101 protein-coding genes, 1 tRNA gene, 6 pseudogenes and 1 riboswitch (1 of these 109 cut by a window edge) are annotated in these 115,343 nt (G+C 42.5%); of the genes and pseudogenes, 71 read left to right on the top strand and 37 right to left on the bottom strand.

All coding sequences use genetic code 11. The features are described 5' to 3' along the window. The 15 genes and pseudogenes from BDE27_RS09890 to BDE27_RS09815 form a co-directional block, all read left to right on the top strand. Positions 1 to 1,378, top strand: a pseudogene (locus BDE27_RS09890) (portal protein) (its annotated part extends 722 nt beyond the left edge of the window); the annotation flags it as partial. Positions 1,379 to 1,472: 94 nt separating this feature from the next. After that, positions 1,473 to 2,336 (top strand): scaffolding protein, encoded by an 864-nt coding sequence (locus BDE27_RS09885; RefSeq protein ID WP_244208744.1) that lies wholly within the window; start codon positions 1,473 to 1,475, stop codon positions 2,334 to 2,336. A 51-nt stretch (positions 2,337 to 2,387) separates the two neighbouring features. Beyond that, positions 2,388 to 3,641, top strand: coding sequence for a P22 phage major capsid protein family protein (locus BDE27_RS09880; protein ID WP_099131457.1), 1,254 nt, complete (start codon positions 2,388 to 2,390; stop codon positions 3,639 to 3,641). A 42-nt stretch (positions 3,642 to 3,683) separates the two neighbouring features. Further along, complete coding sequence (locus BDE27_RS09875) at positions 3,684 to 3,947, top strand: DUF2829 domain-containing protein (RefSeq protein WP_244208743.1); 264 nt, start codon at positions 3,684 to 3,686, stop codon at positions 3,945 to 3,947. 3 nt (positions 3,948 to 3,950) lie between these two features. Beyond that, positions 3,951 to 4,136: a hypothetical protein gene (locus BDE27_RS09870; RefSeq protein ID WP_099131456.1), complete on the top strand. Its 186-nt coding sequence runs from the start codon at positions 3,951 to 3,953 to the stop codon at positions 4,134 to 4,136. Beyond that, on the top strand, positions 4,117 to 4,578 hold the full coding sequence (locus tag BDE27_RS09865; RefSeq protein WP_099131455.1) for a packaged DNA stabilization gp4 family protein: 462 nt from the start codon (positions 4,117 to 4,119) through the stop codon (positions 4,576 to 4,578). Before BDE27_RS09870 ends, BDE27_RS09865 begins: the two co-directional genes overlap by 20 nt. Positions 4,579 to 4,585: 7 nt before the next feature. Continuing rightward, positions 4,586 to 6,004, top strand: coding sequence for a packaged DNA stabilization protein (locus BDE27_RS09860; RefSeq protein WP_099131454.1), 1,419 nt, complete (start codon positions 4,586 to 4,588; stop codon positions 6,002 to 6,004). A 2-nt stretch (positions 6,005 to 6,006) separates the two neighbouring features. Continuing rightward, entirely contained in the window at positions 6,007 to 6,684 is a 678-nt protein-coding gene (locus BDE27_RS09855; RefSeq protein ID WP_099131453.1) for a phage tail protein, read from the top strand. Next, entirely contained in the window at positions 6,684 to 7,046 is a 363-nt protein-coding gene (locus tag BDE27_RS09850) for a hypothetical protein (RefSeq protein WP_099131452.1), read from the top strand. The genes BDE27_RS09855 and BDE27_RS09850 overlap by 1 nt, the downstream gene beginning before the upstream one ends. Before the next feature lie 2 nt (positions 7,047 to 7,048). After that, complete coding sequence (locus tag BDE27_RS09845) at positions 7,049 to 7,723, top strand: DNA transfer protein (RefSeq protein WP_099131451.1); 675 nt, start codon at positions 7,049 to 7,051, stop codon at positions 7,721 to 7,723. Continuing rightward, entirely contained in the window at positions 7,723 to 8,991 is a 1,269-nt protein-coding gene (locus BDE27_RS09840) for a phage DNA ejection protein (RefSeq protein ID WP_099131450.1), read from the top strand. The genes BDE27_RS09845 and BDE27_RS09840 overlap by 1 nt, the downstream gene beginning before the upstream one ends. Then, the gene (locus tag BDE27_RS09835) at positions 8,991 to 11,288 is read left to right on the top strand and encodes a hypothetical protein (protein WP_208638580.1); all 2,298 of its coding nucleotides are present in this window, start codon (positions 8,991 to 8,993) and stop codon (positions 11,286 to 11,288) included. Before BDE27_RS09840 ends, BDE27_RS09835 begins: the two co-directional genes overlap by 1 nt. Positions 11,289 to 11,420: 132 nt before the next feature. Continuing rightward, entirely contained in the window at positions 11,421 to 11,603 is a 183-nt protein-coding gene (locus BDE27_RS09830; RefSeq protein WP_038218603.1) for a hypothetical protein, read from the top strand. A gap of 332 nt (positions 11,604 to 11,935) precedes the next feature. After that, positions 11,936 to 13,807 carry a phage head-binding domain-containing protein gene (locus BDE27_RS19915; RefSeq protein WP_244208742.1) on the top strand — a complete coding sequence of 624 codons (1,872 nt, stop codon included), beginning with the start codon at positions 11,936 to 11,938 and terminating at the stop codon, positions 13,805 to 13,807. A 180-nt stretch (positions 13,808 to 13,987) separates the two neighbouring features. Further along, positions 13,988 to 15,049 (top strand): acyltransferase family protein, encoded by a 1,062-nt coding sequence (locus tag BDE27_RS09815; RefSeq protein ID WP_099131449.1) that lies wholly within the window; start codon positions 13,988 to 13,990, stop codon positions 15,047 to 15,049. Positions 15,050 to 15,140: 91 nt separating this feature from the next. Here the strand turns inward: BDE27_RS09815 and BDE27_RS19440 are convergent, their stop codons facing one another. After that, entirely contained in the window at positions 15,141 to 15,287 is a 147-nt protein-coding gene (locus BDE27_RS19440; RefSeq protein WP_167450572.1) for a hypothetical protein, read from the bottom strand. Between the two features lie 462 nt (positions 15,288 to 15,749). On the opposite strand from BDE27_RS19440, the gene BDE27_RS09805 reads away from it, so the two are divergent. After that, positions 15,750 to 15,971, top strand: a complete 222-nt coding sequence (locus tag BDE27_RS09805; protein ID WP_147423941.1) for a hypothetical protein — start codon at positions 15,750 to 15,752, stop codon at positions 15,969 to 15,971. Positions 15,972 to 15,978: 7 nt separating this feature from the next. Here BDE27_RS09805 and BDE27_RS09800 read toward each other — a convergent pair. The 3 genes from BDE27_RS09800 to BDE27_RS09790 form a co-directional block, all read right to left on the bottom strand. After that, a tRNA-Pro gene (locus BDE27_RS09800) sits at positions 15,979 to 16,055 on the bottom strand. 75 nt (positions 16,056 to 16,130) lie between these two features. Beyond that, on the bottom strand, positions 16,131 to 17,870 hold the full coding sequence (gene yejM / locus BDE27_RS09795; protein ID WP_099131446.1) for an LPS biosynthesis-modulating metalloenzyme YejM: 1,740 nt from the start codon (positions 17,868 to 17,870) through the stop codon (positions 16,131 to 16,133). 30 nt (positions 17,871 to 17,900) lie between these two features. Then, positions 17,901 to 18,128 (bottom strand): YejL family protein, encoded by a 228-nt coding sequence (locus tag BDE27_RS09790; RefSeq protein ID WP_045971370.1) that lies wholly within the window; start codon positions 18,126 to 18,128, stop codon positions 17,901 to 17,903. A 275-nt stretch (positions 18,129 to 18,403) separates the two neighbouring features. On the opposite strand from BDE27_RS09790, the gene yejK reads away from it, so the two are divergent. Continuing rightward, a complete protein-coding gene (yejK, locus tag BDE27_RS09785; protein WP_099131445.1) occupies positions 18,404 to 19,411 on the top strand; it encodes a nucleoid-associated protein YejK in 1,008 nt (335 codons plus the stop codon). Positions 19,412 to 19,506: 95 nt separating this feature from the next. Here the strand turns inward: yejK and rplY are convergent, their stop codons facing one another. Together rplY and radD are read right to left on the bottom strand one after the other, a co-directional pair. Then, positions 19,507 to 19,788: a 50S ribosomal protein L25 gene (gene rplY / locus BDE27_RS09780; protein WP_099131444.1), complete on the bottom strand. Its 282-nt coding sequence runs from the start codon at positions 19,786 to 19,788 to the stop codon at positions 19,507 to 19,509. A gap of 178 nt (positions 19,789 to 19,966) precedes the next feature. Continuing rightward, positions 19,967 to 21,724, bottom strand: a complete 1,758-nt coding sequence (gene radD, locus BDE27_RS09775) for a DNA repair helicase RadD (RefSeq protein WP_099131474.1) — start codon at positions 21,722 to 21,724, stop codon at positions 19,967 to 19,969. 270 nt (positions 21,725 to 21,994) lie between these two features. Here radD and rsuA point away from each other — a divergent pair, with 270 nt between their 5' ends. From rsuA to BDE27_RS09760, 3 genes are all read left to right on the top strand, one after another. Beyond that, positions 21,995 to 22,702: a 16S rRNA pseudouridine(516) synthase RsuA gene (rsuA, locus tag BDE27_RS09770; protein WP_099131443.1), complete on the top strand. Its 708-nt coding sequence runs from the start codon at positions 21,995 to 21,997 to the stop codon at positions 22,700 to 22,702. 33 nt (positions 22,703 to 22,735) lie between these two features. Continuing rightward, the gene (locus BDE27_RS09765) at positions 22,736 to 23,926 is read left to right on the top strand and encodes a Bcr/CflA family multidrug efflux MFS transporter (protein WP_099131442.1); all 1,191 of its coding nucleotides are present in this window, start codon (positions 22,736 to 22,738) and stop codon (positions 23,924 to 23,926) included. A 661-nt stretch (positions 23,927 to 24,587) separates the two neighbouring features. Beyond that, entirely contained in the window at positions 24,588 to 24,932 is a 345-nt protein-coding gene (locus tag BDE27_RS09760) for a YejG family protein (protein ID WP_099131441.1), read from the top strand. Between the two features lie 91 nt (positions 24,933 to 25,023). Here the strand turns inward: BDE27_RS09760 and mepS are convergent, their stop codons facing one another. Together mepS and BDE27_RS09750 are read right to left on the bottom strand one after the other, a co-directional pair. Next, a complete protein-coding gene (gene mepS / locus BDE27_RS09755; RefSeq protein ID WP_099131440.1) occupies positions 25,024 to 25,611 on the bottom strand; it encodes a bifunctional murein DD-endopeptidase/murein LD-carboxypeptidase in 588 nt (195 codons plus the stop codon). 344 nt (positions 25,612 to 25,955) lie between these two features. Then, positions 25,956 to 26,660: a phosphatase PAP2 family protein gene (locus BDE27_RS09750; protein ID WP_099131439.1), complete on the bottom strand. Its 705-nt coding sequence runs from the start codon at positions 26,658 to 26,660 to the stop codon at positions 25,956 to 25,958. Between the two features lie 466 nt (positions 26,661 to 27,126). Between BDE27_RS09750 and BDE27_RS09745 the strand changes: the two genes are divergently transcribed. Together BDE27_RS09745 and BDE27_RS09740 are read left to right on the top strand one after the other, a co-directional pair. Next, entirely contained in the window at positions 27,127 to 27,462 is a 336-nt protein-coding gene (locus BDE27_RS09745; protein ID WP_244208741.1) for a type 1 fimbrial protein, read from the top strand. 287 nt (positions 27,463 to 27,749) lie between these two features. Then, a complete protein-coding gene (locus BDE27_RS09740) occupies positions 27,750 to 28,061 on the top strand; it encodes a type 1 fimbrial protein (RefSeq protein WP_099131438.1) in 312 nt (103 codons plus the stop codon). Between the two features lie 77 nt (positions 28,062 to 28,138). Here BDE27_RS09740 and yeiP read toward each other — a convergent pair whose 3' ends face one another. Further along, positions 28,139 to 28,711, bottom strand: a complete 573-nt coding sequence (gene yeiP, locus BDE27_RS09735; RefSeq protein ID WP_099131437.1) for an elongation factor P-like protein YeiP — start codon at positions 28,709 to 28,711, stop codon at positions 28,139 to 28,141. A 130-nt stretch (positions 28,712 to 28,841) separates the two neighbouring features. After that, complete coding sequence (gene mtr, locus BDE27_RS09730; protein WP_099131436.1) at positions 28,842 to 30,086, bottom strand: tryptophan permease; 1,245 nt, start codon at positions 30,084 to 30,086, stop codon at positions 28,842 to 28,844. 411 nt (positions 30,087 to 30,497) lie between these two features. Between mtr and fruK the strand changes: the two genes are divergently transcribed. After that, a complete protein-coding gene (gene fruK / locus BDE27_RS09725) occupies positions 30,498 to 31,436 on the top strand; it encodes a 1-phosphofructokinase (RefSeq protein ID WP_099131435.1) in 939 nt (312 codons plus the stop codon). On the opposite strand, the gene nfo is transcribed toward fruK, so the two are convergent. After that, positions 31,437 to 32,279, bottom strand: coding sequence for a deoxyribonuclease IV (gene nfo / locus BDE27_RS09720; protein WP_099131434.1), 843 nt, complete (start codon positions 32,277 to 32,279; stop codon positions 31,437 to 31,439). Positions 32,280 to 32,374: 95 nt separating this feature from the next. Next, positions 32,375 to 33,457: a YeiH family protein gene (locus BDE27_RS09715; RefSeq protein WP_099131433.1), complete on the bottom strand. Its 1,083-nt coding sequence runs from the start codon at positions 33,455 to 33,457 to the stop codon at positions 32,375 to 32,377. A 189-nt stretch (positions 33,458 to 33,646) separates the two neighbouring features. Here BDE27_RS09715 and yieE point away from each other — a divergent pair, with 189 nt between their 5' ends. The 9 genes and pseudogenes from yieE to dld all read left to right on the top strand — a co-directional run bounded on the left by yieE (position 33,647) and on the right by dld (position 43,909). Then, positions 33,647 to 34,510, top strand: coding sequence for a DNA-binding transcriptional regulator YeiE (yieE, locus tag BDE27_RS09710; protein ID WP_099131432.1), 864 nt, complete (start codon positions 33,647 to 33,649; stop codon positions 34,508 to 34,510). Between the two features lie 138 nt (positions 34,511 to 34,648). Next, entirely contained in the window at positions 34,649 to 36,136 is a 1,488-nt protein-coding gene (locus BDE27_RS09705; protein WP_099131431.1) for an amino acid permease, read from the top strand. Between the two features lie 262 nt (positions 36,137 to 36,398). Continuing rightward, entirely contained in the window at positions 36,399 to 37,499 is a 1,101-nt protein-coding gene (locus BDE27_RS09700; RefSeq protein WP_420882888.1) for an ABC transporter substrate-binding protein, read from the top strand. Positions 37,500 to 37,518: 19 nt separating this feature from the next. Continuing rightward, entirely contained in the window at positions 37,519 to 38,604 is a 1,086-nt protein-coding gene (locus BDE27_RS09695) for a FecCD family ABC transporter permease (protein ID WP_099131429.1), read from the top strand. Beyond that, positions 38,601 to 39,389 (top strand): ABC transporter ATP-binding protein, encoded by a 789-nt coding sequence (locus BDE27_RS09690; protein ID WP_099131428.1) that lies wholly within the window; start codon positions 38,601 to 38,603, stop codon positions 39,387 to 39,389. Before BDE27_RS09695 ends, BDE27_RS09690 begins: the two co-directional genes overlap by 4 nt. 141 nt (positions 39,390 to 39,530) lie before the next feature. Further along, positions 39,531 to 39,920 (top strand): annotated as a pseudogene (locus BDE27_RS09685) (TonB-dependent receptor domain-containing protein); the annotation flags it as partial. Positions 39,921 to 40,382: 462 nt separating this feature from the next. Continuing rightward, positions 40,383 to 40,595 carry a hypothetical protein gene (locus BDE27_RS09680; RefSeq protein WP_099131427.1) on the top strand — a complete coding sequence of 71 codons (213 nt, stop codon included), beginning with the start codon at positions 40,383 to 40,385 and terminating at the stop codon, positions 40,593 to 40,595. Further along, complete coding sequence (locus BDE27_RS09675) at positions 40,585 to 41,970, top strand: APC family permease (RefSeq protein WP_099131426.1); 1,386 nt, start codon at positions 40,585 to 40,587, stop codon at positions 41,968 to 41,970. The genes BDE27_RS09680 and BDE27_RS09675 overlap by 11 nt, the downstream gene beginning before the upstream one ends. A gap of 193 nt (positions 41,971 to 42,163) precedes the next feature. Next, positions 42,164 to 43,909 carry a D-lactate dehydrogenase gene (dld, locus tag BDE27_RS09670; RefSeq protein ID WP_099131425.1) on the top strand — a complete coding sequence of 582 codons (1,746 nt, stop codon included), beginning with the start codon at positions 42,164 to 42,166 and terminating at the stop codon, positions 43,907 to 43,909. Between the two features lie 88 nt (positions 43,910 to 43,997). On the opposite strand, the gene sbcB is transcribed toward dld, so the two are convergent. Beyond that, a complete protein-coding gene (gene sbcB / locus BDE27_RS09665) occupies positions 43,998 to 45,428 on the bottom strand; it encodes an exodeoxyribonuclease I (RefSeq protein WP_099131424.1) in 1,431 nt (476 codons plus the stop codon). Positions 45,429 to 45,811: 383 nt separating this feature from the next. Between sbcB and tmaR the strand changes: the two genes are divergently transcribed. After that, positions 45,812 to 46,132 (top strand): PTS system regulator TmaR, encoded by a 321-nt coding sequence (gene tmaR / locus BDE27_RS09660; protein WP_074018717.1) that lies wholly within the window; start codon positions 45,812 to 45,814, stop codon positions 46,130 to 46,132. A gap of 51 nt (positions 46,133 to 46,183) precedes the next feature. Here the strand turns inward: tmaR and BDE27_RS09655 are convergent, their stop codons facing one another. After that, positions 46,184 to 46,816 carry an SDR family oxidoreductase gene (locus BDE27_RS09655; protein WP_099131423.1) on the bottom strand — a complete coding sequence of 211 codons (633 nt, stop codon included), beginning with the start codon at positions 46,814 to 46,816 and terminating at the stop codon, positions 46,184 to 46,186. Between the two features lie 130 nt (positions 46,817 to 46,946). Continuing rightward, a complete protein-coding gene (gene rne / locus BDE27_RS09650) occupies positions 46,947 to 50,222 on the bottom strand; it encodes a ribonuclease E (RefSeq protein ID WP_099131422.1) in 3,276 nt (1,091 codons plus the stop codon). A 555-nt stretch (positions 50,223 to 50,777) separates the two neighbouring features. On the opposite strand from rne, the gene rluC reads away from it, so the two are divergent. Further along, the gene (gene rluC, locus BDE27_RS09640) at positions 50,778 to 51,734 is read left to right on the top strand and encodes a 23S rRNA pseudouridine(955/2504/2580) synthase RluC (protein ID WP_099131421.1); all 957 of its coding nucleotides are present in this window, start codon (positions 50,778 to 50,780) and stop codon (positions 51,732 to 51,734) included. On the opposite strand, the gene BDE27_RS09635 is transcribed toward rluC, so the two are convergent. After that, positions 51,728 to 52,321: a Maf family protein gene (locus BDE27_RS09635; RefSeq protein WP_099131420.1), complete on the bottom strand. Its 594-nt coding sequence runs from the start codon at positions 52,319 to 52,321 to the stop codon at positions 51,728 to 51,730. The two genes, rluC and BDE27_RS09635, sit on opposite strands and share 7 nt — an antisense overlap. A 145-nt stretch (positions 52,322 to 52,466) precedes the next feature. On the opposite strand from BDE27_RS09635, the gene yceD reads away from it, so the two are divergent. The 19 genes from yceD (at position 52,467) to umoD (ending at position 68,639) form a co-directional block, all read left to right on the top strand. After that, a complete protein-coding gene (gene yceD, locus BDE27_RS09630) occupies positions 52,467 to 52,991 on the top strand; it encodes a 23S rRNA accumulation protein YceD (RefSeq protein WP_099131419.1) in 525 nt (174 codons plus the stop codon). Between the two features lie 12 nt (positions 52,992 to 53,003). Beyond that, the gene (rpmF, locus tag BDE27_RS09625; RefSeq protein WP_004240653.1) at positions 53,004 to 53,174 is read left to right on the top strand and encodes a 50S ribosomal protein L32; all 171 of its coding nucleotides are present in this window, start codon (positions 53,004 to 53,006) and stop codon (positions 53,172 to 53,174) included. Positions 53,175 to 53,203: 29 nt separating this feature from the next. Further along, a complete protein-coding gene (gene plsX, locus BDE27_RS09620; protein WP_099131418.1) occupies positions 53,204 to 54,256 on the top strand; it encodes a phosphate acyltransferase PlsX in 1,053 nt (350 codons plus the stop codon). A gap of 7 nt (positions 54,257 to 54,263) precedes the next feature. Next, positions 54,264 to 55,217 (top strand): beta-ketoacyl-ACP synthase III, encoded by a 954-nt coding sequence (locus BDE27_RS09615; protein WP_099131417.1) that lies wholly within the window; start codon positions 54,264 to 54,266, stop codon positions 55,215 to 55,217. Positions 55,218 to 55,235: 18 nt separating this feature from the next. After that, a complete protein-coding gene (fabD, locus tag BDE27_RS09610) occupies positions 55,236 to 56,165 on the top strand; it encodes an ACP S-malonyltransferase (protein ID WP_099131416.1) in 930 nt (309 codons plus the stop codon). Positions 56,166 to 56,176: 11 nt separating this feature from the next. After that, positions 56,177 to 56,911 carry a 3-oxoacyl-ACP reductase FabG gene (fabG, locus tag BDE27_RS09605; protein ID WP_099131415.1) on the top strand — a complete coding sequence of 245 codons (735 nt, stop codon included), beginning with the start codon at positions 56,177 to 56,179 and terminating at the stop codon, positions 56,909 to 56,911. A 150-nt stretch (positions 56,912 to 57,061) separates the two neighbouring features. Beyond that, the gene (acpP, locus tag BDE27_RS09600; RefSeq protein WP_012989255.1) at positions 57,062 to 57,298 is read left to right on the top strand and encodes an acyl carrier protein; all 237 of its coding nucleotides are present in this window, start codon (positions 57,062 to 57,064) and stop codon (positions 57,296 to 57,298) included. Between the two features lie 74 nt (positions 57,299 to 57,372). After that, entirely contained in the window at positions 57,373 to 58,614 is a 1,242-nt protein-coding gene (gene fabF, locus BDE27_RS09595) for a beta-ketoacyl-ACP synthase II (protein WP_099131414.1), read from the top strand. 68 nt (positions 58,615 to 58,682) lie between these two features. Continuing rightward, positions 58,683 to 59,510 carry an aminodeoxychorismate lyase gene (pabC, locus tag BDE27_RS09590; RefSeq protein ID WP_099131413.1) on the top strand — a complete coding sequence of 276 codons (828 nt, stop codon included), beginning with the start codon at positions 58,683 to 58,685 and terminating at the stop codon, positions 59,508 to 59,510. A gap of 40 nt (positions 59,511 to 59,550) precedes the next feature. Next, positions 59,551 to 60,576, top strand: coding sequence for an endolytic transglycosylase MltG (mltG, locus tag BDE27_RS09585; protein ID WP_099131412.1), 1,026 nt, complete (start codon positions 59,551 to 59,553; stop codon positions 60,574 to 60,576). Beyond that, on the top strand, positions 60,573 to 61,205 hold the full coding sequence (tmk, locus tag BDE27_RS09580) for a dTMP kinase (protein ID WP_099131411.1): 633 nt from the start codon (positions 60,573 to 60,575) through the stop codon (positions 61,203 to 61,205). The genes mltG and tmk overlap by 4 nt, the downstream gene beginning before the upstream one ends. Further along, on the top strand, positions 61,198 to 62,214 hold the full coding sequence (holB, locus tag BDE27_RS09575) for a DNA polymerase III subunit delta' (RefSeq protein WP_099131410.1): 1,017 nt from the start codon (positions 61,198 to 61,200) through the stop codon (positions 62,212 to 62,214). Before tmk ends, holB begins: the two co-directional genes overlap by 8 nt. A gap of 22 nt (positions 62,215 to 62,236) precedes the next feature. Beyond that, positions 62,237 to 63,022, top strand: a complete 786-nt coding sequence (locus BDE27_RS09570) for a metal-dependent hydrolase (protein ID WP_099131409.1) — start codon at positions 62,237 to 62,239, stop codon at positions 63,020 to 63,022. A 53-nt stretch (positions 63,023 to 63,075) separates the two neighbouring features. After that, the gene (gene hinT, locus BDE27_RS09565; RefSeq protein WP_099131408.1) at positions 63,076 to 63,426 is read left to right on the top strand and encodes a purine nucleoside phosphoramidase; all 351 of its coding nucleotides are present in this window, start codon (positions 63,076 to 63,078) and stop codon (positions 63,424 to 63,426) included. Positions 63,427 to 63,479: 53 nt separating this feature from the next. Then, positions 63,480 to 64,049, top strand: a complete 570-nt coding sequence (gene lpoB, locus BDE27_RS09560; RefSeq protein WP_099131407.1) for a penicillin-binding protein activator LpoB — start codon at positions 63,480 to 63,482, stop codon at positions 64,047 to 64,049. Continuing rightward, positions 64,033 to 64,908 carry a phosphotransferase gene (locus tag BDE27_RS09555; RefSeq protein ID WP_244208740.1) on the top strand — a complete coding sequence of 292 codons (876 nt, stop codon included), beginning with the start codon at positions 64,033 to 64,035 and terminating at the stop codon, positions 64,906 to 64,908. Before lpoB ends, BDE27_RS09555 begins: the two co-directional genes overlap by 17 nt. Before the next feature lie 39 nt (positions 64,909 to 64,947). Next, positions 64,948 to 65,958 carry a beta-N-acetylhexosaminidase gene (nagZ, locus tag BDE27_RS09550; RefSeq protein WP_099131405.1) on the top strand — a complete coding sequence of 337 codons (1,011 nt, stop codon included), beginning with the start codon at positions 64,948 to 64,950 and terminating at the stop codon, positions 65,956 to 65,958. A 200-nt stretch (positions 65,959 to 66,158) separates the two neighbouring features. Further along, complete coding sequence (locus BDE27_RS09545; RefSeq protein WP_099131404.1) at positions 66,159 to 67,463, top strand: NAD(P)/FAD-dependent oxidoreductase; 1,305 nt, start codon at positions 66,159 to 66,161, stop codon at positions 67,461 to 67,463. Positions 67,464 to 68,099: 636 nt separating this feature from the next. After that, positions 68,100 to 68,639, top strand: a complete 540-nt coding sequence (gene umoD / locus BDE27_RS09540) for a UmoD family flagellar biogenesis regulator (RefSeq protein WP_338066694.1) — start codon at positions 68,100 to 68,102, stop codon at positions 68,637 to 68,639. Between the two features lie 141 nt (positions 68,640 to 68,780). On the opposite strand, the gene mfd is transcribed toward umoD, so the two are convergent. Next, positions 68,781 to 72,227 carry a transcription-repair coupling factor gene (gene mfd / locus BDE27_RS09535; RefSeq protein ID WP_099131402.1) on the bottom strand — a complete coding sequence of 1,149 codons (3,447 nt, stop codon included), beginning with the start codon at positions 72,225 to 72,227 and terminating at the stop codon, positions 68,781 to 68,783. Positions 72,228 to 72,424: 197 nt separating this feature from the next. Here mfd and lolC point away from each other — a divergent pair, with 197 nt between their 5' ends. From lolC to pepT, 5 genes are all read left to right on the top strand, one after another. Continuing rightward, on the top strand, positions 72,425 to 73,627 hold the full coding sequence (gene lolC / locus BDE27_RS09530) for a lipoprotein-releasing ABC transporter permease subunit LolC (RefSeq protein ID WP_099131401.1): 1,203 nt from the start codon (positions 72,425 to 72,427) through the stop codon (positions 73,625 to 73,627). Beyond that, a complete protein-coding gene (gene lolD, locus BDE27_RS09525) occupies positions 73,620 to 74,324 on the top strand; it encodes a lipoprotein-releasing ABC transporter ATP-binding protein LolD (protein ID WP_099131400.1) in 705 nt (234 codons plus the stop codon). Before lolC ends, lolD begins: the two co-directional genes overlap by 8 nt. Continuing rightward, complete coding sequence (lolE, locus tag BDE27_RS09520) at positions 74,324 to 75,571, top strand: lipoprotein-releasing ABC transporter permease subunit LolE (protein ID WP_099131399.1); 1,248 nt, start codon at positions 74,324 to 74,326, stop codon at positions 75,569 to 75,571. Before lolD ends, lolE begins: the two co-directional genes overlap by 1 nt. 106 nt (positions 75,572 to 75,677) lie before the next feature. Continuing rightward, positions 75,678 to 76,508: a Sir2 family NAD+-dependent deacetylase gene (gene cobB, locus BDE27_RS09515; RefSeq protein WP_099131398.1), complete on the top strand. Its 831-nt coding sequence runs from the start codon at positions 75,678 to 75,680 to the stop codon at positions 76,506 to 76,508. Between the two features lie 64 nt (positions 76,509 to 76,572). Beyond that, on the top strand, positions 76,573 to 77,817 hold the full coding sequence (gene pepT / locus BDE27_RS09510; RefSeq protein WP_099131397.1) for a peptidase T: 1,245 nt from the start codon (positions 76,573 to 76,575) through the stop codon (positions 77,815 to 77,817). A 54-nt stretch (positions 77,818 to 77,871) separates the two neighbouring features. Here pepT and BDE27_RS09505 read toward each other — a convergent pair. From BDE27_RS09505 to rluE, 8 genes and pseudogenes are all read right to left on the bottom strand, one after another. Further along, positions 77,872 to 78,994, bottom strand: a pseudogene (locus BDE27_RS09505) (ribosomal protein uL16 3-hydroxylase). A gap of 110 nt (positions 78,995 to 79,104) precedes the next feature. Then, positions 79,105 to 80,565, bottom strand: coding sequence for a two-component system sensor histidine kinase PhoQ (gene phoQ / locus BDE27_RS09500; protein WP_099131395.1), 1,461 nt, complete (start codon positions 80,563 to 80,565; stop codon positions 79,105 to 79,107). Then, positions 80,558 to 81,241 (bottom strand): two-component system response regulator PhoP, encoded by a 684-nt coding sequence (phoP, locus tag BDE27_RS09495; RefSeq protein ID WP_099131394.1) that lies wholly within the window; start codon positions 81,239 to 81,241, stop codon positions 80,558 to 80,560. The genes phoQ and phoP overlap by 8 nt, the downstream gene beginning before the upstream one ends. A gap of 368 nt (positions 81,242 to 81,609) precedes the next feature. Then, on the bottom strand, positions 81,610 to 82,980 hold the full coding sequence (gene purB, locus BDE27_RS09490; RefSeq protein ID WP_099131393.1) for an adenylosuccinate lyase: 1,371 nt from the start codon (positions 82,978 to 82,980) through the stop codon (positions 81,610 to 81,612). Between the two features lie 82 nt (positions 82,981 to 83,062). Beyond that, positions 83,063 to 83,689, bottom strand: a complete 627-nt coding sequence (hflD, locus tag BDE27_RS09485; RefSeq protein WP_099131392.1) for a high frequency lysogenization protein HflD — start codon at positions 83,687 to 83,689, stop codon at positions 83,063 to 83,065. A gap of 2 nt (positions 83,690 to 83,691) precedes the next feature. Further along, complete coding sequence (mnmA, locus tag BDE27_RS09480; protein ID WP_099131391.1) at positions 83,692 to 84,795, bottom strand: tRNA 2-thiouridine(34) synthase MnmA; 1,104 nt, start codon at positions 84,793 to 84,795, stop codon at positions 83,692 to 83,694. A gap of 73 nt (positions 84,796 to 84,868) precedes the next feature. After that, positions 84,869 to 85,321 carry an NUDIX hydrolase gene (locus BDE27_RS09475; protein WP_099131390.1) on the bottom strand — a complete coding sequence of 151 codons (453 nt, stop codon included), beginning with the start codon at positions 85,319 to 85,321 and terminating at the stop codon, positions 84,869 to 84,871. Continuing rightward, positions 85,314 to 85,943, bottom strand: a complete 630-nt coding sequence (rluE, locus tag BDE27_RS09470) for a 23S rRNA pseudouridine(2457) synthase RluE (RefSeq protein WP_099131389.1) — start codon at positions 85,941 to 85,943, stop codon at positions 85,314 to 85,316. The genes BDE27_RS09475 and rluE overlap by 8 nt, the downstream gene beginning before the upstream one ends. Positions 85,944 to 86,083: 140 nt before the next feature. On the opposite strand from rluE, the gene icd reads away from it, so the two are divergent. Continuing rightward, positions 86,084 to 87,337, top strand: coding sequence for an NADP-dependent isocitrate dehydrogenase (icd, locus tag BDE27_RS09465; protein WP_099131388.1), 1,254 nt, complete (start codon positions 86,084 to 86,086; stop codon positions 87,335 to 87,337). Positions 87,338 to 87,432: 95 nt separating this feature from the next. Here the strand turns inward: icd and BDE27_RS19910 are convergent. Continuing rightward, a pseudogene (locus tag BDE27_RS19910) lies at positions 87,433 to 87,636 on the bottom strand (site-specific integrase); the annotation flags it as partial. Between the two features lie 119 nt (positions 87,637 to 87,755). On the opposite strand from BDE27_RS19910, the pseudogene BDE27_RS20410 reads away from it, so the two are divergent. The 3 genes and pseudogenes from BDE27_RS20410 to BDE27_RS20405 all read left to right on the top strand — a co-directional run. Further along, positions 87,756 to 87,836 (top strand): annotated as a pseudogene (locus BDE27_RS20410) (IS1 family transposase); the annotation flags it as partial. A gap of 125 nt (positions 87,837 to 87,961) precedes the next feature. Continuing rightward, complete coding sequence (locus BDE27_RS09450) at positions 87,962 to 88,345, top strand: putative signal transducing protein (RefSeq protein WP_099131387.1); 384 nt, start codon at positions 87,962 to 87,964, stop codon at positions 88,343 to 88,345. A 280-nt stretch (positions 88,346 to 88,625) separates the two neighbouring features. Then, a complete protein-coding gene (locus BDE27_RS20405; RefSeq protein ID WP_099131386.1) occupies positions 88,626 to 88,940 on the top strand; it encodes an IS1 family transposase in 315 nt (104 codons plus the stop codon). Here BDE27_RS20405 and BDE27_RS09440 read toward each other — a convergent pair. After that, positions 88,859 to 89,233: a hypothetical protein gene (locus BDE27_RS09440; protein ID WP_099131385.1), complete on the bottom strand. Its 375-nt coding sequence runs from the start codon at positions 89,231 to 89,233 to the stop codon at positions 88,859 to 88,861. The genes BDE27_RS20405 and BDE27_RS09440 overlap by 82 nt on opposite strands. A gap of 203 nt (positions 89,234 to 89,436) precedes the next feature. Between BDE27_RS09440 and BDE27_RS09435 the strand changes: the two genes are divergently transcribed. After that, positions 89,437 to 90,947 (top strand): IS3 family transposase gene (locus BDE27_RS09435; RefSeq protein ID WP_099131384.1). Its coding sequence is split into 2 segments (ribosomal slippage): positions 89,437 to 89,899 and positions 89,899 to 90,947, totalling 1,512 coding nucleotides; the frame shifts between segments, so codons are not numbered across the junction. Positions 90,948 to 90,952: 5 nt separating this feature from the next. On the opposite strand, the pseudogene BDE27_RS09430 reads toward BDE27_RS09435, so the two are convergent. Further along, a pseudogene (locus BDE27_RS09430) lies at positions 90,953 to 91,225 on the bottom strand (PliI family lysozyme inhibitor of I-type lysozyme); the annotation flags it as partial. A 1,405-nt stretch (positions 91,226 to 92,630) separates the two neighbouring features. Here BDE27_RS09430 and BDE27_RS09420 point away from each other — a divergent pair. Continuing rightward, complete coding sequence (locus BDE27_RS09420; RefSeq protein ID WP_099131381.1) at positions 92,631 to 94,085, top strand: alanine/glycine:cation symporter family protein; 1,455 nt, start codon at positions 92,631 to 92,633, stop codon at positions 94,083 to 94,085. Between the two features lie 224 nt (positions 94,086 to 94,309). After that, complete coding sequence (locus BDE27_RS09415; protein WP_187652306.1) at positions 94,310 to 95,140, top strand: N-acetylmuramoyl-L-alanine amidase; 831 nt, start codon at positions 94,310 to 94,312, stop codon at positions 95,138 to 95,140. Positions 95,141 to 95,263: 123 nt separating this feature from the next. On the opposite strand, the gene BDE27_RS09410 is transcribed toward BDE27_RS09415, so the two are convergent. Beyond that, positions 95,264 to 95,650 (bottom strand): helix-turn-helix domain-containing protein, encoded by a 387-nt coding sequence (locus BDE27_RS09410; protein ID WP_099118784.1) that lies wholly within the window; start codon positions 95,648 to 95,650, stop codon positions 95,264 to 95,266. Between the two features lie 185 nt (positions 95,651 to 95,835). Here BDE27_RS09410 and mgrB point away from each other — a divergent pair, with 185 nt between their 5' ends. The 5 genes from mgrB to thiD all read left to right on the top strand — a co-directional run bounded on the left by mgrB (position 95,836) and on the right by thiD (position 100,505). After that, entirely contained in the window at positions 95,836 to 95,991 is a 156-nt protein-coding gene (gene mgrB / locus BDE27_RS09405; protein ID WP_099131379.1) for a PhoP/PhoQ regulatory lipoprotein MgrB, read from the top strand. Positions 95,992 to 96,299: 308 nt separating this feature from the next. Then, a complete protein-coding gene (locus tag BDE27_RS09400) occupies positions 96,300 to 97,664 on the top strand; it encodes an amino acid permease (protein ID WP_099131378.1) in 1,365 nt (454 codons plus the stop codon). 256 nt (positions 97,665 to 97,920) lie between these two features. Beyond that, a protein-coding gene (locus BDE27_RS09395) for an IS1 family transposase (protein WP_244208671.1) occupies positions 97,921 to 98,618 on the top strand; the annotation gives its coding sequence in 2 pieces (ribosomal slippage) (positions 97,921 to 98,170 and positions 98,170 to 98,618; 699 coding nt in all). Positions 98,619 to 99,237: 619 nt separating this feature from the next. Continuing rightward, on the top strand, positions 99,238 to 99,447 hold the full coding sequence (gene cspE, locus BDE27_RS09390; protein ID WP_099131377.1) for a transcription antiterminator/RNA stability regulator CspE: 210 nt from the start codon (positions 99,238 to 99,240) through the stop codon (positions 99,445 to 99,447). A gap of 124 nt (positions 99,448 to 99,571) precedes the next feature. Further along, positions 99,572 to 99,664: riboswitch (TPP riboswitch) on the top strand. 43 nt (positions 99,665 to 99,707) lie between these two features. Beyond that, positions 99,708 to 100,505, top strand: a complete 798-nt coding sequence (gene thiD / locus BDE27_RS09385; RefSeq protein ID WP_099131376.1) for a bifunctional hydroxymethylpyrimidine kinase/phosphomethylpyrimidine kinase — start codon at positions 99,708 to 99,710, stop codon at positions 100,503 to 100,505. Positions 100,506 to 100,562: 57 nt separating this feature from the next. Here thiD and fbaB read toward each other — a convergent pair whose 3' ends face one another. The 3 genes from fbaB to BDE27_RS09370 all read right to left on the bottom strand — a co-directional run bounded on the left by fbaB (position 100,563) and on the right by BDE27_RS09370 (position 104,102). Further along, complete coding sequence (gene fbaB / locus BDE27_RS09380) at positions 100,563 to 101,612, bottom strand: class I fructose-bisphosphate aldolase (RefSeq protein ID WP_099131375.1); 1,050 nt, start codon at positions 101,610 to 101,612, stop codon at positions 100,563 to 100,565. Between the two features lie 604 nt (positions 101,613 to 102,216). Further along, a complete protein-coding gene (gene trhP, locus BDE27_RS09375; RefSeq protein ID WP_099131374.1) occupies positions 102,217 to 103,581 on the bottom strand; it encodes a prephenate-dependent tRNA uridine(34) hydroxylase TrhP in 1,365 nt (454 codons plus the stop codon). Between the two features lie 176 nt (positions 103,582 to 103,757). After that, complete coding sequence (locus BDE27_RS09370) at positions 103,758 to 104,102, bottom strand: YegP family protein (protein WP_099131373.1); 345 nt, start codon at positions 104,100 to 104,102, stop codon at positions 103,758 to 103,760. Between the two features lie 253 nt (positions 104,103 to 104,355). On the opposite strand from BDE27_RS09370, the gene BDE27_RS09365 reads away from it, so the two are divergent. Further along, positions 104,356 to 105,534 carry an MFS transporter gene (locus BDE27_RS09365; RefSeq protein ID WP_099131372.1) on the top strand — a complete coding sequence of 393 codons (1,179 nt, stop codon included), beginning with the start codon at positions 104,356 to 104,358 and terminating at the stop codon, positions 105,532 to 105,534. Positions 105,535 to 105,587: 53 nt separating this feature from the next. Here the strand turns inward: BDE27_RS09365 and baeR are convergent, their stop codons facing one another. Genes baeR through BDE27_RS09340 form a run of 5 tightly spaced genes read right to left on the bottom strand, consistent with a single transcriptional unit; the run spans position 105,588 to position 115,193 of the window. Further along, positions 105,588 to 106,295, bottom strand: coding sequence for an envelope stress response regulator BaeR (gene baeR, locus BDE27_RS09360; protein WP_099131371.1), 708 nt, complete (start codon positions 106,293 to 106,295; stop codon positions 105,588 to 105,590). After that, positions 106,292 to 107,680, bottom strand: a complete 1,389-nt coding sequence (gene baeS, locus BDE27_RS09355) for an envelope stress sensor histidine kinase BaeS (RefSeq protein ID WP_187652304.1) — start codon at positions 107,678 to 107,680, stop codon at positions 106,292 to 106,294. Before baeS ends, baeR begins: the two co-directional genes overlap by 4 nt. Positions 107,681 to 107,698: 18 nt before the next feature. Continuing rightward, on the bottom strand, positions 107,699 to 110,797 hold the full coding sequence (gene mdtC, locus BDE27_RS09350; RefSeq protein WP_099131369.1) for a multidrug efflux RND transporter permease subunit MdtC: 3,099 nt from the start codon (positions 110,795 to 110,797) through the stop codon (positions 107,699 to 107,701). Then, a complete protein-coding gene (locus BDE27_RS09345) occupies positions 110,794 to 113,955 on the bottom strand; it encodes an MdtB/MuxB family multidrug efflux RND transporter permease subunit (RefSeq protein ID WP_099131368.1) in 3,162 nt (1,053 codons plus the stop codon). The genes mdtC and BDE27_RS09345 overlap by 4 nt, the downstream gene beginning before the upstream one ends. Then, positions 113,955 to 115,193: an MdtA/MuxA family multidrug efflux RND transporter periplasmic adaptor subunit gene (locus tag BDE27_RS09340; protein WP_099131367.1), complete on the bottom strand. Its 1,239-nt coding sequence runs from the start codon at positions 115,191 to 115,193 to the stop codon at positions 113,955 to 113,957. The genes BDE27_RS09345 and BDE27_RS09340 overlap by 1 nt, the downstream gene beginning before the upstream one ends. Positions 115,194 to 115,343: the final 150 nt, after the last annotated feature.

The raw sequence follows: 115,343 nt of genomic DNA, 5'->3' as shown, positions 1-115,343 counted from the left end.
AGAGAAAACCCAGATTAGCGCATGGCGTAATCCCATCACGGGTGCGACGGCGGTTTACGATTCAGAACAAATCAAAGACATCATTGATGAGCTGGCAGAGGGTGACTTTGAAAAGTTGGGTGAGCGACAGGTTAAGAAACGCCGTGTTTACTGTGGGTTGTTGTCCGGCTCTGACTGGTTAGAAGAACCAAAGCGAATTCCCGGCGAACATATCCCTCTGGTGCCGGTCTACGGTAGGCGCTCATTTGTGGATAATCAGGAGCGCATTGAAGGCCATGCAGCCAAAGCCATGGATGCCCAGCGCCTTGAGAACCTGATGGTGTCCATGATTGCCGATAACGCGACTCAGGCAGGCGGAGACGGTATTCCGGTTGTTGACGTGGATATGATACCGGGTCCACTTGCCAGTCATTGGGCAGAGCGTAATAAAAAACGCCCTGCTTACCTGCCAATGGTGAGTTTAAAAAACAAATCAGGAGAGATTACCGCGCAGGCGCAGGTGAGTAGCTATACGCCACCCACCCAAATGCCGCCCGCGCTTGCCGGACTTCTGCAATACACCGGCACCGCTATCCAGCAAATCACCGGCGCAAGCCAGCTTGAGAATATGCCAAGCAACATTGCCACCGATACCGTTGATAGCATCTTTAACCGGATGGATACGCAGAGCTATATCTATATGGATAATATGGCTAAGTCATTGCGTAGAGCAGGTGTTATCTGGTTTTCAATGGCACGTGAGGTCTATGGTAGTGATACGCCAATGCGGGTGGTTAATGAAGATGGCACGGATGATGTCGCCCTGATGAGTGGTGAGGTGATTGACCGCCAAACCGGTGAGGCTGTTGCGCTTAATGACCTCTCTCAGGGCAAATATGAGGTCACCGTGGATGTGGGGCAATCATTTGCTAATCGACGGGATTCTACAGTTAAAAGTCTGCTTGATATGCTGGCACTTGTGCCACCGGGAACGCCAAAGCATGATCTGCTTTCTTCCATTGTGCTGGATAACATGGACGGTGAAGGCCTAGGCGACTTAAAAGAGTACAACCGTAAACAGCTTCTTCTGTCTGGGGTAGTTAAGGCAAGAAACCCAGAAGAAGAGCAAAGGGTTGCTCAGGCTCAACAACAGCAATCACAGCCTGACCCGGCAATGGTTGCAGCGATGGCCCAGGATAAGCTGGCTCAAGCAGAAATGCAGAAGGCCATGAATGAACAGGCTGAGATACAGGTTAAAGCATTCAAGGCGCAGGCTGATGCTCAGGTTGCGGCGGCAAATGTTGTTAAGATCCTCGCCTCAGCAGATAGTCAACAAAAATCCGATATCCGTGAAGCGCTCAAACTGCTTTCTCAGTTCCAGCAACAGCAAGAAGATAACCAATAACCAACTTAATCACGCTCAGGCCGTCTTGATGAGGCCGGGCATGCTATTGCCTTCCGATGGGCTTATATCGAGTAAATAAGGGGTATTTATGTTTGATACGGCAGAAAACACACCACCAGAAAATGATCTGAATAACATAGCGCCTGAGCAAATTCCGGGCGGTGACGCACTGAATGATACTGATAGTAACAACGCTAATGACAATAACACTGTCGATACCAGCGTTGAAACTAACGATATTGATTCAGAACAGGCATTTTATTTTGGTGAAGAAGAGCTGGGTTCGCCGTCCAGTGATGAAGAAAAGGAGCAGGGGTTAGTTAAACATCTGCGCAGCACCATCAGGGAAAAAGATAAAGAGCTGAAAGCGTTTCGTCGCCAGCAGCAACCGCCCCAGCAGCCGGAGTTTCAACAGCCAGTTATCCAGCCGCCACGTATGCCGCAATTGTCTGATGAAGGCATTGATTGGGATGAGGATATTTATCAAACCAGGATTACCGAATGGGCCGATAAAAACAGCCAGTATCTTAATCAAAAGGCAGAACGAGACCGGCAACAGCAGGTATTGCAGCAAGCGCATCAGCAGAAAATGGCGACTTATCAGGAGCGAGTGAAATCGCTGAAAGTGCCCAGCTATCAACAAGCTGAACAGGCAGTGATTGATGATGTGCCGGAAGTGATTCAGGCCATGATCCTACATTTTGCTGAGAAGCCGGAAATGGTCGTCTTAGCGTTGGGACGCAATGCAGAACTGCGCCAGCAAATGGCAAATGCCACTGACCCCGTGGCAATTGGTCGCTTGATTGGTTCCATTGAGTCAAAAGCGAGAATTATGCCAAAACCCAAAAATAACGCAGCCACTACGCCGGAAGTTAAAGGCGGGAATGGTGCTGCCCTGAATAATTTAGAAAAAACTGAAATCAGAAGCACTCGAAAGCGGCAACTGGGATAAATACTTCGCCGCCAAAAGAGCCAGGAAATAATCCATCGGAGCAGATGAAATATGGCTAATCAATTAGCAAAAGACTTAGAAATCATGTTTGAAAACTACGTGGACGGCTTTGAAGCCGCTGGCGTAGTCTCCCGTAATGCGAAGAAATTCCGCCCCGGCGATACCGCTATGCAGCGTGCAGGCGATGTCATTTACCGCCCTCAGCACTATCATATGAACGTGGAGGAGGGGCTAGATCTGTCTGGCAAAGAACCCACAGCACTGGTTCAGCGCCTCGTTCCCTCCGTGTTCAAAGAACCCAAGAACATCCTGTACACGCTGGATGCACGAGAAATGCGTGATCCAGAACACAAAACAGAAGCAGGCAGGGCAGCAGGTCAACGCCTTGCCGCGCAGATTGATTCTGACCTGATCCAGATGGCTACTCAGCGTGCAACCAATGTGATTGCGATGGCGAATAATACCTCTGGCGGACAGGGGCGTGATTTATGGAACTGTGCGGCAGGCATTGACGCCACCATGACAGCGATTGGTGTTCCGCAGGGTATCAATCGCCGTTCTTTCTGGAACCCGTTCAACTACAAAGATCTGGCCGGTGAATTGGGTATGCGTGCCTATGCGCAGGGCACAACGCTGACGGCTTATGAAAAAGCGCAAATCCCACCCGTTGCCAGCTTTGACAGTTACAAAACAGATATCTCAGGGCGTGTCCCCAAAGGTACGGCTGAGGCGTTAACTCTGGCAGCGGCTCCAGCACACAAGGTTGTGGCAAAAGATGCTAACGATATGCCGGTTGATAACCGTCAGGGTACGATCACATTATCTGGTGCCGGATTGCAGGTGGGTGACGCATTCACGATTGCTGATGTGTATTCCGTGCATCAAATCACGAAAGACACCACCGATCAGCTACAGGTTTTCCGCGTTCTGGCTATCAGTGGCTCTACGGCGACTATTTCTCCGCAGATTTTACCGCCTGATAATGCTGATGTTGCCAGCCAGCCTTATGCCAACGTTAACACTAATGCGGCAAACGGCGCGGCAATCACTCTTCTTAATAAGAATGCAGCGCCTACAAACTTATTCTGGGCTGATGGTTCCGTCGAATTGATGTACGGGAAATTGGCATTCCCTACCGGACAAGGCCCACAGGTGATGACAGCCACCACTGAACAAGGCGCAACATTGATCATGTCTTACTTCTTTGACCATATCAAAGGCGTAACGACAACCCGCTTTACCACGCTGTATGGTTGTTCTGTACTGGTTCCTGAGTATGTCGGGTTAGTGATTGCAGGACAGTAATCTGAGGGGCTTATGCCCCTTTCTAATTTTGGAGAAATGACAATGATGACATTTAGTGCAGCATTAGACGCCCTGAAACAAGGTAAACCTATCGCCCGTAATGGTTGGAATGGAAAGGGGATGTTCCTGTACTTAATTAAAGGAACGGAATTACAAAGGGGACTTAAGTATGGTTATGGGGAATATGTTGGCGAACCATCCTTTGTTGATTCCATCTGCATGAAAACTGCTGATAACAAGTTAGTGGTGGGATGGCTTGCTAGTCAAACAGATCTCTTAGCTAATGATTGGGTTATCTTGGGGTGATACATGAAAACCATGCTGTATAAACAGGGCACAATGATCACCTGCGGTTCTTATTCACTGGATTACATTGTTGTGATCAGTGAAGAGATTGAAGACAGTTTGAAACAGGGGTGGGTAAAGCATCCAAACGAAACCGCAGAAAAACCCAAGCGTAATGAGGCAGTAAAAGATGGCGAAGACCAAGGGTGATTTAGTTCTTAAGGCATTGCGAAAGGCTGGTCTATATTCAGATGCGACACTGACTGATGCTGATCCACAGTCTATCGAGGATTCAATCGGCGATCTAGAAGATATGATGGCACAATGGCAAGTGAAAGGTATTGGACTTGGATATCTGTTTGCTGACTCTGCCAATGGCGTTCAACCCATGCCGGATGATGATTCAGGTATTCCTGCATGGGCCAATGATGGCGTTTCTTTAAAGTTAGCGGTGCAAATGTGCATGGATAACGTTATTCAGCCATCGGATGCGTTGTTAACAGCGGCAGATTCAGCTTATCAAGCCATATGTATCGCTCTGACTACCGTTCCATCATTGGAAAGGCGAAATGACATGCCGACAGGCTCAGGTAATCGAAAGGCTTTCTCATGGGATCGTTTTTATATCGAAAAAAATAACCCTGTTATATAGGTGAGTTATGCCAATACAACAACTCCCGCTGATGAAGGGGAATGGTAAAAACTTCCACGATGCTGATTATGTGGATCTGCTTCCGGTCAATATGTTGGCCACACCGAAAGAGATATTAGGGACACCGGGATATCTGCGCTCTTTCCCCGGTATCACTCAGCATGCTGATGTTGCCGGAATATCGCGCGGTGCCGAATTCAACACCAAAGAGTCCGCGGTTTATCGCGTTCTGGGCAGCAAGCTATATAAAGGTACAAATACCATTGGGGATGTCTCTGGTTCTGGTCGTGTCAGTATGGCGCACAGCTATAACAGTCAGGCTGTTGCAGCTAATAGTGCGCTGTCAATCTATCGTTATGACGGTACGGTTAAGCGGCTGGAAAACTGGCCTGCTTCGTCTGGGTATCAACAATATGCTATCGGTTCAGTGCGTGATATCTGCCGTTCCCGTGGCCGTTATATCTGGGTAAAAGACGGAACGGATACTTTTGGTGTCACTGACTTGGAGGATGAGTCCCATCCCGACCGTTATCGTGCGCTATACCGTGCCGAATCCCAACCGGATGGTATTATCGGGATCGATACATGGCGTGATTTCGTGGTCTGTTTCGGTTCGTCAACCATTGAATATTTCTCACTGACGGGTGCCACTGATACGCGGGCAGCAATTTATATCGCCCAGCCCTCACTCATGGTGCAAAAAGGGATTGCCGGCACGCATTGCAAAACAGTGTTCGGTGACTCCCACGCCATTATTAGCCATCAGGCCACTGGTGCGCCATCGGTCTATGTCATTCGTCAGGGACAAGTAGCCCCGATAGCCACAGCATCAATAGAGAAGATGCTGAGAGACTACACAGCGGATGAACTGGCTGCTGGTGTAATGGAAACGGTGCGGTTCGATGCACACGAATTATTGATTATTCATCTGCCGCGTCATGTTTTGTGCTACGACGCCTCAGCCAGTCAGAGTGGTGTGCAGTGGTGCATCCTGAAAACTGGCCTGTTTGATGATGTCTATCGCGGTATCGATTTCATGTTCGAGGGTAATCAGATAACGGTTGGTGATAAACGCGAGCCTATGACCGGACAGCTTAATTTCTCTGCATCTGACCAGTACGGGCAGCAGCAGGAGCATTTGCTGTATACGCCAATGTTCAAAGCCGACAACGCACGGGTATTCGATTTCGAGCTGGAAGCCTCTACTGGTGTATCTCAATACGCTGACAGGTTATTTCTCTCTGCAACGGCTGATGGTATCAATTACGGGCGCGAGCAGATGATCGAACAGAACGCACCATTTATCTATGACAAACGGGTATTGTGGCGACGTGTTGGTCGTATCCGTAAAAACATCGGATTTAAAGTGCGAGTAATCACCAGATCCCCTGTCACCCTCTCCGGCTGCCAAATCAGGTTGGAATAATTATGGCTGATAATAGTCTCAAAAACCCTGTAGAAATACAGGCGACTCGAATAGATGCAACGCTGCTCCCCAGTAATTTCTCCCAACCCTATTTTCTGTATGTCGTTCAACAGGGAGCTGATTTAGGCAATGTGGCAAACAAGGCTAATCAGGCAGGTGATGGAGCCTATGATGCTCAGGTTAAAAACGATGAGCAAGATATTATCCTTGATGATCATGGAAAAAGAATAACTCGGGCAGAAGAAACGCTAGAAGACCACGAAGTCAGAATCACCAAAGCAGAGGAAGACTTAGCAAAACTTGAAGTTAGGGTTTTGAATATCGAGCATGATGTTGATGGTCTTAAGATAAAGATACAAAACATAGATGGTCAGATATCTGAAATAAAAGTTGACTATGTATCCAAGAAAGCAACAGCAACTCAAGTTATCTCATCACCCATCGATGTAAAAAACAACTACCTAATAAATGGCGTCAATGTTGTGGGTCAAAGGGTCACTGGTTTTACCGTAATGACTGGTGATGCTAGTAAAGGGGCAATTGATGCCAATCAGTCATGGAACGCAGGCCAAACTTACGATCAATCTGTCACCCAATCTCTAATGAATGCAGTCACATCGCTAGCGAAAAGATGCAAAGCGTATGAAGACGCACTTCGAGCTCACGGACTCATCGACTAATGACAAAAATAGACACTATCACTGGTTCACAACTTATGCGGTTGTGGGGCGTTCCGTCATGGGTGGATTATCCGGCTGATTACTATCTCTGGCAGGGCTGCGGTGTATTTGTGGTGATTGAACGAGGCGAACATGTTGAATTGCACATGGCGATGAAGAAAGGCGAAAGACACCGCTCCAGTGATGCAGCCAGCGACATTCTTTCACTGATTGGCAATAGGGTTATCCATGCGCCGATCCTTTCAGCATCGAAGCACGTCTGTAATTTGGCGCGGAAATTTGGCTTTCACCTGCAATCAGATGATGTCGTTGAACTTATTGATGGGCGCAGAGAACAATTATTTTTAATGGTTAGGAGTTAATTATGGGTGGAATAGTTAGCGGTATCGGTAGCGCTGTAGGCGGAATAATCGGTGGTATCGGGGCGAGTAAAGGCGCTAAAGAGCAGTCCCGGTCAAACGACAGAGCCATTGATGCTCAGACACAGATGTTTGAGCAGCAAGGCCAGTGGTTATCACCGTTCCGTGAAGCTGGACAATCTGGATTATCTGGTTTACAGGGCTTGGCGGGTAAACCGATAGACCGAAATGCCTTACTTGGTCAGTACTTCAATAGTCCAGAGTACGCACAATTAGCAGATCAGGCACGATATCAAGCGTTGGCGGGTGCTGAGGCAACAGGTGGATTAGGTTCTACGGCAACAGGTAATCAGTTAGTCAGTATTGCGCCGCAACTGGGACAAAACTATCTGAACATGAAAACGGCCGAGCAACAAGACATGTATAACCAGTTGCTGGGGTTGGTTAACGTTGGTCTGTCGGGTGCGGGCGCTCAGTCTGCGGCAGCGGCTAACAATGCGAATGCTCTCGGTTCGTTGTACAGCCAACAAGGGGCAATAAATGCAGGGAGGAAAGCGCTTCCATGGCAGATTGCAGCGGGTGCCAGCAACAGCATCAATAATGGTGCATCGCAGGACATTAATCAGTTCGGCGGTATGGCCAGCAAAATGTTTGGCGGGATGATGGGGGGCATGTTCTGATGGTTCAGCCAATTAACTATTATGAATCTCTCATGCCTGATTTGGCAGGTCAGGCACTAAAGGAGACACAAAATAGGCTCGGTCAATCTCAATTGACGGGGCTAAACCTGCAAAACCAACAAATGCAGCAACAGATGAGCGAACAGCAAGCATTTAAACAGACGTTATCCGGTGCAATCAATGATCCGCAAAAGCTGCGAGAACTGGCAGTTCAATACCCCTCTCAGCTACAAAATATTCAGGCTCAGTTGGGATTCAGGAGCGCGCAAGATGTTGCAGCATTAGATAGTACGGTAAATCAATTGCAATTAGCGATATCGACAGGTGATCCGCGTAATGTAGCGGCGGCATTGGTGCAGAATGCTGAGGTTATTCAGTCTAAAGGTGTTTCGCCTCAACAGTTAATGACTATGTACGCGAACAATCCTGAGCAATTCAATGAGGTTCTTTTTACCGTTAAGCTGGGGACATTGAGCGCGAAAGACCAGCTTGCAGTGCTGGACAAGAAAGAAGGCCGGGAAATTGATCGCGGAAAATTGTCTGAGAGCATCCGCAGTAATCAGGCTTCTGAGTCGCTACAGGCGAGAGGTCAGGATATATCAGCAACTACGGCGCGTAGGGGGCAAGATATCCAGATGCGCGGACAAGATATCGGGGCTGAAAATGCCCGCCTCAACAGGGAGATCAAAAAGGCCGAGTTCGCCCAAAATGCTATTGATCGTCAATTAAAAACGGAAACAAATCAAATCAAACGCGATGACTTGCTTCTGAAACAACAAGAGTTCAAACGGAAAGGCGAGCAAGCTAAAACTGATAAATATGATACCTATCTCAGTCAGATCAATGCTATTGATCAAACCATCGGTACGGCAAACCGGATATTAGATAGCCCGGGATTTAATGGATATTTCGGGATTAATATAAATCCCTTTGGTAACAGATATCTTCCAGGTACTGATGCCGCCAATACTGAGGCCTTGGTTGACACACTGAAATCACAGACATTTCTAGCAAACGTTCAGTTAATGAAGGGGCTGGGGGCATTATCTAATGCGGAAGGACAGAGGGTGACAGATGCTATAGGTAAGCTTTCTCCCTCCATATCAGAAAAAGCGGCCAAAGAAACGATTAAGACAATCATTTCCGTCACCAATAAGGGAAAGCAGAGACTGGATAATAAATTCAGTACGGAGGCGGAGAAATATAGAAAAGAGCAAGCGGCTCCATCCAGTAATCAAAGTGAATATTCAAGTTTATGGGGTGACTAATGGCTAAACCGTGGCGGGACGTTGTTGCGTCCCCACAATACCAATCGCTAAACCTACAACAGCAGGCAGCGGCGCAGGAACAATATTTCAATGAAATAGTTGTACCTAAAGCCGGTGATAAGGTCGAAGCCGCACGACAACAATTCTATGCAGCCTATCCATTACCACAACAGCAACAAGCAGGTAACCCAATCGCAGAAGCTGGAAAAGGCTTTCTTCAAGCTGGCGTAAACGTGGCTAATATTATTCCCAGCATTGGTGATGCGGTGGTTAGTGCTGGCGCTTGGGCGGGTGAAAAGGCTGGATTAGGTGATGGAACATACACACCCGCACAACGATTTGAGTTACCAAACAGTCTTAAGCCCCAAGATTCTTACGCTCAAATCGGCGCAGAAGTCGCGCCGTACTTAATACCGGGTGTTGGCACAGAGAAAGCCGCAGTAGCCCTTGGCTCCGTTGCCAATGCGGGTAAACTGGAGAGAGGGGCAACTAAACTGGCTGATATGGTGGCTGAAAATACTATAGGCGCATTGGCTCAGAACAGCTCAAAAGATAATGCGGGTGGGCTGGCGACTGATCTCGGTATTGGTACTGCGGCTAGCGGGGTGGCTAGGGTTGTCACTCCGGTTCTGGGTAAGGCGTTGAATGTCGTTGGTGAAAAGACAGGGCTGAATAAGCTATTTCGTGGAGCAGGTGGAGCCGGACAAGGTGCACCGCAACCTCCCCCTCAGAAACAACTAACGCCAGAAGAAACACTTCGCCAAATGGCAGCCCAGAAGAACCCCGACTTAGCTTCTTCCCTTCAAGGTCTTGATGTCAAAGTGCAGCCTGATGTAAAAGCCGCCGCTGATAGACTTGGAGTAACTGAGGATCTTCTCCCTTCCCATTTATCAGGCAACCAACAATATCAAGCCGTTGAACAGGCCATTAAATCCCGTGCTGGTTCTGCACTAAAGCAGCAAGAAGATGTGGCTATCCTGAAACTTTCTGAGAGTGCCGGAAAACTCATTGATGACGTTGCTAAAGCCCCTGATACACTATCATTGAATCAGAAAATTATTGGACAGGTTGACAGCAGGATGGCAGCACTTGAGCATCGTAGTGATCAGCTTTATAAACAGATTGATAATGCCATGCTGCCCGCAACCCGTGTTGAGGCTAATAATACAGCCGCAGCACTTGAGAGAAAGGCTGATGAATTAGGGGGCTGGGAAAATCTGGACACGATCGAGAAGGCTGTATTCAAGGCCGTTAATCCCAGTCAGGATGGTATTCTCACTTATGCCAACCTGAATAAGCAGCGCCGTTTAGTTGGTCAGGCATTATTTAAAAATCGCGGTCCATATAAAGATGCTGATGAGGGAGCATTGCGATATCTCTACTCTCAGTTATCTAAAGATCAGCGGACTGTATTAGGTGACGTGGGAGCTGGCAGGGACTTTGAAGTAGCTCAGCGCTTGGTTCAAATGCGTAAAGGGCTGGAAGATCAGATGGTGCAGTTGCGCGGCAAGAACCTGACAGGAGATATCGCGAATCGTAGCACATTGGCGGTTGCCTCTCTTGCGCGGGGGAATTCGAAACAATTCTCTGAGTTAATGAAAAACATTCCCAGCAGACAAATGCGCCAAGAGGTCGCCGGAACTGCTATCAGGGATATGCTATCAGCAGGCAAGCGCGGCGCTGATTTCAACCCTGCTGGTTTTGCTGACTGGTATCAGAATCTCAGAAAATCCGGCAATCTTCGTATTCTGGCGCAATATATGCCTCGTGAGTTTATGTCTGGACTACATGATACTTATGTCGTGGCCAATGCTATCCGGCGAGCAAAGTCATTCGAAATCACTACAGGGCGTTTGAATGATTTTACAAAACGCTTTGATGCAGTGACCGCACCTCATGAGTTAATGGCTAAATATGCAGGCAGAGTCGGCACAATGGCAGGGACAAAGTTAGGGCCATTAGGTGCTGTTGCAGGTGGCGCATTAGGGGAAAAATTAGCTGCACGTGCTCGCATGGCTGGCGGTGCAGGATCTTCTGAGGCAGCGGAAAAATTAATTTTATCATCTGAGTTTCAGCAAGCGACTAAAGGCATTGAAGTTCCTCCCGCAAGAGGAAAGAGCAAATATCGTAAAGACTTTGATGAAGCCAAACTCAGAACCTCTAAGCAATGGAGAGAGTTCTATGACACATTGTCCGATATAGACAAACGAACGATTGCCCGTATTGGGATAATTGGCTGGATTAATCAACAGGATGATAATCAGACTCAATCATCTAATCCAGCTTCACGAATGTAACTTAAAAAAATTGGAACTTCTTCATCTATAAATGGATTTACCAGTGCTTCCATTTGAAGGTTGATAATTTTTTTATACCATCACCTCACTGTTTATTTTTTGTTATATTACCCCAATCAAAGGAGATTGAACATGTCGATTGAAGAACGCTTAGATCGCCTAGAATCAGCGGTCAAAATTATGTCTATGAAGATGGCCAATCAAGAGCTTGAAGAATGTAACGCTGAGATTGAGAAAACTACAAAGCGCCTTGAAATCCTCAAGCAGTCGCGTGATAACCATCTTGCCGTGATTAGATCCGGTAACTATTTATAAGCATAGAAATGTCTTTATCTTCTGGGTCAAATGAATTTGATAGCTGGTCAAAGATAGCTTGCCTTTCTTCCTGTGGCAGCTTGGAATAAATGAGGAAAACCAGTTTTTGGAGCCTTATTATCTCTTTCTTTAGTTGTTCGGGTGATGATTGGTTATTGTTCCAGTTATTCATTTTTTATCCTTTCATACAGTTTAACTAAAGCTTCGAATAGTATCTGTTTTTCTCAGATTCAACAAACCACCTAACGCCGCTTAACTGCGGTTTTTTTACATCCAAATTTCAACCAATACAGTATCCCCTGCTGGGATTCCGCACGCCTGGAGTGACATAAATGTCAGAAATAATACCTAATGTTGTCGTCTCAATGCCATCACAGTTATTTACTATGGCGCGTTCATTCAAGGCGTGTTCGAACGGTAGGATATACATTGGCAAGATAGATACAGATCCCACCATATCAGATAACCAAATTCAGGTTTATCTTGAGCGTGAGAACGGAGCGCATATACCTACTTCCCAGCCTATCATTATCAATGCCGCTGGTTATCCTGTTTATGCTGGGCAGATTGCCAAGTTCGTGACCGTTGAGGGGCATTCTATGGCTGTTTATGATAGCTATGGAGCGCAGCAGCATTATATCCCTAATGTATTGAAATATGATCCTGATCAGTTTCAGATCCAATTGTCAGAACCGGATGGGTCAAGTAAGGTTGGGTTCATTCAGGATTCTGCAGATGCAATGCCATCTAATTTGGAATACAAAGCCAGTCAGTTATTTACATTTGACGACTTTATTCCAGATAGCGTTAAGGGAAATACCGAAACAATAGATTGCTCTGCGTACATCCAGATTGCTATAGAGCGTGGATTTGCTGCCGGCAGAAAAGTTTGCGGCGTTTCAGGAAAAAAATATGGCATTTCTTCAACGATATTGATCCCACAGAACTTTGACAGCACATTCGTAAAAGCGCAGCGGCAAGAGATTGACGGGCAGGGCTGTGTTTTTAACATGCTGACAGATGTAACCCTGTTTGAGTCTGGTTACTATGATAACGGCGTGCTGAAGTCCAACTATGGAACGATACTTGACTCTCATTACAGTAAATATATTGATTTGCATGGATTTAGTATTGTCAGCAAAGTCGGGAATCTCACTGCGCCCACCATGCGGATACAAGATTGGCATCACGACAGCAAAATCAGAGATATTTCATGTAATTGCTCAGCAACTTTACTCAAGTCTAACAACAATTATTTCACACTATTTGATAGCCTGACTGGTGAATATCCTGTCGAAAAAGTTGGAGACAGATTTGTTTTTGAGGGGTTTCATAACCTTAACAAAATGAATCGACTTATTGCTACAAATGCAGTGACTGGCTATAGATTTGACGGCCCAGTAACCGCTTTGCAAATGAGTCAGGTGTCATTTGAAGGTCAATCCGTGGGGGTGCAATTTAAAGCTACTGTTTATGATCTATATATTGATGGTGCTTATATTGAAAACATATCAAATGCAGCCATAGTGTTTGCTGGCTATGTGCATAGCTCTGCAATTTACAATAGCTATGTTAACTTCCAGAATGATACAAATATGCGACTAGTGGTTTACACCCCATCACCCGCCAATCAGTTTTACATTGATCGGTCGGTTAGATTTCAGGATATGCCTTCGATATCGAATATAGTTAGTGGTCTTGATAATACCTACGGAGCTGGTTTTACTGTTGATAGGCCAACAGATCTAGCATCCAGCATCAACGATTTCCTGTTAGATAACACACATATTGGTATACATATTGGCTGGCGTCAGGAAAAGATTTTTGGTCAAATAGTTGGTAATGTTATAAACCATAGAATTACAGGTAATTATGCTGGTCAGTATAGCGATGGTTTGCAAAGTAGCAATGGTTTTGAATGGATAAATACATCAAGCACCACGTTGTTACTGCGAACCAGGGCGGTTCGTAGCCTGACTGAAATGCTGTATGTAAACATCTCAGTAGAGTATGTGGGCGGAACGAAGGCGGTATCAGGGTTATTTGTTGCAGGTAAGTTGTATGAGTTCACATCTACAGGAGTGAAGTTCACTCTAAACCTAGCTCTTAACTCTGACAATCCGCCTTATGTTCAGATTGAAGGAGCTAATAATCTTGTGACGGGAATCATTACTGATGTCAAGGGTGAGATTCGTATTCTATAAAAGGTTTGAACTTATCATTCAGCCACTATTAAACTATTTCTAGATCATTTTGCCTTGTGTGGTTCTAGCCGCCGTCATCATAAAATCGTAAATTATTAACGCAATATAATATACTTGCAATAACATGACGATATGATATTTTGGCGCCAAATTATCATGCCATTTTGATCTGGATCGTTTATGAGAAGAAATAATTGCTTTGATGTCATTAGGTTACTTGCTGCTTTGATGGTTCTTTTTTCGCATCATTTTGCATTATCTGGAATGCCTGAACCAACTATTGCAAATATGGAAAGCTTGGGTGGAATTTCTGTTATAGTTTTTTTCTCCATTTCAGGATATCTTATTTGTATGTCAGGAATGAGGTCTGAAGGATTTTCTGGGTTCATGGCCAAAAGGTGTAGAAGAATATTTCCAGCCCTTATACCATGCTCCATATTTGTATTTGTCATAATTGGCTGCATTATAAATTATGGAAATATTACAGAATACCTGTCATCTCCTATTTTTGTTAATATACTGAAAACAGTAACACTTCAAAATGTTGATACAAGCTATTTAGCCAGCAACTTTATATTTAAACCAAGCATGATGGGAAGCCTCTGGTCACTGCCGGTTGAATTCGCATGTTATCTCATTCTTGGTTGTGCTATAAGCATTACTCGTTCCACATCTGTATATCCACTCATATTTGCAATATTTCTTGTTGCCGCACTTTATGTTCTCAAAACGGGTTACAACGACTTCTTTTTTAATGTTCCTGTCGATATGCTTATAACTCGCGGTATGTGCTTTTTTCTTGGTGCATCACTGGCGATTTCAGTGGATGCGTGGAACAAAAAAGAAATAAAAATATTCACTTTAATTATACTTTCAGCTTATATGATGACAACTACTCCATTAATAGATCATAAAATTGTAGGTTACATCTTCTTTAGTTTGCTTGCCATTTTTATTGGGGTTTCATTTGAAGATAAAGTTATTTCTGGAAAATTTGATTATTCATATGGCATTTATATTTATGCTTTTCCTGTTCAGCAAGTTAGTATTAATATGATGGGGCTAGGGTTTTATGGAAGTATGATTCTTAGCTTTATAATGACAATTATTCTGGCCGCATTATCATGGCACTTAGTTGAAAGCCCATTCCTACGAAAGAAAAAATCTGATAAATTGAATCAGCTAAAAATGGTAATGAAATGGAAATTATGGGCGCAAGTAATTAAAAATTACAGTAGATAAACATGTTGTAATCTATTACGAATATCTGTGGTGCGCTTATGTGAATTATGCTTTATGCAAATGTGCATCAAGTACACGATTGCACTTAGTACTACAGCCGTAATAGCTCTGTCACCATAGGGTTATTCCGACGACGGTAATGACATTGTTGTGCATAGTATTGGTGTCGCCGCCGCCAGTCTGACCAATGTAAAATCTGTTCGACTGCCTCTCCCGTTTTTTCCATCAATTTTGACAACAGCTTACGCAGTTCTGGGATACTCAGGGTGAGTAAAAACGGGTATCTGGCTGTTGAATATGCTGAAATTAAACAAATTATTAGTTCAATAAACGAGCAAAATGAGGATTTGGAGGGGTATTGGGTAGTTTTGAGTGAAATCACCCAAACTCCGGAAAATTCGGTGTGGAATTTGGGGCAGGGGGTGGGACGGATTTGGGACGCGATAGATTTTTAATCATTAGATGTGAAAGCGTGATTTCATGCGGTATCTGATTGATTTAAAATTAAAACTACTGACTTGTAATCAATAGGTCACCAGTTCAATTTCTGTTGATTACAAAATCAGAATTAATATCCAAGAAACTTCTTCTTTGGCATTGATTCATGCCAACAGGGGTTCATGCCAACAGGTGTAGTCCATGCATATGTCATTGTCACGAATGTTTGCAACTTCATCTTTTTTCAATGTGTATAGAAAAGATGTCAATGAATATTTTTTCTAATGAATATCAATCAGAACTATTGAAAAAAACAGCAAGAAAAAAGGCATTTCATTCCCCTTTAGCCAACAACAAAATCCATTCCAAAGTTAGCGCGCTTTTGCCATTTTTCGTCGGCTATTTTACCCCCATTTTACCCCCATTTTACCCCAAGCAAATTTTAGCCATAAAAAAACCAACCGTAACAGGTTGGTTTTTCTAGGGAAATTTGGTCGGCATGATAGGATTTGAACCTACGACCCCCGACACCCCATGACGGTGCGCTACCAAGCTGCGCTACATGCCGATGACTTCTCTTATATTACCGTTTTTTATTTGCAAAGCAAGCCCCTAATTTAGTGAGTGCTTGATTTTCAAACAATTAATTTGCTAAAAATCGTTTCACTTCCGTTAATATTTGTAATAACTGGGCAAGGTTTGGTTTGGCATCCTGAATTTCATCACCATCTAAATCATACAGATGATATTCTCCATCCTTGGAAAGATAAACAGTATTTTGGGCCATCGTAACAATTAATGAACCATTATCACCCGTAATAAGCCATGGATTTTCTCTTTGGGCATTAAAGAGATCTTCACCCTGGGAATAATCTTCAGGAGAATTAGTAACATGCAATAAACGGCGCATTAAGGTTGTCATGATATCTTGATGGCTAGTCAGTTTATCGATAGTTTGTGCTGGGGTACCAGGCCACTGAATTATCAGGGGAACATGGAGCTGTTCACGATTGAATTTGTCACCCGTAAACCATTTTGCTCTGTTATCTGCTGTTTCTTTACTCTGTTTAGCTGTAATCACAATGATTGTTTTATCTAAGGCGCCTTTAGTTTTCAGGACTTCTAAAACATGGCTGATTTCAGTATCCAGCGCTTTCTTATCAAATTTACCGGATGAAGGTACAACGCCATTAATATCCAGAAATGAGAACCATGGTGTGGAACCATTGCGTAGATCTAACCATTGGCTCCATTGCGTCACTGTTAAGTTATCATTTTGCTTTTTAGCTTCTGGCAATGAATAGTCGGTCAGTATGGCCTGGCGATAAAGTGGTGTCTGGAATCCATCTGAAGAAAAGAGGCCAAATTGATACCCTTGATGTGTCAGGGCATCAATAAGTGCTGAGGATTTTCTGGCGTTAAGAATACCGTCCAGATAGCCTGATGATATGCCATAGAATAAACCAAACAATGCAGTGTCATCTTGAATGCCTGCACTGAAATGTTGAGTGAACTGGATATTGTTCTTCGCGAAATGTTCCAGAGTTGGCATATCATGGGTGATGTCTTGATGATCCAGCCCATCCACGACAAGCAGAAGTAAGTTATAACCGCGCCCAGTATCCTGATAAGATAAATTATTCAGTGGATAATTGACACTCAAGGCTGTGGGATTGCCTTGTTGGTTAATGCGGCGTTGAAATTCTTGCTGATCCAATAGACCATGTTTTTCAAGGAATTTGCGGGCGGTCATTGGATAAGAAATTGGTAAGTTTGAGCGCTGCATGGTAATCGGACGGTAGAAATTGGCATCTGCCCAGATGTACATGAGATGTGAAGCGACAAAAGCAGTAATGAATACTGCTGCCAGTGGCTTACCAAATCGTTGACGGCTCAGGCTACGTAACTTTTGCCAACTCCATGTGCCAAAAAGCATCTGTATTAGAAAAATCAAAGGAATACAGATGAACATCAGTTGCCATTCTCTGGCTAATTCACCTTGTTCTGGGTTGGTGACTAAATCCCAAACCAATGGAGTTAAATGCAGATGAAAGCGAACATAGATGGAGGAATCAAATATCAGTAGTGTTAAACCTGCTGTTGCCAACGTGGCCGAAAGAAACCTCATTAGCCGCTGAGACATAACGATAAATGTCAGCGGAAATAAAATAAGTAAATAGATGGCAAAGACAATGAAACTGAAATGGCCAAGCCAACTGACCAGCGCGTAGATGCGACCAAACAGTGAACCCGGCCAGTCAGATGCAAATAAATAGCGACTGCCCAGCACAAGACTGAACATTATGTTGAACAGCGCGAACCAGTGTCCCCAACTGATCATCTGAGAAACTTTTTCGCGGTAATGCCGACAGCTAGTCACCATATTTTCTTTACGTCAACGTTTTAATAAAGATTAATGCGCTTTATCTTCGTTGATTGAAGACTGCAACGCGTGTGCAAACGAGTCTGCGATATGTCTGCGTTGTGCAGGAGCAATACTCGTATTGATCAAATTTGTTACCATATTACCTAAAACCATCAAGGTCAGGTCAGTTGGAGTATGGTCTTTCTCGAAAACATTTACTAATTCAGTTAATAAATGTTCAACTTTTTCATCGCTATAGCGAGATGACTGTGGCATAAATCAAAAATCCTGAATGTACAAAGCCCCATATCTTACCGTATAGAGGGGGGATTTTCTGCTTTTTTTATGACAAATTAACTCTCTGCTGCCGGAGTTGTTGCCAATATTGAAGATGCTGCATCATTTTAGTCTTTGATATGTAGGATGTTGACAATTAAATGGCGAGTATTTTTGTCAATTGGGTTTTTGGTTGCAGCAGAAAGATAACGATGTTTGAATACGTCGCTAACCGCACGGCCCATATGGCCAACGTTGCAAAAGGAGTATAAATAATGAGTCTGGAAATTACCCAGATCGCGATACATCGGTTGATTAAACGTGATGAACAGACGTTGGAAGTGATTTTGCGTGATGCTTTGCTGGATACCAACCAAGTGGTTGAAGAGTTGATGGCAGAGCTGCATCGTGTATATAGCGCGAAAAGTAAAGCTTATGGTTTGTTCAATGAAGAAAGTGAGCTGGCGGGATCACTCCGTCATCTACGTAAAGGAGATGACGATTTTCTCGGATTTAGTCGGGCTGCAACTGTTCGCTTGAAAGATGAGTTGGCAAAGTATCCGTTCGCAGAAGGGGGAACGGTGCTGTTTTGTCAATATCGTTATCTTGCTGTGGAATATTTACTGATTGCAGTTCTTAATAGCTGTAACAGCACATCCGTCAATGATGAACTCGATGTAAATACGACGCAATATCTTGATATTCCTCATGCTGATATTATTGCACGAATCGATCTAACTGAGTGGGAAACCAATCCTGAATCTAGCCGTTACCTGACGTTCTTAAAAGGGCGGGTAGGGCGCAAGGTTTCAGACTTTTTTATGGATTTCCTTGCCGCCAGTGAAGGCATGAATGCCAAAGTTCAAAATAAAGGTTTGTTGCAGGCTTTGGATGATTATTGTGAGTCGGCACAGTTGGATAAAAATGAACGCCAGGCCTATCGTCAGCAAGTTTATGGTTATTGTAATGAACAGTTACAGGCGGGTGAGGAAATTAAGTTACAAGCGCTATCCCAAGAGTTACCCGCGTTGGGTGAGCAAAACTTTCAGCAATTTTCGCAGGAAAAAGGCTATGAATTGGAAGAGAGCTTTCCTGCTGATCGCGGCACGTTGCGCCAATTAACAAAATTTGCAGGCAGTGGTGGAGGATTAACCATTAACTTTGATGCCATGTTGATGGGAGAACGAATTTTTTGGGACCCAGTAACAGATACGTTGACGATTAAGGGAACGCCACCGAATTTGCGCGATCAATTGCAACGTCATGGTGGTGGCAATCGCTAGTTGGCTACTGTGAAAAAACAAGTTGTAAAAATAAATAACGCCGCAATTGCGGCGTTATTTACTCGGCGTCCCGATAAAAGCTCGACTGTGGCTAATTAAGCACGCAGGAAATCAATGTGCGTCAGTTTAGGTTTAAACGGATGACGCTGTACTGCCTGCACTTTAACTTTAGTTTCTTTACCATCAACAACCAGGGTCAGAACTTCGTAAAATTCTGGCTTACTTTCGTGGTTGATAACTGCATCGTGATCCAGTTCGATAGAAAGTGGTTCTTGGTTACCACCATAGATGATCGCTGGAAACTTGTTAGCTCTACGCAGGCGGCGGCTCGCACCTTTGCCCTGCTCTTTACGTACTTCTGCATTAATAGTTAACATTATTTTTTCTCTGTAAAAGAAGAAAATAAATCCTGCTACAGGCGACCCAGCAGCAGGTTCGATACTTGGCTTAACATAAGTTATTATGCTAAGCGGGCGGCATTCTAGCGAAAAACCGATATGACAGCAAATATAAATATGCTTTCCGGTTGGTTAATGGATAGTCTGTTTGGCATATTTAGTACAAGTCATCAGCCCTTCTAAATCGCCCTTGATAGTCAAAAACCTTTTCTCTGATTTGCCAAAATTGCCCTTTTTTACGCGCGACAACAAAATCAGGATGACGCAATAAAGGAAATTGATTAGCAACGTCTTCTGCTGTTCTCCAGCGAAAAACGGTTCCTGGTGCACGCTGATGTTGGCGAAGAAATTGCAGTTCAAATACTTTCTTTTGGGCTGGGGTAGATAAACGGAATAATTCGGATACGTTCGCACCATCTTCGTCGTAATAGGTGATTTTGAGACATTCTCCTTTATTATCGTGACCTGGTGTTAGTTGCATGCCACCACAACGTAGCACCAGTGCATCTTTTAGTTTTAAGGCTGCTTTCAGCATATCATCGGGATCGACGAGTACTTCTTCACAACGATGGCAGCGCCGGGCCGCGATATCGTTTTCTGCACCACAATGGGGGCATGATTTAAAACGGAAACGAAAATCACATTGTTGACGTTTCCCCTTTTCGTCTTCTTCCCAACCTTGGCAGCGTCGCCCAAAATGCTCAACGATTTCTCCATCTGTCGTGCATATCCCCCAGAAAGTATTGGCAAATTGGCAGATAGGGCAAAATACCTGAACGGGCTGGCTTTGTGAGTTGGGTTTACTGTTACCGATTTCAGGAGTGTAAAGATTGTGGGGATTGCCAGCATAGTCCAAAATCAGGCAATCTTTTTTGTCAGGAAATAAACGTAAGCCGCGCCCGATGATCTGCTGATAAAGGCTGACAGATTCTGTAGGACGTAATATGGCGATTAAATCAACATGGGGAGCATCGAATCCTGTTGTGAGTACAGCAACATTGACCATATAGTGGAGTTGCTGTTCCTTGAATGCCGTAATTAAGTGATCTCGTTCAGATGATGGGGTATCTGCGCTGACTAGTGCGGCTTGTCCTGTAGGCAGTAATTGGAAGATTTCTTTGGCATGTTCGACTGTCGCGGCGAAAATCATCACACCTTTTCGATTTTGTGCATATTCAACGATCTGTCTAATGATATGAGGAGTTATACGCTTTTGGCGTTTAAGCTCCCGATTTAATTCTGCTTCATTGAATATCCCTTGTTGGCTGGTTCGTACTTGACTGAAATCATATTGCATTACAGGCATGTCCAATCTTTCTGGAGAAACCAGAAAATGATGCTTAATCATATAACGCAATGGAAGATCATAAATACAATCGCGAAAAAAACTGCGTTCGTCACCACGGATCATGCCATGATAATGATATTGATATATCCAGCCAGCACTGAGGCGATAAGGTGTTGCGGTTAAACCCAATATGCGGATTTGAGGATTTTTTTTTCGAAGTTGCTGGATGATTTGTTGGTATTGGCTGTTTTCGTCATCGCTGATGCGGTGGCATTCATCGATGATTAGCAGAGAAAAATGGTGGTCAAAGTAATCCAGGTTGCGGGCAATGGACTGAATACTGCCAAAAACCACTTTTCCTGCACTTTGTTTTTGATTTAGCCCTGCGGAAAAAATGTCTGCATCTAATCCATAAGCACAATATTTGCTGTGGTTCTGCGCAACAAGTTCTTTGACATGTGCCAGTACCAAAACACGGCCATGAGCCAGCTTTGCCAATTCAGCGATGACAAGGCTTTTACCTGCCCCTGTTGGCAAAACAATAACGGCGGGATCTCTGTGCTGACGAAAATAGCGAATGGTTGCGTCTACCGCTTCTCGTTGATAAGGACGTAAAGTAAAAGCCATTTTTATGTTACTGTCACAAATATCAGGTAAAAGATAATTACGGTAGAGAATAACATTTTTCATTGAAGCCTGCCGTCGAGAAATAATTCGTCATTATTTTTCTAGGATCAGGTGGGCTATAACGTGTAACTTATTGTTGATATAGTTACTGATGTGATGATTTTTCTATGAATTATCTGTTTATTCTTTTATCCCAATAGTGGCCTTGAAGTTGTTCATAATATCAAGGACATGTTCATATGTGTTTATTTTTGTCAGGTACATCTATTCATGCGATTGGATAAATTTTTATCACAACAATTAGGTATTAGCCGCAACGATGTAGGGCGCGAGTTGCGGGCAGGGCTAGTTACTGTCGATGATGAGATCATCAAAACAGGAGCCTATAAATTGAGGCCCGATCAACAAGTTGCCTATGATGGCACGATATTGCAACAACTCAATGGCCTTCGTTATTTCATGCTGAATAAACCCCAGGGATATGTATGTTCAACCGATGATCCGTCAAACCCAACAATTTTGTATTTTATCGATGAGCCTGTGGTTCATAAATTACATTCAGCAGGGCGTTTGGATATCGACACTACAGGGTTGGTTTTGTTGACTGATGATGGTCAATGGTCACACCGTATTACATCCCCCAAGCATCACTGCGAAAAAACTTATCTTGTGACATTGGAACACCCAGTCTCTGAAGATGCCGAGCAAAAATTTCTGGCAGGGGTGCAGTTAAATGGGGAAAAAACACTGACAAAACCCGCCCAACTGGAAATTATCGAGCCTCAACTTGTTCGTTTGACTATTAGCGAAGGACGTTATCACCAAGTAAAACGGATGTTTGCCGCAGTAGGGAATCATGTTGTTGCGCTTCATCGGGAGCGAATCGGCGAAATTTATCTCGATCCTGTATTGGAGCCAGGAGAATATCGGGCGCTGACTGATAATGAGATCAACAGCATACAAATGCCAACCCCTTAATTTTTATCCTTCAATTGATTCAGGAGTAACTGCGTGCAACAACAGCGTTCGTCTTATTTGGGATTAGTATTGATCCTTGGTTTGCTTTCTATGTTAATGCCATTGGCAATTGATATGTATTTGCCGAGTATGCCAACGATCGCTGAGAGTTTTGGTGTCAGTGATGGTCTGGTACAAATGACGCTGAGTAGCTATATTTTGGGCTTTGCTATTGGTCAAATGATTTATGGGCCAATGTCGGATAGCTTAGGACGCAAGCCAGTCATTTTGGGAGGTGTCATTGTTTTTGCTATCTCTTCTTCTGCATGTGCTTTGGCACAAGATATTGATACCTTTATTTCCATGCGTTTCTTACATGGATTTTCTGCTGCGGCTGCCGGTGTTGTTATCAACGCTCTGATGCGTGATAGGTTCACAAAAGAGGAATTTTCCCGCAGTATGTCTTTTGTGACATTGGTGATGATCATCGCACCTTTATTGGCTCCTATGTTGGGTGGGATGTTGATGGTATGGTTTAACTGGCATGCTATTTTCTGGTCGATTGCTCTGGTTGCAGTCATTACTGTTGCCCTGGTGGCTCTCTTCATAGAAGAGACATTACCTAAAGAGAAAAGGCAGAAATTTAACTTAAAAACTACTGTAAGACAGTTCGTTATGCTGTTTCGGCAACGCCAGGTACTATGCTACATCTTAGCTAGTGGTTTCTCCTTTGCTGGAATGTTCTCTTTTCTCAGTGTTGGTGCATTTGTGTACATCAAACTGAACGGTGTACCTGCGCAGCATTTTGGTTACTATTTTGGGCTGAATATTATTTTTCTGTTCATCATGGCAACTATCAATAGCCAGTGTGTACGTAAATATGGCCCATTAAAAATGTTGCATATTGGTCTGTTTGTTCAATTTGTCGTGGGCTTATGGCTACTGTTTAGTACCCTGTTTGATCTGGGATTTATTTCTCTGGTTATGGGGGTTGCCATTTATATCAGCGGAATTTCCATGATTACGTCTAACACTATGGCTGTTGTGTTGGACGATTATCCCCACATGGCCGGAACCGTTTCTTCACTAGCAGGAACTATCCGTTTTAGTATTGCTGCATCGGTGGGCGCTATTTTGTCTCTATTGCCTGAGGAGAATGCTTGGCCGATGGTAGGCTCAATGGCATTATGCGTGACATTAGCAATGATGCTTATTATCTATGCACACAGTAAGTCGTATAAATAATCAGCATCATAAATAGTCATGCTCTGAGAGTAATCAAGCTCAGGCATAAAATATTTTTAGAGGCCATCTGCCGATAGGGGGATGGCCTTTTGTTTATTATCGGATGTTCTTTTTTCTGGTAGCGAATAAAAAAATATTTATTTAAGTGTTTTTCCTAAAGTGCTCTGAGCCTTTAGAGGGTTATTGATTAACCTGATAAACAGGAAATATCGAGTAATCATCAAAAAATGTAGGAAATTTTTAATACTATCATATCCAGTTAGTGCTGGAATGTTGCTTTTTTGTTAATTTTACATAATGATTTTATGACTATGAAAGGTTATAGGGTTATCATTATTTAACCTATTGTAAATAAAAAGATTGTGGTTTTATTGGCACGCGATGACGTTTGAAAGAAACAAATATGTAAATAAATCTTGAATTAAAGGTTGCTGTTTTGCATAAAAATAAGTTGAATTTTTTACCTAAACAGTATAAATATATATAAAATGCGAGCTGGGTCGCACTTTTTTTGAAGTAGGAAGTGAAGTAAGTGCAGTAACACGATTTTTATTTTAACCTTTTATTTACTTTTTTGTTGGGTGGTTATTCGGTTTTGACGAATCGATAATCTACAGCTGGTGGTTAGATGTATTAATGTTGTTTCTGATAGGAATGATACGTGAATAATATCCAACTTTCGGTAGTACACAGACTGCCGCAAAGTTATCGGTGGTCAACTGGCTTCGTTGGTACAAAAGTTGAGATTTTGCCAGCAGAAGATACAGATTTAGGAAATAGCCTAATGGGGCTGAAATTATTAAGCCATGAAGGCGAAGAAGCACGGGAAATTTTGCATGTTATAAATCAGTCTATTGCTGATATGCAGATACCGAGTGCTGTGATTGAATGGGAAGGAGAACCCTGTTTGTTCTTTGCTAAGGAAGATGAGAGTGCAGTGATATGTCGTTTAAAGACGTTAGGCGCTGCAATTGCAGAAAATATAACTGCGCTGTATCCACTATGATTTTACCCATTGATAAAAAACGCTTCTTAAATAGAAGCGTTTTTTAATGCCTGCAAGGGAAAATTCAGTCATAAAACACGTTAGGTGTCGGTCAAATCGAGGCTTCTATGTTATCTGATAACACCCGCCTTGCACCATAGTAGCGTTTACTCCAGTAAGTATCGGTCAATTTGGAAACGATAACCCCATTACTGGTTGAAGCATGGACAAACTGATTATTGCCGATGTAGATACCGACATGGCGCCTGCGAACCCCTGTCTTAAACAGTACCAAGTCACCCGCCCGCAATTTAGAGCGACTAATGGTTTGTCCTATATTTTGTTGTTCTAATGTGGAACGTGGTAACTCCATACCAAATTGATCATGAAAAGTACGTTGCACAAAAGCAGAACAATCGATACCGCGTTTGGTATTTCCACCAAGCCGATAGGCTACACCTTTCCAGTCAGCGTATTGATTGAGTATTTTAGACTTAATATCTAACTTGTTGACCAGAGTTTCAAATTCATCCTGAGATGCTTGCAGTAAATAATGCTTTCCCGTGTTTACTGCAGGCGTCTCAGTTTGTTTATTGCGTAGGTTAGAATCTGGCGAACTACATGCGGTCAGTGCTACTGCGGCTATAATTGCGGGGATCAGCCGCAAGATGTATCTCAGTGTTGGTTTAGATTTAACCATTTATTGATTTTTCCTTGCAGTCCTTGACGTGATTTATCACCACCATGAAAACACTAAATGTTCTAAAGCCTAGTCAGAGTAGGGTGAATTAACAAATTTTCTGTCCATAAAGTGTGCTAAGCAACACGTTTTATTATTATCTTTACAAAACATATTATTTTAATAAACAGGACGCAGGAAAGATTACTGAAATCATTAGTAAAAAGCGAGAGACAAAAAGAGTTCTTTACAAAAAATTAGATTAAGAACTAATAGGTTAGAATGATTTGTTACTATTTTATACTGTTTTGGTAAATATGAGATGGTATTGAGGAGATAACAGGCATCTCCTCAATATTATGAGCTTAATTATCGCGTTTAATATGCGGTAATTTTTTGTCTAGCCATGCTGCCATAATATCACTTAATGGGGTTAGTAATATCCAGCTCATGCCGATCAATGTTAAAGATAAAGAACCTACTGCAATATCTGTAAACCAGTGAGCACCTGCCATAATACGGGGAAGAGCAAAAGCGACCATAATCAGTAGAGCAATGCAGAATGCACTGCGGGAGATATAACGCAGAATGAAGCTGCTGAAAATTAAGAGCATTAAACCGTGATCACCAGGGAAACTGTCTTTGGAGGAATCTTTTGTATGCCAACTGGTCATTTCGTTTATGCGATTAACATTTTCAAATGTCAGCGTTGGGCTTGGTCGGCTGACGGGAATTTGATGGCCTATTTGATTAATGATAACGGCAGAGATAAGCATGACTAAACCAATCATGAAAAGTCGGCGCTTGCCGACGTGATCCTGTTTGCGAAATGCGCTGTAATAAAGTAAGCCCATGCATAAAAGTGATATGACATCGAATGCCCTAACATTCGCGATAGCGACAAATAGGGAAAATTTCGAATCTGGTAATAATTTTTCATTAAAAAAATAAAAAATAGCGGAATCAAGATGGAACCAAAAGCCGTGATTCTCAGGCAAATACCATGAGAGAAACAGAGCAATACCAAGGATATTGAGAATAAATATAGCAAACGGGTGACTGCGAGTCATGAGATACCTATTTAACACGTAAAGTGGAGTTTGGTAGACAAATTAACTTGGGAAGGGACTATAACAAAATTTATGAGAAAGCGTAATCACCATCAGATGCCGTGGTTAAGGTGTGGTTATATCAGTATATTTGTATAGTTCATCGCTAAACTTTATTGTTGTCAAATATGTAAATAGTTTTATGATATCGGAAAAATAGCTAAAACCCCACGGCAGTACCGATAATATATATTTGATGCAATGTCAGCGCCTGACTATTATTAAATAACTATCAATTGATTTTATCATATTCTAACTTATCAGAATATTATATCGAATTGTGGTTCGAGTTAACAAAAAGTATAAAGAAAAAGTTTCATTTGACGTTATATCGTTATATGGCAGAGCGTTACACCATTATCTGGTTTTCAAATTAGCGCGGGGCTAAAGTTGAAAAAAAGATAATAACACTTGTCGTGGAGGTTGAATGCTTATGTTGCGAATGTTACGAAAAATGACGACTTTTTTGTTCATGTCTTTATCTTATTATCCTGTAATGGCGAATTCTTCATCATCCTCCAGTTCTGGAACTATTTACTTCCATGGTGCTATCGTTGAGTCTCCATGCCAACTTAATTGGGATAAAGAGCATACTGAAATGGTCTGCTGGTATAATGGTAAACAGTTAATTAAAGAAAAAAACATAGAATATCAAAAGGATAGAAAGACTCCATTATCTATTGAAAAACATATTGGAACAGAAGAAATAAAATGGGTCGGAAAAAATAAGAAATTGGGTATTGTTACTATAACTTATCATTAAATGTTACATAAAAGTATAATAATTATTTATTTTAGCTAAATAATATAATATAAAATAAAATCAATAAACTTATCTGTGATTTAGTTCTAATAATGATTATTAATAACAGTTTTGTTAATTAATCAATAAAAATAGTGTGCCTATTTTTTAATTAAAAAATTACTTTTGATATTTATCAATAAAAGTTCTCAATGTCGTATTTTTCTTACGTGAAATAGTTATTATGGAGATGAAGGAATAAAAGGTAGCTGAGTTTTAGTTAATGGAAAAACGAAAGTGAGGTAACCATGAAAAATTATCTTAAGCTGTTAATGAGTTGTTTATTGGTTTCATGGCTTTCTTATGGATATGCCGAATCTAAAGGAGGAATCATTCGGTTTTCAGGTGCGATTGTTGATCCAGGATGTCAAGTTGTTATATCGAACACTCAAGCTAACATCTCTTGCTATCGATTAGGTAAAAATCTCACTGTTAAACACATCATTTCAATTCACAAAACGAAAGGCGATGTTATGCTTCCTGGTAACATAGGTGTTTCCAGAGTGAAGTGGACTGATAATCAGAAACGTGTGGCAATTGTTAATGTGGATTACTTCTAACTTCAAAGATGATGAGTTGCTCTTTGCATCGAGTGTTATTCTCGTCAAAAGAGCAACTCATATTTAAGGATAAAGAATTAGTCACAACGTCCCATATAGCGACGCTCTGCAATATGAATGCGGATTTTTTCACCAGAACTCAAGTATTCAGGAACTTGAATAGTCAATCCTGTACTCATTTTAGCCGGTTTAGTGCGAGCACTCGCTGATGCACCCTTAATACCTGGTGATGTTTCTTCAATGACCATATCAACAGTCTGAGGCAATTCAAGCGCTAACAATTGCCCATCCATTGTCAGGACCTGCATTCCTGGTAAACCTTTTTCGGGAATAAATAGCAGTTCTTCTTCGATTTGATCTTTTTTGAAGTGATAAGGGGTGAAATCTTCGTCATCCATAAAGATATATTCATCACCATCAATATAGGAAAAACTTACGCTACGGCGGGTCAATGTGATGGTTTCAAGAATGTCATCACCTTTGAAACGTTCTTCCACTTTCTGACCGGTACGAATGTCAGTAAAACGCATCTTATATAGCGTGCTGGCGCCGCGTGCGCTGGGTGATTGAATATCGATGTCTTTAACTAATAATAGCTTTCCATTGTAGTTGATTGCAGCGCCGCGCTTAATTTCATTGGCTTTAGCCATAGATACCTTCCGTAGAAACAAGGAAATAGTGGAATGAATATTTAAATGGCGACAAAATTACTCGCAGTTGGCCTATTAGGCAAGAGGTGAATGAATGCCCCAGTAAAAATACTGGGGTGGAAGGAAAACATTAACGATAAACTGGCAACAAATCAAACAAAGAGAGAATGTGTGCTAGCACATTTATCAAACCGAATAGGATAACAAAGACAATCAAAAAATTACCGCCTGGAGCCCGATAGCTGGATGTTGGAAAGCGTTTACGGCTTGCTCGGGCCATTAAAGCCGGAACAATAACTGCCCAAATGGTTGCTGCCAGTCCAGCAAAACCGATTGCGTATAGGAAACCGTTTGGAAAAATGAGTGACAATATAGTCGGAGGAACGAATGTAATCAGTGCTGTTTTAAAACGACCATTGCGAGTATCGTCAAATTTAAAGCAGTCTGCCAGATAATCAAACAATCCTAATGATACGCCTAAGAATGAACTCGCTAAAGCCATATATGAGAAGGCATTTAAGAATTGGGTTATTGTCGTATTATCAGAAGTATTATCCATCTGCTGCAATAGGTTACCAATATTACCCCCATCAGCAATGATTTGCTTAAAGACTTCACGTGGAATATTTCCCTGAATGACGTACTGCCATAATATGTAAATCGCTAACGTTATTAATGTCCCGTATAGCAAGCTGTGTGTGACGGCTTTACTGTCTTTATGGTAATACTTAACTAGCCCCGGAACGTTACCGTGATAGCCGAATGAGGCTAGCAAATAAGGCAAGGAGATTAAAGCATAGGGTAAATAGTCTGAATTGGTATTGGCTTGATCAAATAAGATAGCTGGCTTAACTTCGGTAAACATACCGCCGACAGACATAATAAAGGTAATCACCATGCCACCTATCAAGATAGTGCTTAAGCGATCTACTGCCTTAGTCGATACCCAAACAATAAAGGCAACAATAAAGGCAAAACATAATCCAGCTATTGATTGAGGTAGCGGAATAATGCTCTCGATATTGTGAGAAAGTATTGAACCACCTGCTGAAATATAAGCATAGGTTAATATATACAGAACGAAGGCAATGGATAAGTCATTGAGAGAACACCAGCCTTTGCCTAGTAAATCCTTGGTAACAGTATGGAAACTGGAACCAGTAGGGTAATTCATATTGGCTTCCAGAATCATCAGACCAGAGAAATACATGCATGTACAGGTATACAACAGCAAAATGATTGATCCTGTAAACCAGACACCTGATGTGACAATCGGAATGGAAAACATACCTGCGCCGACAGCAGTACCGGCAATGATCATAGCGCCACCAAATATAGAGGGGCGTTTCAAATTTTGCGTTACCTCAATGGTCATATAGACTCCCTGATGAATGGTGTTACTTTGTACTAGCGCAACGATACATAAATAAATTATATGTGTAAACAAATAATTAAGAAAAATAATTAAATTTCTTTTGTCGCATTTTGCATATAAAGGTAGAGCAGGTTATCTGAGAAAACCTGCCTGTAGGGAGTTGATGACACCCACTCCGACAACGACTGACACTGATATATTCCTCCGGCTAGTAACTACTTACTTTGGTTCAGATTGATTTTAGTCATCTAATAAGAAATTATTCCGTTGCATATTCTTACTTTTAGGTTGCGTTAACACAATGATCGATCGGGTTGTAATTTTAACTGAAACGATTCAATTTTGATGTTATAAATAACAGATAAAATTTAATGTTACTTATGACTGTTTATTCAGGAGATACCGGGCAAGATGAGCCGTCGAGTTGCCACAATTACCTTAAATCCAGCTTATGATTTAGTTGGCTTATGCCCAGATATTGTTAAGGGAAATGTTAACCGTGTACAGACGGCAGGGCTTCACGCTGCTGGCAAAGGAAACAATGTCGCGAAGGTACTGCGTGACTTAGGCATTGATGTTACTGTCAGTGGTTTTCTGGGACGAGAGAATCAGGACGGGTTTCAGCAGTTTTTTAGCGAAAACAAGATGGTAAATCGTTTTCATCTAGTCTCTGGACGAACGCGTATTAATGTCAAGCTGACTGAAAAACAAGGTGAAGTGACAGATTTCAATTTTTCTGGTTTCCATGTGACAGAAGAAGAATGGAATCGGTTTGTCAGTGATTCTCTGACATGGCTGGGGCAGTTCGATATGGTTGTTGTCAGTGGTAGTTTGCCCGAAGGGATCAAAGCAGAATCATTTGCGGATTGGATGATGCAATTACGACAGTCTTGTCCCTGCGTTATTTTCGACAGCAGCCGTGAAGCTCTTGTTGCTGGCCTAAAAGCATTACCTTGGCTGGTAAAACCTAATCGTCATGAATTGGAGATTTGGGCAGGTAAGCCATTGCCGGATTTGGATAGCGTTATTGATGCAGCTCATGAATTGCGTAATAGAGGGATCGCCCACGTTGTTATTTCACTGGGAGAGCAGGGAGCATTATGGGTCAATGCCTCTGGTTCATGGTTGGCAAAACCACCACATTGTGAAGTAGTCAGCACCGTTGGGGCAGGGGACTCTATGGTCGGAGGATTGGTCTATGGTTTGCTGATGAGAGAATCCAGCGAACACACATTGCGTCTGGCGACCGCAGTTTCTGCACTCACGGTTAGCCAGCCGAATGTCGGGATTAAAAGCCGCACTGAACTTGCATCAATGATGGCAAAGATCGAGTTAATTTCAGTCAGGTAATTAACTTTGCTGGGATTTTAGCCAGGCAATTTCTTCAGCCCAAATATCTGGATTGATCGTTTCAAGAATCAGGGGAATACCATTGAAACGGTCATCTTTCATGATATAGCTGAAAGGTGTTTTACCGATATTGCCTTCACCAAGGCTGTGATGTCGGTCAACACGGCTGGAAAATTCACTTTTAGCATCATTTAGATGCATGGCCTTAAGATATTTTAATCCAACGATTTCATCGAATGCCTTGAAAGTCGCATCGCAATCTTTTTCAGTGCGTAAATCGTAACCAGCCGCAAAAGCGTGGCAGGTGTCAATACAGACTCCAATTCGGGTTTTGTCTTCGACACCGTCAATAATTGCCGCCAGTTGTTCGAATCTAAAACCAAGATTGGTGCCTTGTCCGGCGGTATTTTCGATAACGGCAGTGACACCTTGTGTTTTATTCAACGTAATATTAATGGATTCCGTAATACGGGTGAGACATTTATCGATGTCAACTTTGTTGAGATGGCTGCCCGGATGGAAATTCAGCAGGTCAATGCCTAACTGTTCACAGCGCTGCATTTCATCAAGGAACGCTGCACGGGATTTTTCCAGACCGTCTGCTTCAGGATGGCCAAGGTTAATTAGGTAGCTGTCATGGGGAAGAATTTGTCGGTTACCATAACCGTAACGTTCACAGTTCGCTTTGAATTGATCAATGACATCTGTCGATAGCGGAGGGGCATACCATTGGCGCTGGTTTTTCGTGAACAAGGCAAATGCCGTTGCATTTAATTCATGAGCACGGATCACTGCCTGATCAACACCGCCCGAAGCGCTTACATGGGCTCCAACAAATTTCATCTTATTTTCTCCTGTGTTTTCGTCATTATGGCATTGTTCACCTGATTGATAAAATTTTGGCAGCAAAAGTCAATTTAATATTCCTTCATTCTAAATTAGCGCAATAAATGATGGATGCCCTGATTGACGATTAATCCTCCCACGACTAGCCAGATAAACAAAATAAGGGCCAACAAGATAGGCTTAACCCCAGCCTGGCGAATAGCACTGATATGGGTGGTTAACCCTAAAGCAACCATGGCCATTGCCAGCATGATGGTATCAGCAGCAACGATATGATCAACAAGGGATTCAGGTAATAGATGAAAAGAATTGAAACCCGCAGTGGCAATAAAGAATACAGCAAACCACGGAATAGTGATTGGGGATTTTTGGGGATGGGCATTACAATTTTTACTTTCCACGCGGCTGAAGTAGCCGGAAAGCAATAATAGAAAAGGTGCCAATAGCATAACGCGGATCATTTTACTGATAACCGCTGCATTTTCGGCATCGTTTCCTAACGCATGCCCAATAGCAACAACCTGGGCTACTTCATGAACAGTTGAACCCGAAAAAATACCAAATGTTTCCTGAGTAAAATTAAACCACTGGTAGTGGGTATTGAGTTGATAAATCCACGGATAAATAAAGATTGCCAGTGTACCAAAAATAACGACTGTAGAGACGGCGACAGTAACTTTGCTGGCAGGGGCTTTGACAACGGGTTCTGTTGCCATAACCGCAGCGGCACCACAAATACTGCTTCCTGCACCAATTAGGACCACGGTTTGGCTATCCAGTTGCAAAAAAGTACGCCCAATCCATAATGCCATAAAAAATGTTGATGAAAGCATGATGATATCGATCAATACTCCAGTTGCGCCAACATCTGTGATTTGTTGGAAAGTCAGGCGAAATCCATAAAGAATGATACCTGCTCGCAGTAGGTAGTGTTTGGAAAAATGGATACCGCTATCACAGGTGGATTTTAAGAGAGGATACAGAGTATTGCCGATAATGATCCCCAATAAGATGGCAAGTGTCAGGACACCCAATCCCATATTTATAAGCCAAGGAATAGTCCCGATATAGATGACGATTGCCGTCAGGACTGCGGCTAATAGGATACCGGGAATTAATTTTAATGCGGTATTCTGGTGGACTTTGGTAAATTCCTCTACTTGATTTTCAGACATAGTGGCGACTCTATTAGCTTATGCGTTTTAGGAATAAGCATATGGAAGATTTATAAATTAATAAAATTGATAATATTTATACATATAAACACTAAAATAGATTAAATAAGGGTGACTTTTGTTAAGTTGCGTAATACTGTCTAAAATCAAGACTATCTTTTCCTTTTATTTCACTTCCCGTGAGGCCATATGCGTATCACTCTGAGACAACTGGAGATTTTTGCAGAAGTTCTGAAAAGTGGTTCAACGACACAGGCTTCTCAGCAATTAGCGTTATCACAATCTGCGGTGAGTGCTTCACTGACAGATCTTGAAGGACAGTTGGGAGTACAACTGTTTGATAGAGTCGGAAAACGTCTGGTCACTAATGAACATGGGCGTTTGCTCTATCCTAAGGCATTGGCATTACTTGAACAGGCTGGTGAAGTGGAACAGCTTTTCAAACTTGAATTGGGCGCATTGCGGTTAGCGGCCAGCAGCACGATTGGCAATTATATGTTGCCTGAAATGCTGGCGAGATACCGTCAGGATTACCCTGAGACACCATTGGAATTGAATATCAGTAATACTGGAGATGTAATTAAGGCAGTTGCTGAGTTTCGTGTTGATTTGGGATTGATTGAAGGATTGTGTCACAATCCTGAGTTGATCACACAACCATGGATGAAAGATGAGTTGATCGTTTTTTCCTCTCCAGAAAGCCCGCTGTTGCAAGGTGAGCTGAGCTTGGAAGATTTGATCAAAGCGCCTTGGATATTGAGAGAAAAAGGTTCAGGAACAAGAGAAATCTTGGATCATCTTTTGTTCTCACAAATGCCGAGATTCAATATTGCGATGGAGCTGGGTAATTCAGAAGCCATCAAACATGCTGTTCAATATGGAATGGGAATCAGTTGTCTTTCACGGCGAGTTGTCCAGGAACAATTGAAAAATGGCACATTATCTGAACTTGTTATTCCTGGACGTAGCCTCAATCGCACCTTGTACCTGATTTACCATCGTCAAAAACATATATCCAATGCGTTACGGAAGTTACTGAGTTATTGTAACTAATATTGAGAATATAATCGTGTAGCTAATAATTGGTTGTGGATTATGAAGGTATCTTATAACCACGAATCGTTGCTATTCTGGAGACGAGGATTTGTTACAATTCCGCATTAAATTTATTTTAAATGATATAGGAATAGAATGTCTCGCGAAGAAAGTATGCCACGGGATCAGGCTCCGACAACCCTGCGCCGTGAATTAAAAGCACGACATATGGCAATGATTGCCATAGGTGGATCAATTGGCACGGGATTATTTGTTGCTTCTGGCGCAACAATTTCTCAGGCTGGCCCTGGTGGGGCTTTACTTTCCTATGCATTAATTGGCCTAATGGTCTACTTCTTGATGACCAGCTTAGGCGAATTGGCAGCGTACATGCCAGTTTCAGGATCGTTTTCAACTTATGGTTCCAAATATGTTGATGAGGGTTTTGGCTTCGCTTTGGGATGGAACTACTGGTACAACTGGGCGGTGACGATTGCGGTTGACCTTGTCGCTGCGCAACTGGTAATGGGGTACTGGTTTAATGATGTTCCTGGTTGGGTATGGAGTGCGTTGTTTCTTGCCCTGATTTTTTTGTTGAACTTCATTTCCGTCAAAGGATTTGGTGAAGCAGAATATTGGTTCTCTTTGATCAAAGTTTCCACGGTTATTGTGTTCATTACCGTTGGCATTTTAATGATTGCCGGCATCATGAAAGGCGCTGAAGGTGCAGGTTGGCATAATTGGGGAGTTGGTGATGCTCCTTTTGCGGGTGGTTTTGCAGCCATGATCGGGGTGGCAATGATTGTCGGTTTTTCTTTTCAAGGGACAGAGCTGATAGGTATTACCGCGGGGGAGTCGAAAGATCCAGCAAAAAATATCCCTCGTGCTGTGCGCAAAGTATTTTGGCGTATCTTATTGTTCTATGTGTTTGCGATTTTAATCATCAGCCTGATCATCCCTTATACTGATCCCAATTTGTTGCACAATGGCGTGAAAGATATCAGTGTTAGTCCATTTACGCTGGTATTTGAAAATGCTGGCTTATTATCAGCGGCTGCAATAATGAATGCGGTGATATTAACTGCTGTTTTGTCAGCGGGAAATTCAGGGATGTATGCTTCTACCCGTATGCTATACACACTGGCAAAAGAAGGTAAAGCACCGAAAATTTTTAGTCATCTGTCTAAAGGTGGTGTTCCGCGTAATGCACTTTATGTTACGACCGTGGTTGCAGGATTGTGTTTTCTTAGCTCCATGTTTGGTAACCAAACAGTTTATTTGTGGTTATTGAATACCTCAGGTATGACTGGATTTATTGCATGGCTCGGAATTGCAATCAGCCATTACCGTTTTCGCAAAGGCTATGTCGCCCAAGGTTTGGATATCAATGATCTGCCATATCGCTCAGGTTTCTTCCCGATTGGGCCGATTTTTGCCTTTATCTTATGTTTAGTTATTACGTTGGGCCAAAATTATCAGGCATTTTTGCAAGATAAGATCGACTGGTACGGAGTGACCGCGACCTACATTGGCATTCCGTTATTTCTGCTGATTTGGCTTAGTTACAAGCTGAAAAAGAAAACTCGCTTTGTTAAATACAGTGAGATGGAATTTCCAGCATTCAAATATACCGATAAAGAATGATTTGTTAACTAATTATCAATAATCTGATAATTATTAATTGAAGTGTTATTGATTTTGTTTTACAAAAAACTGCCTATTCTGTGATGGAATTGGCAGTTTTTATTTTTCAGGGAATCAGGGAAAGAATATCGATGGTAAATTTCGGTTATACCATTCCAATCGCATTGATAAGTATTCTTATTTGCTTTATTGTTAGCAGCACAATTGTTGTATGAAGAGGCTAATTAAAGTGAAGTTTGTATTTCGAGCAGTCGTGAAAAGTATGAGTATCAGTCTAATGGCGGGTTCTGCCATGATGGCAAGTTTTGCATCTTGGGCTGAAACAGTCACTGATGTTGCTGGACGTACTGTTGAGGTGCCAGAGGAAGTCAATCGTATCTTGTTGGGTGAAGGTCGTCTATTCCATTCTGTTGCTATATTGGAAGGAGATAAACCTCTGGCTCGTATCGCTGGTTGGCAAGGTGATTTCCGTAAACTGGACCCGCAAACTTACGCTATTTATAAAGCTAAATTTCCTGAAATTGATAATATCCCTCTGATTGGTAACACTAGCGCTGATAGTGTCAGCTCCGAGAAAGTGCTTACACTCAATCCTGACGTTGCCATTTTTGGTCTGTCTGGACATGGTCCAGGAAAAAACAGTGAATTGGTGAAACAGTTGGAAAAAGCGGGTGTACCTGTTGTTTTTGTCGATTTCCGCAATGATCCCTTGAAAAATACATTACCTAGCATCCGTATGCTGGGCAAAATTTTGCATCGTGAAGAGCAAGCTAATGCTTACGCTAATTTTTATGAAAAAAATCTTAAATTGGTAACCGATATTACGGATCGTATACCAAACACGGAGAAGCCTTCTGTATTTATTGAGCTTCTAGCAGGTTTTAGTGAAGATTGCTGTGGTACAGCAGGTAACGGCAATATGGGGAACTTCATTGACTTGGCTGGAGGCAAAAACATCGCTAAAGAAGTACTGCCTTCTCCTTTGGGAACAATGAATCTGGAAAAAGTCATTGCTGAAGACCCTTATATTTACATCGCAAGCGGTGCGCAAGATCCTGGTGACAAAGATGGAGGGATCAAAATGGGAGCCAAAACTTCTGCCGATACTGCCCGTGCTGGCTTGAAAGAAGTCACTGAACGCAAAGGCATCAATAACTTAACTGCCGTGAAAGAAGGGCGTAGCTATGCTATTTGGCATCACTACTATAACTCTCCTTATAATGTTGTTGTTACACAAGTTTTTGCTAAATGGTTCTATCCTGAAAAATTCGCTGATTTAAATCCGCAACAAACATTGAAAGAACTTCACGATAAATTCTTGGCTATTGAACCGGTAGGTACATATTGGGTCAGCGAGAAATAAGCAGTAACAGGTAATAAAAATGAGCGTCACTACCGAGCCTATGCCAATGGTGAAAAAACAATTGAGTGAGTGCGAGATAAAAGCACATTATCGTCATATCCTACGCCGACGTATTGCATGGATATTATTCATCGTCTTGGCGATTGGCATTTCTGTTGTACTGGATTTTACAATGGGACCATCAGGGTTATCGCTGCAAACCCTCTGGCAAACACTATTTTCACCAGAAAGTGTTAATGCAGCAACACGGGTGATTGTTTGGGATATTCGATTACCCTATGCCTTGATGGCGGTAGTGATCGGCCTATCACTGGGACTGGCTGGTGCTGAAATGCAAACAATCCTGAATAACCCACTAGCCAGCCCATTTACGTTGGGGGTTTCCAATGCAGCTTCTTTTGGCGCAGCATTAGCCATTGTGCTTGGTATTGGCATTCCAGGGATACCGGATCAGTGGTTTATTTCCGTAAACGCTTTTCTCTTTGCATTTTTGGCTGCTTTAATGCTTGATGGCATTACCCGTTGGACAAGAGTTGCAACCTCAGGCGTTGTATTGTTCGGAATTGCGATGGTGTTTACTTTCGAGGCGTTAGTTTCGATGATGCAATTTATCGCTACGGAAGATACCTTACAGGGGCTGGTTTTCTGGACAATGGGTAGCCTTGCCAGGGCGACATGGGAAAAACTGGGTATTATGGTATTAGTTTTCTCTATCATTATGCCTCTCTCATTGAGCAATTCTTGGAAATTGACCGCACTGCGTCTGGGAGAAGATCGAGCTATCAGTTTTGGAATCAATATTAGCCGCCTTCGTTTGGGAACATTGTTGCGTATTAGTATTCTGACGGCATTGGCAGTTGCGTTTGTTGGTCCTATTGCTTTTATTGGATTGGTGGCTCCTCATATCGCCAGAATGATGTTTGGTGAAGATCACCGTTTCTTCTTGCCTGCGAGTGCGTTGATTGGTGCATTAGTTTTATCCATAGCTTCCATTGCTTCTAAGAATCTGATACCGGGCATTATTATCCCAGTTGGGATAGTGACATCGTTGGTTGGTGTACCTTTCTTCCTTAGCATAATCTTACGCCATAGGGGAAATGTATGAGCCAGGGATTAAAAATCAATTGCCTGACGGCGGGATATCCAAAGCATTCCGTGATCGAAAATCTGGATGTCAACACATTGCCTCGTGGTCAAATTACGGTATTGTTGGGGCCGAATGGTTGTGGTAAATCCACGCTTCTGCGTTCGCTGGCGGGATTGAATAAAGCCAGTGGCGAACTGCTGTTGGATGGGCAGGATTTGATGAAGATGAATTTTGCCCAACGTGCCCAAAACGTCGTTTATTTGCCCCAAACATTACCGGCAGGTGTACATCTTCATGTATTGGAATCGGTGATTGTTGCTCAACGAGCATCAGGTGGTGTGAGCAATAGCCAATGTGAACAAGAAGTCATGGAGCTATTACGCCAGCTTGGTATTGAACATTTAGCACTCAGCTATTTGGATCAATTATCTGGTGGTCAAAAACAGTTAGTTGGATTGGCTCAATCGTTAATCCGTCGTCCGACGTTATTATTATTAGATGAACCATTAAGTGCACTGGATTTAAATTATCAATACCATGTAATGGATTTAGTTGCACATGAAACGCGCCGTCGTAATATTATTACGATTGTTGTTGTTCACGACATTAATATAGCATTACGTCATGGTGACCATGTATTAATGCTAAAAAAAGGTAAGTTAATTTCTGAAGGTAAACCTGAGCAAGTTATTACACCAAGCAGTTTAGCGGAAGTTTATGGTATTAAAGGCCGAATTGAACGTTGTTCTCAGGGTATACCGCAAGTATTAATTGATGGTTTGGTGACAGAATTCGTAAGTTAGAATAATAAAAACCATAATTCATTTTAATACAATTAAAGTGAAATTTAATAAATATAGCACTGACAGGAATAATTTAATTATTCCTGTATTGCGGGTATGTGTCGGTTATCCATATTGTTTAAATAATTCTATTCTACCTTTTGGAATATTGTTGAAAGTTTATCATTGGCAGCAAACTATACTTATACCGATTCTGAGCAAAAAAGTGGTAATTTTAAAGGTCAGCCATTAAACAAAATGCCAACACATATGGCAAATGCAACCTTAACCTGGCAGCCGTTATCTGAATTAGATACATGGACACGTATTAATTTCCGCAGTAAAACAAAGAATTATCAATATCGCTCTAGTATGAGAGATGGAGCTCCTTCTTATACTTTTGTCGATCTAGGGGTAACTTATAATTTGAATAAAAATCTACGCTTGTCAGGTGGAGTTTACAATGTTTTTGACAAACGAGTAACTGAAGAAACTCATGATGCAGTTCTGGATGGCCGTCGCTACCACATCGGCATTAATTATGATTTTTAATTAATATTTTTCTTTCTTATAAATATTAGTCATTATACTTAACATTCGGACATCATATAGAATCATCCCGTCATCAATTTTGTCATGATGGGATGATTTTTTTGCTATCAGAAAATCGTAATAAAATGGTAAATAGTTTTCCTCTGTGCTAAAAACTTATCAAAGGCCAATCAACGGATCTGGTAGCATTTGGTTTCAGCACTAACTCAGTAAGAGCCTACTCCATAAGGCTCTGTAGTGTCGTAAAAAATAGTAAATTTTTAGTGTTATCGCACTTGCTATTTCTGGACTTGAAGTGCAAAATGCGTGCACTAAAAATAACTGGTGCGTAAATATGCATCAGTTATTTTTTTTGCTTTGAATTATTTTTTACAACACCAAGAGGCCGGATTCTGTTCCGGATCGATATTGACCACAAGCAACCATAATTGAAACGGGGTTGCTGTACTGAGGAATGCAAATATGGAGCAATTATTCTCTTTTGCACTTGTGCCAATCGGCGCTCGTTGCTGCAACGATGACTATGGGGCACTGCCCTCTGTCAATTCACCGTTCACCAATTCTTCTTTCTTTTCTGTTTATAGACAGAAGCGAAGTCTGCCCAGTAACTATCGATTAAGTAGTTGTATCAGTACCCAGATCGAAGTTATGGGAGGTTTCGCTCATGTTGCATAATACCACCACTCCTACTGCACTTGGTATTAACCAAGCTGGTTCTGACAACCGCGTTCAGCTGAGAAGAACACTGACTCTGTTTCAAGTAGTCATGATGGGGCTTGCCTATCTGCAGCCAATGACTATTTTTGATACATTTGGAATTGTTTCTGGTTTGACCGGTGGGCATGTTGCGACATCTTATGCTATTGCATTAACTGCAATTTTATTTACAGCGCTAAGTTATGGAAAATTAATAAAGCGTTTTCCATCGGCGGGTTCTGCTTATACTTACGTACAAAAATCAATGAGCCCCCATCTTGGATTTATGGTGGGTTGGTCTTCTTTACTGGATTATATGTTGATGCCGATGATTAATGTATTATTGGCAAAGATTTACTTACAGGCTTTGTTCCCTGGTATTGAACCATGGATCTTTGTAGTCATGTTGACTGCACTTATGACAATCATCAATCTGAGTGGCATCAATGTCGTTGCTAATATCAATAGCATCGTTGTGATTGTCCAGATTGTTGTTATGGTAATACTTGTTGGGTTAATGATCCGTGGTGTTTATAATGGAGAAGGTGCAGGAACGTTACTGAGTATCCAGCCATTTACATCAGAAGAAGCCCAATTAATTCCGATGATTACTGGCGCGACAATACTTTGCTTTTCATTTCTTGGGTTTGATGGCATTAGTTCTTTGTCGGAAGAAACACCAAATGCAGGTAAGGTTGTTCCTAAAGCGATTTTCCTGACTGCGTTAATTGGTGGTATGATCTTCATTGCAGTATCTTATTTCTTACAGCTCTATTTCCCGGATATTTCTCGGTTTAAAAATCCAGATGCTTCTCAGCCAGAAATTATACTTTATGTTGCTGGTGCGTTATTCCAATATGTGATTCTCATATTCTCCAGTGTCACGGTAATGGCTTCTGGTATGGCTGCACATGCGGGTGTATCTCGTTTGCTCTATGTCATGGGACGTGACGGCGTACTGCCTGAAAAAATATTTGCGTATATTCACCCTAAATGGCGTACTCCAGCCATTAACGTGATATTGGTTGGTATTATCGCATTATCAGCATGTTGGTTGGAGCTGGTGACTGCGACGGCATTAATCAATTTTGGGGCGTTAGTTGCCTTTACGTTCGTTAATTTATCGGTGATTTCTCAATTCTATATTCGTGAACGTCGTAATAATACCTTGAAAGACACCTTGAACTTCTTGATCTTGCCACTTCTTGGTGCTGCAACTGTGGGTGTTTTATGGATGAATTTAGAATCAAATTCGATGGAGTTAGGCTTGATATGGGGAGGCATTGGTCTCATTTACATGTTTTTCCTGACTCGTAGCTTCCGTCAACCGATGCCGCAGTTTACTGAATCATAATCAGAAAGTACCCCAATCTTCTGTTATTGTTAAAAAAAAACAGCACTTTCGGGTGCTGTTTTTTATTTGAAATGGCAAAAAAGGGCATAAATCATACAAAATTTATCAAAAAGCATCATATAATAAGATGATTTGCCATGCCTGATTTCATTAAAAGCCTGTTTGTCTGGCCCGAGTAAGGTAAGAGAACGATATGAATGATGCTAGAAATCCCCAAAATCAACGATTAATCGCCACTCTCACGAATATTGTTGGATCTTCTCATATTCTCACTGAACCTCGAAAAACGGAACGTTATCGCAAAGGTTTTCGTTCTGGACAAGGGGATGCTCTTGCAGTGGTATTTCCGGGCTCATTATTAGAACAATGGAAAGTATTTAAAGCCTGTGTTGAAGCTGACAAAATTATTTTGATGCAGGCAGCTAATACTGGATTAACGGAAGGATCAACACCGAGTGGTAATGATTATGACCGCGATATTGTCATTATTAGTACCTTACGCATGGATAAAATTCAGGTCCTTCAATCAACGAACCAAGTTATTGCGTTCCCTGGTAGTACGTTGTGGCATTTAGAAAAAGTATTAAAACCATTGGGACGTGAACCACACTCAGTTATCGGTTCGTCCTGTATTGGTGCATCCGTTATTGGGGGGATTTGTAATAACTCAGGGGGTTCTTTGGTTCAGCGTGGGCCAGCTTATACTGAAATGGCTCTATATGGCCGCGTTAATGAGAAGGGTGAAGCTGAACTGATTAACCATTTGGGAGTATCGTTGGGTGATCAACCTGAAGATATCTTGACTTGTCTGGAAGAGCAACGTTATCGAACCGAAGATATTCAGCATAGTGACAGAGTTGCTTCTGATCATGAATATTCACAGCGTGTACGGGATGTTGAGGCAGACACGCCATCACGGTTTAATGCTGATGAACGCAGGCTGTTTGAAGCCTCTGGCTGTGCGGGTAAATTGGTTGTTTTTGCTGTTCGACTTGATACTTTTCCGGCAGAGCCATCGTCACAGGTTTTTTATATCGGCACGAATCAACCCGAAGTACTGACAGAATTGCGGCGTCATATTCTATCGAATTTTCAGCATTTGCCAGTCGCTGGGGAGTATATGCATCGGGATATATTTGATATCGCAGAAATATATGGAAAAGACACCTTTGTTATGATTGATAAACTAGGCACAGATAAAATGCCAATGTTTTTTGATTTGAAAGGACGAATGGACACTATTTTAGGTAAGGTGCCATTTTTACCAGCACATTTAACAGATCGTGTCATGCAGGGATTGAGTCGTTTATTACCTTCCCATTTACCCACTCGCCTGAAAGAATACCGAAATCGTTTTGAACATCACTTAATGCTGAAAATGTCAGGTGAAGGTATAAAAGAGGCGAGTGAGTGGCTGGAAAATTACTTCAAGCAGGCTGATGGGGAGTATTTTGCTTGTACTCCAGAAGAAGGGGCGAAGGCATTCTTACATCGTTTTGCAGCTGCAGGAGCCGCTATTCGTTACCAGGCTGTTCACAGCGATGAAGTGGAAGATATTTTGGCATTGGATATTGCCTTGCGGCGTAGTGATCGTGAATGGCTTGAAACTTTGCCGGCCGCAATCAATAAAGCATTAGTCCATCGGCTATATTACGGGCACTTTATGTGCCATGTATTCCACCAGGACTATATTGTTAAAAAGGGGGCAGATATCCATGCATTGAAAACAAAAATGCTGGAAATTTTGCATCAGCGCGGCGCTGAATACCCTGCCGAACATAACGTTGGTCACTTGTATAAAGCTAAACCACAGCTTAAGCATTTCTATCAAGCGATTGATCCAACTAATACCTTAAATCCTGGAATTGGGAAAACCTCAAAGCTGAAAAATTGGGGCGGAGAGTGTGGTTGTCAAATTGCCGGGCATTCACATGATTAGTTTACTTTGATGACGGAATAGAAATAGAAAAAGACAAAACCTTGGTGTTTGTCTTTTTCTTTATTTATTGGGTAGCTGTATAAAATCTTTACCCGGCTATTTGGATTGCATAATCAACCAATGCTTTTAACTGGCGACACTTTTCTTCATCAGATTGATATTCAATAAAAAGTTCTTCAATAGCTGCAAGATATTGGCTGATGTTTTCCTGTGTTAATGTATCCTGCCGATGACGTAACCAACGTTGTTGCTCGTCATAATCCAATGTCGCTGGATAGTTTCTCGCACGATAGCGAAATAACAGTGGCTTAATGCGTGCATCCTGGAATGTTAAATCCAAGGCTGGCAAATTCTGGGAAGACGTTTCTCGGATAATTTCCATTGCAGTTTTATCGGCATCGCTGAAAAAGCCGCTATAGAGCTTAGTATCGACATTATCAGATTCTGGGAACGCTTCTGGATGGGAGAACAGTTCAACAACTTTCTCCCTGATTTGCGGATTATTGCGCAAGATAGCCAGATTTTGCTCACATCGGTTGCGATCTAATCCTACTCGCTCTGCATCTTTTGGTCGCAAGGTATTTTCTGGCGCAATGATTGGACATTTATTAATGTGTACGAGTTTAATGGGGACTGGGCTTTGATCTGGCTGTAATTCATCCCGTCGGGTATACAAGCGCTCGCGTAATTCATTTACGCTGAGTTCTAACAGTGGAGTGATATCGCCAGCCAAATCGCACATGATAACCGCATTACGGTTACTCGGATGCCACGCCAAAGGGGCAACAAGACTAATATTGCTGCGCAGAACCCCAAACATGCCAGATACATGAACCAGGGGTTTCATTTGTGGGATATCAATTTGATTGCTGATTTTCTGTTTATTTCTTAACTGGAAAAAGTAATCAAACAATTTGGGTTGAGCTTTTTTCACCAGTTTTGCCATTGCGATAGTGGCATAAACATCGGACATGGCATCATGGGCATGAGTATGCTCAACACCATTGGCTTTTGTCAGATGTTCTAGTTTGAAGCTAGGTAATCCATCTTCATTGTCCGGCCAGACAATGCCTTCTGGACGCAAGGCATAGCAGGCACGTAATACGTCGAGTAAATCCCAGCGAGAGTTGCCTTTTTGCCAGCTATAGGCATAAGGATCATAAAAGTTACGATAGAAGATATTACGGCTGACTTCGTCATCAAAACGAATGTTGTTATACCCAAGAATACATGTATTGGGTTTGCTGAATGCTTCGTGGATTTGTCGGGCGAATTCGGCCTCATTAACGCCTTTTTTCAATGCCAACTGGGGAGTAATGCCTGTGATCATGACAGCTTCAGGATCGGGAAGATAATCATCAGCGGGAGCACAATACACTACCAAAGGTTCTTCAATAATATTGAAATCACTGTCAGTGCGAACTCCTGCAAATTGTGCTGGGCGATCTAAGGCCGGATGTTTACCAAAAGTTTCATAATCATGAAAGTAGAAACTTTGGTTTTCTTTATTGGTATTCAAGGTTGTGTATTCTCCACTATCGCCAATTTAATTACTACTAATCAATGAATTATTATTTCCATTGGTATCACATTTATCTAACTCTTCGCTAGGCTGCACACCAAAAACGCTCATTCTCGATGACGTTAAATTACATGTTATACATGGTAAACCATAATAAGATTTGAGCGAAACAGTTCGTATGGCTATCCAAACTCAAACTTACCGTGGCAGTGACGGTTATTGTTCACCAGATAGATGGGAAAAGAAATTTGATTAAGAAATGTATCTGAAAGGTAGTTTGTATCAATAAATTGTTGAAACTGACTTGTCTATGCGCCACTTGAAATTGTATTGTGTAGTTAGCATAAGAAATTATCGGTCTGATTAAAAAGGTGTAAAAAATGGACAACACAAATAAGCCAACATTCCAAAATGTACTGGAGTTTGTGCGTATATTTCGTCGCAAAAACAAATTACAGCGCGAAATTGTAGACAATGAGAAAAAGATCCGAGATAACCAAAAACGTGTACTTCTGCTTGATAACCTGAGTGACTACATAAAACCAGGAATGTCGATTGAAGATATTCAAGGAATTATTGCTCATATGCGCAGTGATTATGAAGAGCGTGTTGATGAATATATCATCAAAAATGCCGAGCTATCTAAAGAACGCCGTGAGTTATCCAAAAAACTTAAGGCAATGGATGGTGGAGTTAAGTAAGTTTTAGTTGTTTGAAAAGGTATTAACCACGCCTAATGGCGTGGTTGTTTTTTAGTTTGAGTTCCAATGAGGTTTGAGTTCAGGATCAATTAAAGCATAAATTTGATAGTAAGTTTGTTCATCTTCGGCCATTTGTGCCAATTGTTTTGCTACATCTTCTCGGCTAACCATACCATGAACTTCCTCTTGATAACGTTTGCAATGTCCAGTGCCAGGTTGATCGGTAAGACCACCAGGACGAATGATTGTAAAATCCAGTGTGCTGGTTTGCAGGTAACTTTCAGCCAGTGACTTGTATCTGACAGATTGCCCAAATAATGATTTAGCCCGTGCTGATAATGTTTTCCAACTTTCACCACATCCAATGGATGTTACTAATAACATACGAGAAATTTGAGCTTGTTCCAGTGCATCTATTATTGCCATATTCCCATGATGATCAGCATCGCCTCCTCCAATAGTTGAGAAAACAACAGGATTTTTTCCTGCCTGTGCAATCGCTTTTCCTATGCTTTCTCTGTCACAAGCGTCGCCGTGTATTACGTTAACTCCTGCTGCACTGAGTTCCGCAGCTTGTTGTGTATTACGAATTAGGGCTGTGACAGGGCGGTTTTGTTTTAGGGCAATAGTGACCAAATGGTGTCCAACACCTTTTCCAGCACCAAAAATTAGCCAAGGTTTCATAGACGGGAAGTTCTCCATAAAATTAACTATCTTAAATGGTAATTCGTTTTTGTTGTGTTTTTGTTATGAATAAGGTAAAAAAATGGCTCCCAGTTCAGGGGAGCCATTTAATTCAAATCACAGTATCCAATTATTCAAATGGCTGTGGTTTAGACATAGCAGAAGTTGCAATACTTGTTGCAGAATGTCCGCCTGCACCACCTTTGCCTTTGAATGGGTAATCAGGGCGTTGCCATTCAGTGATAATCACTGGCTTGGTCATCATATCTGGTGCTGGTGCCTTCGTCATTGGGGAATAAGCATGATGATTTTTTTCCACGATAATCGAAGACTCAACAATTTTTTTCTCTTCCGTTTTAACATCCTCTGCCTTAGAACATGTTTCCGTTGCGACAGATGGCTGTTCTTCATGATGTTCCTGTTCAACAATCGATGTCATAACGATGGGAGCCACTGTGTGACGCATTTTTTCAGAATCTAGTGATACTAGAATGTGTGACTCTTCATTTCTTGAAATTTCTGACCAATGTTTTTCATCATGATTGATGATGACTTCCACGCTAGCTGGTTTCGAAACCTTAGAGCTTTCTAATTCCGGCTCTACTGGTGTCACGATGGAAATGCTATCAACAACAGGTTTTTCATTGTCATAATGAGTAATGCTGTCTTGTGGCTCAGCTACTTTCAGTTCTGCTATTTCAACGTGAGGTACTGCTGTAGTTGGCACTGATTCTGTGATTGATGGCATCAGAATAACTTTTTCCTGTTGTGCAGGTATTGTTTTTTCTTCAACCGTTTCGCTAATTGCATTAACAGAAGCCGTGATTTCAGGTTCATTAATGGTCACAGGAGTAACAGGATAACGAACCCACACTTTGCCTGATGCCAGTTCTGGCGATACGACAGCCATGTTCAATGGTACTGGCGATTGAGTCAGATTGCGTTCATCACGGTAGCGACGACGACGCTGACCGCTGACACGCAAGTGGCGTGGGGAACGGCGGGAACGACGCGGCATTATGTTGTCTTGCTGCTCATTGCTTTGTGAAATAATAGGTTGTGAAACTGCGGCTTGTGATACAGAGTCTTGTGAATCTGCATTTTGTGGTATTTCAGGTTGGTTAGCTGCTGCTTCAACATAAGTATCAATAACGGCTGGTACAGACGCTTTTGTCTCTTTATGAACGTTTTCTGATACAGGCTCAGGCATCACAGCGGGTAAGGCCATAATGTTAGTTTCTTGTCTCAGTTCGTCAGTGATACGTACCTTTTGCTCAAGCTGGCGGCGTTGACGGCGAGGCATGACTGGCTGACGTTCTTCAATTTCTTCTTCGACAATGTCAGGTTGATTGATTGTCTGCTGAGCCTTAGCTTCCAGTTGCTGCTGCCGCTTTTCTTCTTGACGACGACGTTGACGTTCAGCACGTTGTTCACGGCGTTGTTGTTGCTGTGCTTCACGAGCTTCGTTATCCAGAGCAGTGCTATCCTGAACATTATTTTTTTGTTGGATATTACGGCCCTTACGTTGTTCATCACGTTCACGGTTATTGCGTGTTTCACTTTCGCGACGCTGATTCTGACGGCGTGGGTTACGACGTTCTGATGAGCGACGATTATCATTGCCAGACGTTTTTTTGCCCCTTTCTTGGGGTTGCTTTTCTTCTTCACCACTGAACATCTTTTTCAGGGCACTCAAGAATCGGCTGAGCAAACCTGGTTTTTCTGTCGGTTTCTGGTTATTGGTGACGACTTTTTTCTCTTTTGTTTTTACTTTTGTTGCTGCCGGAGCTGCTGCTTCTGCTGGCAGATCAAAAGTTGAAATGGCAGGTTGCTCTGGACGTTTACGTTCATGCTGAGCATCGTCCAGAGTATTGGTCATTTCTGCTTCATGTAGTTGTGGAAGCAGATAGCTCAAAGCTGAAATTTCTTCGCCTTTACGTACACGTAAGACTGAGAAATGTGGAGTTTGCATTTGATCATTCGGAACAATGACAACTCCAACATCACCTTGACGATGTTCAATAGCGCTGACAGCCTGACGTTTTTCATTCAGTAAGTAGGAAGCGATCTGTACAGGAACAATTGCATGAACCTGATGTGTGTTTTCTTTCAGCGCTTCTTCTTCGATTAAACGCAGAATTGACAGGGACAGTGATTCGTTATCACGAATAGTTCCGGTGCCGCTACAACGCGGGCAGACATGGTGGCTGGATTCACCCAGAGATGGGCTTAAACGTTGGCGCGACATCTCAAGTAAGCCAAAGCGGGAAATTCGGCCGATTTGAATGCGGGCACGATCTTGTCGCACAGCATCACGCAGCCGGTTTTCAACTTCGCGTTGATGACGCACTGGAGTCATATCAATGAAATCGATAACAATAAGACCACCGAGGTCACGCAGACGCAACTGGCGTGCAATTTCATCAGCAGCTTCCAAGTTGGTATTAAATGCCGTTTCTTCAATATCACCACCACGAGTTGAACGGGATGAGTTGATATCGATAGCCGTTAAAGCTTCAGTAGTATCAATGACCACAGAACCACCAGAAGGTAACCGAACTTCACGCTGGAAGGCCGATTCGATTTGCGATTCTATTTGATAATGGCTGAACAGAGGAACTTCACCACTGTACAGTTTGATTTTACTGGCAAAATCTGGGCGTCCTAAGGCAGTAATGTGTTGGCGTGCCAAATCAAGGACTTTAGGGTTGTCGATCAAGATTTCCCCAATGTCTGGGCGCAGATAGTCACGGAATGCGCGCACGATAACATTGCTTTCCTGGTGGATCAGGAAGGGAGCGGAATGGCTGTCTGCGGCTTTTTTGATTGCTTCCCAATGTCTTAGACGGAAGTTCAAGTCGCCCTGCAAAGCTTCAGCAGATTTGCCTACACCTGCGGTACGAACAATAAGCCCCATGCCTTCTGGAACTTCCAGAGAAGAAAGCGCTTCTTTTAATTCGATGCGATCATCACCCTCAATGCGGCGAGAAATTCCGCCAGCCCTTGGGTTATTTGGCATCAGGACTAAATAGCTGCCAGCCAAACTAATAAAGGTTGTTAAAGCGGCCCCTTTGTTGCCTCGTTCTTCTTTATCAACCTGGACGATGACTTCTTGGCCTTCTTTAAGAATATCCTTAATATTAGGTCGACCATGAGAGTGATAATTACTTGGGAAATATTCGCGAGCAATTTCTTTTATGGGTAGGAAACCATGACGTTCCGCTCCGTAATCAACGAAAGCAGCTTCCAGGCTAGGTTCAATTCGAGTAATTTTACCTTTATATATATTTGCCTTTTTCTGCTCGTGTCCAGGGCTTTCAATATCCAAATCATAAAGACGTTGCCCATCAACAAGGGCAACACGCAACTCTTCCTGCTGGGTTGCGTTGATTAACATTCTTTTCATTCTAACTTACTCATTATTTTTTACATGAATATAGAGCTGCGAGTAAAAAAGAGGCGAGCTACTAGTTACCGATGGCCTCGTGTCTTTTACAAAACCGCCAGCCTCACGGCTATCGTTTGTATAGAGGCGCCTATTTGTCGGCGAGTCTGAATTTCATTTGAACACAGTACTCTTTATTGGGGCACTGTAATAAATAGGTACAGATTTTGCCCAATCCAGTAAGCTGCCACCCGCAGCCCATAAATTATTTGATCGAACATTACGTCTTATGCCATTGCTGCGTTTTTGCTCGATCAAACAGATAACAAACAATTTCAATCTTGCCATTCATAGTTTAGTAAACCGTGGCCAGAAAGCATTATTCCATTGCTATTGGGGTGATAGCAAGGTGACTTTATCGCTTTACAGGTTTTTTATTAGGAAATAGTGATAAGTTGTTAATATTTAGTCTTTATCCTAAGTCACCTAAAACAATGAAGTAGGAAAAATGGCTGTTATTTAGACATAGTTAAAAATGAGTGGCGCTCTGTTGGTTGGATTATTAGAATCTCGTCCATGAAAACAGATAATCAAATTGTACAGTTTGTCACGATTGATGACGAATATGCCGGTCAGCGAATTGATAACTTTTTGCTGGCCCGTTTAAAAGGCGTACCTAAGAGCCTGATTTATCGGGTCTTGCGTAAAGGTGAAGTTCGGGTCAACAAAGGAAGAATCAAGCCTGAATATAAATTGACAGCAGGTGATGTCATCAGGATCCCGCCGATTAGAGTCGCAGAAAAACAAGAAACACCTATCTCTGTCAAGCTGGATAAGGTTGCTGCTCTGGCGGAATGTATCTTGTATGAAGATGACCATATTTTAGTCATAAACAAACCATCAGGAACTGCCGTACATGGGGGCAGTGGCCTGAGTTTTGGCGTGATAGAAGGGTTACGAGCTTTGCGTCCTGAAGCACGCTTTCTTGAACTGGTGCATCGGCTTGACCGCGATACATCGGGTATTTTGTTGATTGCGAAAAAACGTTCTGCATTGCGGGCATTGCATGAACAATTACGCTTGAAACAGATGCAGAAAGATTATTTGGCGCTAGTGCGTGGGCAATGGCAATCCCATTGTAAAGTAGTAGAAGCACCTTTGTTGAAAAACATCCTGCAAAGTGGGGAAAGGGTGGTTAAAGTCGGTAAAGAAGGCAAACCATCTGAAACACGTTTTAAAGTTGAAGAACGATATGCGTTTGCGACATTAATGCGAGCAAGCCCAGTAACAGGGCGAACTCACCAGATCCGCGTTCACACTTTACATGCCGGCCATCCTATTGCGTTTGATGATCGCTATGGTGACAGAACATTTGATGCCCAGCTTGCAGAAACAGGACTTAACCGATTGTTCTTACATGCCAGCTCATTAAAGTTTACCCATCCATCCACGGGGGAAACGCTGCGTTTCGAAGCCCCAATGGATGATAGTTTGCGGAAATGTTTAAGAATATTGCGGCATAATAATCATTGATAGCATACCGTCAGTGGGTTTATCCCCTGACGGATCAGCATTTCTGTCAACGTTATTAATGGTAAGCCGATAAGTGTGTTTGGATCTTTGCCGTCAAGTTTTTCGAATAATGTAATTCCTAAGCCTTCGCTTTTAAAACTACCAGCGCAATTGAAGGGTTTTTCTTTGTTTAGATAATAAATAATTTCTGTTTCTGTCAGATCTCTGAAATAGACCTGGAATAACTCACGACGAGTATCAACCACTTCTGTTTTGCTATTGAATAAGGTAATACCAGTATAAAAAGTGATACATTTTCCACTGGCTTTTTTCAATTGTAAGAAAGCATTCTCAAAATTATGTGGTTTGCCGGTAATTTTGTCATCCAAAACACAAACTTGATCTGACGCTATAATTAGGTGGCTAGAATACTCCCGCTGTAATGCGCGAGCTTTTGCATGTGACAGCCGCGTTACCAATTGTTTTGGGCTTTCGTTTTCCAGCGGGCTTTCATCAATATTGGGAGAAGCACAGGTAAAAGGCAATCCCAGCTTTTCTAGCAATAGGCGGCGATATTCGGAAGTTGACGATAAAACAATCGGAAGCATCTTTTTTTCCATAAAATACGTAGAGAAATATTTGTAGGCATTTTAAACTATACGCCGCTGAATAAGCGAATATTTGACGGAAAGGCGCAGATGTGTGGCCTTTTTCTTTGACTATGTCCCATTACAAAGATAATATGCGCGCCTTATGCAAAAGGTAAAATTACCCCTGACCATCGATGCACTTCGAACAGCCCAGAAAAGATTGGATTACCATGGTAGTTATTCTGCTGGGCAAGTTTCTCGTCTTGCAGAAACTGTGGTCAGTGTGGATAGTGATGTAGATAGCTCATTATCATTTGAAATTGATAATCAGCGTCTGGCAGTCGTAAAAGGGCATTCCGAAGTGGATGTTACGCTTACCTGTCAGCGTTGTGGCAGTAATTTCAGTCATCATGTTCACACAACGTATTGTTTTAGCCCGGTCGTCAATGATGAACAGGCTGAGGCATTACCGGAAGAGTATGAGCCAATAAACGTTAACGAATTTGGCGAAATAGATTTGCTGGCAATGATTGAAGATGAAATAATTCTATCTTTGCCGGTGATTCCGGTACATGATTCTGAACACTGTGAAGTGTCCGACGCGGACATGGTGTTTGGTATACTGCCCCCTGAAGCAGAAAAACCAAACCCGTTTGCCGTATTAGCCAGTTTAAAGAAAAGTACTTAAGGAGTAAGGTCAATGGCCGTACAACAGAATAAACCAACTCGTTCTAAGCGTGGTATGCGTCGTTCTCATGACGCACTGTCTGCAACACTTGTCTCTGTAGACAAAACTTCTGGTGAAACTCACCTGCGTCATCACGTGACAGCTGATGGCTACTACCGTGGCCGCAAGGTAATCAACAAGTAATTTCAGCTAATCATTAGCAAGTTGATATCTTGGCTAATCTAACCTTAGTGTTAGATGCTATGGGTGGGGACTTTGGTCCTCGCGTTACGGTGCCTGCTGCATTGCAGGCACTCGCATCTAATCCACAACTGAAGCTATTGTTGGTCGGCAATCCCGAAACCATCTTTCCTTTGCTTGCAAATCAAAATGCTGAGCTGCTTAGTCGTTTGCAAATTGTTCCTGCGGAACATGTCGTTTCCAACGATGCAAGGCCGTCTCAGGCTATCCGTTCCAGTCACGGTACTTCAATGCGTATCGCATTAGACTTAGTTAAGTCGGGCGAAGCACAGGCTTGTGTCAGTGCGGGAAATACAGGTGCTTTGATGGGATTGGCTAAATTGATGCTGAAATCCATTGAAGGTATTGAACGGCCTGCATTGATGACAGTGATACCTAATCTAAAACAGCAGAAGACAGTTGTATTAGATTTAGGCGCTAATATTAATTGTAATAGTAGCATGTTAGTTCAGTTTGCGATTATGGGTGCCGTAATGGCAGAGTATGTTGCTGGTGTGGATAATCCGCGTGTTGCGTTACTCAATATCGGGGAAGAGGAATCCAAAGGGCTGGATAATATCCGCGAAGCCGCTATAACCTTGCGTAATATCCCAACGATTAATTACATCGGGTATGTGGAAGGAAATGAGTTACTGACGGGAAAAACGGATGTGCTCGTATGTGACGGCTTCGCAGGTAATGTTACGCTGAAGACGATGGAAGGTGCGATCAGAGTGATTTTATCTCTGGTAAAGTCACCGGATGGTCAGCAGAACAAATCATCTTGGTTGATGAAACTATTCAAGATGAAGATAGTTAGAAAATGGTTACTAAGGCAGATAACTAAACGTTTTGGCCATCTAAATCCTGACCAGTATAATGGAGCAACGTTATTAGGATTGCGTGGCATCGTCATAAAAAGTCACGGTGCTGCCAATGAATATGCTTTTAAAGCTGCTATTGAGCAAGCCATTCAAGCTATAGAAAAGCAGGTTCCAGACAGAATTGCTGCCCGGCTGGATGCAGTATTACCCAAGAGTGAATAAACATAAAATGTATACAAAGATCTTAGGTACGGGCAGTTATTTGCCTGCGCAGGTGCGTACTAACGCAGATTTAGAAAAAATGGTAGATACGTCTGACGAGTGGATTGTCACTCGGACGGGCATTCGTGAACGCCGTATTGCGGCTGAAGATGAAAATGTTGCAATTTTGGGTTTCAAGGCTGCTGAAAAAGCCATTGAAATGGCGGGCATCGATAAAACACAAATTGATTTAATCGTTGTTGCCACAACAAGCTCAACTCATGCTTTTCCAAGTGCAGCTTGTCAAATTCAGCAATTGTTGGGTATTCAAGGCATTGCGGCTTTTGACGTTGCGGCGGCATGTGCCGGTTTTACTTACGCATTGAGCGTTGTCGATAAATTTATTAAAACGGGTGCGGCTAAACATGCACTGGTGATCGGTTCTGACATTATTTCAAGAGTTTTAGATCCTAAAGATCGCAGCACAGTTATTCTTTTCGGCGATGCAGCAGGAGCGATGGTAGTCGGGGCTTCAGAGGAACCTGGCATCTTATCCACTCATCTTCATGCCGATGGTCGTTATGGTGAATTGCTATCATTGCCTCATCAAAGCCGAGTGAAGTGCGATACACCAGAATACGTGACGATGGCTGGCAATGAAGTCTTTAAAGTTGCCGTTCGTGAATTAGCGAATATTGTTGATGAAACATTAGAAGCCAACAACGTGCCTCACTCTGAGCTTGATTGGCTAGTACCTCATCAGGCGAATTTGCGTATCATTGCGGCAACTGCCAAGAAATTAGATATGGCAATGGATAAGGTGGTTGTGACTTTGGATCGTCATGGCAACACCTCGGCAGCATCTATTCCGACAGCATTCGATGAAGCGGTACGTGATGGAAGAATCCAACGCGGTCAACTTATTTTACTTGAAGCATTTGGCGGTGGCTTTACCTGGGGCTCAGCGCTGGTACGTTTTTAATTTAACAGGAAAATAAACATGTCTGATTTTGCAATGGTGTTTCCCGGTCAAGGTTCTCAATCTCTGGGTATGTTGGCAGATTTAGCCGCAGAATTTCCACTGGTTGAACAAACGTTCGCAGAGGCTTCTGCGGTTTTGGGATATGATTTATGGGCATTAGTTCAGCAAGGGCCTGTGGAAGAACTGAACAAAACTTGGAAAACTCAACCTGCATTGTTGGCCGCTTCAGTGGCGATTTGGCGTGTATGGCAGGAGAAAGGCGGTAAGGTGCCTTCCATAATGGCAGGTCATAGCCTTGGCGAATATTCTGCGCTGGTTTGTGCTGGGGTGATTGATTTCCAGCAAGCCATTAAACTTGTTGAATTGCGTGGGAAGTTGATGCAGGAAGCTGTACCGGAAGGGCAGGGAGCAATGTATGCCATTATCGGTTTAGATAATGAATCCATTGCAAAGGCATGTGAAGAGTCAGCACAAGGTCAGATTGTTTCGCCGGTTAATTTTAATTCACCTGGGCAGGTGGTTATCGCAGGTGAAAAAGAGGCTGTAGAGCGTGCGGGAGCGGCATGTAAGACCGCAGGTGCAAAACGGGCATTGCCATTATCCGTTAGTGTGCCTTCGCATTGTGCACTGATGAAATCTGCTGCTGAGCAACTGGCGGCTGCATTGCAAGATGTTGAGTTTAACCAGCCACAATTCCCTGTCGTGAATAACGTCAATGTAAAAGTAGAAAAATCTGCTGACGCTATTCGGGACGCTTTGGTGCGTCAGTTGTATAATCCAGTGCGTTGGACAGAATCAGTTGAATATATTGCAGAGCTTGGGATTGAACAATTGTTGGAAATCGGACCAGGTAAAGTACTCACTGGGTTAACGAAACGTATTGTTGATACTTTAAGTGCTGTAGCAGTAAATGATGTATCATCACTCACAGTTGCTCTGAACAAATAACTGGGGAAAACATGAGCTTTGATGGAAAAATTGCACTGGTCACTGGCGCGAGCCGTGGCATAGGGCGCGCGATTGCAGAATTATTGGTTGAACGTGGTGCACGTGTTGTTGGCACCGCAACCAGTGAGAAGGGAGCTGAAGCAATCAGCGCCTTCCTTGGTGATAAAGGCAAAGGTTTTGTACTAAATGTCACAGATTCAGAATCCATTGAAAATGCACTATCGAATATTCGGGCTGAATTTGGTGAAATAGACATTTTAGTTAATAATGCGGGCATCACTCGTGATAGCTTGTTGATGCGCATGAAAGATGATGAGTGGCAAGATATTATTGACACTAATCTTTCTTCGATTTTTCGTCTGTCAAAAGCAGTAATGCGCTCTATGATGAAAAAACGTTATGGACGTATTATTTCCATTGGCTCTGTTGTTGGAACAATGGGAAATGCAGGACAGGCGAATTACGCGGCAGCGAAAGCAGGAGTTATTGGTTTCAGTAAATCATTGGCTCGTGAAGTCGCTTCCCGTGGCATCACTGTTAACGTTGTTGCACCTGGTTTTATCGAAACTGATATGACCAGAGCGTTGACAGACGAACAACGTGCAGGCATTGCTGCTGGAATACCTGCTAATCGTCTTGGTGATGCAAAGGAAATTGCCAGTGCTGTAGCGTTTCTTGCTTCTGACGAGGCCGCTTACATCACGGGTGAAACATTGCATGTCAATGGTGGCATGTACATGATCTAAAAATGAGCGAACCCACTGTTTTTGATGTATTTTTTATACAAAAAAAGCTGATTGTGGTTCGACCAGCCGGGATTTGGTTGCATCTTTTCCTGTATTTTATAAACTACGAAAACCATCGCAAAAGCGAGTTTTGATAGGAAATTTAATAGTATGAGCACTATCGACGAACGCGTTAAGAAAATCATCGTTGAACAACTGGGTGTTAAAGAGGAAGAAGTTGTGAACACAGCTTCATTTGTTGATGACTTGGGCGCTGATTCTCTTGACACAGTTGAACTGGTAATGGCTCTGGAAGAAGAGTTCGATATCGAGATCCCAGACGAAGAAGCTGAAAAAATCACTACAGTTCAAGCTGCTATTGACTACGTTGAAAACGCAGGTAAATAAGCACACATACCTAGGCGGTCGTTCGACCGCCTATGTTTTTCGTCCCAAATATTTTCCCTCCCTGGAGGATAACCGTGTCTAAGCGTCGAGTAGTCGTGACCGGACTAGGCATGTTATCTCCTGTCGGCAATACAGTAGAGTCTTCTTGGAACGCTGTTTGTGCCGGACAGAGTGGTATCGGCCTTATCGAACATTTTGATACCTCTAACCATGCAACGAAGTTTGCAGGTTTAGTGAAGAATTTTAATCATGAAGATTTCAATATTTCGCGCAAAGAAGCACGGAAGATGGATCTCTTTATTCAGTATGGTATTGCTGCGGGCAAACAAGCTATTGAAGATGCAGGAATCGAAGTAACAGAAGCCAATGCTAGCCGCTTTGGTGCTGCTATTGGTTCTGGTATTGGTGGGTTGGGCCTGATCGAAGAAAATCACAGTACACTGTTATCGGCAGGGCCTCGTAAGGTCAGCCCATTCTTTGTACCATCGACCATCATCAATATGGTGGCGGGCCATTTGAGCATCCAGTATGGTCTTCGTGGTCCGAGCATCTCCATTGCAACAGCCTGTACTTCTGGCGTACATAATATCGGTCATGCAGCTCGCATTATTGCCTATAATGATGCTGACATTATGCTGGCAGGTGGTGCAGAAAAAGCGAGTACTGAGTTTGGGGTTGCTGGGTTCGGTGCTGCACGCGCATTATCAACCCGTAATGATGATCCTCAAGGTGCGAGCCGTCCCTGGGATAAAGATCGTGATGGTTTTGTTCTGGGCGATGGTGCAGGTATTGTCGTGCTTGAAGAGTATGAGCATGCGAAAAAACGCGGCGCGAAAATCTATGCTGAAGTTGTTGGCTTTGGCATGAGCAGTGATGCTTACCACATGACATCACCTCCTGAAGATGGTGCAGGTGCTGCTTTAGCGATGCAAAATGCCCTGAAAGATGCGGGGGTTTCACCAGAGCAAGTGGGTTACATCAATGCTCATGGTACTTCAACGACAGTTGGTGATATTGCTGAAGCACGTGCAGTGGAGGTTGTTTTTGGTGAAGGCACTAAAGTATTGGTGAGTTCAACCAAATCGATGACAGGCCATTTGTTGGGTGCAGCAGGTGCGATTGAATCTATTTTCACTATTCTTTCTCTGCGTGATCAAATTATTCCTCCAACCATTAACCTGGTGAATCAGGATGAGAATTGTCGTCTGGATTTAGTTCCAGGTAAAGCGCGCAACGTTGAAGGAATGGAATACGCATTGTGTAATTCTTTTGGTTTTGGTGGCACTAATGGGTCATTGATTTTCCGCAAGATCTAAAATTACTTTGTGTTTATAAAAAGCCCCAACATGTGTTGGGGCTTTTTTATCAAAAATAAGAAGTTAACATGACGTATTGGATTAATGGTAATCAGTGCGATCATATACCTGTTAATGATCGTGCGGTGCAGTTTGGTGACGGCTGTTTTACCACAATAAGGGTTGAGCAAGGGATACCGGCTTTGCTACCTTTGCATATAAAACGGTTGCAGAAAGGTGTTGAAAAACTCTTTATGCCAGCACTGGGTTGGTTCCAACTTGAGAACCATATTAAACAGGTAGTGAAAGGGTGCGAATCCGGTGTTTTGAAAGTTATTCTGTCCAGGGGTACGGGAGGCCGTGGCTATAGTTTTGCTGACACGATTACGCCTACCCAGATCTTGTCTTTGAGTTCATATCCTGAACGATATGTGACTCAACGTCAAAAAGGTGTGTCATTAACTCTTAGCCCCATTCCAATGGGAATTAATCCCTATCTGGCTGGTATTAAGCACTTAAATCGTTTGGAGCAGGTTTTGATCAAACGGTTCATTGAACAATCCGGAGCCGATGAAGCCCTGGTACTTGATAGTGATGGCTTATTAGTTGAATGCGGCACTGCCAATATCTTCTGGCGAAAAGGAAAAAATGTTTATACGCCTGACCTCAGTCAGTGTGGGGTGGAAGGGGTTATGCGACAAAAGATCATCGAATTATTGGCGAAAAGTGATTATAACTTATCATGTGTTATACGCTATCCTGAAGCTTTGGCTTATGCAGACGAAGTGATTATCTGTAATTCCTTAATGCCAGTATTTCCAGTAAGTCAAATTCAAGCGCATAAAAATCAGCCTGCGTGGAAATATCAATCAAGAGAGTTGCATGAATATTTATTACCTGAATGTTTAAAACCTTAGCGAGTCAGTATTCAGAAGCACAAATAAAAGTGATTACCGGATGAAACTAAAAAAGCGCATTTTCATTCTGCCCGGCTTGATTATTGCGATCGCTGTGATCGTATTTTTTTCTTTTATGAAGAAAATAGAGCACTTTGCTGATCAAAATATTAATCTTAGCCAGGAGCTTATATTTACTGTGCCGGCGGGAACTGGACGCACTGGACTGCAAGCCTTACTGACCCAGTATAAATTGATTGAAGATAGTCAATTATTGCCATGGCTATTACGCTTTAAACCAGAGCTGGCAAAGTTTAAGGCTGGAACTTACCGTTTGCAAAAAGGTATGTCTTTGAAGTCTGTCCTGCAACTGTTTGCCAGTGGCAAAGAAACTCAGTTTGCCATTCGTTTTGTTGAAGGTAGTCGCTTTTCTGATTGGGCAAAAATATTGCAGAATGCGCCATACTTAAAACATGAAATAGAAAATAAGACACCGAAAGATCTGCTTGATGCTTTAGGCATGAAAGAGGGCGAGTCACTGGAAGGTTGGTTTTATCCCGATACCTATTTGTATACAGCAGGCACGAGTGACGTGGAGTTGCTTAAACGAGCCCATAACAAAATGAAAACAGTCGTCGGGCAGGAATGGGAAAGCAGGGAAAAAAATCTGCCATATGACAGTGCCTATGAAATGTTGATCATGGCCTCTATTATTGAAAAAGAGACGGCAATTGAATCTGAACGAACCAAAGTTGCCTCTGTATTCGTGAATCGTCTACGGTTAAAGATGAAACTGCAAACTGATCCAACAGTGATTTATGGATTGGGAGATAAATATACGGGTACGATTTTCCGCAGCAATCTCAACACATTTACACCATACAATACGTATATGATTGATGGGGTGCCACCAACCCCTATCTCCATGCCAGGTCTGGCTTCAATTAAGGCCGCAGCACATCCTGCTGTGACAGAATATTTATATTTTGTGGCGAATGGCGATGGGGGGCACACATTCACCACCAATCTGGTAGCACATAATAAGGCAGTAAGTCTTTATCGCCAAAGGTTAAAGCAGGATAAATGAGTAGCAAATTTATTGTAATTGAAGGGCTTGAGGGTGCTGGAAAAACAACGGCAATCCAAACAGTGGTTGAAACCTTGAAGCAGCAAGGTCTTTCTGATTTGGTTTTAACCCGTGAACCTGGCGGGACACCGTTAGCAGAAAAATTACGTGGGCTGATTAAACAAGGGGTTGAAGGAGAATCACTGACAGATAAAGCAGAACTATTAATGTTATATGCTGCCAGAGTTCAATTGGTGGAAAATATTATCAAGCCAGCTTTGGCAAAGGGAACGTGGGTCATTGGTGATCGTCATGATCTCTCTTCCCAGGCTTATCAGGGGGGAGGCCGAGGTATCGATCAGCATTTGATGGCGTCACTACGCAATGCAGCATTGGGCGATTTCTCTCCAGATTTAACCCTTTATCTTGATGTACCACCAGAAGTGGGCTTACAACGTGCTCTTGAGCGCGGTGAATTGGATCGGATTGAAAAGGAATCCTTAGACTTTTTCCACCGCACCCGTACAAAATATCTCGAACTTATGGCGAAAGATGACAGTATCAAAAAGATTGATGCAACCCAACCACTGGAAAAAGTGCAGGGTGATATTCGCCATACCTTACTTGCTTGGTTAAAGAACATTGACTAAAAGCACAGAAAATTCAGACAAGAACTGGTATCCGTGGCTCAATCATGCATACCGTCAGTTAGTTGAACTCCACCAACAGGGGCGTGGGCATCATGCTATTTTGCTTCATGCTCATGCAGGAATGGGAGCTGATGCATTATTGTATGGTTTGAGTCGCTGGTTAATGTGTCAGAATAAACAGGGCATTAAAAGCTGTGGCAAATGCCACGGCTGTCATTTGATGTTGGCGGAAACGCATTCTGACTGGCATGTCCTTGCACCTGAGAAGGGAAAAAATGTCATTGGGGTCGATGCAATACGTCAGCTCAGCGAGAAACTCTATGAATATTCTCAGCAAGGGGGAGCCAAAATTGTCTGGATCACATCCGCAGAATCCCTGACTGATGCTGCTTCTAACGCCTTATTGAAAACGTTGGAAGAACCGCCGCAAAACACCTACTTTTTGTTGCAATGTCAAAACCCTATAAATTTGCTGGCAACACTACGCAGCCGCTGTTTTTACTATTTTATTCCAGTCCCTGAAACCTCGACGGGGCTTTATTGGCTACAAAAACAGCTTCCAGCGATATCCTCTTTGGATGCACAAACAGCATTGAAACTTTCTCAGGGAGCACCATTGGCCGCGGAGCAACTACTCCAAACTGAAAAATGGCAGCAGAGGAATTCACTTTGCCAGGCGATTGAACAGGCATTGCATAAATGTGATACCCTGACACTTTTACCATTACTGAATCGTGATGATGTGCAGCAATCTTTGCATTGGTTGATCAGCTTATTATCCGATGCAGTAAAATGGCGGCAGCAGGCGCAGAATTACTGTATTAACCAGGATCAGCAGGTTCTGATTCATTATCTTGCTTCTAGCCAAAGTGTGGAAACATTATTAAATACAGTTGATGATTGGGTGCATTGTCGTCATCAATTATTATCTGTGGTGGGAGTCAATCGGGAATTGTTGCTAACGGAACAATTACTCAATTGGGAAAGGCAATTTTGTCCTGCACAGTAACTTAGTTAGATACGAGTATATTATGTTTTTAGTTGATTCGCATTGTCATCTCGATTGCCTTGATTATGAAACGCTGCACCAAAGTGTAGATGATGTTGTGGTGAAGGCCGCACAGCGGGATGTGAAATATATGCTGGCAGTGGCAACAACGTTGCCTGGTTTCCGGCAAATGAAGGAATTGATTGGTAAGCGGGAAAACATAGCGTATTCCTGTGGCATCCACCCATTGAATTTGGATGAAGGTTACGATTTCGAAGAACTTGCCCGACTGGCTGCGGATGAAGAAGTTGTCGCAATGGGGGAAACTGGCCTGGACTATTATTATCAGCAAGAAAATGCTGAACTCCAGAGAACTTCATTTCGTGAACATATTCGCATTGGCCGTGAATTAAATAAGCCAGTGATTGTGCATACCCGTGACGCAAGAGACGATACATTGATGGTTTTGCGGGAAGAAAACGTACAAGATTGTGGTGGCGTGTTGCACTGTTTCACAGAAGATAAAGAAACGGCAAGGGCTCTGCTGGATTTGGGTTTTTATATCTCTTTTTCTGGTATTGTCACCTTCCGTAATGCCGAGCAGATCCGTGAAGCGGCAAGATATGTGCCACTAGATCGTATTCTGGTAGAAACCGATTCACCTTATCTGGCACCGGTTCCCCATCGAGGTAAACAGAATCAGCCAGCTTATGTACGTGATGTGGCTGAGTATATGGCAGTATTGAAAGGTGTCAGTATTGAAGAATTGGCTGCGATGACGACAAGAAATTTTTGTGAACTGTTTCACATCAATATTAAAGAAAACTAAGTTAGTCATGTCATACGGTGCTTTTAGGTCTCACAACAAACAGGAGAAGTAAAATGGCAGAAGAAACTATTTTTAGTAAAATCATCCGTCGAGAAATTCCTTCTGATATTATTTATCAGGATGATTTGGTCACTGCATTCCGCGACATTTCCCCTCTGGCACCAACCCACATTTTGATCATACCTAATGTATTGATCCCAACCGTTAATGATGTTACCGCTGATCATGAACTTGCTTTGGGACGTCTGTTTACTGTAGCAGCAAAAATAGCAAAAGAGGAAGGCATTGCAGAAGATGGCTATCGCCTGATCATGAACTGTAATCGCCATTCGGGACAGGAAGTTTTTCATATCCACATGCACTTAGTGGGTGGGCGTCCATTGGGACCGCTATTAGCAAAATAATAACCTAATTTATGTATATCGGTACAAAGTAGTGATGTAACTGGAGTAGATTAATGAAAAGAATTCTCTTTGTTATGTTATCGGCAATGTTGCTGGCAAGCTGTGTTGCTCCAGAAACACAGCAGCCTGCTCCTGTTACACCGGTGGAGCCAGAGAAAAAACCGGAACCGTCGGTAGGACCATCAGAAAAAGTTCCTCAGCCACCTAAAATTCAATCTATTAATTGGGACAGCATTGTTCAGCCGTTAGTTGATCAGATGATTCATGCTAATGGTGTGGAAGCGGGAAAATTACTGCTTATTGATTCTATCAAGAATAACACTAATGGCTCATTGCGAACCCTGAAAGCCACAGATGTGATCACGAATGTAATCAGCAATAAACAGGTTTTTCAGGTTGTACCGAAATCTCAAATCCATTTAGCCAGACAAGCGCTGGGGTTATCATCGGAAGATAGCCTAGGGTTGCGCAGTAAGTCCATTGGATTGGCACGTTATTTACATGCCGATTATGTTCTCTATTCTGTTGTCTCCAATAACCATGGTCAGCGTGAGTTGGAGATGCAGTTAATGCTGGTTAAAACTGGCGAAATACTGTGGTCAAGTCGTGGTGACGTTAACTAACGGCAACGCTTTGCTCAGGGTATTGTGTCAGTTATGGCCTTATATTCCCGCAGACTCTTGGGAAATTAGGCCATTAACGGGCTTGACACAGGGAAGTTACTATATTGCTAATACAACTACAAATGAAGTGCGTCAGATGGTTGGGCGAGCACAAACATCGCAGAGTGAAATACTCGGCGTGGATCGTCAAAGAGAAAATCAGATCTTGCGGCGGTTATCTTCCACCGGCATTGCGCCTAAAGTAGTGGCTATGCACGGAACCTGGCTGTTGCTTGAGTGGCTCACTGGAACAAAAGTAAAACCTGACATATTGGGTCAGCCTGCTTTACTGCAACCATTGGCCCAAACACTTGCTATTCTTCATAGCCATTCTCCATTGGGTTATTTCCTTCAATTAAAAAAACAAATTGCATTCCAGTGGCAGCAGATTGACAGAAGACGCTTATCTCCTCGTTGGTTACGTCTGCACAAATTTTTTATGACAACCAGAGTACCTACCGCACTAAAGATAGCTCCGGCTCATATGGATGTGCACCCTGATAATCTATTACTGACTGAAAAAGGGTTAAAATTGATTGATTGGGAGTATGCTGCGGATGTCGATATCGGCTTTTCACTGGCCGTACTATTCAAGGGAAATCAATGGGATGAGGTGCAGCAAAAAACTTTTTTGAATTATTATTGTACCCAGGCATCAGGATATTCAGATATCCACTTATTGCAGCAACAAATCAAGCGATGGGAGCCGTGGGTCAGTTATATGATGTTAATGTGGTATGAAGTGCGCTGGCAGCAGACAAGAGAACAACAATTTTTATCGCTGGCACATCCCTTACGCCAGGCTTTTAACCTGTCGTAATGAATCTAATAACCAATATAAAGAGAAGTGAGGAAGGCTATGGGGCCAGTAATGTTAGATGTTGTTGGCTATGAACTGGATAACGAAGAGCGCGAAATCCTACAGCATCCATTAGTGGGTGGCTTAATTTTGTTTACCCGAAATTTCCACGATACAGAACAATTACGTGAATTGGTTCGCCAAATTCGCGCAACTTCCCGCCACCGTTTGGTGATTGCTGTTGATCAGGAAGGCGGGCGTGTTCAGCGTTTTCATGAAGGGTTTACGCGTTTACCTGCGGCACAATCTTTTGCTTGTGTACATGACATATTGGTGGGGGCACATCTGGCAAAAGAGTCTGGTTGGTTAATGGCGTCAGAAATGATTGCAATGGATATCGATATCAGCTTTGCTCCCGTATTGGACTTAGGGCATAAGTGTATAGCCATTGGTGAACGTTCATTCCACGAAGAGCTTGAACCTGCGATGGCAATGGCGGAAAAATTTATCCAAGGAATGCATTCTGCGGGAATGAAATCGACGGGGAAACATTTTCCGGGACATGGCGCCGTGACAGCAGATTCCCACAAAGAAACGCCAAGGGACAACCGTCCCATGGATGCTATTAGTTGCCATGATATGGTGATTTTCCGCGATTTTATCCAGCGTAATCTGCTGGATGCCATTATGCCAGCTCACGTTATTTATCCTCAGATAGATCACCGTCCTGCAAGTGGCTCACCCTATTGGTTGAAATCCATACTTCGTGAGCAATTAGGATTTGAAGGCGTTATTTTTTCCGATGATTTGTCGATGGAAGGTGCCGCAGTGATGGGCAGTTATGCTGAACGGGCTAAAGCATCATTAGATGCTGGTTGTGACATGATTTTAGTATGCAACAATCGAGAAGGAGCGGTCAGTGTGCTGGATAACCTGCCGATAATTGAATCACCTAAAGTTAAACAGTTATACCATCAAGGCAAACAATTTAGTTTGGAAGAATTACAGCAATCTGAACGTTGGCAAAAGGCTAATCAGGCGTTACAGGGGTTGTGTGAACAATTTTTGTGATTGATGTCTAATTAATCAAAAGAATTTAGTTGTGACTATTTTTGGTATGACCAACTGACCTGCCATGATATTCTGGAGATATTTGCAATATGAAATTTGTTTAGCTTGAAGTTATTTAAGGACGTTATTTAAGGTTTTTAACTCAAAGAAACGATTTAGCGCCTTACATAACATTATGTTGTATTTTCAGTGGGGTATTCATGACAACGCCAAAGACAAGAATTGTCATCATTGGTGGGGGCGCTGGTGGTTTAGAGCTAGCAACGCGTTTGGGACACAAATTAGGGCGTAAGAAAAAAGCCGAAATTACTTTGGTGGATCGCAATAATAGCCATTTATGGAAACCACTATTGCATGAAGTTGCAACGGGATCTCTTGATGATGGCGTTGATGCATTGAGTTATTTGGCTCATGCAAGCAACCATTATTTCAATTTCCAGCTAGGTACACTCACGAATATCAATCGTGAAGGGAAGAAAATTACTCTGGCTGGGATCAGTAATGAAGATGGCGATTTGTTGATACCAGAGCGTGAACTGGCTTACGACATTCTTGTCATGGCATTGGGCAGCCAATCTAACGATTTTGGTACGGTTGGTGTGAAGGAAAATTGTATTTTCCTTGATAACCCGCAACAGGCACATCGTTTCCACAATGAAATGTTAAACCTGTTCCTGAAATATTCTGCAAATCACCGTGCAGAAGAAAAAGTGAATATCGCGATTGTTGGTGGTGGTGCGACGGGCGTAGAGCTTTCCGCGGAGCTCTATAATGCGGTTAAGCAACTCAACAGTTATGGCTTTGAAAGCCTGAATTCAGATGCCCTTAACGTGACTTTGGTTGAGGCAGGGGAGCGTATCCTGCCTGCATTGCCGACACGCATTTCCAGTGCAGCCCATCAAGAGTTGACTAAGCTGGGTGTTAAAGTATTAACCAAGACAATGGTGACCAGTGCTGATGAGCATGGGTTGAATACCAAAGAGGGTGAGCAGATCAAAGCTTCCTTAATGGTTTGGGCTGCAGGAATTAAAGCACCTGACTTTATGAAAGATATCGGTGGATTGGAAACCAACCGTATCAACCAATTGGTTGTAAAACCAACTTTGCAAACCACACGGGATGATCATATTTTTGCCATTGGCGATTGCGCATCATGCCCGAAAAAAGAGGGGGGTTTTGTTCCTCCTCGTGCCCAGTCCGCTCACCAGATGGCAAGCCGTTGTTATGACAATATCTTGGCACTGTTGAATGAAAAACCATTGAAAGAGTATGTTTACAAAGATCATGGTTCATTGGTTTCATTATCCAAGTTCAGTACTGTTGGTAGTCTGATGGGGAACTTGATGCGTGGTTCAATGATGGTTGAAGGCCGTATTGCTCGTATGGTTTATATCTCTTTGTATCGTATGCATCAGGTAGCTCTGCATGGATGTATTAAAACGGGTTTGATGATGCTGGTTGGAGGAATTAACCGCGTTATTCGTCCACGCCTGAAGTTGCATTAATTAGCCCCAAAATGGCTCATCTTGAAGTATTTCATTGAGGTGAGTCATTTACCTACTCATTATATTTATTATTATACATATCATAATTATTCTTCTCTAATGTTAACCTGGTTATTTACTATAATGAATAAAACTGTATTTGAATCAAATTTGGGTCTCATTTTAATTAATTCATTATTGTTATATGTGATGATTTTTTAAAAGAATGATCCATAATTATATTGATATGTTATACAAGATACATTTAATTGACTTAGTTATGTATATCTACCTAATAGATTATCAAATAATTTATCAGCAGATTTAATTAATCGTTATAATAAAGCCTGTTTTAGTTAGGTTACCTTGGTATCATAATTTTGCTACAGTCTGTAGGATCAGGACATTAGGAGGTATATCTTTTATTTTTTGTATTGTATGTACTTTTTATATGGCAACTTTTATTGTGACAATTTTTTATGTATTAACTCTTAATGAAATAGGTATAGAAGCTGTTTTTTTCGTAAAGTCAATACTGAAACTATTCACAATAATAAATGACCACACGGATAAGTGCCTAATGATTTTACTGATTTAATGGAATAGGATTTTTCTCAATAATTAACTTAGCGCACTTTTAGCTTATTTAAAATAGTTGTGAAATATTCTCTTAATCAAATTGTGTGGAAAACTATTAATATATCAAGGTGCTATGTGGTTAAGCTAACGATAAGACAGTATGTAATGAGTTCTATAATGACTATTATCGCTATTGCCATCATTGGCATAGCTGCAACGTTCTATTTTGAATCTCCACGCCCCAGCGTTGCACATGTATTATCTTCGAAACCTATCAGATCAACGGTTGTTTTTCGTCAATCCTATTGCCATATTGCAGTATTTCCCATTCCTGCTACCGTAAGAGACATTACGCATAATCATTTGATTAAATATGAAAATCGTATTTTAACCCTTCTTAACCACTTGAAAGTTAATAGAAAATACCCTGCTTTAATCCACTCAGCGTTAAAAAACTGTATAGAATTTCATTTTAAGAAACCACGTGTTGTTGCCTATGACGTAAATTATGTTATTGGTGAGCAACCAGGAAAAGTTAGGATAGAGTACAAGCCTAATGACACTATCCCTTTAAATGAGAAAGGACAATTGATCCTGCAACCGTATTCACAACAATGAGTTTCTCTGACTTTTTAGCAGAAAGCAAAAGGTAAAAAGGATTGCACTTTTTCGCGTTTAGTTCGCATTAAGTTGTAATTTGGCGAACTAGGCAAAATAGTGCAATCGTGACATTACTTTTGTATCGCTCAAGTGGCTTGATTAGGCCTCACTTTTGTGTAGATCAAAATTTTCTAATAATTGCTGGATAAACGATAAACGAGTAGCCCGCTCGGTTAACTCAGTAATAAATTTCAATTTATAGGATCCATCCAATCGGTAAATATTGGGCTGCGTTTGTAACAAACTAATTAGATAATTCGGATCGACTTTATTATTACTACCAAATTCAATAAAACCACCTTTTTCATGTGCTTCAATGCGTTTGATACCGAGTTGTTGGGCGATCAGGCGAATAGAAGCAGATTGCAGTAGTTGGCGTCCTGAATCGGGTAGAATACCAAATCGGTCAATAAGTTCGACTTTCAGTTCATCCAGTTCGAGATTATTTTGCGTACTGGCAATGCGCTTATAGAAAGATAAGCGTATGTTGACATCTGGAATATAGTCATCAGGTAAAAGCACAGGCATACGCAATTCTATCTCAGTCTGGTTATTGGTGAGATCTTCAAGTGAAGGCTCCCGCCCATTTTTAAGGGCATCAACGGCACTTTCCAATAATTCCATATAGAGAGTAAAGCCGATGCTGGTCATCTGTCCACTTTGGTCTTCACCTAACAATTCGCCCGCCCCCCTAATTTCTAAATCGTGGGTAGCCAATGCAAAACCAGCGCCCAGATCTTCGAGAGATGCAATAGCCTCCAGCCGTTTTTGCGCATCGCTGGTCATGGCTTTTGGATGTGGTATCAGTAAATAAGCATAGGCCTGATGATGGGAGCGTCCGACACGTCCACGTAATTGGTGTAATTGGGCTAGGCCAAAATGATCGGCACGTTCGATGATAATGGTATTAGCACTGGGAATATCGATACCCGTTTCGACAATAGTGGTACATACCAGAACATTAAAACGTTGATGATGGAAATCCGTCATAACGCGTTCCAGATCACGCTCACGCATTTGCCCATGTCCCACAACAATTCTGGCTTCGGGAACCAACTCTTCCAGTCGGGCTTTTGCCTTTTCGATATTTTCAACATCGTTATATAGATAGTAAACCTGCCCGCCGCGCAAAATTTCACGCAGGATAGATTCACGTATCACCAGGCTATCATATTCACGTACAAAAGTTTTTACTGCCAGACGGCGGGCAGGGGGAGTGGCGATAATGGAAAGATCGCGTATGCCACTCATTGCCATATTGAGTGTACGAGGGATCGGGGTTGCAGTGAGTGTCAGGATATCAACATCTGCCCGAATAGCTTTGATGCGCTCTTTATGGCGAACCCCGAAGCGATGTTCCTCATCAACGATCAACAGACCGAGATCTTTCCAGTGCAGATCACTTTGCAGGAGTTTATGAGTACCAATAATGATATCCACTTTGCCTTCTGCTGCCATATCAATGACCTGTTGTTGTTCTTTTGCACTACGAAAGCGTGACATTACTTCAATGTGCACAGGCCAATTGGCAAAGCGATCGCGGAAATTATCATAATGCTGCTGTGCTAATAAGGTGGTTGGTACAAGAACTGCGACTTGCTTATTGTTGATGACGGACAGGAACGCGGCACGCATTGCGACTTCTGTTTTCCCAAACCCGACATCGCCACATACCAGCCTATCCATAGCAATAGGTTTGCACATATCATCAAGTACTGCATTGATGGCTTGTTCTTGATCAGGCGTTGTATCAAATGGAAAACTTTGGCAGAACAATTGGTACTGTTCGCGATCGTTCTTGAAAGCAAAACCCGGTTTAACGGCCCGTTGTGCGTAAACATCCAGGAGTTCGGCTGCAACATCACGCACCTTTTCAGCCGCTTTCTGGCGTGCTTTGTTCCATGCCTCCCCTCCCAATTTATGCAAGGGAGCACTCTCCTCAGCACCACCCGCATAGCGGCTGATGAGATGAAGAGAAGAAACAGGCACGTATAATTTGTCTTCTCCGGCATAAGTCAGGATAAGGTACTCTGCTTTAATGCCACCTGCTTCTAACGTTATTAGCCCCTGATAGCGGCCAACGCCATGTTCAAGGTGCACAACCGGTTGTCCATGTCGTAATTCAGCGAGATTACGAATCAATGTATCGGTATTAATCGTGCGCCGGTTATCTTGACGACGACGGCTGACACGTTCGCCAAGCATGTCACTTTCACAAATCAGGGCGAGATTGTTATCTTCATCAACAAAACCGTGTTCTGCGGCGCCAACCATCAAATAATGGCCGGGATTATTGGCATCAGTGAGTTGGTTTATTTTTTTCGGTTTGACTTTGATTCGGGACAACAATTCTTTTATGGATTCCCGACGCCCTTCACTTTCCACTGAAAACACGATCTTGCCGCTGAATTGTTCCATAAAACGGCGTAATTTATCCAATGGCTCTTTTTGCTGTGCAGCAACCGATAAATCAGGCAGAGGATGATAGGCTAAGTCGGTATTCCTTGCTTTTTGAGGAAGGGATTCATTATCAACTTCAATTCGAGGCCAATTTTTCAATTCCGCGAATAGCTTATTGACAGGCAACCAGAGCTGTTCGGGAGCGAGTAACGGGCGCATGGGATCAACTTTGCGGCTTTCAAAACGCTGTTTCGCATCTTGCCAGAAACGCTCCGCAGCACTGACCAAATTCTGGGTAATCAGCAGGGTATTTTCGGGCAGATATTCAAAGATGGTGGGTAAGGGATGTTCAAAGAACAACGGCTGCCAATATTCAATGCCAGCAGGTAACATTTTTTTACTGACTTGCTGATAAATATGTTCAGCATCACGACGGACTTCAAACTGTTCGCGCCATTGGCTGCGAAACAGCTCAATCGCATCTTGGTCGGTTGGGAATTCATGGGCTGGCAATAAATTGATTTTTTCTACTTCGGCCAATGTGCGTTGGCTATCCACATCAAAAGTGCGTAGGCTGTCTATTTCATCATCAAAAAAATCAATGCGATAAGGATATTCGCTGCCCATAGGGAATAGATCAAACAAGGCTCCGCGTGTCGCAAATTCGCCATGTTCAAGTACCTGTTCAACACTGCGATAACCCGCTTGTTCCAGCTCTGCCCGCAGTTTATCACGTGCAAGACGTTGCCCTTTGTGCATGACCAATGCATGTCCTTTGAGATAATCGTGCGGGCAGACACGTTGCATCAAAGTGTTGACGGGAAGGATTAATGCACCTTTCGTCATAAATGGTAAGTGATAAAGCGTGGAGAGGCGATTGGAGATAATTTCCTGGTGAGGAGAAAAACTATCGTAAGGCAAAGTTTCCCAATCTGACATGGTATTTATTGGTGCGTCGGTGAACTGTTGAATTTCATCACGCAATCGTAGGGCATTTTGCATATCTTTGGTCACCAGCAGTATTGGCCCTGGGTGACGTTCAATGATTTCGGCACATTCAACGGCGCAGGCTGCACCCGTCAAATGGCCTAAGTAGCGGGTATCGCCGCGGCTTTCAGGAAGTTGATAACGATATTTTGCTGACATAAGCGTTTGACGTGTTCTCTAAGATTCAGTCCATTCCCAACACATTTTTGCTCCAGTAGCCTTACAATAAATACGCTGGTAGGTTGAGAGAAAGTAAAAAAAACCACAGAACCGGGATACGGGTGGTTCCATAAAGTATTGCTACCCTTTATTATCCCCGAACACTTTGCTTTGGCAACAGGGGCGTAACAGATTTCATGTTTCAATCTGTCTCATTATTTATAGGATTGCGCTATATGCGCGGGCGGGCGGTCGATAAATTTGGCCGTTTTGTTTCATGGTTGTCAGCGATTGGCATTACGCTAGGTGTGGCGGCCTTGATTACGGTATTGTCAGTCATGAACGGTTTTGAGCGCTCATTAGAAAGTAGCATCCTGGGCTTTATGCCGCAGGCTATCATTACATCGGAAAAAGGCGCTATCAATCCGGTTGAACATCCGAGTAGTCAGCTTGTGGGATTAAAGGGGATTAATCGCATGACTTCTATCGTACAAGGGGATGTGGTGCTACAGAGTCTCCACAATGTGGGGGTTGGTGTCATGTTAGGCATTAACCAGGGCGAATATGCGCCATTGGCAGAACACCTTGTTAATGTTAATCGAAGCCAACTACAACCCGGAGGTTATTTTGTCATTCTGGGCGAAAAATTGGCGGCTAAATTAGGAGTAAAACGGGGTGATCAAATCCGTATTATCGTGCCGAGTGCCAGCCAGTTAACACCAATGGGCAGAATTCCCAGCCAGCGTTTATTCACTGTAGCGGGTGTATTTTTCGCCAACAGTGAAGCCGATAGTACGGAAATGTTAGTTAATCAACAGGATGCGGCCAGATTGCTACGCTATCCCGTTGGTAATATTACCGGCTGGCGCTTGTTTCTGAATGAGCCATTATCAGTAGATGAGTTGAGCCAGCAAACTCTGCCAAAAGGGTTGATATGGAAAGATTGGCGCGAACGCAAAGGGGAATTCTTTCAGGCGGTTCGCATGGAGAAAAACATGATGGGGTTATTGCTGAGCCTGATCATTGCCGTTGCTGCTTTTAACATTATTACTTCTCTCTCTTTATTGGTGATGGAAAAACAGGGTGAAATCGCTATCTTGCAGACGCAAGGACTGACCCGTCGTCAGGTGATGGCCATTTTTATGATCCAGGGAGCGGGAGCCGGCATTATTGGTGCTGTACTGGGAACAGGGTTGGGAATATTGCTTTCCAGTCAGTTAAATAATCTCATGCCAATTATCGGTTTGCTGGCTGAGGGTATTCAGTTACCTGTTGCGATTGACACTACGCAAGTGATGATGATTGCCATCTGTGCCATGTTGATCTCCTTAATCTCGACGCTGTACCCTTCCTGGCGCGCGGCTGCCACCCAACCTGCTGAGGCTTTACGTTATGAGTAAACACCCTTTATTACTGTGTCATCAACTGTGCAAAAAATATCAGGAAGGAAAAATTTCTACAGAAGTATTAAAGAATGTCACTTTTTCCATGCAACAGGGCGAAATAATGGCCATTGTCGGGAGTTCTGGCTCTGGTAAAAGTACGCTTTTGCACTTACTTGGTGGTTTGGATTCACCGACATCTGGTGAAGTTCTGTTCAAAGGGCAATCACTCAACCAAATGTCTTCATCGGTACGGGCAGAATTACGTAACAGAGAAATTGGTTTTATTTATCAGTTTCACCATTTATTGCCTGATTTTACTGCATTGGAAAATGTTGCAATGCCACTCCTGATTGGTGGCCAGAAACACCGTGCTCAACCAAAAGCGTTGGATATGCTGGCGGCGGTTGGGTTGGAAAATCGGGCGTATCATCGGCCATCTGAACTGTCAGGGGGAGAACGCCAACGTGTCGCAATTGCCCGCGCACTGGTAAATGAACCGTCATTGGTATTGGCAGATGAGCCAACGGGTAACCTTGATCAACGAAATGCAGACAGTGTATTTCAGCTTTTGCAAGAATTGAACCAACAGCAAGGCACTGCGTTTCTCGTTGTCACCCATGATCTGAAGTTGGCTAAGCAACTGGCACGTCAGGTAGAAATGCGTGATGGGTATTTGCAGGATGAATTAACCCTGGCGGCGGGGGAGATGTAATGGTAAATCTGCCTCTTGCATTATTTATCGCCTTACGATTTAGTCGTGGCCGACGTCGTTCAGGAATGGTTTCCTTGATCTCTGTCATTTCGACGCTGGGTATCATGCTGGGTGTAGCGGTACTGATTATTGGCCTGAGTGCCATGAATGGTTTTGAACGAGAACTGAAAAACCGGATACTTTCCGTTGTGCCACATGGACAAATTTATGCTGTGGAGCAGCCTTTCCAAGATTGGGAAACAGCCCTTAAGCGGGTAAGACAGACGTCAGGTATTGCCGGAGCCTCTCCCTATATTGAGTTTACTGGCCTGATGGAACGCGGTGAAAAACTTCATGCTATACAGGTACGTGGCGTCGATCTGGATACCGAGATGGATGTGAGTACCTTACCTCAGTTTGTGCGTCATGGGGCCTGGAAAACGTTCAGGGCGGGAAAGAATCAGGTGATTTTAGGGCAGGGGGTGGCTAATTCACTGCGCGTGAAACAAGGTGATTGGGTGACGGTCATGATACCCAATAATGATGCAAGCCTGAAACTTTTGCAGCCTAAACGCATCCGTTTACACGTTGCGGGTATTTTCCAGTTGAGTGGCATGTTGGATCACAGTTTGGCCCTTGTTCCTTTGCCTGATGCCCAGAACTATCTGGATTACGGTAATGCAATTACAGGTATTGCCATTACAGCAGATGATGTTTTTGCCGCAGAGCAGCGTGTGTGGGATGCAGGTAACGCGACAGGAAAATATGTGTATATCAGCACATGGATAAAAGATTACGGTTATATGTACAACGATATCCAGATGGTACGTAGCATTATGTATTTGGCTATGGTGCTGGTTATTGGTGTTGCTTGCTTTAATATTATTTCAACATTGATTATGGCCGTGAAGGATAAAAGCAGTGACGTCGCTATCTTGCGTACTTTGGGGGCCAAGGATAGTCATATCAGGGCAATTTTTTTATGGTATGGGTTACTGACAGGCATGATAGGCAGCATAATTGGTGCCGTTGTCGGGATTTTCACATCATTAAATTTGACGGCTATCATTAAAGGGTTAGAAAAGCTGCTTGGACACCAACTCCTTTCAGGAGATATCTATTTTATCGATTTTCTGCCGTCAGAATTGCATCTTATGGATGTGCTCTATGTTCTGTTAACGGCATTAGTATTAAGCTTGTTGGCGAGTTGGTATCCTGCTCGTCGGGCCAGTAAACTTGATCCAGCGCGAATTTTGAGTGGACAATAGTATATCGGGGTATCAACGCGTATCTAAGCACGCTATCGTATATTGTTGAATCGGTAAAATGAATCAGCTGAAAGAACATACTAAAAACACATTAAGGAAATAATCTATGCGGGTTCTTCATCGGCACAGTAAATTTTACCGAATTAGGCGATTACAGCGACAGCGATTACATAGACAAAACTTTTACAGGGATATCCGATTGGCAAATAAAATAAAAAAACCTTATGTGGTGGTACTGACGGGAGCAGGAATTTCTGCTGAGTCAGGTATTCAAACATTTCGCTCTTCCGATGGCCTGTGGGAAGAACATCGTGTCGAAGATGTTGCGACTCCGGAAGGTTTTCAGCGTGATCCTGAGCTGGTTCAGGCATTTTATAATGCACGTCGAAAGCAGTTACAGCAACCGGATATCCAGCCTAATGTTGCACATTATGCCTTGGCGGAACTCGAACATGAGCTTGGTGACCATTTTTTATTGGTGACACAGAATATTGATGATCTGCATGAACGTGCGGGAAGTCATCGAGTTCTGCATATGCACGGTGAATTACTGAAAGTTCGGTGTAGTCAATCTGGACAATTAGTTGAATGGACGACTGATCTCACTATGGAAGATCGTTGCCATTGTTGCCAGTTCCCGTCCTCATTGCGCCCTCATGTGGTGTGGTTTGGGGAAATGCCATTGGGGATGGAACAGATTTATTCTGCTTTAGCTGATGCCGATATCTTTATTGCTATCGGAACATCGGGCCATGTTTACCCGGCTGCGGGTTTTGTACATGAGGCTAAATTGTCTGGAGCACATACTGTTGAGTTGAATCTTGAACCTAGCCAGGTCGAAAATTTGTTTGATGAAAAACATTATGGTCATGCCAGTAAAATAGTTACGCAATATGTTCAATCCTTAATTCAGCAGATGAAGGCGGAGAAAAGCTGACTTGACGCAATGCCTAAGCTATCCATCTTTTTATAATAAATTCACATGAACCAGGGAGAAGAAGATGGATAGATTATTAGAGCGTTTTTTTAAATATATTGCATTTAATACTCAATCAAAACCATCCGCTAAAACCATTCCCAGTAGTAACGGTCAATTGGATCTTGCCAAGGTATTATACAACGAACTGATCCAGCTTGGTTTTGCCGATGTCACTCTCAATGAACGGGGATGTGTTATGGCAACATTGCCAGCAAATGTTGCAACACCAGTTCCAGTCATTGGTTTTATTGCCCACCTCGATACCTCACCGGATTTTTCCGGTAAGCATGTTAATCCCCAGATTGTGGAAAACTATCGTGGGGGTGATATTGCGTTAGGGATGGGAGATGAAGTGTTGTCGCCAGTCATGTTCCCTGTATTACATAGCTTGTTGGGAAAAACATTAATTACGACCGATGGAAAAACACTGTTGGGTGCTGATGATAAAGCTGGGATCGCTGAAATTATTACCGCAATGGTACGCTTGAGACAGAGAAATATTCCACATGGTGATATTCGGATTGCATTCACGCCAGATGAAGAAATTAGCAAGGGAGCGCACTATTTTGATATAGAAGCTTTCGGCGCAGAATGGGCCTATACCGTTGATGGAGGTGGCATGGGGGAATTGGAATTTGAAAATTTCAATGCTGCATCCGTGATCATCAAGATTGTGGGTAATATGGCTCATCCGGGCAGTGCCAAAGGAGTCATGGTTAACGCATTGACATTAGCTATGCGCATTCACCATGCCTTGCCTGTTGAAGAGACACCTGAACAGACGGAAGGCTATGAAGGTTTTTACCATTTGGATAACATGAAAGGTACTGTTGAGCGTGCCGAGATGCACTACATTATCCGGGATTTTGACAGGGCTAATTTTGAAAAGCGCAAAAAAAAACTCATTGCCATTGCGGAAAATGTCGGAGAAGGATTGCATCCAGACTGCTACATTGAGCTGGCGATTGATGATGATTATTACAACATGCATAGCGAAATACTTAAATATCCCCATGTTATTGCTATTGCTAAACAAGCAATACTGGATTGTCATATTGAGCCGATAATCCAGCCGATCCGTGGTGGGACTGACGGCGCAGAGTTATCTTATCGTGGCCTCCCTTGTCCAAACATTTTCACAGGTGGATATAATTATCATAGCAAGCACGAATTTATTTCACTGGAAGGCATGGAACAAGCAGTTAATGTGATTATGCGGATTGCTGAATTGACGGTAAGTCACGGAAGTCATGTACTGCCTGAATAACACGCTGTCATTAAGAAAAAACAAGGGGCAATCCATCTTGCCCCGTGGTCTGGATTAATCATTAAAATACCAATAACCGCTATTGACTAAGGCCGTAAGCAGGCTGATAAATCGGACATCATCGATAGCATCGCCCAGAAGTTCAGCATTAACTTTGTCATATTGGCAAAGGGCATCAGTGGCATGAATATGAGGGGTATCCATCAATTCCCCATTGACAAAACATTGCTCGTCAACCCGCAGGACGCGCAGGCCACTCAATCGATTTAATTCTTCACCTTGTTTCAATAAATCATAAATCTCATCGCTCTCATAAGGAGGTTCAGGCGGTGCCAGATCTAATTCGTGGCGCGATTGAGAGATAAATTCACCAAACCAATGTTGGAAAGTTTCTGGTTGTTCCAACAATTCACGCATCATTGAGCGCAGTGTGTCCAACTCGTTTGTCTGGATTTGGGCTGGGTTATCACGGAATGTCAGTCCAGGATCACTGTAGCGATGGTTTCCCAGCTCGTTTGCCAGAATATAATCAGCAAATCCACTAAATAATTCACGGGCATTGGGGGCTCGGAATCCTACAGAATAGTTCAGTGAATCCTCAATAGCATAGCCTTCGTGTGGGAAACCCGGTGGAATATAGAGTATATCGCCCGGTAACATCTCTTCATCAATAATTGCCTCAAAAGGCTCAACCTGCAATAAATCAGGGTGAGGGCAATGTTGTTTCATGGAAATTTTTTCACCTACCCGCCAGCGTCTGCGCCCTTTTCCTTGAATGATAAAAACATCATATTGGTCAAGGTGTGGGCCGACACCGCCGCCGGGTACGGAGAACGAGATCATCAAATCATCCATGCGCCAGTCAGACAGTACACGGAATGGCTTCATAAGCGCAGAAGAGGGGATATGCCAATGGTCAACGGCTTGTACAAGCAAAGACCAGTTTTTTTTCGCCTAAATGGTCGTAGGTTTCAAATGGTCCGTGGGAAACTTCCCAGCGCCCATTTTTCTGACTGACCAAACGGCTATCGATTTCATTTTCCATCGCCAGTCCCGCCAGCTCATCGGGGGAAAGGGGATCAATAAACTGATGGAAACCCTGTTTAATCAGCAATGGTCGTTTTTGCCAATGGTTTTGCAAAAACGCTTGCCAGTCCAGATTTAGCTGATAATCCATGGTGACATCCTGAAGTGAGAAGTGAATTTCGCGCTATTATAACGAATAGTCAATGACGATATCAGATTTGGTTGAAATATTTTAAGATTGTGCTAACGATCGCCTGATCGTTATTGTGTGGTGGCCGCATTATGCTGGGCGCGAAATATCACGCTCATCCTGGCGCCGCCAAGTGGACTATCATCAATGCTAATATCACCTGCATATTGTTCGACAATTTCAGACGCTATCGATAAGCCAAGGCCCTGGCCTGATCGTAATGTGTCAGCTCGTAATCCCCGCTGAAAAATCATTTCTCGCTCATCAGGGAGAACACCTAATCCATCATCATCGACAATAATGGTGACTGAATTTTCTCCCATTGTGGCGGTGATTTTCACCAATTTTAGGCAATATTTACAAGCATTATCCAGAATGTTTCCCATCACTTCCAGAAAGTCATTTTTTTCCCCTAGCCATGTTACTTCAGGAGAGATATCTAGCATAATTTTGATGCCCTTATGTTGATATACCTTGGTTAGGGCACTGATTAGTCCATCCAGCAAGATTGGGACAGAAGAAATTTGTCTCAGAAGTAAGCTGTGGTCGCTGCGCATATTGGCTCTGTGTAGATAATAGCCGATTTGTTGGGATATCCGGTCAATTTGTTCAAGCATAATGGGTTCAGCTTGTTCAATGGTCAGCTTTTGAGGGAGACGCAGAGAGCGCAGGGTTGATTGCAATACCGCTAGAGGTGTTTTCAGGCTATGCGTCAAATCCGAGAGTGTCGTGTGATATTTTGCGTAACGTTTACGTTCATTGGATAGCAAGTTGTTTAAATTTCTGACCAGCCCTTTTAATTCCGTGGGAGGATTCTCATCCAGTTCTTTCCTTTCCCCATTTTCTAATGAACTGATCTGGGTAATTAAGGATTTTATTGGTCTAAGGCTCCAGTCAGCGGCAAGCCAGATTAATGGAATGATAAGAAGTAAGTTAGCAATTAGCACATATCCAAACCATTCCCATACTTTTGCTGATTCCTGTACATCTTGTGGGATGGTATCAATGATAACAATGGTTATGGCAGGCAGTTTGTTAGTGGCAGGATAAATATTTACAGCAACTGAGTAGGTTAATAACACGTCCTTACCATTTTCTGCCTTTTTTGCATTATCTTGATTTGGTGTTGTTGGATTATAGAAAAAATCCCCTTTTTCTTTAAAATACGCTTCTAGTGTATATAAGCCATCTTTTTTCAGCCAATCAGGATCAATCATTTTTTCCAATTCAGACACATTATTCTGACGCCAAAGAATATTCCCATCATTATCATAGATCAGTGCTAATGAGCGGTAATTCATGGAAAAATCTTTGGGAACAAGGATTTCTAGCTTGTTATTTTGCCATCTGGCTAATGTGAAAAAGAGATTACTTTGGCTACGGAGTATGGAATAGCTTGTTTTGTCAAAACTGACTAAATATCCAGCGATAGCAACAATGCCATATGATAGTGTCAATGCAAGAATAATAGCAGCCGTAGCCATGAGAAACCGTGTTCTCAAAGAAAAAGGTTTTTCAGAGAACTTAAGCATTATAAGATTTCACATCGAAGCGATACCCTTGACCACGAACAGTGACAATGACCTCTTCCGGCCATTCATTCAATATTTTTTTCCTCAAACGCCCCATTAATACATCAATTGTATGACTCTCGCGTAATTCAGCGTCTGGATACAATTGTCGCATTAGCGTTTCTTTACTAACAACTTTGCCATTATTGCGCATTAAGGTTTCGATAATAATGTATTCAAAGGCGGTCAACTTAATATTGGTTTCATTGATAGAAAATTCCTTTCTTGAGAGATTGATTAAAAATGGTGATATCTCAACTAACTGTGACGCCAAACCACTATTGCGTCTCATTAATGCTTGTATGCGGGCATTAATTTCTTCCAGATGAAAGGGCTTAGTAACATAATCATCAGCGCCCGCGTTTAGCACATTGACTTTTTCTTGCCAGCTTTCACGAGCGGTGAGAACAAGGACAGGTAAATTAATTTGCTCACTGCGCCAGCGCCGTAACATGCTAAGGCCATCTTCTCCCGGTAATCCTAAATCAACGATAGCAATATCAGGGTGACTCTCTTTAAGATAATAATCTGCTTCTTTAGCGTTCTCCGCAGCATCAACTTGATGTCCAATATCCCGTAATTGTACGGTTAAGTGATGGCGAAGTAATGCGTTATCTTCAACGATCAATATCCGCATAATGATTCCTTATGCTAATCAGTAATTAATGTTTATCAAATAAATTTAAAATAGCTAAGTAATCAATTTCGTCAATAAAGATTAAATAAAATTATAGGTATATGATTATGAGTAAACTAAGTATAGTAACTATTTAGCTTTTGTTGGTATATTAATGATTGGTGCATTTAAAAACAAATGGTTAGGTTGAAATAGCAAATAAATTTACAATTTATTTAACTTCTATATAAGTTCATATACTCAATAGTATTCAGGTTGCCACGTGGCGGCAGGGAGTCTGTTAGGATTACGCAGTTGGTGTGAAATTGCAGCACAAAAATCGCGCATGAGCGGGATAGAACCCGCCCATTTATGTGGATAAACACAGGTTATTTTAACTGGTCAGCCAGTGAAGTAGCGTATCCAATGTAATTTGCTGGCGTCATGGATTTGAGGCGCTCTTTTTCCGCTTCAGGAAGCTCAAGGCCATCAATAAACGCTTTCATACCTTCAGCATCAACACGTTTACCACGAGTCAGTTGTTTCAGTTTTTCATACGGCTTTTCAATGCCATAACGGCGCATGACCGTCTGGATAGGCTCTGCCAATACCTCCCAATTGCTATCCAGTTCATTCAGTAAGTGCTGTTCATTGACTTCCAGCTTATTCAACCCCTTCATAGTGGATTGATAAGCAATCAATGCATATCCCAGACCTACGCCCAGATTACGCAATACTGTTGAATCTGTCAGGTCACGCTGCCAGCGAGAAACAGGCAGTTTACTGGCAAGATGTCCTAGGACCGCATTTGCCATGCCCAGGTTTCCTTCTGAGTTTTCGAAATCAATTGGATTGACTTTATGTGGCATAGTAGAAGAACCAATTTCCCCGGCAATGGTTTTTTGCTTGAAATGGTTCAAGGCGATGTAGCCCCAGATATCGCGATCAAAATCGATGAGGATAGTGTTGAAACGCGCCACACAATCAAACAGTTCTGCAATGTAATCATGGGGTTCAATTTGAGTGGTATACGGGTTCCACTGAATCCCCAAAGAGGTCACAAATGACTCACTGAATTGGTGCCAGTCAATTTGTGGATAGGCTGACAAGTGGGCATTGTAGTTACCAACCGCCCCGTTGATTTTGCCCAGAACTTCTACCTGCTCAAGCTGACGGAATTGACGCTTCATACGATAGGCCACGTTAGCAAATTCTTTGCCGACAGTGGAAGGAGTGGCAGGTTGACCGTGGGTGCGCGATAGCAGTGGCAGATCGCGATAATCATGTGCCATGCATGTGATGGTATCGATTATTTGGCGCCATTGAGGCAGCAGAACTTCTTCACGGGCTGTTTTTAGCATCAAGGCATGCGACAGGTTATTAATATCTTCTGATGTGCAGGCAAAATGAATAAATTCTGCAACTTGATGCAGGGCGGGGATATGCGCGACTTTTTCTTTCAGAAAATACTCAACAGCCTTAACGTCGTGATTGGTTGTGCGCTCAATTTCTTTAATACGCAATGCGTCCTGTTCATTGAAATTTGCAATAATTTCATCGAGGTAAGCGTTTGCGTTGGCATCAAAAGCAGGAACTTCTTTGATTTCTGTTGTTGCGGCCAGTTTTTGCAGCCAACGTACTTCGACTTGCACACGGAATTTTAGTAAGCCGAACTCACTAAAAATAGCGCGTAGTGCGCTGACTTTATCGCCGTAACGGCCATCAATTGGAGAAACAGCGGTCAGTGAGGATAATTCCATTGGTAGCAACTCCCGGATTTTATTTAACAATTTATGTTTAACAGCTTAGATTTAACAGTTTTTCGCTAACAGTTTTTATCATCTAACAGTTAGCAAGGATCTCTTTTGCCTGTTGGAGCAGGCGCTGACGAGAAAACATGATTTGCAGGCGGCTACCGCCAATTTGTTGCCATAAAACGGCACTGCGGATACCGGCCAGCAACCCAGATCTGACTTTTGCCTGAATCAACGAATTACGTAATACGTCAGGTGAACCCGTCACCTGAATGCGTGGTCCCAGCGGGCTGATAACATCGACATAAATTCCAGCCAGGGCGTTGAGTATTCCCTCTGACATAGGTTCAAAATAAACTTGCTGGCGTTCTAATTGTTCAATGCGATTTGCTAATTGATTGACGGCAGATGGATTTTTATTCAAGCGACGTTCCAGTGCCATCAAACTCAGCATATAGCGGGTAAGATCGGCAGAAACGCCACTATGTGAACCATTGAACATACCCAACATGGCGTCAAGGCCAACACGCAGGTTGCAGGCGTTATTGCCGAAGACATCCAGCGTGGATGTTGGATTCATGTTCAGGACACTGTTGATCATGATCTCAAAAGCATCAGTATCACACTGGCCTTCATGGGCAAGTTTTTGTACCAGACGGCCTGACTGGCAGATACCTGCCAGAGCCAGTGTAATATCGTAATAATTTTTAGCCACAACTACTCCTGTATACGTTGTTCGATCACGCCACCACCGAGACAGATTTCACCTTGATAAAACACGGCTGATTGACCAGGGGTGACAGCGGCAACAGGGCTATCAAAACGAACCTCAATTTTACCTTCGCTCAGAGGGACGACAGTGCAGGGAATATCATGCTGACGATAGCGTGTTTTGACTACACAGCGCATTTCTGCTTGCAGGGGTTGGCGATCAACCCAATGAAGTTGCTGGGCAATCAAACCGACAGACATCAGGCGAGGGTGCTCATGGCCTTGGGCAACAATCAGTATGTTATTCTCGACATCTTTATCAACGACATACCAGGGTTCTTCACTGCCATTTTTCGTTCCCCCAATCCCTAGTCCTTTGCGCTGGCCGAGTGTATGGTACATCAAGCCAATATGTTGGCCGATGGTCTGTCCATCCACGGTCATAATTGGGCCAGGCTGGGCGGGTAAATAGCGCCCAAGGAAATCACGGAACTTACGCTCACCAATAAAGCAGATGCCCGTCGAATCTTTTTTCTTTGCAGTGACCAGGCCAATTTCTTCGGCAATGCGGCGTACTTCGGGTTTTTCCAATTCCCCTACAGGAAACAGGCTTTTGGCAACTTGCTGGTAGCTTAAGGTATATAAGAAATAGCTTTGATCTTTGTTGTCATCCAGGCCACGGAGCAATTGGCTCATGCCGTTCACATCCCGGCGACGGACATAATGCCCGGTTGCGATATAGTCAGCCCCTAAATCCTCTGCGGCAAACTCTAAAAATGCTTTGAATTTGATTTCTTTATTGCAAAGAATGTCCGGATTTGGGGTTCTGCCTGCTTTATATTCAGCAAGAAAATGTTCGAATACATTATCCCAATACTCGGCTGCAAAATTGATGGTATGCAGCTCTATGCCCAGTTTGTCACAAACGGCTTGGGCATCGGCAAGATCGGTGGCAGCCGAGCAATACTCTTCACTATCGTCTTCTTCCCAGTTTTTCATGAACAGGCCAGCAACCTGGTAGCCCTGCTGTTGCAGAAGGTAGGCGGAAACGGATGAATCAACACCGCCGGACATGCCGACAATGACTTTTTTCTGGCTGTTATCTGACATGGATATATCTCACTGCGGAAAAAAACAAACGCAATACTTTAGCACGTTGGCAACCAAGGTGCACCAAACGTCTTCATTTGACGAAAGGTGAACCATAATAATCCAGTATCGATAGTGGATAAGCTTTGTGCTCCAGGTAGCAAAGAAGACTTTCGGCGACCAGAGGGGAGCGTAACTGTGAACTATTAAGGATTTCTTCTGCACTTAACCAGTGGCAGCAATGGATATCGTTATCTTGTGGATTGGTGTCCATGATTTCTTCCATTTCAACCAAGAATAGAAAACGGATAAATGGGGTTCTGTCCGGTGCAATCCATTGGTGCAATTTCAAAAATGCTTGTGGTTGTGCACGAATTCCGGTTTCTTCCCATAATTCCCGTTCAGCGGCTTCTAGTAATGTTTCATCCGCTTCAAGATGGCCTGCGGGTTGATTCCACAGAGGCTTGCCGTTGATCAACTCTTCAACAACTAAAAACTTATTTTTTGCATGAACAATGCAGGCAACCGTGACGTGTGGACTAAACAAGATTAATTTCTCTCCATTCTCCAGGGGATAGTGAGTCTAATTGTATCGAACCCATACTAAAACGGATTAGGCGCAGTGTAGGATAACCCACATGAGCGGTCATCCTACGTACTTGCCGATTGCGTCCTTCATATAATGTAATTTTAAGCCAACTGACCGGAATGCTTTTTCGTTCCCGGATAGGAGGTGTCCTCTCCCAGAGCCATTCAGGCTCTTCCACTAATTCAGCGCCGGCGGGCAAAGTCGAACCATCTTTCAATAAAACGCCGTTACGAAGTTTATTCAGAGCCGTTTCATCAGGAATGCCCTCGACTTGAACATAATAAACTTTAGCGGTTTTTTTATCGGGTTGAGTCAATTTAGCCTGCAATTTGCCATCATTGGTCAACACCAGCAAACCTTCACTATCACGATCCAGACGACCAGCGGCATAGACATCAGTAAACGGGATAAAATCTTTTAACGTTGTTCTTCCCCCCTCATCGGTAAATTGGGGTAAGACATCATAAGGTTTGTTAAAAATCAACACCCGACGAGGGCCGATTAGTTTTTTTATGGTTCTGTTATTTTTTCTCTGGCTGAATCGGTTAAGTTGGCGTTTTTTAAAAGAGATATTTGTCATGATAAGCCATAGTTAAAAATTAAGGGGCGTATTATACCTTAAATCTGTGACCGTTGGCGTTTGCAGAATATTCAAGTAATATTGACACGTCCCTTACAAAAAATTAACAAGGCATTGCGCTTATTTGAAAGGAGAGGTTAATGGAAAGCAAAGTAGTTGTTCCGGCGGAAGGTAAAAAAATTACTATTGATGCCAAAGGTAAATTAAGTGTTCCGAATAACCCTATTATCCCTTATATCGAAGGGGATGGCATTGGTGTTGATGTTACGCCGGTCATGCTAAAAGTTGTTGATGCTGCGGTTCAGAAAGCGTATAGCGGTGAGCGCAAAATTTCCTGGATGGAAATCTACACAGGTGAGAAATCCACGCATGTTTATGGTAAAGATGTTTGGTTGCCAGATGAAACGTTAGATTTGATCCGTGAATACCGTGTTGCTATCAAAGGCCCTCTGACAACACCAGTAGGTGGTGGTATCCGTTCGCTGAACGTCGCACTGCGTCAGCAATTGGATCTGTATGTCTGCCTGCGTCCGGTACGTTACTATCAAGGCACGCCAAGCCCTGTTAAGCAGCCTGAATTGACCGATATGGTTATTTTCCGCGAAAACGCTGAAGATATTTATGCGGGTATTGAGTGGAAAGCAGGTTCAGCGGAAGCGGACAAAGTGATTAAATTCCTGCAAGATGAAATGGGGGTTAATAAGATCCGTTTCCCTCAACAGTGTGGTATTGGTATAAAACCTTGCTCAGAAGAAGGCACTAAACGTTTAGTACGTGCCGCGATTGAATATGCCATTGATAATGACCGTGAATCAGTCACTCTGGTTCATAAAGGCAATATCATGAAATTCACTGAAGGTGCTTTCAAAGACTGGGGTTATGAACTGGCTCGCACTGAATTCGGCGGAGAATTGTTGGATGGTGGTCCGTGGGTTAAGATCAAGAATCCTAAAAATGGCAAAGATATCATTATCAAGGATGTCATTGCAGATGCTTTCTTGCAACAGATCCTGCTGCGTCCGGCGGAGTATGATGTTATCGCTTGTATGAACCTGAATGGTGATTACATTTCTGATGCCCTGGCTGCACAGGTGGGTGGCATCGGTATTGCTCCAGGCGCAAACATTGGCGACGAATGCGCGTTGTTCGAAGCAACACACGGTACTGCACCTAAATATGCGGGTCAGGATAAAGTCAACCCTGGTTCTGTGATCCTTTCCGCTGAAATGATGTTACGCCACATGGGATGGTTCGAAGCCGCAGACCTCATCGTTAAGGGAATGGAAGGCGCGATTGCCGCGAAGACCGTGACTTACGATTTTGAGCGCCTGATGGAAGATGCTAAGCTGCTGAAATGTAGCGAGTTCGGCGATGCTATCATTTCTCACATGTAACAGTCACTGATTGAAATAGATAACGGGGACTTAATGGTTCCCGTTGTTTTTAGCGATGTAAAAAATCTTCTGTAAAACAGGTTGTGATTTGACCATTATTTCACTGCCAAAACAGCCCAACCTTTACCTCTATCATCATGGTACTTATCCGTCATTGATTGGCTCCTATGCCCTAGTAATGTTTTCGTATCGACTCCTTGTTCTCGATAGAGACGTTCCGATAGTGACCTTTGCTCATGGAAACTAGGTGGTGTTCCTTTATCCCATTTGAGATCTGTCTCATCACGGATTTTTTTGAAAACTGGAGGTGATAGCATTAGCGGATAATCAAAATGCCAACAATGCAAATGACAATGCCAATACTCGTTTAGCTAAAGACCAGAACGGCGCAGATATCCCCAACAAACCGGAGTTTGTGAAAAACCTCGGTTATTCAAAATCACCTGAAATGCATGACAAAATCATCGGCACTTTCATTGAACGTGAATATTATGTTTGAGGGCGATCAACGCTTTGAATACATGACCCCTTAGAGTCATGACCGTTTTGTTATCATTAAACAATGAAAGGATAATGCAATGATAGGCTATACTGATTTATAAATCATCTGATCATGGTGTGCTTATGTGGAATAGTCATCCTCAGAGAGGAAATATGCAATTATTAGCGAATTTCCTATCGCCAATAGATGCCTACATCGTTTTGGGCAGGATGTTATCAGAAGATATTTATGCAATAGTGATGGATGAAGGTATTGTATGGAATAACTATATGTATTCCCAGGCATTTGGTGGTGTTAAACTGCTTGTCCACCATGCTGATATAGAGCACGCAAAAGCAATACTTGCTGAAATTGATAATAATAAATTCTTGTTAGATACAGCAGAGTCTAATCAGGACAATAAGAAAAAATCACCTTTTCAATATCGCTTCTCTGTATTAATAAATACTTTTTTAGTACTTTTATTGTTTTTAATATTGGGTATAGCATTACCATTGAAAAACTAAAACTCATTCGTCCTATTTAACCTTATGTTGGAAGATAAATTGCATAAGTATGTAAGGTCATGCCTCCAATAGTTAGATGGTTATGATATACTTCCTCTATTTAATCGATAAGACATGGCTACTGTTGAAATTTGTTGTCATTATTGTCATAAACCAGATGATGTAAAAGGTCATGATACCGGAAATAGGGGGCAACCTCGGTATCACTGTTATGCCTGCCGCAAGACCTTTTAAATGACGTATACCTATCAAGCCTGTAAACCTGGCATGAAAGAGCAACTTGTCTCGGGAGCCACGTCTTAAATGTGCCATTGCCCATGTCTTGAGGGATCGGAGTTGGGAAACACTCAACAAGCTTCTGGATTTATTAACCCCTTTTAACATCAAGCTTTACTGTGCAGATGGTTACTCCGCCTATGACCTTTTTCCTAAAGAAAAACATTGGATTGGGAAAATATTCACACAGCGAATAGAGCGACACTATAATATAGTACGTCGCTCTACAAGAAGATTTTATTTTGTACTGTTAGATAAAGCATGTTTTGTTTGTACTTTACATGCCTCAACAGATTTATCCAGTGATTCGTCAAAATGACGCGTGCTTAGGAAGGCTTGTTTATTTTTTCTGACTTCTGTGACAGTTTGTTTGATAGATGTAATAAATTCATCCTTGTTGCTATGGATCTCTTTAAGATCAAATCCCTTGCTAGTTAATTCATTGAACGCCTTTTGCGCTATCGTGTCGGGTGAGTCATGGGTTTTAAATGCTTCTACAGAGGCTTTCCCGAACAAGTTACAATAAATTTCTGCAGTTTTATCTGCATTAGCATGTGCGGCATATGAGAAGAATGGGGTAAGGAAAATTGGCAATAATAAAAGATGTTTCATAATTTCCTCTTGAGCGACTATATCACGATAGTGGTGACAACTTTAACAGGAACGACAACATTAACAATAGTACATAATTCAACGCTTGTGCCGAATCTCAGCGGATAGCAATTTTAAGTGAGGAGATGATTATTAAGGTTTCTGCTCTACCCTCTCTGTCAGCATAGTTGTCACCCCCACTAACAACGCTGATAGAGAAAAAAATGACACGTATTTCACCCGAGCGTAAATCTGCCGCGCTGGCTAAATTGTTACCGCCGTACAACATGACTGTCGCCGCCGTTGCACAGATGGAAGGCATATCGGAAGCCACCCTGTATAATTGGCGTAATCAGGCAAAAGCAGAAGGAAAACCCGTGCCCGGCGCAGACAAAACCCCAGAACAATGGCCCGCAGAAGCCCGGCTGGCGGTCATTATTGAAACGGCCACACTCAGTGCCACTGAATTAGCCGAATATTGCCGTAAAAAAGGGCTCTATCCTGAGCAAATTCAGCAGTGGAAACAGGTGTTCTTACAAGTGCCTGCCCGTGACGATAAGGCGGCATTAAAACAGAGCCAGAAAGAAAACAAACAACTGAAACGTGAACTGGCCCGTAAGGAAAAAGCCCTGGCGGAGGCGGCAGCGATACTGGTTTTGCGAAAGACGTTGCAGGCACACTTCGGGACGGACAACGAGGAAGACTGACCGGTGTTGCGGATCGTCAGGTGATTAGAGATGCGGTGAGCAAGGCGGCCGAGGCGGGTGCCCGGTTGACGGTCGCGCTTAAAGAGATCCCTTTGAGCCTGCGCACCTGGCGGCGCTGGCAAAAGAACCCGGAAGACCGGCGGCCGTTGGCTGTCCGGCCCAAGTCGGCAAACCGATTAACCCCAGAAGAAGAGCAACAGATATTGGCCGTTTGTCACCAGCCGGAATATGCCAGCTTACCACCGTCCCAAATCGTGCCACGATTAGCCGATAACGGCATCTATCTGGCGAGTGAATCCACTTTTTATCGAGCATTACGACGTCATGGTGAGGTTCACCAGCGTGGGCGGAAGCGCACGGCAGACAAAAGAGGGAAACCGACCACATGGGAAGCGACAGCGCCAAATCAGCTCTGGGCGTGGGATATTACCTGGATCCCGTCAACGGTAAAAGGCCGCTGGTTTTATCTGTATATGATACTCGATATTTTCAGCCGGAAAATTGTCGGTTATGAAGTCCATGAAGCCGAGAGTGGTGAGTTAGCGGCGGAGCTGGTACAGACAGTCTGGCAGGAGAAAGGCTGGCGTGAACCACTGATACTGCATGCTGACAATGGTGCCGCGATGAAATCACAAACCCTACAGGTCAAACTTCAGGAACTGGCTATTACGCCATCACACAGCCGCCCACGGGTCAGCAATGATAATGCCTATGCAGAATCGCTGTTCCGGACGCTGAAATATGTGCCGGCGTGGCCGGAGAGCGGCTTCAATGCTCTGACACAAGCGCGTGTCTGGGGGGATAATTTTACCGACTGGTATAACGAGGAGCACCGTCATAGCGGGATAAATTATGTGACACCGGGTCAACGGCACAGAGGTGAAGACAAAGTAATTTTAAAACAGCGGGATGCCGTTTATCGTCAAGCTAAGCTCACACACCCGGAACGCTGGTCGCGCCGCACAAGAAACTGGCAGTGGGTAGAAGCAGTGACGTTGAATCCCGAGCGAGAAAAACGGTCTGCTTAAATTCATTAATGGGGCCAACTATGTTGACAATTACCGTCTATGCATTTTCCTCTTTTGCATACTGCATGGAGTGACTTAATAGGATCATTGTTTCCGTTTATATAGATACGGGTGAGAAGCTTGACATTTTTCTTGGAAATTTTGAGTGCATCGACTTCAAGATAATTTCCAGAACCCGCTGTAAGTTTGGAAACAATGAGTTCTTTGGCGCCATCACCATCAATATCGGCAAATTTGATCCTCGGAGTGCCATTATCTTCAAATACCGAGCGGTCACGTTCTAGAGTAGGAATAACAATAGCTTTCATTATATTACTTATGCGCATAAGCACCGCTCCGTCGTCTACTGTCTTGTTTTAACAAATGTATGGGGTGATTTATATCGTAGCACGAATTTGGGAAGACCATATTCCTAAAGGAAAGGACAGCTTGATACCTATTTAGTATGAGTATATAGATATTAATGATGATATGGATATTGGGAATATAATGTTAAATTCCAAAAATTAAATATTAGATTATCTTATTGTTTTGTATTTAAGGGAAAATGCGTTCTTTATGATAGAGAGTAAGATAATATTTTGTAACACAGGCTATTTTTGTTGTGATGACTGAATTTTATTCAGATGGAGGTTATGGTGTTATCATTAACGGGAGTGATGGCTCCCGTTTTTTATTAACTTCGACATATATTAGGCTCTACGTGCTATTTTTTTCTATTTTTTCCACAATCTTATTGTATTCTTTCCAAACAACAGATACTGGTGAGCTCAAACAGCAGATAGAGATTGAACCACCTGTTGCAGGATGATATTCATACTTTGATTTTCCTCTGTAAACTCTCTTGGGCAGTATGTTGTCTGCGGGATTCTTTCTTTTTCGCTCTAACATCAATTATAACCTCACTTGCAGATTATCTGATGGCCAGATAGTGGATCATTAATATATTATTAACCTGTTATTGTTGTTTCCTATTGTAAAAATAACAACTGAAAATTTTAATATGCAATGGTGGCTTTTTCCAACTATCACAGTATTAAAATTTAATAATCTCATTTTAAGTGAAATATTACTATATGTTTCCGTAAATATTAGAAATTTCAAGATTAAATTTTGTAATTACCCCAATTTTTTTAATGAATTTGGTTATTACTACATTAGTGATATAGCAGTGCGTGATTATCTAAATTTGTTCTATGTATTTTGTTTGGCATGACATTAATAACCTCTAATTAACATATGTTCTATATGTTGTGGGCATTGGAATAGGTATTAGATTGACGCTGTTTTTAATAGGTTGTATTTTGGTTGCCAACTGGTTTCGTATTTTGAGTCCAATTGTTAATTTATCTATGCTTCTTACTTATATATGGGAATAAAATTTCTGGGTATTTTTTGTGCTAAAAATGTAATTAAATGGCTTGAAATAAGAAATGAAGCGTTTATGGATAACAAGACAAATGTTCAATAATGCTAAAGTAAATGTAAAAATTTCATTAAAAGTTACCCATTGAAATAAATATTGTGTTACATTCTTTCCGCTTTAATGGCTTGTATCTCTGTGTTTTTCGTATACAGAATTATGTTGCTTGTTAATTATAAAAGGAATTAAGCACAATAAAATTTCGCCGAATACGGCACTATGGTCAGCTAATGTTTGCTAATTAGTAAGGGGAAAATATCTTGACGGATCTGATTAACTTCATTAACAACATTCTTTGGGACTATGTACTGATATACCTTCTCCTTGGGGTTGGTCTTTACTTCACACTGCGTTCTGGTTTTATACAACTTCGCCAATTTGGCCACATGTTTTCAGTTCTGAAAAATAGTAATAAGTCGGATGATTCTGGCATTTCATCTTTTCAGGCCTTGTGTACCAGCCTTGCTGCTCGTGTAGGAACCGGTAACTTAGCAGGAGTTGCCATTGCAATTACTGCCGGTGGACCAGGGGCTGTTTTCTGGATGTGGGTAGTGGCATTTATTGGTATGGCGACTGCCTTTGTGGAAAGCACGCTTGCCCAGTTGTACAAGACGAAAGACGATCAAGGAAATTATCGCGGTGGCCCGGCTTACTACATGGAAAGAGGGTTGAAGAAGCGATGGATGGGAATTCTGTTTTCATTCTTCCTTATTATCGCGTTTGGTCTTGTATTTAATGCTGTTCAGGCAAACTCAATTGCGGAAGCGGCTGCCTTTGCTTTTAATATCAAACCAATTTATGTCGGTATCGTATTAGTCATTATCAGTGGTGTAATTATTTTCGGCGGGCTGCGTTCTATCGCTCGGGTAGCGGAATTTGTTGTACCATTTATGGCGATTACTTATTTTATTCTGGCACTTTGGGTTGTTGGCCACAATATTGAACGTATCCCAGCGGTATTTGCACTGGTTATCAAGAGTGCCTTTGGCATTCAGGAGGCGATAGCGGGAACATTAGGCTACGGCATTTCCCAGGCAATGCTTCAGGGGGTTCAACGCGGATTATTCTCGAATGAAGCGGGGATGGGTTCTGCGCCAAATGCGGCAGCATCAGCTTCTCCATATCCACCACATCCAGCCTCTCAGGGTTATGTGCAGATGTTGGGGGTATTTATGGATACCATCGTTATCTGTAGTGCGACGGCTATGATTATCCTCTCTTCTGGTGTTCTTAACGAAAATGTTACTGCGATCAGTGGGATTGAATTAACTCAGCGAGCATTGTCATCCGCTGTTGGACATTGGGGAACGATGTTCGTTGCGATTGCGATTTTCTTCTTTGCCTTTACGTCGATTATTGCCAATTACGCTTATGCTGAAAGCAACATGATATTCCTGGAACGTAACCACACTGCTGGCTTATTTATTCTGCGGTTGGCTGCGTTGGGTATGGTGATGTTTGGTACATTGGCGGACGTGCCTCTGGTTTGGAATATGGCTAACCTATCAATGGCGTGTATGGCTATTGTTAACTTGATTGCCATACTTATGTTGTCAGGTATCGCGATGAAACTGGCGAAAGATTATAACCAGCAGAGAAAATCAGGCAAATTACCGACATTCAATATTAATAGCTACCCAGAGATCCAACAGCAAGTTGAAAAAGGTATTTGGGATAATGATGCACCACATAATGGCGAGAAAAGTAATTGCTGATACTGAAATGTCTATATAGTCTATCTATAGGATATCAGTAACAAAAGATGGCTCGTATCAAGTAACTTTATTAGCCAGCTATTCGTTCGTTCCGCGAATAGCTGGCTTTTATTTGTTCTTAAAAACATGCGGATAAGTAAAAGAACACCACATCTCTTTTTGTTTGATCTAATATATAATCATCATAATGTTATCTTTTTCTGTAAAATAGCTGACCGATCATGATAAAACGATTAATAATATGCATCTTTATCACGTTGTTGATTGGTTGTTCTTATTCCCCTAAGCGAGAAAGTAGAAATGGTTATATTGTTGACCATTCCTATCCTTATTCGACCAAGCAAGATATTGACTCAATTAGATTTCTTGTCCTTCACTATACTGCGTTAGATGATCAAAGATCTTTACGGGAATTAACGGGGGGCCGCGTTAGTATTCATTACCTTATTCCTTCGCAACCGAGGTATCAGGATAAAGAGCCGATTATTTTCCAATTGGTTTCAGAAAAGGAAAGGGCATGGCATGCGGGAAAGAGTGAGTGGAATGGATACCAAAGTTTGAACCGCTATTCTATTGGTATTGAAATTGTCAATTGCGGATTTAAACAAGAGTTTATTAAAAAAGAATGGTGTTCATATCACCCATTACAAATTGACGCAGTTATCAGATTGGCAAAAGAGATTATGCACAGGCATAAGATCCAGGCTGTGAATGTTGTGGGTCATAGCGATATTGCACCACTGAGAAAAGAAGATCCTGGACCTGTTTTTCCGTGGCGTGAACTTTATGAACAGGGGATTGGTGCTTGGCCCGATCATGCAACAGTGAATAAATATTTGGCGGGTAGGGTAGCGGGTATGCCGGCGTCAGTAATATCAGTTCAGAAAGCACTGGCCCTTTATGGTTATAGTATCCCTCAGACGGGAGTTTTGGATAGCGCCACTTATAAAACTATTCAAGCATTTCAGATGCATTTTCGCCCGTCAGACATTAGCGGCATTCCCGATGCAGAAACGGAAGCGATAGCTCTGGCATTGGTCGAAAAATATCAATAACGATTTATGTTTAACAATATCAAGCTATATAAAAACAGAATGATGCTTTTCGGAAAGAAGAAGTGGATATAAGTAAGTTGAGACATGGCGGCCATGATGAATGGCCGCTAACGATACCAAGTTTTATGATTCGCAGTTGTAAGTTAAATGTAGTGGAAGCTTAACTTCAAGTTCAATATCTGTACTTTGGCGAAAATCATAAGGTGTAATGCCGTACTCTTTACGGAACATATAGGTGAAATGGGATTGGGAGCCAAACCCGAAATCCAGGGCAATATCAAAAATAGGCAAAGAACTATTTTTCAACAGATAAACAGCGCCAGCTAAGCGTCGTTGACGGATGTACTTCCCAAGAGATATGCCGGTAACTTCCTTGAATATTTTCTGCATGTGCCAAAGTGAATAGCCAGAATAAGCAGCAAGCTCTTCAAGATGAATGACACGGCCAAGATGGTTTTCTATCCATTTACTCAGTGCGCATACAAGTGCTAAGTGGTTATCTTGTGCCATTACAATTTTAAATTGGTTGAAGGTTGGGGAAGTATACACAACTTCTTTTCAAGATGACAAAACCCATCATTAATAGGGGGTACAGTGATTAGATAAAAAACTTTAATACACTATTATCAGTCTATCATATGATAACCTCCTATAATATTTTATTATAAAGTTAACTACAATGAAATAATCCTAAGGTGACCTCATTGAATACTAAAAAAATCCTTTTAGCTCTGTGCTTGATATTGATATGTTTGTTTTTGTATTTGTTAGCGTTGGACGTACACTGTGAGCAAGGTAATGATGTGTTCGAATTAGGTGTTTGTTCCATCACCCGATACTTACCTTTTTGACATTCAATCAACCATTATTCTGCCTGCATGTGTGTTAATATGTATTTGCAGTATTCATTCTTTGTAAATGGTGTTTTAATATCCACCTGATACGAAATAACAAACACAATACTGCGTTAAATTAGTAAATAACTCAATCACATATAATATGTTGAAGGAATTATGTTGAGGAAATTTGAACTCGGCAGATTTTGCGCAATTTGAGAAGAGTAGGAGAATTTCTGGCTCTATTCAGGTACAAAGATTCAAAACAACAAATAAAACAACTTTAATGAGACGGATTCTAAGCATCATAAAAAGAGGATTAGATGGCAGAACAACAAGAACAACAATCTACGCTTAAGCGTGGTTTAAAGAACAGGCATATTCAGCTTATTGCTCTCGGCGGTGCAGTAGGAACGGGGTTATTTTTAGGTATTGCCCAAACCATTAAAATGGCAGGGCCTTCAGTGCTTCTTGGGTATGCGCTCGGCGGATTTATCGCATTTTTAATTATGCGCCAACTGGGCGAAATGGTTGTTGAAGAGCCAGTCGCAGGGTCATTTAGCCACTTTGCTTATAAATATTGGGGAAATTTTGCCGGTTTTCTATCAGGCTGGAATTATTGGGCAATGTTTATTTTGGTTGGAATGGCAGAATTAACGGCTGTTGGTATGTATATCCAGTATTGGTGGCCGGAAGTTCCAACATGGGTTTCTGCCGCAATATTCTTTGTACTGATCAATCTCGTCAATCTAATTAATGTTCGGTTATATGGTGAGACCGAATTTTGGTTCTCTATCATTAAAGTCAGTGCTATCGTCGGGATGATTATCTTTGGGAGTTATTTGCTGATTAGCGGTAATGGTGGCCCACAGGCAAGTATCACCAACTTGTGGCAGCAGGGCGGCTTTATGCCAAATGGGTTTTCTGGCTTGATTATGGCGCTGGCTGTGATCATGTTTTCATTTGGTGGCCTGGAAATGGTAGGCATTACCGCAGCAGAAGCAGAAAATCCTGAGAAAAATATTCCAAAAGCCACTAACCAGGTTGTTTATCGCATCTTGCTGTTCTATATCGGTTCATTGGCTATTTTGCTGTCGTTGTATCCGTGGGAGAAGGTGGTAGAAGGCGGTAGCCCATTCGTTTTGATTTTCCATGATCTGGATAACTTCTGGGTAGCGAATGTGCTGAATGTGGTGGTACTAACGGCGGCGTTGTCTGTTTATAACAGTGGTGTGTATTGTAATAGCCGGATGTTGTATGGTTTGGCTAAACAAGGTAATGCGCCTCATGCACTCACAAAAGTTAACAAACGCAATGTACCTGTCTTGTCTATTGGTTTATCAGCGCTGGCAACATCAATTGGTGTATTAATTAACTATGTTATACCCGGTAAGGCATTTGAGTTGCTAATGGCATTAGTGGTAACAACACTGGTCATTAACTGGATTATGATTTGTTGTGCTCATTTGAAATTCCGTTCAGCTAAAGATAAAGAAGGTGTCAAGACGAAATTTCAGGCACTGTGGTATCCATTTGGAAACTATCTGTGTTTAGTATTCCTGGCATTCATTCTCATCATTATTCTAATGATGCCACCAATTCGTATTTCAGTTATCTTGATGCCATTTTGGATTGGTGTCTTATGGATTGGTTATTTGATTGTTCGCTCAAAAAAGGCTAAGAGATAAGCAGATTAGTTGCCAATCCATGCCATGCTTTTTCAGCCGAGTATATTATGCCCGGCTGATTGTTATTGTCAGTGCTAAATAATACATTACCGTTATTTTATGTAACTAAACGCCATTATCTGGTGAATTCCATTTTTAATAAAATATTATTTCTGTATTTTCTCCATAATTCAGAATAAGAGTGTTTATACTCTTTTTTGGGTTGTGATATCAATTTATTGATCATGTATAATCTTTCTATTTGGAGAACATTCAAATGGCAAAGATTGATGTAACCTGCCCCGCTTGTCGTGCGTTTAAAGGGATCCATCGCAATGGGCGCTCACGTTCTGGTCATCAGCGTTATCTTTGCCAATCCTGCCGTCATTCCTGGCAACTTGAGTTCACTTATGCCGCATGTCGCCCCGGAACCCATAAGCAAATCGTCGATATGGCCATGAATGGCCTGGGATGTCGGGCGACAGCGCGGGTGATGGGGATTGGCCTAAATACCGTGCTTCGCCACTTAAAAAGCTCAAACCCAAATCGGTAACAGAAGCCATTGCACCCGGCACCGAAGTAATTATCTGCTGTGAAATGGATGAACAATGGTCGTACGTGAAGTCAAAGAAACCGCCGCGCTGGCTCTTTTACGCCTACGACAGGACAAGACGAAAAGTGATCGCACATGTTTTTGGTTCAAGGACAAAGAAAATATTAATGCGCCTGATGGCCTTGCTGGCACCTTTCAATATCGTTATTTATATGACAGATGGCTGGAAAAGTTATGAAAAAGCATTGGCAGGGAAACTGCATGTGGTCAGTAAGCGTTATACCCAACGTATAGAGAGGCATAATCTGAACCTTCGTCAGCATTTGGCAAGACTGACGCGAAAAACATTATCTTTTTCAAAATCCATAGAAATGCATGACAGAGTTATAGGATATTATCTGAACATTCATCACTATCAATAAATTGTAGTCATAACCCTTTTTTGGGCAATGTAGTTTCATTTTAGACTCTAACAACTCCAGCAAAATGTACTTTATGAGATTAATAAATCGTATGAGAAAGATCATATGGATGAATAGTAAAAAATCATCCTACAAATATTATAATTGAATAATATTTAATAAATGATAAACAAAAAGTAAGTTGGTTACATGTAAAACGACTATATTGTCTGTTCAAAAATAATAAGTGAAATTAGCTATAATTTTTATAGTTATCTAAAATGAATTTTGCATAACGATAACTCTCTGGTCTACACCATAATAGATATGGAAAACAGTATTATGTATTAGTCTTATTAAAGGTATTTATTGGAGTGAACTTTTCTTTTTATGTGAATTCATGAGGTTATGTGACTTAAAAATTATTGAGTAATTTCAAATAAGAATAGAGATTAAGGATTTTAAATATGTGCGTTGGCTCGAGCACCTGAAAAAAATGGCTTGCGATTATATAAAGAGTATGTGATAAAACACATGGGTAAACGAAGTACTGTTCTGTTAATAAATAACAGCAACTAATACTGGTTTGTTTATTTTTATGCCAATAGGCTAATAAAGTGATTCAAAGGAAATTTTTGAAATGGCAAAAATCACTGGTACTGTGAAGTGGTTCAACGAGTCTAAAGGTTTTGGTTTTATTACTCCAACTAATGGTAGCAAAGATGTATTTGTACATTTTTCTGCAATTATGAAAGATGGATTTAAAACATTATCTGAAGGCCAACAAGTTGAGTTTGAAATTCAGGATGGCCCTAAAGGTCCTGCTGCTGCAAATGTCACAACTTTATAGTAATAAATTTAATTTGGCTGGTATCTAATTACTGGCTAAATCTATTTATCGTTAGTTTGGTTTTAATATCTGACGGTAACCTATTGCAAATATCACTCTATTGGAGTACTAATAGGGTGATTTTTATTTTGACTCGGGGCGTTCTTTACTGAACTGAGAAGTACCCGTATTACCTGATCTGGATAATGCCAGCGTAGGGAAGTCATGGTATCTCTTATTCCGATACCGCTTTTCTTTAGCTGGTGGTAGGAATCACCATAATGAGAATTAACTCACTGACTATCGCAGGAACCGATCCTAGCGGTGGTGCCGGCATCCAGGCCGATTTAAAAACCTTTTCCGCGCTTGGGGCTTACGGTACGACAGTTGTTACTGCGTTGGTTGCACAAAATACACTGGGCGTACAATCCGTTTATGAGCTTGATCCCCTTTTTGTTGCTGCTCAGTTAGAATCAGTACTTTCAGATGTCAGGATAGACAGCACCAAAATTGGTATGTTGTTGAATGCAGCCAATATCGCTGTAATAGCAGAGTCGTTTCATCGTTATCCTATTCCCTACATTGTATTGGATACAGTCATGGTGGCGAAAAGCGGTGATCCCTTGTTATCACCGGAGGCCATTACCGCAATGGTAGAGCAATTGCTGCCACTTGTTTCTCTGATCACCCCTAATTTGCCGGAAGCGGCAGCCATATTGAACAGTGATCTTGCTAATACTGAAGATGAAATGTTACAGCAGGGCAGAGCATTACGTTCAATGGGATGTCAGGCGGTTTTATTGAAAGGCGGACATTTGAATAATGAGGAAAGCCCGGATTGGCTTTTTACCCCAGAAGGGGAGTGGCGTTTTACCGCACCCAGAATAAATACACGGCATACTCATGGGACTGGTTGTACTTTATCTGCGGCACTTACTGCATTGCGTCCACGTTATTCTGATTGGCAAAGTACGTTACCGGTTGCCAAAACATATTTACAAAATGCGCTGATACAGGCGGATAGTTTGCAAGTTGGTCATGGCATTGGACCCGTCCACCATTTTCATCAATGGTGGTGAATTTTTGGATAATGGGGATGCAGAGATCCCCATTTTGAACGTACTGAATCTAATTGATTAGGCGATGGTAATTTTCTTATCGAGATAAACATCCTGTACGGAGTGGATTAACTCAACGCCCTCTTTCATCGATTTCTTGAACGCCTTGCGGCCAAGGATCAATCCCATCCCTCCGGCACGTTTATTGATAACGGCAGTGCGGACAGAATCACTTAAGTCATTGTTCCCAGAAGCACCACCTGAATTGATTAATCCAGCGCGTCCCATATAACAGTTAGCAATTTGATAACGAACGAGATCAATCGGATGTTCGGTGGTCAAATTGCTATAGACGCGTTTATCCGTATGCCCAAATCCAATAGCAGTATAACCACCATTAGTTTCAGCCATTTTTTGTTTAACGATATCGGCCCCGATCGTTGCAGCCAGGTGATTTGCCTGGCCGGTTAAATCGGCGCTGGTGTGGTAATCAACCCCATCTTTCTTGAAAGCGGAATTACGCAGATAAGCCCACAACACAGTGACCATGCCGAGTTCGTGAGCACGTTCAAAGGCGGCTGAAATTTCTTCTATTTGGCGGCGTGATTCGGGCGATCCATAATAGATTGTTGCACCTACCGCAACTGCACCCATGTTAAATGCCTGTTCGACACTGGCATACAAAGTTTGATCATATTGGGCGGGATAGGTCAAAGTTTCATTGTGATTAAGCTTAACCAGAAACGGGATCTTATGAGCATAACGGCGAGAAACAGACGCCAGGACACCGTAAGTAGAAGCAACACAATTACAGCCTGCCTCAATCGCCAGTTCAACGATATTTTTGGGATCAAAATAGAGAGGATTGGTAGCGAAAGAAGCGCTGGCAGAATGTTCAACCCCCTGATCTACTGGCAAAATTGAGAGATAACCCGTACCGGCCAAGCGTCCATGATTCAATAAGGTTTGCATGGAGCGAAGAACAGTATTGGGGCGGTTATTTTCGAGCATGACTCTATCAACGAAATCTGTACCTGGAAGATAGAGATTTTCACGTGGAATGGTATTACATTGATGTTCCAATAAACTCTCTGCGTCTTTTCCTAACAACTTAACGATATCAGTCATGATTAACTCCAGTTTGCAAAAGGCGCTACTGATTGTTGTTTATATTTGAGCTGATCACAAGGCAAGTGGAGAGGGAAGCAGCAGTGGATCGCTTCAGTTAATACAAATATTGCTAAAATTTAACCATTTTATATGACTATAAAGTGAAATAATATTTATCTGGTGTGGTGATAAATATTGAAGTTATTCAGAAATTGGATAATTTGGTTTATTTTTTCTAAAAATTTCCTTCATTAAACTGAATAAATCCTAACATTATTTATCAAAAGATGGTTTTTTTGATTATTATAAATACGGTTACTAATAAAAGACTAATAGATATCCTGTTAGGATTTGGAAGCATTAATTAATTTAATGATTTTTAAAGATGTTTTTTTTATTAATCCTTTGAATTTATTGAATTTTTATTTTTTGCGCAAAAGAAAAGGCCAGCCCAAGGGAGATTGAGCTAGCCAAGGAGGTGGTTCCTAGTCTTACAGTAAAAATTTTTTAGTTCTTTATTTTTCAGAACTGATAATACGAGAAATAAATTAGCATTGATGTGATCTATTTCTAAAAAAATAGATTAATTTCTTTAAAATCCTATTTCGGATTATTTCGCTTGTCATTCATATGGATGAGGTGCTCTGGTATTGCCACCTTTTAAGTTTCGCACAAGTAAAGCATAATCCAGCTTAATTTCTTCAGGAATAGGAAGATAAACGAGATGCCCATCACCCGGCGCAATTTCCACGGCCTGGCCTTTTTTATTTGTCATGGATTCTAACGTGAAGTTAATATTTCCCGATGGAGTCATGAGTTCCAGATGATCCCCGACAAGAAATTTATTCTTCACGGCAACTTCTGCCAGTCCGTTGACTCGATTGCCAGTAAATTCACCAACGAATTGTTGAGTGTCTGATACGGAATAGCCGTATTCGTAAGTTTGGTAGGCATCATGGGTATGACGGCGCAGGAAACCTTCTGTATAGCCACGGTGCGCCAAACCTTCTAATGTGGTCATCAATGTTGGATCGAAGGGTTTTCCAGCAGCAGCATCATCTATGGCACGGCGATATACTTGGGCGGTGCGGGCACAATAATAAAAAGATTTGGTGCGGCCTTCGATTTTCAGTGAGTGAACCCCCATCTTGGTTAATCTTTCCACATGTTCAAGAGCCCGTAAGTCTTTGGAGTTCATGATATAAGTACCATGTTCATCTTCAAACGCTGACATATATTCGCCAGGACGCTTGGCTTCTTCTATCATGAAGACTTTATCCGTTGGTGCTCCCTGGCCCAGTGTTGGCTCAATGTTCTTAACAGGAATAGGGTCATGCATATGGACAATATTGCCAACACTATCTTCCTTGCCTTCCTGCACATTGTACTCCCAGCGACAGGCATTGGTGCAAGTGCCCTGATTAGGATCGCGTTTGTTGATATAGCCCGATAACAGGCAACGACCAGAATAAGCCATACAAAGTGCGCCATGCACAAAAACCTCAAGTTCCATATCAGGCACTTGCTGACGGATTTCAGCAATTTCTTCCAGTGAGAGTTCACGGGAAAGAATGACTCGCGTCAATCCCATCTGTTTCCAGAATTTGACCGTAGCCCAGTTAACCGCATTGGCTTGAACTGAAAGATGAATATCTATTTCAGGAAATGTTTCGCGCACCATCATAATTAAGCCTGGATCAGACATAATCAAAGCATCAGGTCCCATTTCTACGACGGGTTTTAAGTCACGAATAAACGTTTTCAGCTTCGCGTTATGTGGTGCGATATTGACAACGACATAAAAACGTTTGCCTAATTCATGTGCCTCCTTAATGCCTTGTGCCAATGTCTCATGATTAAATTCATTATTACGAACGCGCAAGCTATAGCGAGGTTGTCCGGCATAAATGGCATCTGCGCCATAAGCGAATGCGTACCGCATGTTTTTCAAAGAGCCGGCAGGAGAAAGTAATTCTGGAGTAAACATATTTTTTAACGTTCTCGGTCTGAGTTCAAGTCAGCCCTTACCCGGTCTTGATATCATTACTAAGGGTAAGGTTTAAGGGAGGGGATTTTAACGCCTATTTTATCATTAGCACAAATATATTATGGAAAATACAGAAAGCGCGCCGGGGATACGGCGCGAGTCATTAATTATACCTGCTAATTTTGCTTGGTGAGGTCACGAATACTTTCTGTTGGCCCGATTTTCATGACAGACTGAATAGATTTCTTCATGTTTGTTTCATTGGTATGAGTTTCACTGATAGCGATAATTTGGTGGTTTCGGGCTTTCAGGACAAAATAAGGTTTGCCTGATTTGTTTTTTCTCACTTCATGGCGAGTTTTATCGGGAGAATTAACTTGCACAGAGTGAATACCTTTATTGGCAGCAGCCTTGGTGGTATACATTTCACTGCTCAGAATAATGTCACCGTTTGCCGCCACCAGATTGAAATAAAATTGCCCGTTCTTTGTTTTCTTAAGATCATAATGCCCAGTAGCCATAAGAAATTCTCCTGATTGGGTAATTATCAGCTTAAGTTTAGCTTGAATTTTATACAGTCAAGGGGTTTGATGAGAAAAATTTATCCTCTGTCCCGCTATCTTATAGAACATGATGACTATTTTGTATGAGGCGATTAATTTACAACTACTTCCAAATTGGCTTTTGCACGAATATATTACAGTTTCTCTCAGAGATAACGACACACCGTTGCAATATAATTCGATTAATACAGCCTATTATTAGGAGTTCTCCATGCCTGTAGCTATTTGGGCTCTAGCCATAGCGACATTTGGGATCGCTACAACCGAATTCATTGTCGCTGGTTTACTTCCTGAAATCGCAACCGAATTTAGTATTTCAATACCAACCGCGGGGTATATGGTAACCAGTTATGCGCTTGGTGTATTTGTTGGAGCGCCTGTTCTAATCATATTGGGGGGAGGTATAGAAAGGAAAAAGATGCTTTCCATGTTAATGATATTATTTATTATCGGAAATGCACTGACCACCTTTTCCCCAACATTTTATCTGGCAATTATTGGCCGGATTGTGGCCTCCTTAACCCACGGCGCTTTTATGGGAATTGGTGCAATTATTGCTGCTGAGCTAGTGCCAGAAAATAAAAAAACCACTGCTATTGCATTTATGTTTAGTGGAATGACACTGGCTAATTTGGTTGGCATACCACTTGGAACATGGGTAGGAAAAGCGATTTCTTGGCGTATCACTTTTGCAATAATTACGGTTATTGGCATTATCGCATTAGTTGGGATTTTAAAGTTATTACCTAAATTCGAGCAAAAAGCGCCTGCCAGTATTAAAAAGGAATTGCAGGCGTTCACCAATATCCATGTTCTTTTGGCTATGGGGATCACAGTCTTAGGCCCTGCCGCATTTTTTACGACGATTACTTATATCGCGCCATTGATGATCAATATTGCAGGATTCTCTGAAAGCGCAATAACATGGCTCCTGCTGGTGTTGGGGCTAGGGTTTTTCTTTGGCAATATTGTAGGTGGAAAACTTGCAGATAAGGCGATGATGCCATTGTTATATTGGACGTTAGGACTACAATCCTTAATTCTATTTATCTTCTGGGTTTATGGTGACAATCAGTTCGTTGCTTGTTTGAGTATATTTTTAATGGCAGCATTGGGTTTTGCCACCGTATCGCCAATCCAGCGTTTGGTGATGGATAAAGCTCAGGAGGCTGGTGCACCTAATCTTGTTTCCTCTGTCAATATTGGATTCTTTAATTTGGGTAATGCAGTTGGAGCATGGTTGGGGGGTGTAATCATCGCATCTCATTATGGCTATACCTCCCTCAATCTGGCAGGAGGTTTATTAGCCTCACTGGCATTGTTATTAGCTGTCATTTCAGGTTTGCTTGATGGTAAAAGAACTTTGAACGTTGAAAAAAAGCAATCATAAGCATGTGACGAGAGTTACAGCAGTAACTGGCATGGTTAATGCCGGTTACTGTGTCACATCAAACGACAGATTTCAGCTTCCCAACGATAACCTAATCCATAAATGGAACGGATAAAAGATTTATCCCCATCCAGTTGCTCCAGTTTTCGGCGCAAATTTTTAATATGGCTATCAATAGTACGGTCATTCACAATGCGATGATCGTTATAAAGGTTATTCAATAGTTGATCACGGGAAAAAACCCGCCCTGGTTGGCTGGATATAATTTTGAGCAGACGGAATTCAACCGGCGTTAATTCAAGCGCCTGTTCAAAATAACGCGCCTGAAAGTGTTTTTCGTCAATGGTCAGTGCATTTTGCTCACTGATGATCTCTTTCGGACGGTAACAACGGCGTAAGATTGTCTTTACTCTGGCTATCATTTCCCGCGGACTATAAGGTTTACAAATATAATCGTCAGCCCCAATTTCTAAGCCGAGCAGTCGGTCAATTTCTTCCGTTTTTGCAGTCATCATGACAATCGGGATATCTGAAAATTTACGCAGTTCCCGACAGATCGATAATCCGTCAAGACCGGGCAGCATAAGATCAAGCAAGATAATATGAGGGTGGTATTTTTGCACATGAGCGATGACTTCATCGCCACGTTTGAGCCATTGGGTTTGGTAATCTGCGGATTGTAGATAATCAACCAGTAGTTGCCCCAACTTTGGTTCATCTTCAACGATGAGAACAGTATATTGTGTAAGGTGTGTACTCATTGTGTTTCAAGTTCAGACGATGTAATCAACGGTAATTCTACGTGAATTTTAATACCACCTAAAGGTGAGCTTTCTGCATGAATTATTCCATTATGGGCTTCAACAATGTTATAGCAAATCGCCAACCCAAGCCCTGAACCTCCGCTTGCGCGGTTACGGGAAGATTCGCAACGATAAAAACGTTCAAAAACATGCTGGCATTGTTCAACAGTTAATCCAGGTGCACTGTCCTGCATATCCAATATCCATTTTTGCTGATTTGAATATCCACAAATAATGACCTTTCCATGCTCATTGGTGTAACGCAGGCTATTTTCCAGCAAATTATTAAATAATTGTGTTAGCCGATTTGGATCAGCAAGCAGTATTATGTTTTCTTTTAAATTCAATGCTAACGTGATTTGCTTATCTGCAAAACGACCATGATAATTCGCTACGGAGAATTGCAATAATTCACTGACATTAACAGACTCTTTTCTATAAGCTAGCGAACCACGATTAGAAAGGGATAATAAATGTAGATCGTCTACCAGTTTTGTTAAGGTAGTCACTTCCGCAAGCAAGGAATGGATAGTTTCCTGTGTTGGTTTCCGTACACCATCTTGTAAGGCTTCCAGTTCACCACGCAGTACAGAAAGTGGAGTACGCAGTTCATGGGAGATATCGGCCATATAATCACGGCGCATCTGTTCATTTTTTTCCAGCGTGCTGGCAAGTTGGTTAAAATTCATTGCCAATTTACCGATTTCATCTTTACTGGATGGAACGACACGAATGCTGAAATCGCCTGCCGCGAGTTTATGTGTACCTTCCACTAGCCGCTTAACCGGTCTTAAAAGGCCACGTGAGAGAAGAAAAGTGGCGATTAATGCCAATAGGGTGGAAAAACCGACAATAGCCCAACTGGTGAATTGCTGCTGGTGGGCAAAGCTAATATCAGCCTGACGGGTAATTTTGTCTGATGCACTGACAATTACCCAACCGACAATATTATTTTTATAGGTGACCGGTTCGCGATAACTTTCTATCGGAATATCATTAGAATGTCCGACCAAACGATGCATGTGAGTGTCTACAACCCAAAATTGGGGACGCCAACCATGAGGTTTGGTTTTCTGATGAGGAATGTCACTCTGCTCAATCGTACGGATAATTTGAAATATCGCGCGATCATTCTGGGTCAAAAAATGCCAATTGCCATATTGCTGGTATTGTTCTGTCAATGCTTGTGCCAGCATATTTGCCCTATTTTGGCTATTTTGTTTAATGTAGCCAATAAAGCCATGCTGAAAGCTAAGATAAATGCCCCAATGCATTGTGACCAATACCAGCATACAAGTGGCAAAAATTGCCAGAAAAAGTTTACTGCTGATACCCATTTTTATCCTGAATTTCATTCTGGTTCAGCTAGTTGGGTCTACTATCTGAGATGGTGTTGCTTTGCGATGGCGCCATTTTTCACGCAATTGGTCAAAAAACAGATACACCACCGGCGTGGTATATAGAGTGAGAAGTTGGCTTACCACCAGGCCACCAACAATCGTGATCCCCAGCGGGAAACGTAATTCTGCGCCATCCCCATTGCTCAGTACTAAAGGTAAAGCACCAAACAGGGCGGAAAGCGTCGTCATCATGATCGGACGGAATCGCAATAAACTGGCCTGAAAAATCGCTTCCTGAGCACTGAGTTTACCGTTTCGTTGAGCTTCAAGGGCAAAATCCACCATGATAATGGCATTTTTCTTGACAATACCAACCAATAGCATAATCCCAATCATGGCGATTAGGCTGAAGGGAGTATTGAACAGTTCCAGAGCCAGCAAAGCACCTATACCCGCAGAAGGTAGGGTAGAAAGGATGGTCAGAGGGTGAATATAACTTTCATAGAGTACACCGAGCACCAGATAAACAGTGACTATAGCAGCCAGAATCACCATGAGTTGGGAATTCTCACTCTCTTGAAAATCCTGTGCTGTGCCGGCAAAAGAGCTGCGTACTGCTGAAGGAACACCCAGCTCAGTTATTGTTCTTTCTATTGCACTGATTGCATCAGACAGCGTATAGCCTGGTGCCACATCAAAGGCAATGGTAGAAGAAGCTGAAAGTTCTTGATGATAAACGTCCAATGGTGCATTGGCAGGGCGCCATTGGGCAAAGTAGGAGAGAGGAATGCGTTCTCCTTTGCTATTAAGGACGAACATTTTCGCCAATGCACTGGGATCTTGGTTATATTGCGGTGCAACTTCCATGACCACTTTATACTGATTCAAAGGAGCATAAATCGTGGAAACCTGTCTCTGCCCAAAAGCGTTGTTGAGCAAATTATTTGCTTCGGCAACATTGATGCCTAAACGGGCCATCACATCACGATCATAGGTAATTGCTATTTCAGCGCCTTTAGCCTCTTCGTCTTCATCGGCGTTTACATCCACCAATTGAGGTAATTTTTCCAATGCTTTCTTGACGATAGGACTCCATTTGCGCAGTTCGTCAAAATCATCCGACAGCAAATTAAACTGATAAGTCGATTTACCTCCTTGTCCTCCACTTCTCAGATCCTGAACCGGAACTAAATATAGACGTGCACCCGCTTCATTGGTCAGTTTACTTCTTAAGCGGGTGATAACTTGTTGGATACTTTCGCTACGCTCTTTCAATGGCTTTAGCGAAACGAACATAAAGCCCGTATTGATGCTGTCACCACCAGTAAAACCCACGACATTATCGACGGTTGGATCATCATTGACGACCTGCATAAAGCGTTTCATTTTTTCATGCATGGCCTGAAATGAAATGCTTTGATCAGCAACCACAAACCCTAACATTTTCCCAGTATCTTGTTGCGGGAAAAATGTTTTCGGAATGCTGATATAGAGCCAGATATTCAGGACGATAATGCCAACTAATGTCAACAATACCCAGCGAGTATGATTGAGTATCCATTTCAGTGAACGGGCATAGCCTTGTTGAATTCTCAACAATACCTTACCGAATCCCCGTGCCTGTTTCTGGGCATTTTTAGGTGTGGATTTGAGCAGATGTGCACACATCATCGGGGTTAAGGTCAGTGAAACTAACAGAGAAATCCCAATGGCCGTTGCCAAGGTAACAGCAAAATCCCGGAATAATCTGCCGAGTAATTCATCGATCAATACAAGGGGAATAAATACCGCAATAAGTGATAAGCTCATAGCCAGCACAGTGAATCCAACTTCCCTGGTTCCTTTGAGAGCAGCTTGCATGGGTTTTAACCCTGCATTCAAATGGCGGGAAATATTCTCCAGTACCACAATGGCATCATCGACGACAAATCCGGTGGCAATAGTTAACGCCATCAGAGAAAGATTGTTTAAGCTGAAACCACATAAATACATGGCAGTAAAAGTACCAATCAGCGATACCGGAACGGCAATTGCCGGAATCAGCGTAGCCCGGCCAGAACGTAAAAACAGAAATACAACCAAAATAACCAAGGCAACGGCAATAGCTAATGCACGTTTTACTTCTTGCAGAGAAGCGTGAATGGTCGGTGAACGATCCTGAGCAACGTTTAACTGAATATTGGCAGGCAGAGAAGCTCTCAGGACAGGAAACTGATCACGAATGCGTTGAACGGTAGAGATGATATTTGCACCGGCTTCACGGCGGATAATAAGCGAAATTGCAGACTTATTTCCAGACATGCCTGCTGCGCGGATATCCTCGACAGAACTCTGAACATTTGCAACATCCTGCAATCTGACAGGTGCTCCATTATTATAATGAACAATAATTGAGCGGTAACTGTCAGGTGTTTTCAATTCATCATTGGTGTGTAGCTGCCAAATCTGATTATCGGAATCAATATGACCTGTCGGGAGCCGGACATTCGCATTATTGATGGCATTACTGACATCGTTAAGAGAAACACCTTGATTGAAGAGTGCATTAGGGTTTAGTTCAACACGTATAGCGGGTAATGAACTACCACCGACACTGACTTTGCTGACACCTTCTATCTGAGAAATTTTTTGAGCCAATCGGGTGGAAGCAAGATCATACAGTTGGCCCTCACTATAATTGTCTGAGGTGAGGGTTAAGATCATGATTGGGGCGTCTGATAAGTTAGCTTTATGATATCTTGGCTTGTCTGGCATACCAGAAGGTAACAAGCTTTGAGCGGCATTGATGGCGGCCTGGACATCCCGTGCTGCGCCATTGATATCCCGATTGAGATCGAATTCCAGGTAAATATAAGAACTTCCCAGTGAGCTGGCAGAAGACATCTCTTTTACCCCAGATATCCTGCCCAATGCGCGTTCCAGCGGTGTCGTTACGGAAGACGCCATCGTTTCCGGTGACGCACCGGGCATGGAAGCCTGAACTGTTATGACAGGAAAATCAACTTGTGGCAGCGGCGATACAGGCAGCAGGACAAAACTGAGCGCACCACACAGAGTAATGGCTAAACTCAGCAATGTGGTGGCAACTGGCCGCTGGATAAATAGGGCGAAGAATTTCACAGCGGCTCCTGATGATTAACTGAGGATTTATCCAGCCTTATTTGTTTATCTTTCTTATTGTTTTTATTTCGACGGTAGTGTGCTAACTGATCAAACAGCAGATAAATTACAGGGGTTGTGAACAAGGTTAGGATTTGGCTCATAATCAGACCTCCCACCATACTGACGCCTAAAGGACGGCGCAACTCTACACCAATACCGGTACTCAACATCAGTGGCAGTGCGCCCAGCAATGCTGCCATGGTTGTCATTAATATCGGTCTGAAACGTAACAGACAGGCTTGGTAAATAGCTTCATAAGGAGTCATTCCTTTTTCCCGCTCGGCGGCCAGAGCAAAATCGATCATCATGATGGCGTTTTTCTTGACAATACCAATTAAGAGAATGATCCCAATGATGGCGATAATATCTAGCTCGTACCCGCCAGCCATCAACGCCAACAATGCGCCAACTCCGGCGGTAGGCAAGGTTGATAAGATTGTGACAGGGTGAATAAAGCTTTCGTACAAAATACCGAGCACGATATACATGGCGACAACAGCAGCTAAAATCAGCCAGAGGGTATTACTGAGCGCGTCCTGGAACGCCAACGTTGCTCCTTGAAATTGGGTAATGATGTCTTTTGGCATTTGGATCGCTTGTTCTGCCTCTTTGACGGCATTGACAGCTTGTTCAAGGGACGAATCTTTCGCTACGTTGAATGAAAAAGTGGCAGCGGGAAATTGTTGTAGATGGTCGATAGACAAGTTCCCCAGCCGCTGTTCGACGGTGGCAATGGTTTTAAGAGGTACCATTTTTCCATCAGTACCGGTCAGATAAAGATGGTTTATCGCTTCCAGCCCCGATGAATTCTTCGTATCTTGCTCAAGGATAACGCGATATTGATTTGATTGAGTGTAAATAGTCGAAATCAAGCGTTGGCCGAACGCGTTATACAAAGCATTATCTACGGCAGCCATAGAGATCCCAAAACGGCTGGCCATATCCCTATTCACATCAAGGTAAGCCACTAGCCCCTGATTTTGCCAATTGTTACCGATATCTATCAATTCTGGTCGTTGTTTCAGCGCATATTGCAATTTGGGAACCCAGATAGCGAGTTCATCAAGTGAAGTCGCTTGCAACGTAAATTGGTATTGCGTGCGTGATATTTGGGTATCAATAGTCAAATCCTGGGTTGGTTGCAGGTACAATTTGACGTCAGGGACTTTAGCAATCCGCGTTTGCAGGCGTGGGATCACCTCGTCAATACGGTCGTCACGCTGGCTGAGTGGTTTCAACGTGATTTGAAGACGTGCATTATTCAATGTTGGATTGTTACCATCGACACCAATAAAGGTAGTGACATTGTCCACGGCAGGATCTTTTAATAACAGAGCCGTAACTTGTCGTTGCTTATCTGCCATTGCATTGAATGAAATGGATTGTGGTGCTTCCAGTGTGCCCTGAATCAGGCCGTTGTCTTGCAAGGGAAAGAATCCCTTGGGGATCATGATGTAGAGTAGGGCGGTCAGAGCCAACGTACCGAATGCGACACCAAGCGTCATCCAAGGGTGATTCAGCACCCGTTTCAGGAAGACAGCATACACGGCAATCATGCGTTCAAAGAAGCGTTCGCACGCCTGTTCGAAGCGATTGTGTTTAATATTAGCTTCGGGTTTCAGCATCCTTGCACACATCATCGGTGTGAGCGTCAATGAGACAACGGCGGAAATTAAAATGGCGACAGCGAGGGTAATGGCGAATTCCCTGAACAACCGCCCGACAATATCCCCCATAAACAGCAGAGGGATCAAGACGGCGATTAGCGAGAAAGTCAGGGAGATAATCGTAAAGCCGATTTCTCCCGCTCCTTTTAGCGCCGCTGCCAGCGGTTTTTCTCCCCGTTCAATGTAACGGGAAATATTTTCTATCACCACAATAGCATCATCCACCACGAAGCCGGTTGCGATAGTTAATGCCATTAAAGTGAGGTTATTGACGGAAAAGCCGCAAAAATACATCACAGCAAATGTACCTACCAGCGAAAGCGGTACGGCAATACTTGGGATCAGGGTTGCCGTGACATTGCGCAGAAACAGATAGATCACCATGACAACCAGTGCAATAGCCAGCAACAGTTCAAATTGAACATCCTTGACTGAATGGCGGATTGAGACCGTACGATCTGTCAGCATTTCCACATTGACAGATTTAGGCAGGCTGTTGATCAAGTCTGGCAACATGATGCGGATATTATCCGTAGTTTCAATAACATTTGCTCCAGGCTGGCGCTGAACATTGATGACGATGGCTGGTTTTTCATTTGCCCATGCGCCCAATTTGCTATTTTCCGCTCCCTGTTCAATGGTGGCGATATCACGTAAGCGAATCGGAGCATTATTTTTATAAGCCACGATTAAATTGCGATAATCATCGATAGATTTCATTTGATCGTTGGAGGATATGGTGATGGAGCGAGTGGGTCCGTCAAAACTGCCTTTTGCCGAATTCACATTGGCTTTCATGATGGCAGAACGGATCACGTCGCTGTCTAATCCTTGTGCAGCCAAAGCCTGTGCGTTCAGTTTCACGCGCACAGCGGGGCGTTGTCCGCCCGCCAAAGTCACCAAACCGACACCACTGACCTGGGAAATACGCTGGGATATGCGCGTTTCTACCATATCTTGCACCTGACTCATTGGCAGGGCATCAGAGGTTACGGCCAGCGTCAATATAGGCGGATCAGCCGGATTGACTTTGCTGTAAATTGGTGGATAAGGCAGATCATCGGGCAATAGATTGCTGGCCGAATTGATCGCCGCCTGTACGTCTTGCTCTGCCACATCCAGAGGCAGGGAGAGCTGGAATACTAACGTGATAACAGAAGCTCCACCGGAACTTCTGGATGACATTTGCTTTAAGCCGGATATTTGACCAAACTGGCGTTCCAGCGGTGCAGTTACAGCGGATGTCATCACATCTGGATTGGCGCCAGGATACAGTGTTACCACTTGAATAGTGGGATAATCCACTTGCGGCAATGCAGAAACTGGCAGCATCCGGTAACCAATTAGCCCAGCCAGCAAGATCGCAATCATAAACAGTGTCGTGGCAACAGGGCGCAGGATAAACAGGCGGGATGGCCCTCCGCCTGTCATTGGAGAATCAGATTGCATCAGGAATTCTCCATCTTACCGTTTGATTGTTCTGGATTTTTCTTATTTTGATCCGCATCGAGTGCTTCGATTGTCAAAGGTTTGACAATCTCAACTTTGGTGCCTTCGGTCAGGTGATCAATACCATCAGTGACGACATGCTCGCCTGCTGACAGTCCACTATTGATGACCGCCAATTGATTATCTTGCAGGCCTGCAACGACCTTATGCTTACTGACTTTGTTCTCTTTATCCACTTTCCAGACGAAATTACCGCTATTTCCCATTTGTAATCCAGCCGTAGGGATCACGACGACATCGCTCAGCGTATTGACTTTCATCTGAATATTGACGAATTGATTAGGGAACAACACATTATTTTGATTATTGAATTGGGCCTTCATCTTGATCGTGCCAGTAGTAACATCAATTTGATTATCGATACTGATGAGTTGTCCTTGTGCTAAGGGCTGCTGATTATTGCGATCCCACGCAATGACAGCCACATTTTTATGATCTTTTTGCGCTTTTAACACAGCACCAATATCGTTTTCAGGCAGGGAAAACACGACATCAATAGGATCGACTTGCGTAATGACCACGATTGGCGTTGCTCCTCCACCAGATATGTAGTTGCCGATATCAATGCGTTTTAATCCGACGCGACCGGAAATCGGTGCTGTAATACGGCTATATGCCAATTGCAGTTTGGCTTCGTCAATATCTGCCTGGTCGGCCTGTAAGCTGGCTTCGCTCTGGCGAACCAAAGAAATTTGTTTATCCAGATCTTGCTGAGAGATAAGTTTGCTTTTCGCCAATTGCTGAAAACGGAGTAAATCCTGTTTAGTGTTGGCTAATGTTGCTTGATCTTTGGCATATTGTCCCTGTGCTCTTGTCAGTTTGACTTGAAAGGAACGAGGATCGATTTCTGCCAGCAAATCCCCTTTTTGGACGTATTGACCTTCATTAAAATGCAGGGCTATTAATTGACCTTCCACCTGGCTGGTGACAGTGACGGTATTTGCCGCCAGAACCGTTCCTAATCCTCCTAAGTAATGGGGTATCGATTTGATTTCAGCCGTCGCTACTTGCACTGGTGGTTGAGCGGGATTAGGTAAACTCTGTTTTGATTCTGAATTCTGAGAGTCACCTGCTGATGAAGGTACGTTGAAGTATTTCCACGCAAAGAAAACTACCCCGACGATCACGGCTAGCACCGCAGCGAGTCGGAAAAAGTAGGAACGGCTTTTATTATTCATTTGCTCGACATTCTCTTAGTGTTATAGCGGTAACCAATCATGCGGCATCTTATGCTAAGTTAGATGCAAGAATATATTATTAGTGTAACCAACAGGAATTCGTCAATAATGAAGAAAATATGGAGGTTATGTCAAAAAGATAATGTTTCT

Source organism: Xenorhabdus ehlersii (assembly GCF_003610465.1).
GTDB lineage: Bacteria > Pseudomonadota > Gammaproteobacteria > Enterobacterales > Enterobacteriaceae > Xenorhabdus > Xenorhabdus ehlersii.
Note: the sequence above shows the minus strand (reverse complement) of the source record. Positions and strands in the feature narration are given on the sequence as shown.

What these genes read in the sequence shown, in the direction of transcription:
- BDE27_RS09885 (WP_244208744.1), top strand. Translation starts at nt 1,473, where the DNA reads ATGTTTGATACGGCAGAAAACACACCACCAGAAAATGATCTGAATAAC.
- BDE27_RS09880 (WP_099131457.1), top strand. Translation starts at nt 2,388, where the DNA reads ATGGCTAATCAATTAGCAAAAGACTTAGAAATCATGTTTGAAAACTAC.
- BDE27_RS09875 (WP_244208743.1), top strand. Translation starts at nt 3,684, where the DNA reads ATGATGACATTTAGTGCAGCATTAGACGCCCTGAAACAAGGTAAACCT.
- BDE27_RS09870 (WP_099131456.1), top strand. Translation starts at nt 3,951, where the DNA reads ATGAAAACCATGCTGTATAAACAGGGCACAATGATCACCTGCGGTTCT.
- BDE27_RS09865 (WP_099131455.1), top strand. Translation starts at nt 4,117, where the DNA reads ATGGCGAAGACCAAGGGTGATTTAGTTCTTAAGGCATTGCGAAAGGCT.
- BDE27_RS09860 (WP_099131454.1), top strand. Translation starts at nt 4,586, where the DNA reads ATGCCAATACAACAACTCCCGCTGATGAAGGGGAATGGTAAAAACTTC.
- BDE27_RS09855 (WP_099131453.1), top strand. Translation starts at nt 6,007, where the DNA reads ATGGCTGATAATAGTCTCAAAAACCCTGTAGAAATACAGGCGACTCGA.
- BDE27_RS09850 (WP_099131452.1), top strand. Translation starts at nt 6,684, where the DNA reads ATGACAAAAATAGACACTATCACTGGTTCACAACTTATGCGGTTGTGG.
- BDE27_RS09845 (WP_099131451.1), top strand. Translation starts at nt 7,049, where the DNA reads ATGGGTGGAATAGTTAGCGGTATCGGTAGCGCTGTAGGCGGAATAATC.
- BDE27_RS09840 (WP_099131450.1), top strand. Translation starts at nt 7,723, where the DNA reads ATGGTTCAGCCAATTAACTATTATGAATCTCTCATGCCTGATTTGGCA.
- BDE27_RS09835 (WP_208638580.1), top strand. Translation starts at nt 8,991, where the DNA reads ATGGCTAAACCGTGGCGGGACGTTGTTGCGTCCCCACAATACCAATCG.
- BDE27_RS09830 (WP_038218603.1), top strand. Translation starts at nt 11,421, where the DNA reads ATGTCGATTGAAGAACGCTTAGATCGCCTAGAATCAGCGGTCAAAATT.
- BDE27_RS19915 (WP_244208742.1), top strand. Translation starts at nt 11,936, where the DNA reads ATGTCAGAAATAATACCTAATGTTGTCGTCTCAATGCCATCACAGTTA.
- BDE27_RS09815 (WP_099131449.1), top strand. Translation starts at nt 13,988, where the DNA reads ATGAGAAGAAATAATTGCTTTGATGTCATTAGGTTACTTGCTGCTTTG.
- BDE27_RS09805 (WP_147423941.1), top strand. Translation starts at nt 15,750, where the DNA reads ATGTCAATGAATATTTTTTCTAATGAATATCAATCAGAACTATTGAAA.
- yejM (WP_099131446.1), bottom strand. Translation starts at nt 17,870, where the DNA reads ATGGTGACTAGCTGTCGGCATTACCGCGAAAAAGTTTCTCAGATGATC.
- BDE27_RS09790 (WP_045971370.1), bottom strand. Translation starts at nt 18,128, where the DNA reads ATGCCACAGTCATCTCGCTATAGCGATGAAAAAGTTGAACATTTATTA.
- yejK (WP_099131445.1), top strand. Translation starts at nt 18,404, where the DNA reads ATGAGTCTGGAAATTACCCAGATCGCGATACATCGGTTGATTAAACGT.
- rplY (WP_099131444.1), bottom strand. Translation starts at nt 19,788, where the DNA reads ATGTTAACTATTAATGCAGAAGTACGTAAAGAGCAGGGCAAAGGTGCG.
- radD (WP_099131474.1), bottom strand. Translation starts at nt 21,724, where the DNA reads ATGGCTTTTACTTTACGTCCTTATCAACGAGAAGCGGTAGACGCAACC.
- rsuA (WP_099131443.1), top strand. Translation starts at nt 21,995, where the DNA reads ATGCGATTGGATAAATTTTTATCACAACAATTAGGTATTAGCCGCAAC.
- mepS (WP_099131440.1), bottom strand. Translation starts at nt 25,611, where the DNA reads ATGGTTAAATCTAAACCAACACTGAGATACATCTTGCGGCTGATCCCC.
- BDE27_RS09750 (WP_099131439.1), bottom strand. Translation starts at nt 26,660, where the DNA reads ATGACTCGCAGTCACCCGTTTGCTATATTTATTCTCAATATCCTTGGT.
- BDE27_RS09745 (WP_244208741.1), top strand. Translation starts at nt 27,127, where the DNA reads ATGCTTATGTTGCGAATGTTACGAAAAATGACGACTTTTTTGTTCATG.
- BDE27_RS09740 (WP_099131438.1), top strand. Translation starts at nt 27,750, where the DNA reads ATGAAAAATTATCTTAAGCTGTTAATGAGTTGTTTATTGGTTTCATGG.
- yeiP (WP_099131437.1), bottom strand. Translation starts at nt 28,711, where the DNA reads ATGGCTAAAGCCAATGAAATTAAGCGCGGCGCTGCAATCAACTACAAT.
- mtr (WP_099131436.1), bottom strand. Translation starts at nt 30,086, where the DNA reads ATGACCATTGAGGTAACGCAAAATTTGAAACGCCCCTCTATATTTGGT.
- fruK (WP_099131435.1), top strand. Translation starts at nt 30,498, where the DNA reads ATGAGCCGTCGAGTTGCCACAATTACCTTAAATCCAGCTTATGATTTA.
- nfo (WP_099131434.1), bottom strand. Translation starts at nt 32,279, where the DNA reads ATGAAATTTGTTGGAGCCCATGTAAGCGCTTCGGGCGGTGTTGATCAG.
- BDE27_RS09715 (WP_099131433.1), bottom strand. Translation starts at nt 33,457, where the DNA reads ATGTCTGAAAATCAAGTAGAGGAATTTACCAAAGTCCACCAGAATACC.
- yieE (WP_099131432.1), top strand. Translation starts at nt 33,647, where the DNA reads ATGCGTATCACTCTGAGACAACTGGAGATTTTTGCAGAAGTTCTGAAA.
- BDE27_RS09705 (WP_099131431.1), top strand. Translation starts at nt 34,649, where the DNA reads ATGTCTCGCGAAGAAAGTATGCCACGGGATCAGGCTCCGACAACCCTG.
- BDE27_RS09700 (WP_420882888.1), top strand. Translation starts at nt 36,399, where the DNA reads ATGAGTATCAGTCTAATGGCGGGTTCTGCCATGATGGCAAGTTTTGCA.
- BDE27_RS09695 (WP_099131429.1), top strand. Translation starts at nt 37,519, where the DNA reads ATGAGCGTCACTACCGAGCCTATGCCAATGGTGAAAAAACAATTGAGT.
- BDE27_RS09690 (WP_099131428.1), top strand. Translation starts at nt 38,601, where the DNA reads ATGAGCCAGGGATTAAAAATCAATTGCCTGACGGCGGGATATCCAAAG.
- BDE27_RS09680 (WP_099131427.1), top strand. Translation starts at nt 40,383, where the DNA reads ATGGAGCAATTATTCTCTTTTGCACTTGTGCCAATCGGCGCTCGTTGC.
- BDE27_RS09675 (WP_099131426.1), top strand. Translation starts at nt 40,585, where the DNA reads ATGTTGCATAATACCACCACTCCTACTGCACTTGGTATTAACCAAGCT.
- dld (WP_099131425.1), top strand. Translation starts at nt 42,164, where the DNA reads ATGAATGATGCTAGAAATCCCCAAAATCAACGATTAATCGCCACTCTC.
- tmaR (WP_074018717.1), top strand. Translation starts at nt 45,812, where the DNA reads ATGGACAACACAAATAAGCCAACATTCCAAAATGTACTGGAGTTTGTG.
- BDE27_RS09655 (WP_099131423.1), bottom strand. Translation starts at nt 46,816, where the DNA reads ATGAAACCTTGGCTAATTTTTGGTGCTGGAAAAGGTGTTGGACACCAT.
- rne (WP_099131422.1), bottom strand. Translation starts at nt 50,222, where the DNA reads ATGAAAAGAATGTTAATCAACGCAACCCAGCAGGAAGAGTTGCGTGTT.
- rluC (WP_099131421.1), top strand. Translation starts at nt 50,778, where the DNA reads ATGAAAACAGATAATCAAATTGTACAGTTTGTCACGATTGATGACGAA.
- BDE27_RS09635 (WP_099131420.1), bottom strand. Translation starts at nt 52,321, where the DNA reads ATGCTTCCGATTGTTTTATCGTCAACTTCCGAATATCGCCGCCTATTG.
- yceD (WP_099131419.1), top strand. Translation starts at nt 52,467, where the DNA reads ATGCAAAAGGTAAAATTACCCCTGACCATCGATGCACTTCGAACAGCC.
- rpmF (WP_004240653.1), top strand. Translation starts at nt 53,004, where the DNA reads ATGGCCGTACAACAGAATAAACCAACTCGTTCTAAGCGTGGTATGCGT.
- BDE27_RS09615 (WP_099131417.1), top strand. Translation starts at nt 54,264, where the DNA reads ATGTATACAAAGATCTTAGGTACGGGCAGTTATTTGCCTGCGCAGGTG.
- fabD (WP_099131416.1), top strand. Translation starts at nt 55,236, where the DNA reads ATGTCTGATTTTGCAATGGTGTTTCCCGGTCAAGGTTCTCAATCTCTG.
- fabG (WP_099131415.1), top strand. Translation starts at nt 56,177, where the DNA reads ATGAGCTTTGATGGAAAAATTGCACTGGTCACTGGCGCGAGCCGTGGC.
- acpP (WP_012989255.1), top strand. Translation starts at nt 57,062, where the DNA reads ATGAGCACTATCGACGAACGCGTTAAGAAAATCATCGTTGAACAACTG.
- pabC (WP_099131413.1), top strand. Translation starts at nt 58,683, where the DNA reads ATGACGTATTGGATTAATGGTAATCAGTGCGATCATATACCTGTTAAT.
- mltG (WP_099131412.1), top strand. Translation starts at nt 59,551, where the DNA reads ATGAAACTAAAAAAGCGCATTTTCATTCTGCCCGGCTTGATTATTGCG.
- tmk (WP_099131411.1), top strand. Translation starts at nt 60,573, where the DNA reads ATGAGTAGCAAATTTATTGTAATTGAAGGGCTTGAGGGTGCTGGAAAA.
- BDE27_RS09570 (WP_099131409.1), top strand. Translation starts at nt 62,237, where the DNA reads ATGTTTTTAGTTGATTCGCATTGTCATCTCGATTGCCTTGATTATGAA.
- hinT (WP_099131408.1), top strand. Translation starts at nt 63,076, where the DNA reads ATGGCAGAAGAAACTATTTTTAGTAAAATCATCCGTCGAGAAATTCCT.
- lpoB (WP_099131407.1), top strand. Translation starts at nt 63,480, where the DNA reads ATGAAAAGAATTCTCTTTGTTATGTTATCGGCAATGTTGCTGGCAAGC.
- nagZ (WP_099131405.1), top strand. Translation starts at nt 64,948, where the DNA reads ATGGGGCCAGTAATGTTAGATGTTGTTGGCTATGAACTGGATAACGAA.
- BDE27_RS09545 (WP_099131404.1), top strand. Translation starts at nt 66,159, where the DNA reads ATGACAACGCCAAAGACAAGAATTGTCATCATTGGTGGGGGCGCTGGT.
- mfd (WP_099131402.1), bottom strand. Translation starts at nt 72,227, where the DNA reads ATGTCAGCAAAATATCGTTATCAACTTCCTGAAAGCCGCGGCGATACC.
- lolC (WP_099131401.1), top strand. Translation starts at nt 72,425, where the DNA reads ATGTTTCAATCTGTCTCATTATTTATAGGATTGCGCTATATGCGCGGG.
- lolD (WP_099131400.1), top strand. Translation starts at nt 73,620, where the DNA reads ATGAGTAAACACCCTTTATTACTGTGTCATCAACTGTGCAAAAAATAT.
- lolE (WP_099131399.1), top strand. Translation starts at nt 74,324, where the DNA reads ATGGTAAATCTGCCTCTTGCATTATTTATCGCCTTACGATTTAGTCGT.
- cobB (WP_099131398.1), top strand. Translation starts at nt 75,678, where the DNA reads ATGCGGGTTCTTCATCGGCACAGTAAATTTTACCGAATTAGGCGATTA.
- pepT (WP_099131397.1), top strand. Translation starts at nt 76,573, where the DNA reads ATGGATAGATTATTAGAGCGTTTTTTTAAATATATTGCATTTAATACT.
- phoQ (WP_099131395.1), bottom strand. Translation starts at nt 80,565, where the DNA reads ATGCTTAAGTTCTCTGAAAAACCTTTTTCTTTGAGAACACGGTTTCTC.
- phoP (WP_099131394.1), bottom strand. Translation starts at nt 81,241, where the DNA reads ATGCGGATATTGATCGTTGAAGATAACGCATTACTTCGCCATCACTTA.
- purB (WP_099131393.1), bottom strand. Translation starts at nt 82,980, where the DNA reads ATGGAATTATCCTCACTGACCGCTGTTTCTCCAATTGATGGCCGTTAC.
- mnmA (WP_099131391.1), bottom strand. Translation starts at nt 84,795, where the DNA reads ATGTCAGATAACAGCCAGAAAAAAGTCATTGTCGGCATGTCCGGCGGT.
- rluE (WP_099131389.1), bottom strand. Translation starts at nt 85,943, where the DNA reads ATGACAAATATCTCTTTTAAAAAACGCCAACTTAACCGATTCAGCCAG.
- icd (WP_099131388.1), top strand. Translation starts at nt 86,084, where the DNA reads ATGGAAAGCAAAGTAGTTGTTCCGGCGGAAGGTAAAAAAATTACTATT.
- BDE27_RS09450 (WP_099131387.1), top strand. Translation starts at nt 87,962, where the DNA reads ATGTGGAATAGTCATCCTCAGAGAGGAAATATGCAATTATTAGCGAAT.
- BDE27_RS09440 (WP_099131385.1), bottom strand. Translation starts at nt 89,233, where the DNA reads ATGAAACATCTTTTATTATTGCCAATTTTCCTTACCCCATTCTTCTCA.
- BDE27_RS09410 (WP_099118784.1), bottom strand. Translation starts at nt 95,650, where the DNA reads ATGGCACAAGATAACCACTTAGCACTTGTATGCGCACTGAGTAAATGG.
- BDE27_RS09400 (WP_099131378.1), top strand. Translation starts at nt 96,300, where the DNA reads ATGGCAGAACAACAAGAACAACAATCTACGCTTAAGCGTGGTTTAAAG.
- cspE (WP_099131377.1), top strand. Translation starts at nt 99,238, where the DNA reads ATGGCAAAAATCACTGGTACTGTGAAGTGGTTCAACGAGTCTAAAGGT.
- thiD (WP_099131376.1), top strand. Translation starts at nt 99,708, where the DNA reads ATGAGAATTAACTCACTGACTATCGCAGGAACCGATCCTAGCGGTGGT.
- fbaB (WP_099131375.1), bottom strand. Translation starts at nt 101,612, where the DNA reads ATGACTGATATCGTTAAGTTGTTAGGAAAAGACGCAGAGAGTTTATTG.
- trhP (WP_099131374.1), bottom strand. Translation starts at nt 103,581, where the DNA reads ATGTTTACTCCAGAATTACTTTCTCCTGCCGGCTCTTTGAAAAACATG.
- BDE27_RS09370 (WP_099131373.1), bottom strand. Translation starts at nt 104,102, where the DNA reads ATGGCTACTGGGCATTATGATCTTAAGAAAACAAAGAACGGGCAATTT.
- BDE27_RS09365 (WP_099131372.1), top strand. Translation starts at nt 104,356, where the DNA reads ATGCCTGTAGCTATTTGGGCTCTAGCCATAGCGACATTTGGGATCGCT.
- baeR (WP_099131371.1), bottom strand. Translation starts at nt 106,295, where the DNA reads ATGAGTACACACCTTACACAATATACTGTTCTCATCGTTGAAGATGAA.
- BDE27_RS09345 (WP_099131368.1), bottom strand. Translation starts at nt 113,955, where the DNA reads ATGCAATCTGATTCTCCAATGACAGGCGGAGGGCCATCCCGCCTGTTT.
- BDE27_RS09340 (WP_099131367.1), bottom strand. Translation starts at nt 115,193, where the DNA reads ATGAATAATAAAAGCCGTTCCTACTTTTTCCGACTCGCTGCGGTGCTA.